Genomic DNA, 105,421 nt, shown 5'->3' on the forward strand with positions numbered 1-105,421 from the left:
AATTCTGTATTAGCAGCGTTGGAACGGTTGTACAGGGAGTTTGGGGACACCAAATTCCGCCCAGCTCCTTTGTTGAAAAAGATGGTTCGGGCAGGTCATTTAGGGATTAAGACAGGAGAAGGATTTTTTAAGTACGATAAAGACGGCAATCGATTGTAACCTAAAACCAGCTTTTTTATAGCTGGTTTTTTATACATATATATCAACTGGATGATGAAATTTGTTTTATATCCTGTTATCGAAAGCATATGTAAGAGATATTATTAGAATCATAAAAGTTATTTATGATAAAAGGGTATTGCCATGACGCTTTTTTGGAGAGCTAAAAAATACCGTATGCTATTGATAAATAATATCGTATGCTATTGATAAATAATATGGAAGGAACCAAGAAACGGAGCGGGAAGAAATGAAAATTTTAGTTATAAATTGTGGAAGTTCTTCTATTAAATATGAACTATTTGAAATGGAAGATGAATCCGTTATTGCTGAAGGTTTGATAGAAAAAATCGGAACAGAAAGTGCAATCATCACCTATCAAGCGACAGATAAAGAAGAGTTAATGAAAACAGCAGAAATTCTAGATCACCGTGAAGGCTTAAATCTTGTCCTTCGGCTTTTGATGGATGATAAAGATGGTGTAATTGCTAGTAAAAACGAAGTGGCTGCCGTTGGACATCGAGTTGTACATGGTGGAGAGTTTTTTTCTGAATCAGCTGTGATCACAAGTGAAGTGAGACAAGCTATTCGTAAAACTGTTGACTTAGCTCCTCTGCATAATCCTCCAAATCTTTTAGGGATAGCTGCTGCAGAGCAACAGTTACCTGATGCAATTCATGTAGCAGTCTTTGATACCGCCTTTCACCAAACAATGCCAAAACATGCGTATTTGTATCCTTTGCCATATGTATTGTATACACGTCACAAAATTCGCCGTTATGGATTTCATGGAACTTCACACAAATATGTATCTGAACAAGCTGCATTATTTATAGAGAAACCATTAACCGAATTAAAAATAATTTCGGCACACATTGGTAATGGTGCCAGTGTCACTGCAATCGATCATGGAATCTCTATTGATACCAGTATGGGGATGACACCTTTAGAAGGATTAATGATGGGGACACGTTGCGGAGATATTGATCCTGCTATTGTTCCTTACGTGATCGCTAAAGAAGACTTAACTTTAAGTGAAATCCAATCCATGATGAATAAACATAGTGGATTATTAGGGGTTACAGGAATGTCCAGTGACATGCGGGAAGTCACTCAAGCAATGGAAGAAGGAAATGAACAAGCAAAATTAGCAATAGATATGTACTTGTACAAACTTCGTAAAACGATTGGATCTTATATTGCGGCGATGAATGGTGTAGATATACTACTTTTCACAGCTGGAGTAGGAGAAAACTCTTCCTATGTAAGGCAAGAGGTATGTAAAGAACTTAGTTTCTTTGGTATTGAGTTAGATCAATCCAAAAACAATATTCGTTCCAAAAAAACAAGAGAAATCAGCACCCCAAATTCCAAAGTGAAAGTTTTAGTAGTCCCTACCTATGAAGAGTTAATGATTGCAAGAGAAGCAAAACATCTGGTCGACCAGCAGTAAAGGTGTTATCATAAAGGAAACAAACCAGATAATTGGAGATAAAGGAGAAAAAAATGACACTTTCTGATCGCGTAAAACAATTATCACCCTCCCCAACATTAGCTATCACAGCAACAGCAAACGCATTAAAGCAACAAGGCCACAATGTAGTAGCATTAGGTGCTGGTGAACCAGATTTTAATACACCTGAACATATCCTTACCGCTGCAAAAGAAGCTATGGATAAAGGGTTTACCAAGTACACTGCTTCAGGGGGAATCAAAGAACTCAAGGATGCGGTCATCGCCAAATTTGCAAATGAAAATGGACTAACGTATACAGCCAAAGAAGTTATGGTGACAGTAGGAGGAAAAGAAGGACTTTATAACCTTTTCCAAGTCATTTTAAATGAAGGTGATGAAGTAATTATTCCTGCTCCATATTGGGTAAGCTACATCGAACAAGTAAAACTAGCTGGTGGAAAGCCTATTGTAGTGGATGGTAAAGAAGAAAACAATTTGAAAATCACAGCAGAGCAGTTAGAAGCAGCTATAACAGATAAAACCAAAGCAATTATTATCAATTCACCATCTAACCCAACAGGGATGATATATAGCAAACAAGAACTACTCGAGTTAGGAAATATAGCTGTAAAGCATGATTTGTTGATCGTGTCAGATGAAATTTATGAACATCTTATCTATGATAATAAATCTCATGTGAGCATTGCTACTTTAGATGAGGCATTTTTCAAGCGCACCATTATCATTACTGGTGTATCCAAAACTTATGCTATGACAGGATGGCGTATTGGATATGCAGCAGGTCCCCAAGAAATTATCCAAGCTATGACTGATTTGCAAAGTCATAGTACTTCTAATCCTACCTCTGTATCTCAATATGCGGCCATCGCTGCTCTCACAGGCCCTCAAGAACCTGTCATTCAAATGAAAGCAGCATTTAAAGAAAGGCGAGATTATGTAATCAATCGGATTCGTAATATTAAAGGATTCCGTTGCATTACTCCACCAGGTGCTTTTTACGCTTTTATTCATGTAAAAGATGCTCTTGGCAGCAAATATTCATCTGTTGACGAATGGTCCACTGCCCTCCTAAAAGAGGAATTAGTAGCGGTTGTCCCAGGTTCTGCATTTGGAGCAGACGAATATATCCGTATCTCGTATGCAACATCTATGGATAACTTAAAAGAGGCCTTTAATCGAATCGAACATTTCGTGAATACATCTTCTCTCGTTTCTAAATAACCTTAAAAAAACTGGTCCTAGTTAGGATCAGTTTTTTTCATAAAATCTGCCTGTAAAGAGGATTTAATTTCGAACACAACATGTTGACAAATCGGCTTTTATTCACATATACAAAACGACTTGAGTTCTTAATATCTCAAGTCGTTTTTCTATTTATTGGTCAAATTGCGCTTGGTGACATGGACTCCTCTTTTGTTTAATTAAATTCCTTGACTATAACGTAACGTCATAGTCTATAATGATGATCAAAGAAGAGAGAGGTGGAAAAAGTGAATATAAAAGCTTTACGTTCAGATAAAATATATCGCAAAGTTTTACAAGCCCCACAAGAAGAAAAAGTTGAATTACTCAGACAAGAAATGTTTGCTCCATTTATGAAAAAGTGGGAAACACAACATATTCCTTTTAAAGCAAAAGAGCCTAACGGTTTTGATGTTATTATGTTGAACAATATGACAGGCATCTCACCTACTGAGATCACCAATGAGATTTCAACAGAATTAGAATTAATTTCGTCCGATTCCTTTTGGAATGAGTGTGAAGAAGCAGTTAAGAAAAGCCTCTCGTTATTTACAGAGCACGGCGTGAATCTTCGGGTATCTGATTATCTATTTACTATTCAATTAGGAAATCCAAATAGCCCTTTCTTAATAATAAATGAGGGATATAGTGGTGATGGGGGAATTCCTGGCTATATTTTTGGTACACTTGTGCCAAATGAATACACCATACCTCGTATGAAGGCTGCTTTAGCTCATGAATGTAATCATAATGTTCGCTATCAATTTATTGAATGGGATCATTTTGCTGTTACATTAGGTGAATTAATTGTTAGTGAAGGATTAGCAGAAAACTATGCTACTTCTATTTTTGGAGAGGATATGCTCGGACCTTGGGTATCAAAAACAGATAGGGAAACGCTTAATACGCGTATTAAACCTGTGCTCAAGGAAAAATTACAACTAAGAGGCTTCGCTAATTTGTCACCATATCTTTACGGTGATGAATTAGCAAAACTTCAAAACATGACACCAGTCAATATGCCTTATAGTGCCGGTTATGCCTGTGGGTATTATTTAATCAAATACTATCTAGAAAAAACAGGTAAAACTATTTATGAAGCTACGATTACTCCTGCAAATGATATATTAGATGAAGTACAAGGGTTTTGGGATGAAGAAACATTTATTATTAGTTAAAGATATTGTTCAAATTACAGGCATTACAAAAAGAACCTTACATTATTATGATAAAATCAATTTATTAAAGCCAACTTATCTTACGGAAAATGGTTATCGACTCTATGATAGAAATAGTTTAGTAAAACTACAAACCATTTTATTTTTAAAGGAAATGGATTTTTCTCTACAAGAGATTAAGGACATTTTGAAACTTTCGAAGGAAGAACAAAAACAACTATTAAAAAAGCATAGCCAAACTTTATGGATAAAAAAGCAACGATTGGAAACAATTATTACTGCATTGGACGAGTATGTATCTGGAAAAGATATCTACAATATACGTATTTTTCATGATTCATCCATTTTACCCTTACAAGAACAGTATGCTCATGAAGCGAAATTCTTCTATGGAGAAACAGAAAAATACAAAGAATTTGAGAGGAAACTAGAAGAACTCTCACCTAGTGAAAAAGCAAACTTACTCTCTGTATTTGAACAAAACATGGAAAGTGTATTTAGAAGAATGGCATCCTGTATAAACCAGTCTCCTTCTTCTGAGGAAGTACAGCAATTAATTACAGAATGGAAAAGTAATCTAGAACAAGTTATGGTTTGTGATTCTGAGATATTAGCATGTATTGCAAATACGTATAAATTTCATAATCGATTCAAAGATTATATCAATCAATTTAGCAATGAAGACTTAGCCGATTTTTTATACAACGCTATTATGCATCATATCAATCAGAAAAAGGGTTAAAAAAATACGAATATACGAAAGAAACGTTTGTTTGTGTTTAGCTGTTTCCTATGGTAATATGTTTAGCGTGTTTAATAACGAAAAAAAGAGGGATATACATGGCTTTACGTATGAATCCATACATTACTTTGGATGGAAACACCAAGGAAGCAGTCGAATTTTACCAAGAGGCTATTGGCGCAAAAGTAATTTCTATTCAAACCTTTGGAGAAATGCCTGAAGACCCATCATTTTCTTTACCTCCCGAAGCAAAAGATCGTGTTCTACACGCGTTATTAAAAGTTGGGGAAACTGATCTGATGTTTTCTGATACTTTCCCAGGTCAACAACAGCAAACAGGCTCTCGTGTTTCGATTGCTATTGTCGTCAATAGTGTAGAAGAGTCAAGAGCTATCTTCGAGAAGTTATCTCAAGAGGGTAAAGTATACATGCCATTACAAAAGACATTCTGGAGTGAGTCCTATGGAATGGTAATCGATAAATATGACGTACAATGGCAAATTACAACAGAATAAGAAATACAAAGAAAAGAACTGCACCTCCCAATTGTTGTGTGTATCTAGCAATTGGGAGGTACAGTTTTCCTAGGACGACTTATTTATAAAGTTAGATGCCTAATTCAAAAAAAGAAAAATCTATGACAGGGAAAAGCCCAAATAGTTTATGAATTAAGACATAAGCAGAAAATAATCGGTTAATAAAATTGGTGAACCACTTGTTTCAGGAGATTTTAGTTTCTTGTGATAATTGCTGCTATCGGATAACTTCAAGTGTTTTTATATATTTCTGGTCTGACAAATAGATGATGGATATACTCAAACACATCAAAAAGTACCGGACAAACGGTACTTAATCCAATTTCAAAAAATGAACATTGATGATTGAACATCGTTGTACCATGTTCAGGACAACCATAAGTCGCCAATAATCAAAAACTACCATCCCTACTCATTTCATATAGTTGATACATCTTTCGTAGTTTTTGCTTCACTTTTATTTGTAACTCCTTCGGTTTTTTTACCAAAGCTTCCCCGCCTAAACCAAAAAAGTAATCAGCAAAGTAATCTATTTCCTTTCTTGGTAAATCTCCTTTTATATAACCTGATCCATCTGAATTAATTTGCAACCTTGAGACAACCCAAGGCTCTAGTTGAGATTTTCTTACTCCTTCTCGAGTTAATTCAATATAAACATTCATATCACCGGAATCTTCTCTTGTGATTGTTTCCCAGTTTGAAAGGTTGATATTAATTAAATTCTTGTTTTCCGTATGTTTATTAGGATTCGAATCAATGGAACGTAATCGATCTAAGCGAAATAGGCGAAAATCAGCTTTTTTTAAACAATAGGCAGGACAATACCAAAATCCATGACTAGCATAGATTCCGATCGGTTGGATGTCTCGCCATGAAAATCCTCGAATAGAGTCATATTCAATACGTACCACTTTTTGCTGAATCGCTGCATCCAGTAAAATGGCTAAATGAGAGGTAGAAAGCGGACGCATAGGAACAACAAAATCTACTCGATTTTTCATTTTATCTATTTTATCTTTTACATCATTTGGTAAATAGGAAAAGAACTTTTTCAATGCATTATTTATCTCTGATTCAAAAGGAAGAGAAGAATAATGACGCAATGCATAGCTAGCAAAGAATATAGCAACTGCCTCATCTTCGGTAAAGGTAATGGGCGGTAGTATCCGTTCATTTAAAACTTGATAGCCACCATGTCGTCCTGTTTCAGAGTAGAGTGGAACACCTAATTCACTAAGTTCTTGCAAGTCACGTAGCATGGTTCGTTTCGATACACCAAATTCTTCGGCAAGTTCACTAATAGTAAATTTCCGTTTTCGATTAACAGTCATCATCAATTCTATTAAACGTTTTGATTTTGGCATAGGATTCTCTCTTTATTTTATTTTTAAAACAGCGCCAATAGTTGTCACTGTTTTAGTATACAATAAAAAAACACAGGAAGGAGTAATTCAATTTAATGGAAACAGGGCAAAATCGTAGAGAGAAGAATGCTAAAAATCACAAATTCATAAATAACATAACAAAACAGAAATAGATGGGAGTAAAGAGCTGATGGAAATAAACCGAAAAATCAAAGCGTTCATGGAAGAATGTATCAAAGAAAGTAAGGAGACAGGCCTTCAAGCAGCAGCATATGTGGATGGTCAATTGGTTTTAGATACTTGGGCAGGAATAGCTAATCCATCAACTGGACAAGAAGTAACTAGAGATACACTTTTTACTGTCTTTTCCTGTGGAAAAGGGATTGTAGCAACAGCAATTCATCTATTAGCTGAGGCAGGAAAAATTGATTATGATGATCCTATTTCTACTTAATTAGAAAGCTCTGGTATAGATAAAGTTCTGGGTTTAAAAGTTAAGAGGGGATTAGGTTACCAATTGGGTGGGATACATCCGGCTTTTAGTAGCAGAATAGAAGTGTTTGGACATCCTGGTATTAGTGGGGCAATTGCTTTTGCTGATCCTGAATACCGTTTTTCCCTTGCAATATTGAAAAATTATTGTGAATGGAATCCTAGTGATTATTCTACTGAAACTAAAATCGCTCGATTGATAAGAGCAGAGTTACAGATCCCAGAGTAATCGAAAATATAAAAAACGTCTTTTGAAACATACAAAACGTAAATTGACACAACAACCCTCTACAGTATATTCAAAATTAGCTATTACAAAAGCTCAAGAAGAATATAACCATGTGATTTCTTCTTTTTTTGGTTAAAAACAGACCGATTTGAAATAGATATCGGTTTGTTTTCCATTTTTTGATCAAATTAGGGTTTGTCGTTTGGTTGCTGGTTCTGCGCCTATTTAACTTCGATCAGGGATGGCATTTCCTGAAGAGAGATCCTATCGGCATGCGATGAAAAAACGAGGAATCTTTCAAAGTATGTCTTAGAAAGGCAATTACTTGGATAGTGTCGGAATGGAGGATTTCTTCGGCTTATAAAAAAAGAAAATTAGTTATATTTTAAAAAAATGAGAGTATGGATCACTATTCACTATTACAACCACAAATGAAAAAAGGCAAAATTAATGGGTATGAGTTCAGTTCAATACCGAACACATACCCAACAGATTGCTTGAATTTCCGTGTCTAACTTTTTGGGGTCACTTCAGTTCTTTTTGCGATTTTTTCTATTTGTGTGGAGTCATATATATGAAAACCTAATGTTTCTTCTTTTGAAACATGAATCATAGCTTGGGCCACGGATTGCGCTTGGTTTGGTTTATATTTCTTCAATGGTCCTTTAAGAAACCACCTACTGAAAGGAGCTGCTAATCTTTCGCTTAGCCGAAATTCTGATCGGTCTCCTAACAGTAGGGAAGGGCGGAAAATATGTAGAGATGGAAGCTTTAGCTTTTGTAAGTCTTGCTCCATTTCGCCTTTTACTCTGCTATAGAAAAACATCGATTTTGGATTTGCACCCATCGAGCTTATAACAAGAAATTTTGCGTTATTTTCGGCAGTTAATTTTCCAGCATCCAAGACATAATCATGATCCACACGATAAAAAGCTTCTTTTGTTTTTGCTTTATTTATGGTAGTTCCAAGGCAACAAAATATACTGTCAACTTGAAATATTCCTGAAGAAAAGGGAAGTTGTTCAAAATCGATAACATGTTCAACTAATTTGTCATGTATCCAATTTGTTGATTTCCTTACGAGAATATGTATTTTATCGTATGTTTCATCATCAAAGAGCAAACGACTCAAAGAAGAACCAACTAGCCCGCTTGCTCCTATAACAAGCGCCTTTTTCGTCATCTATACAATTTCTCTGATTAAGCTTACCACTTTACCAAGTATGGTAACTTGAGGTAGACGTAATGGTTGCAAGCGATCATTTTCTGGTTGCAACCGAATATGATCCCCTTCTTTAAAGAAGCGTTTTACCGTTGCTTCTCCGTCTCCGGTCATGGCTACCACGATTTCTCCGTTGTCAGCTGTATTCTGTTGGCGGACAACAACATAATCTCCATCCATAATTCCAGCATTTATCATGCTATCACCTTGAACAGACAGTAAAAAAGTAGTTCGATCTTCTCCTGCAATTCGTGCAGGAAGAGGGAAGTAATCTTCGATATTCTCTACAGCTGTAATTGGTTCGCCTGCTGTTACTTTGCCCACCAGTGGTACCATTACAGTATCTTTTTTAAGTGCATTAGAATTTTGATCCAGGATCTCGATTGCTCTTGGTTTTGTTGGATCACGTCGAATATAACCTTTTTTTTCCAAACGGTTAAGATGCCCATGTACAGTAGAACTAGATGCTAAACCTACTGCTTCTCCGATCTCTCTTACAGAAGGAGGATACCCTTTTTCATAAACTTCTTTTTGTATATAGTTTAAAATAGCTTGTTGCCTTTCAGAAAGTTTATTACTTTTCACATTCTCATCTCCTTTTCTCCCGGAAAATTCCGAACATATTGTATCGGTCTGTACCATTATAGCGAAACAAGATAAAAAAATCAAACGGTTGTTCTAGAGAATGTCTGCTTGTATAGATGCTAATTTATCCAATGCATCATCTTTTTCTGTATTGATAACATGGGTATAGATTTGTGTAGTCTGGATACTAGAATGACCTAAAATCTCTTGCACTACCCTTAAATTCTCTCCATTTGATAGCAACATAGTTGCGAGTGTGTGACGAAGTTTGTGTGGAGATATATTGGCAGCTTTGGGAGGGAGTTTCGCTTCCCGAACATATTTGGTGATAAGTTCAGAGATCCCTTTTCTGCTTAATCGATTAGCGTTTTTGTTTAAAAATAGGGCAGGATCATGAGATGAAGGGCGTTCTTGTAAATATTGCTCCAGAGAACCAACTACAACTGCATTCAATTTTAACATCCGTTCTTTTCCGCCTTTTCCCATGATTACAATCCGAAGAGAATCACCTGCTTTCTGCAAACTATTCATATCTAAGTTAACTAACTCAGATACACGCATCCCAGTGTTTAATAAAAGCAATAAAATGGAAAGATCTCTTGTTTTAATCCAAGATATTGTAGTCTTTCGATTATGATAAGTTTGAACAGCTTGCAGAAGACGAGTCACTTCCTCCATCGTTAAAAAAACAGGTACTTTTTGTTTCGATCTTGTTCTCAAGCTAGCATCTTCATAAGCTTGCATTGGGTCTTTTTCGAGAACTTGTGCAGTCACCAGATAACGAAATAGCGAACGAAGAGAGGCTCTTTTTCTCTGTTTACCACTTCTTGTATTCTCATGAAAATGCTTTCTGGTTATCCATTCTCCTTTTGCAGTTTGGACATAGATTGTCCGTTCATATCCATTTTCTATGTAACGAAAAAACCTTTTGATGGTCAAAGCGTCCAATGATTCTATGTCTTTATTTTTTTCTTTTAGAAAACGGAAAAACAAAGAAAAATCGTAAGCATAATTGGCGATTGTTAAAGGGGATCTCTCTGCACTAATCATTTCCAAAAAGAAATCTTGTACATCTTCTGGAAAATCACTAATAAGTCGATTTATATTCGAGGGTAGCCTTCGCGAGTGAAACATTCTCTCATCATCCTTATCTAACTCTTTTTTTGTAACTATAGTCTATCGGAAAGATACCCGCAAATAAACACATGACGATCGTTTGAATTTTCTATTATATATGTACTGTGTTATAGTAGCAGTAGAAAAGATTTTCTCAAAGGGGAGAGAACCAATTTTATTTGTATGCCGTAATAAATAGGTTACTAGCAAAATAATAGAATAAAAACAAAGCCGCCCAATGATAGGCGGTTTATTTTTGACAATAAGATACTGCTTCCTTTGGTTAGAAAATATTATTGTTTGATCACTGTTAAATTGAAAAGGGAGGCATAAAGTTTGCTAAAAGAAGTAGAAAAAATCGCGAATCAGGTAGTGGAGGTATACCAAACTCACACAGGTAACGATTTCATTGGACTTATTGTTCATGGTTCTGCGATGAAAGGTGGATTTATCAAAGGATCCAGCGATATTGATTTTCAGTTATTCTTAGAAGATAAGATCTTTGAGGATAACGGGATGCTTCCTCTAGAGTTATATTTGAAAATCCATCAAGATCTAGCTAAAATAAATACCTCGCCATTCCGATATATTCAATGTAAAGCGTTATCAAAAAATTTGCCTAGGGACTATGTAGGGCCAGTATCTGGTACATATAAAATAGTAGCTGGGAGACTCCCAGTTCCAGAAGCAACTAACGAACAGCTTAAACAATCTGCACACGAATCCTTGTTAAAATTAACAGAGACACCCGAGTATCTTTCTTCCCTATTGGATCATGGCAAAGATCGATTAACTCACCTTATTCGACTTTTATGCACAAGGGTTTCTCCTTTGATATATCAAATATTAGCGATAGAGCATGAAAATGCTATCCAGATATGGAATATGCCAAAAAACATGGCAATCCACTGTCTTCCAAAACAGCAACTTAAAGAAAGTGCTGGGGCGTTTTATAACCATGCGAATGCTTATTATCCGAAAGAAACATCCATTTATGAAGCATTGGAAATGGTAAAACATGCAGTTTTATTTATGCGACACGCTAAAAATTGGTATGAAGAAAAAATGAGAAGTATTGGAAAGCAGGTTTAGAGCAATTTATTTTTTTGACAGCGGTACAACTCAAGCATACAAGCATTAACATCTTGATCAAATATACCTCCATGGTAGCATAGGACAGTCTCAATATCATAATGAGTCAAGTGACCAATAGACTCTATTGCTTTTTCCATATCGAAAGTGAGTAATGGGGAAGAGATAACTAATTCATTGTTTTCTACTGTCAGAGCATCTCCTGCAATCAACGTCTTACTTGTCTTATGATAATAACTAGTATGACCAATCGTATGTCCTGGTGTATCAATAACTATGATTCCTCCCAAAAACGGAAGTTCATCTCCGCCTACTACTGTTTTATTTACTTTTGCAGTAGGGGGATTTTCTAATGTATGCCGAAACGCTTGTTTCCATTGTGAAGGAACATCTGACGGGAGATTCTTTACCGCCGTTGCAATAGCTTCCGGTGTATGCTTCTGCAATGTTTTTTCTCCTTGTATATAAGGCTGTTCTAATAAAGGGGCGATTACTTCTATAGGGTGAGAGGACATGTTAAGGAGAGAAGATACATTACCAATGTGATCTATATCTTGGTGAGTAAGGATAATTTTTTCAATGGATGACAAAGATGAACCAACTTTCGCTATGGCTTGTTGAAGGAGAGGGAGTTGGCCAGGATATCCTGTATCAATCAAGACTGAAAAATTATCATCAAACAAAAGGGCAGGGAAGATGGTGTTACTATTACCCATCATCGTAGCAGTTAACTCTAATGGAATTAGTTTGGACACTGTATATACCTCCAAAGTAAATGATATTACTAATTCTACTTCGAAGGTAGTTATAAATCAATCAAAAAAATAATAATATCATATTAAATAAATTTTGTCAAGGGTTTTTAAAAAAATATATCCTACGTATAGTAGGATAATTAAATTCAAGCTTTTTGTTTTGCAGCTACTAACTCTTCACATTCTTTTGAGCAAAAATGTTGATGTTCGCTTTGGCAAGTAGGGCATACGATATGTTGGCGATGACAGAAATCATTAGCACAATTGATATAGGTTTCAGCTGGTTGATTGCAGTGATAACATTTTCCGATGACTGTCGGTGCTACCTGATTGACCGGAACAGAAATCCGCTCATCAAATACATAACATTTCCCATCAAATAATTCTCCTTTTACTTCAGGATCTTTGCCATAAGTAATGATACCGCCGTCCAGCTGAGCTACATCCTCAAAACCTTCGGAAATGAGGAAACTAGTCAATTTTTCGCACCTAATTCCGCCCGTGCAATAGGTTATGATTTTTTTATCTTTGTATTCGTTGAGATTTTTGCGTACCCAATCAGGGAATTCTTTCGTCGTGTTTACACCGGGTCGGATAGCGCCACGGAAATGACCAAGGTCATACTCATATTCGTTTCTTCCATCAATGATGATCACATCGTCACGCTTCAGATGCTCGTTAAACTCCTTTGGAGTCAAATGTTTCCCTGTGGTTTCACTTGGGTCAACTTCTTGATCCAGTCTCCAAGTTACTACTTCTTTACGAGGTCTGACAGAAAGCCTTTTGAAGGCATGACCGTCATGTTCGTCAATCTTAAATTGCATATCACGGAATAGAGGATGCTGATGCATGAAAGCCATATATCTATCCGTTTCGTCTTTTGTACCAGAGACAGTACCATTTATCCCTTCATAAGCGATCATCACTCTTCCTTTTAGGTTTAATTCTTTACAAAAAGCCAGATGCTGTTTAGCGAATATCTCGTAATCTTCAATATGAACATATTTATAATATAACAACACTTGATATTTCTCTGTTGTTGTGAGTGTACTCATGTTTATTCTTCCTTTCCACACAAATAAATCATGCAACATTTTACCATAAGAAAGGCAAAAAAGCATGGGTTGATCCGAATTCAATTTTTTCAAAAACAAGGGTATATGTGATTTTTATTTTTTTGTATAATGAAAAAGATGAGAGATCATCTGAGTGTTTCCATTCCGACTCAGGGGGTGAATGAGGTGATTCGTTCAAAATGTCCCAAAACCGGAAAAGATGAATGTAACTGCGATTAGCTAAAAATCCAGCAAAGTATTGACTATGGAATGTAAACGAAACAACCTTAGGTTCTTACTAGGGTTGTTTTTTATTAAGCAAGAACACGCTTTTGTTGATCCTCTTGATGATGGCATATCTTTTAAGAGGGATAGAGGAAGAATTTAAGATCGCTATCTTTGATTGATTTATTTCGGATGCTGAAACCACTTGATGTTAGAACACACTCTAAGATAGAAATCATAAATAATCAATAGAACAAAATGCGAAAATTTAAATCAGTATCTATCTCCAGTCCACAACGTTACAAAATTAACATTTTGTAACGTTAATTGTGGCGAAAACAAGAGTAATCGGACTCTTCTCGCCGTCTAAATAACCTCCTATTTTGTCTCTATAGAAAAAGTTAACTATAGTATTGAGAAATAAAAGAAGAAATGAAATCTAGTAAGAATGAATTAGACCTGTGTTCGTTCTTGATATTACACGTTAAATTAAGTAGATCCCTTTTTTTGGTAAAAGAAGCACGATACCTTGTCATATTTTTTATATTAAAGTAAACACATAAACAGCCAAGTACTAATCCTTGACTGTTATACATACTCCCTATTCTTCTATTGATTTCTTTTCAGACAATAGTACCTCTTTCTTTAAGAACCAACATAAAACAAATACAACTATAGAAAGAATGAATGCATATAGATAAATATGCTGGAATGCGCTAATAACTGCTGTCTTGATCAGGATCAGTATATCAGGAGACAAGTTAGCTGGAATTTGCCCAGAAGCTATGTTACCTATATTTGTCAATCCATGCCCAATGCCATTTAATTGAGATGTCAAGGATGAAGACAGCAAAGTCCCAAATACACTTACTCCCACTGTCGCACCAATGGATTGGAACAAGGGTACAGTAGATAATGCTACTCCTTTATGCTCCTCTTCCACTGATTCTTGAACAATTAAATTATCTCCGCCAAATAAAACTCCTAAACCTAAGCCGGTAATCAAAAAGAAAATAATAATATGAACTACTGTGGTAGAAATATTAATATGAGTAAATAAGTAAAAGCCAACTACAGGTAAAATAAATCCTATTGCCATCAATTCACGATATCGAACTTTTGTCAATAAGAAACCACAAATAATAGATGAGACAACTGCACCTACCATTAATGGTAATGATAAGTAACCTGCATTTGTAGGCGTTAGCCCTAATACATGTTGTGCATAATAAGGAAATGATGAAAAAGATCCCATTAAACCTACACCAACAGTAAACACTATTAATGACAGTACTAAGATATTTCGATTTTTAAAAAGATGTAACGGGATGATAGGCTCTTTCACTTTTGATTCTACCCAAATGAATATACCGATCAAGACGATCCCGAGAAAGATCAAGCTAAGTATAACCGGAGAACCCCAAGTAAATCCTTGATTTTCAACCAATACAGGTGTAATTAACAATGTCACTATTGAAGCCATAAGCAAAAACGCCCCAGCCCAATCAATAATTACTTTTTTTGTTTGTGCGGTTTCTTTTAAACCGATCAAAAGTAATGCAGCTGCTAAAACACCTACTGGAATATTGATAAAAAATATCCAGTGCCAATTCATTTGATCAACAAAGAATCCCCCCATCATCGGACCTAACAACATAGGAATAAACATAATTGGTCCCATGAACCCTTGAAACTTCGCACGTTGTTCAATCGGGAATAAATCACTTGAGATCGTCATCGCAAGTGGCATTAATCCTCCTGCTCCCATCCCTTGAATACCTCGACCTATTAATAACAGTGTCATCGAATGTGATAAACCACATATAACCGAGCCACTTATAAACAAAAGCATCGCTAATAGATAAATCTTTCTTCTGCCGAATAAATCTGATAACTTACCTAGAATAGGCATAAACGCTGACATGGATAGCATATATACACCAGCAACCCAACCATATAAGGGCAACCCGCCTAAATCACGAATGATGGTTGGCAATGCTGTATTCACAACAGTTTCATCCAACTCTGAAAAAATTAAACCTAAAATCAGTCCGATCATTACTAAAATGCGATTACTTCGAGGGGGTATATACGAATTAGCTGCACTTACATTTTCCATATTATCGTTTCCTTTCGCTCGTTCTATTGGATACTATAAGGGGACTTTATGAATAGAACATGAACAAAAGAAATATCACTATAAAAAATAATCAAGTGCTCCTGATGAGGAGCACTTGATGAATTAAGCTTCTAAGTATTTTTTATATCGTTTAGCAGAGGCTTTTAATCTCTCTTTTGCATTTTCCCAAATAAATCTTTCTCTCCAAGCCCCATGGATTCGATCAAAATTATATGTTTCTAACTTGGTTACAATTCTTTTTACAGTATTACAGGAAAGAGGGATATGATTAGGATAACTGTACATAAAACTAAGATAATGGCGATCGCGGTTAACTTGAATAACATCTCCTGATAATAAACTTCCTCTTCCTTCTGCACCTTGTTTCCATAAAAGTACTGAAGCACCATCAAAATGTCCACCAAGATGGATTAATTCCAAATCAGGAGTTATTGAAAAAGTTTCTCCTTCCCAAAGGGTGATTTTATCACTGGGGCGCATAATCCAATCAGCATCAGATGCATGCAAATAAATTGGAACATTAAAAGCATCTGCCCATTCTACCATGGTAGAATAATAGTGGGGATGAGAAATAGCAATAGCTTCTAACCCGCCCAAATCTTCTACTATTTGAATGGCACGATCGTTGATATAAGGAATACAATCCCATAAAATATTTCCTTTATCACCTGGAACCAATAAAGCTCGCTGTCCTATTCCGAAGGAACGATTTAATTCCAATCCCCATAGACCAGGTTCTTCCTCGTAAGGGACCACTTCAAATCCATCATTTTGCATAACAGCAAGCGTAGTCCATGCTTGTCCATCCCATCTTACATACTGCCTTTCGTCTTCACAGACCAAGCATTTAAGAGGTTCAGTTACAGATTCAGCATACTGGGTCCCGCATTGTACACAAAGAAATTTCGGCATGGAGATCCCCCTTTGGAGAAATGTATTTATTTGTTAACTGTATTGTAACATTTAGAAACCGCTGTGTAACGCCTATACATTTTCCAATACTTGTATACGTAAATAGGTTTATCCATCTGAAATGTCGAAATAAGCTTAGACAAATAAAATGGAGGTAGATAAATGATTATCGGTTCAATAGTATGTTTTGTGTTGATAATTGCAGCTTTTATTGGCTACCAAGTATATATATGGAGAGAATACATCCCCTCTATGAATGGGATGATGATTGCCATGGCGGTAGCAATGATGGTAGCACTCACCATCGGAATAACCATATCATTAAGAGTTGTAAGCAATCCAACCATTGCCACTATTTACATGATGGTATTAGGAGTATTTACTGGATATATCATAGGTTTCCCATTTGGGATATTGGCACAATTGGATGGCGTATTATCTGGGATTATGGGAGGGTTGATGGGTCCGATGACTGGATTGATGGTAACTAATAGTCATCCCAATCTGTTTATCGGTTTCTTTCTGCTGCTCTATGTATTTACAATCATACTTATTTACCAGCTAATACAACAAAGCTTACCTTCTTTTGTTTCAAAAAAAATCAGTCTAACATGGTATGTGTTTCTTCCTATTTGTTTGGTCTTAACCATCCTTGCCATTGTCCAATCCAGTGCAGAAACACCTCTGCTTGCAACTCAAGAAATAAAAGGCATTCAAAAGAAGGGTTATCAAGAAGCAACCATACAAGTGAATGAGAACGGATACTCCCCTTCCAATCTTTTTCTCAAAGTTGGAATTCCTACAAAACTTCATTTCCAAAAAACAACAGAAGCTGGATGTCTTTCTTATCTTTTGATTCGAGATTTGGGAATAAACAAAGAATTAAAAAAGGGTGATAATGTAATATCTTTTACTCCTAATAAATTAGGAAAAATAACATTTACATGCGGAATGGGAATGTACCAAGGCTCCCTTACTGTAGAATAACGAATCTATTTCTCACTCCTCTAAAAACATTAATAAATATAATATTATAAAAAATTTGTTAACTGCGTATATTATATGGTAAAATCTAACTGTGTTTGATTTTATTATCTATTATCTAAGTGAGGTGTCTGTTTTATGGTACAAGGATTTTTGCGGGTCTTTGGAGTGATATTTCTTTTGTTAGGAGTTGCTGGTTTCTTTTTGCCGACTACTGGTCCCATCCACGATTTACTTCATTTGACAGCACCGCATAACATCATTCATCTGCTCACTGGAGTTATCTTCTTAGCTGTTAGCGGGAGTTTCCAATGGAGCAAGGCTGTTTCCATCATCTTTGGTATTGTTTATGGAGCTGTTGCGGTAATTGGTTTATTCACTACAGACATATTTGGTCTAGTATCAGCTACTCCAACCATTGAAGTCGTACATTTTTTAGCAGCCATACTAGCTTTGTTTGTTGGATTTAAAGCATCCAAGCCTGTAGCAGAGAGTCAAACAACTGAATCTGCTTAAAAATGAATACAAACCTAAAAAGATGCTAGCGAAACAAGCTAGCATCTTTTTCTTGTTTTTGTAAATGAAAAAATACAAAATAAAATTATTGGAAATTCTTTTAAAAATCGTTTATACTTTATCTGTAAAAAAATACAATTTATTAGGAGTTGAATGAATGAAAATTCGCTGGTTTTCTGCTTCACTATCTGCTTGTCTAGCTGCTACTTTGACACTTACTTCCTGGTCTGGTTTTGCAACTGCAAAGGAAAAGCTAAGTGTCCGTTATCATCCAATTTATAAAACAGCTTCCTTTATAAAGGAAAATTGGTCATCTTCCAGACGAACAATAGCTCCTAATGAGTTGATATGGGATTACTTAAATGCAAGGAAAAACCTCTTTAAAATTGCCGATCAAGTTCAAGACCACTTTCAATTAGAGAGCAAAAATACAGATAATTTAGGAATGTCTCACTATCGCTTGCAACAAGTACATTTAGGTGTCCCAGTATATGGATCAGAGCAAACCGTACATTTCAATCGTGCAAATACCGTTACCAGCTACATGGGTCAAGTGATTCCGAATATTAAACTGCCAGCTTTCAAACATATCAAGCATATCTCCGTTCCTACAGCAATCTCCATTGCAAAAAAACAAACCAAGCATGTAAAACAATATTTGTACCAACCTACTTCCCAGCTAGTAGTATTTCCTTACCATAAATCATTTGCTTATGCCTATGTGATCAAGCTTGCATACTTATCCCCTCAACCTACAATCTGGCAATATTTCATCGATGCGAAGAGTGGGAAAATTTTGCAAAAAATCAACATTCTGAACGAAATTGCAGGAAATGGAAAAGGTGTAAAAGGAGATAAAAAAACCTTTGAAATCACAAAGGACGGTAACTTATACTATCTCAAAGACCAAATTCGCAACATTTCCACTTATGATGCAAAACATGAAGATGAAAACTCACCTGTTATTACAGGTAAATTGGTTTCTAGTAAAACCAAGAATTTTTCAGATCCTTCCTCAGTAGATGCACATGCATATGCAGAAGCAACCTATGATTTCTACAAAAAAAGCTTCGGTCGAAACAGCTTTGATGGAAAAGGAAGTGCGATCAAGTCATATGTTCATGTGGGTGACAAATGGAATAATGCGGCTTGGGATGGAGAGAAAATGATTTATGGAGATGGAGATGGAAAAACATTTATTTCTCTTGCTGGAGGACTAGATGTTGTTGCGCACGAGCTCACCCATGCAGTTACTCAGTACACAGCCAATCTGGAATATCAAGGCGAATCTGGAGCATTAAATGAGTCTATTTCAGATATTATGGGTGTAATGGTAGATTCCGATGACTGGTTACTTGGTGAAGATATCTATACTCCAAATAAACCTGGTGATGCCCTTCGATCCATGGCAGACCCAACTAAATACAATCAACCTGACAATTATGATGATCGATATTTAGGCTGGCAAGATAATGGTGGCGTTCATATTAATAGCGGAATAAACAATAAGGCTGCCTATTTGATCGCAGCAGGAGGAACTCATTACGATGTTAAAGTAGTGGGAATTGGAAGAGCTAAAACAAAAGCAATTTACTACCGTGCACTTACCAATTATCTAACGCCTTCTTCCCAATTTATCGATATGCGTGATGCAGCTATTCAATCAGCTACAGACCTTTATGGAGCGAATTCTAAAGAAGTAACTTCAGTAAGCAAAGCATATGACGCTGTAGGTGTTGTCGAATAAAGAAAACAAAAACAAGAGTGCCTTAAGGCCTCTTGTTTTTGTTTAAATTCTTAACTGGAAAGCCGTGAGATTCAGGAGACACAATTTGGCCAAAAGAACCGATCCAGGATAAAGGATTAATTTCATACAATAAATAATATCCTCAAATCAGCTAAACTAACTTCTGGGGATTACCTTATATGCAACACAATCATTTCTAATTTATAGTTAGATGATACCAAAATCGAGGGGTGCTTCTTTTGCTTCATTAAATATCTTCTAAACTTCTCCAAAGGTAAAACACTGCATATGCCTCCCAGTTTTTCCAAGGTATAAAAAGGCTATGAATCTCGCTTACCTTCGGCTTTTCTTTTCGTTGAAGAATGTTTTTTAAAGCATTGTGAAGACCTACATCTGCTACAGGAAAAGCAGATGGGTTTCGAAAACAACGCATCATGGCATAATGAGCAGTCCATGGACCAATCCCACGAATCGATAATAATTTTTGTTCTGCTTTCTGTAAATCAAGTAGTAAATTATCTTTTGGCAAATTCCCTTCTTCTATCTCTTTTGCGATGCCAACGATATATTCAGCTTTTTTCTGTGTGAATTGTAACTTGCGTAATCGCCCAATTGCTTCATAGTTAAACTGACTAGGACTCGGAAACAACCAAAACTTTCTCCCGTTCCATTCATAAGGTGTTCCGAAACTCTCCACAAATCTTCTTTTTAATGTATATGCAAATGTAAGATTAATTTGCTGTCCAATTACCGCCCAGCAAAGAGCTTCAAACAAATCAGGAATCCCAACAATACGTAGTCCATAGTATGGAGTCACTAGATTTTTTAAAATGGCATCTCCAGTGGCCAGTTCATAAAACAAATGAAGCGGAGTATCTAGATCTAACCAATCTCTTATATAGTTCACCAGAAACACAAATTCTTGCTCTGTCTTTGGATGGTGATCGACAAAACGAATTTGCAACTCTTCCTTGTTAGGTTGACTTACTTCTATTAAGATCAATTGTCCATTTATATCTAATAATTTCAAAACTTTTTTATCTAACACATAATGGAGTACTTCGATGGAAGAACGCGATAAATACCGAAGTACTTCTTCAAAACTAAATTCCTTTGGAAGTGGGATATACACACAGTCCTGCTCTCGCCTAAAATTGGTAGCGTAAATGCCCTTTGTCGATATAGTCATCATATCCCTCCAGATTGAGTAATCGTTTTTTATTTTCGAGACCTCCTCCAAATCCAGTGAGCGTTTTGTTTTTTCCTATCACCCGATGACATGGCACTACGATTGGTATGGGATTTGCTCCATTTGCTGTACCTACTGCCCTTAATGCTTTTGAATTTCCAATAGCATCCGCTATATCCGCATAACTTCTAGTTTCACCATGTGGGATTTGTTGAAGAGCATTCCATACCTTTATCCGAAATGCCGTACCACGCATATCTAAAGGAAGACTAAAGGTCTTCCGCTTTCCATGAAGGTAATCTTTTATTTGTTGCACATATTCTGCTACTTTATGTTGTCCTTCTTCCAAATTGGCATCAGGAATCATTTTATTAACCCAAGCTTGTAAATCATCCAATGATTCGCTTGGCCATAGAACTCTGCACAACCCTTTCTCTGTTGCTGCTAGATAAAACTTACGGTTTTGGAAAAAGGGAGTGACTACTTCTCCCCAATATACATTTGTTTCTTTAGAGTTAGAATGCAACGCTTTCCCCTTCTTTCTTTGCGAACTCTCGAAAATGGTTAGGTGACATATTCGCATATCTTTTGAAAATCATGGAAAAGTGTGATGGACTTTGAAATCCTACTAACCTTGAAATCTCTATCATTGAGAAGTTACTTTTCTGCAAAAGCTGTTTTGCTTTTTTTATTCTCGTTTCTTGAAGAAACTTCGCTGGAGTTATCCCTGTCACTCGTTTGAAAACTCGTTGCAAGTGATAAGGGCTAATAACCATTTTTTTGGATAAGTATTCTAAGGTAACGGATTCTGCATAGAATTCTAAAATAATTTGTTTCACATCATAAGCAATACAGGCATCTGGTCCTAATGTACCTATTTGTTCAGGTCTGCATCTTTTACATGGACGAAAACCAGCTTTTATTGCATCTTCAACACTTTGGAACAATAGTACATTTTCTTTCTTTGGAGTTCTGGATTTACAGGAAGGTCTACAGACGATCCTTGTGGTTTTAATTCCTGTATAATAAATCCCATCATATTTGGTATTTTTCTGTACAACAGTATTATAAACAGATTCAAAAATAGCCTGGTTCATAAGGATACCTCCTAGTCAATCCCATTATACTGTTTCGTACATCCGTTTGTAATAACCTAACAATAGGATAGCAAGATTTCGACAGAGTGCAGGAAAAATAAATTTTGTTATAAAAAAACCTGCACTTCTAATTGTTCAGTGTACCCAGCAATTAGAGGTGCAGGTTTTTTTATTAAAGAGTTACTATTACACTTGCGTTAATTGATTCATTGTTTCTAAAAGCTGTAACCCTACCATTGATTTTCGTCTGCCTAACCCACAAGAACATGCTACATCAACTTGTTGGTTACGGATAGAATCAAGGTTCATTAAAATTTGCTTCAATTCATCTATACTTCTATTTTCATGAACAAATCCAGCGACAAATCTGGCATTATCGGGTAAACGAATGCTACCGAGCGGCTCATAGAATTCACGGTTTAATTTTGGACCTATATTTCCTTCTGCTAATGGAAAATGAACATAATTTAATTGTGATTGGCGGGCCACTTCGAAATCCATTTATTTGTAAATTCTACCATTGGCTTCAGACTATCTGGATGTATTAAGGATTTATTGTTTAAATCCCCGTAACATAGATGAATGCGGGGTTAGGGTAATTCTTATTATATCTACAGATATTTCCGGAATATTTTCAAAATGTTTCATCTTACAGAACAAAATCGTCCAGGTTCGTCTTTAAACTTTACATATACCGAATAAGTAGAAAATTTAAAGAAGTACGCTCCTTCTATGGAAGAAATTTCTGATTCCTTATAGTTTTGTTCTAATAGCTGTTCCTTCATCTGCTTTTCGAGTTGATAAATATGAACGGGATTCCCATTGAGGAACAGATAAATCCAACCCATTACAAGCAAAAACAAAGCAGCCAGAATGTAAAGTGTGTAACGTATCCACTTTTTCATTACATATCCCCTTAATCTATTGAAGTTTCTAACCCTTATTCCAGAATTCCACTCGGTTGTTCACCATATTACATCTTGGAAATTATACTCAATTCAATAAATGATGTGCAGTGGGATGTATTTCATCTTATTATGAATCTAGGTTGAATAATTAGCCCACCGTTCACGAAAGGACTCCCATCATGGAGCCAGTTGATCTTGAATATCCTTCCCTTCAGGGAATTTGGAGGGTGGAAACCGACCTCACAATCACACGACGCAACCCTACTCCCTGGCCTCCTAAAATCGTAATTATTTGGATGATGGCCAAAATAATGGTGGGTATACTCTCGTCATGTTGGGTTTTGGTAGGTCGAGACTCGCCTCTTTTGCGATATGTTTAAGAATGACTTTCGGAACATCTGAAATGGGAACAAAGTGGTTGAGACATTGAAAGGTTTTTAACAGAATCAGAAAACCTAGTTGTGAGAAAGGGTTTCTTGCTTTCTCTTTGACCCAAGTGATTTCTTCGGGTCTGGGTGAAAAAAGTTTATCTAATTCTTTGGAAGTGGATTACTTTTCAGCCGGGGATAAGCCGTTATCCTGAATACTGGGCAAAGTTGTTTCCTCCTGATGTATCCAATGTATTTTCATATTCTTTGATAATCTTATAAAACGTGTTCTTTTTCACTTCGACTCTTCTCATAAATTCAACAGCTGTTATCTCTTTCGCTTTCCAACGAGGATAGTTTTCTTCTATTGTCTGGAGTTGATATTTGGTAAGGCTATGAAGATTTTTCTTCGGTCTCCCCATGTGTTTTCCGAGTTTTTTAGCAAGTGCAATTCCTTCTGCTTGCCGTTGTCTGATCTTTTTTCTCTCTTGATCAGCCACATAAAGCGAGCAGGCTCAGAAATTGATCTTCCATCAAACGACCCATATCCCCCATTTCACGAAATTTCCGACTATCAAATAGGGAGGCGTTCTCTAACACCATAATATCTGCCTTAAGATTACGTGTAATGTACTTCCATTCCTGAATAACACCATCGTAATCCCGTACTAGTCGGTCTAATGCATCAAAATAAATGATCTCTCTAGCTTCATCGCTTGATAGCCAGGACGTTCAAAATCTTTTAGAATCAACCATTGCATAGTACGATTTATATACTTGACAAATATACTGGATGAAACTATATTAGTTACAGAGGGGGGAGTCCATGAGTAATAGTCATTTCACCATTGCTCTTCATATTTTAGCAAGGATGGCATTAGTTGCCGAAAAGAATAAAGTCATTACTTCTAAGGAAATAGCTACAAGCGTCAATACAAATCCTGTTTTTATTCGTCGGATTCTCAGTTTACTCGAAAAAAGTAATCTTGTAGTTGTTCAATACGGTACAGGATCTGGTTGGAAGCTAGCACGAAATCCTGATAACATTACCTTATCCGAAGTCTATCAAGCCATTAAACAAAAACCTATTTTTGGTCTCCATCGTAGTATTCCAAATCAGAATTGCCCAATAGGAAAAGGTATCCAACCAGTGCTGAAGTATTATTATAGTGATGTAGAAAAAGCACTTCATTCAAAGTTAGCAAAAACGACTGTAGCTGATTTACTGGGAGAAACTCTTACCCTTTCTTCTCAAGAATTACATTCATAAGTGATCTACACTATTTATGATATTTTTTTATTCATGGGTGTAACCAATTTAGTTTTATTCATTTGAAAGTATATGAGCGATTTATAATTCGGGAGGAAACATGGGTTCCAAGAGTAATGTTTCAAAAATAAGAGGGTTGATTCTTGTACTTACAGCTGCAATTTCCTGGGGAGGATCAGGTGCTGTTGCTCAGTATCTTTTTCAACATCAGGGGATTAGCACAGAGTGGTTAACTGTAATGCGCTTATTATTAGCAGGGATTCTAATGTTGCTTTTTGGTTATAAAAGTGCAAAACAACGCACTTGGGAGATTTGGAAAGATAAACGGGATCGCCTGATATTGGTATTATATGGAGTATTCGGAATGCTAGCTGTTCAATACACTTATTTTAAAGCCATTTATTATGGAAATGCAGCTACAGCTACTGTTCTCCAATACTTGGCTCCTATACTTGTTACCTGTTATTTAGCAATTCGCTCCAAACAATTCCCAACAGTAAAAAAGTTATTTGCGATGTCATTAGCAGTTTTAGGAGCATTTTTTCTCATAACAAAGGGGAACATTCATACTCTATCTATTTCTGGAGGGGTACTTTTTTGGGGGCTTAGCTCAGCATTTGCGCTTGCGTTCTATACCATTCAACCACAAAAACTACTTAGAAAATGGGGATCATCCTTGATAGTAGGTTGGGGGATGGTAATAGGAGGAATTATATTTAGTTTTGCCTATCCTCCATGGAAATTTGAGGGACAATGGTCATATTCTACCTCAATTGCATTTCTATTTATTACTCTATTCGGAACCATTATTGCTTCTTATTGTTATTTGCAGAGTCTAAAATATCTTAGTCCCTCTGAGTCCAGTTTATTAGCTTGTGTAGAACCATTGTCAGCAGTTGTATTATCAGTTATTTGGTTACATATAAACTTTGGTTTGGCAGAATGGATAGGTACATTGTGTATTATGAGTACCATTTTTATCCTATCCATTAATAATGAAAAGGAATCACAAGATCGATGATAGATGGAATACTTTGATATCAAATTTGAGAGGAGAAAACAACATTATGGAACGTAGGAATATACAAGTACTTTTAGCAAATCGACCACAGGGGTGGGTACAGGAGAGTGATTTCCGCTTCATCGAAACAACACTCCCCCCATTACGGGATGGGGAGGTGTTGGTTAAACACCTTTATCTTTCACTTGATCCCTATATGCGCGGAACGATGAACGAAGCCAAATCTTATGCTCGAAAGGTTGAGTTAGGACAAGTCATGCGTGGGGGAACGATCGGCGTGGTGGAAGCTACAAGACATCCCGATTTTCAAGAGAATGATCTTGTGTTAGGGTATTTTGGTTGGCAACAATATAGTATCTTTAACGGACAAGATGCTGTACTTGGTCGAAATGTGAGGAAGATTTCCCCAAAGGATGGCATAGCACCTTCCGTTTACCTGGGAGCCTTGGGCATGCCTGGCGTGGCGGCCTGGATCGGACTCCTATCCATTGGACAACCAAAGGCTGGTGAGACGGTCGTTGTGTCGGCTGCTTCCGGAGCGGTGGGCAGTGTTGTTGGCCAGTTAGCAAAAATCAGAGGGTGTCGTGTCGTTGGTGTCGCAGGTGGAAAGACGAAGTGCGACTATGTGATCAACGAACTCGGCTTTGATTCCTGTGTTGATTATAAGGCGGGTCATTTGGTTGAAGACTTGGCAAGAGCTACTCCAGAGGGAGTCGACATTTATTTTGAAAATGTTGGTGGCGAGATCCTAGAAACTGTGTCGCAACGTCTCAACCCATTTGCACGTATTCCTCTCTGTGGTTTGATTTCTCAATATAATGAGACCTTCCCACAGGGGTTTCACAATTTTGGAGTATTATTGACCTTGCGTGTCAAAATTCAGGGATTCAATGTACAGGACGCAAATACAAATCAATGGGAAGAAGCATTAAACGAGCTTGAACAACTCCTATTAACAAGGAAGCTAAAGTACCGTGAGAGCATAGTAGATGGTATCGAACAAGCTCCGAAAGCATTTATCGGGATGCTTAAGGGCAAAAATTTCGGAAAGCAACTTGTCAAGCTAGCATAAAAAAATCCTCTTGCCTTTATATAATAAACAAAGGGAGAATTACTTCTTCAAGTGGATAACAGCGATTTGAACAGGTTGAACACAGATTAATACTTAAAGAAGTCCTTAGACCTTTTGAAATTGTTTGAGTTCTATGGGCTTCTTTTATTAGGTATTAAGAAAAATAATTATTTTGTTATCTATTAGTTGGACATATTGCGTCTGATATTATAATTGTTTGTCCCTCGAACGGCTACCTAAAAATAAGTGGCCCAAAAAAGAACTAATTCTTGCCGTACCCCTTAAACCGTGGGGAGACTCGTAATGGCTTGGCACGTGCGGTTTGTTATGGGAAACGAGGAGAACTTTATCAAAAATATCGAGAAGGACAAGAAGATCAACTGGGAGCCTTGGGATTGGTGGTAAATGCGATTGTCGTTTGGAATACTCGCTACATGGAGGCAGCATTGACTCTTATTTCCGAAATGGGAGAACAGGTTGAAGAGTCAAACGTTCAACGCCTCTCTCCTCTCGGTCATGAACATATTAATATCGTAGACAGATCTCTTTTACTTTGCCTGATGTCTGCAATACACATATCAATAACATTCATTGCCTAAGCGGTTCTACTTCCTTCTGGATATTGCTCTGTTTTTTCTCCGATCTCTCCATCTGGCAAACTTATAAGAGAATACTTAATTTTTCTACTGCCAAAGTCATCGCTTTTTGTTCATTCTCAAAAGGTAAACTACCAACAAGTAGACTTTTTCTTTTTGTCATAGCTGTTCCCCTACATGTAAAGAGACTTCGGAATACTTGTATTTCATTATATATAAAATTTAAATTAAAGTAACAATTATTCTTCGTATAATTAAAAATAGTAAATGGATTCCGTGTAAAAAAAGAAGACCAATTAGTCTTCTTTTTTCTCCACCAAATATTTGAGTTTATCTAATTTGTTATCCCAAAACTGATCAAAATAAGATAACCAATCCGTCAATTCCATTAATGGTTCAACATGAAGCGTAAATCTCTTCTCTCTTCCTTTTTTTTCAGCTTTTACTAAATGGGCTTCAGATAAAATAAAGAGATGCTTGGATATTGCTGTTCTACTCATGGGAAAATACTTACTTATTTCTGCAATAGGCATTTCTTTCTTGGAGAGAATTTGCAAAAGCTTTCTTCTTGTGGGATCTGCAATTGCTTGAAAAACATCATACTTTGGCGCTACTGACATTATTCTTCTACTACCTTACGAAGATTTGACTCAACGAGTGCCTCCCAACCTTCGCTCATCGTTTTGTGTATAACGGACTGCTTTTGGTTTGCCTTCGGAACAATATCATCTGCGCCTTTCCATCCATCATGAGTTAAGGTGAATTCCGTTTTTCCTGATACATCTTTTAATTCAAATGAAACCACCCATCCATCTTCATCCCAACTGAAAGTTAGTTTGTTAGGTGGATCTACTCCTAAAACTTTACATGGCGATGGACCAAATGGGGATTGTATATAGAAATTATGACCTTCAATGGGTTGAAAATCATTTGGCATAAACCAAGAAGCGATTCCCTCAGAAGTAGATACTGCGACCCAAACTTTTTCAATTGGGGCATCATATATTACGGATTTTGTTATAGCAGGTAGTGTAGTATTTGTCATGATTATCCTCCTTGAAATAAAACCAAATGGTTGCATATCAGATTATATACAACCATTTGGTTTACAGTCAATAAAATACATTTGGTACTATTTACTATTTATTGCTTCTGGTTTACTTTCTTTCCCCCACATGAAAACCGTTACCACAGAGACGATGATCGCAATACTAAAAAGTAGAAATATGTTAGAAACACTTGTATTTTTAGCTACTAAATAACCAATTAGCAATGGGCCTAAAATACCTCCAATTCGACCAAAAGATGCAGCCATTCCTGCGCCTGTTGCCCGAATATCATCTGGATACTGCTCTGGTGTGTAAGCATATGTTGCGCCCCATACTCCTAAATGAAAATAAGATAAGAATATCCCTGAAATAAGCAATGTATTTTGAGTATCAGCGTTTCCAAAAAAATATGCACTAACAGCTGTACCAACTAAAAATGCAACTAATACTGGTTTTCTACCAATTTTCTCAATTAGCCAAGCAACTGTGAAATAACCAGGGAGCTGTGCCAGTGTCATGATCAAGACATACTGAAAACTTTTAATCAATGTAAAGCCCTTTATTACCAATACACTTGGTAACCATAAAAACAATCCATAGTAGGAGAAAACGACACAAAACCATAATACCCACAACACTATTGTTTGTTTTCGGTATGGTTTCATCCAAACTTTACGAATGCTTTCCCAAACACCTAATCTCTTTGGTGTGTGGATAGTAGATTCATCAGGTAATTGACTCCGTAAGAAAAATACATAAAAAGCAGGTAGTGCGGTTAGAAGCATCGCCACTTGCCACCCATATTTAGGAATTACAAAGTAAGAGATGACCGCTGCAACCAGCCAACCTACTGCCCAAAAGCTTTCCAGAAGAACAACCGTCCTCCCTCGTTTTTGTAGCGATACTGATTCAGATACCAAAGTAGTTGCAACTGGTAGCTCTCCACCTAAGCCTAGCCCAATAAAAAAACGCAAAACCAAAAATGCCCATAAAGTAGTGGTGAATGCTGTTAATCCACTAGCTACAGAAAACAAAAGCAAGGTAATCATAAAAACTGCTTTTCGTCCAATTTGATCCGCTAATAATCCAAACGTAAATGCTCCGATTGCCATTCCAATGGAATTAATACTGCCAATCCAACCGATCTCCTTAGCACTTAAACCCCATTCAGGTCTTATTGCTGCAATTATAAAAGAAAGTATTCCAACATCCATCGAATCAAATAAAAAACCGAGGCCAGCTAACCACAGTAATTTTTTAGAGGACAAACAGACACCTCCTTATGTAAAGTGAAAAAACGTTTCATTTGAAATATTTCCTCTTTTTACTAAAGTTAAACATATGAGATAGACCGCTCATAGAGACAAGTCATCAACAAATATGATCTTAAAGAGGTGGTTGATAAATGTATTTGAAGAAATGGTTCGGCAGTTTTTTATTTGTTTGTTTGGCTGGTTTGATAATTACTACACCCTTAGTAAATGCAAGTTCAAAATTCAAGCCAGGTCCTGAGATTCCAGGAATAAAGAATTCTGGCTGGGTTCCACAAGGTTTAAGTTATTTAAAATCAGAAAACTGGATACTTCATTCTTACTATTGGGATCAAGGCAAAGGTTCTGAAGGACACGCAAGTGTCATTGCTGTATTTTTCAAATCAGGACAATATAAAATGATAAACCTCTACGAAAACCATACCCATAAACACTATGGGCATGTAGGAGGAATTACAGTATCATCTAATTACTTATGGGTTGCTTCAACAGAAAGGTCACATAATTATCTTCTCCAATACTCACTCCAAGCCTTAATCCATGTTAAAAATAAAGGCAAACTAGTCCCTAAAAAAATGTATGGTCTTGCACATGGCACTTCCTATGTTACATACCACCAACCATCCAAACTATTATGCATCGGAAAATGGGTTCCTAAAATAAAAGGATCTCATGGTTTATTATATTGTCATAAACTCAATGATAAAGAAGATCTTTCTTCTGACAGCAAAGAATATCAAACACCATCCGATATTCAAGGTATTGAGTTTTACGGTAATGGAAGCATAGAAAAAAACTATATTTTATTTAGTCAGTCTTTCGGTAGGAAAAAAGATAGCAAATTGCTCATCTATAAGGGGCTTGGGACTGAAACAAAAAAAGTAACACAGTTTACGATAAATCCTATGTCTGAAGATATGGTAAAGATAGGAAATAAAATCTATATCAGTTTCGAGTCTGGAGCGAAAAAATACCACCATAACGGAAAGAAGCAAACATATAATCTTTATTATGCAGAAATAGCTAATCTATTAAATTAAAAAGGAAATAAGAACTCAAATCTTAGACCTGCCGTGATTAATCAAAAACCTTCTTGCAAAAATTCTTGGCTGCGTTGATGTCTCGATCATGATGAATGTTACATTCTGGACATGTCTATTCTCTTAGCTCCTTTGCTGCTTTGTTTTAATCCACAACTGGACAATGTAGTCTGGATGGGGAGGTTTTCTTCTTTTTCACAAGGTTCTCCCATACCATTGGCTTTGTATTCAAATCAGACCAAGATTCATAGTAATGCACATCACTACATGGTGATTGTTCACCACCGAAAAGATTGGTAGATAGGCAGAACCTCTTATCTCGAGTCATTCCAACAAAAGAGAATGGATCCTTATATAAGGTCCATTCTCTTTTGTAATCAGTCAAATATAACCCTGTATCAAACTTCTATCTTTTTAGTAGCGATGTTTTTGCAAAATTCACTATCGTGCTCTACAAATAAAAGAGTTGGTTTATATTGAAGCAGTAATTCTTCGATTTGTATACGTGAGATTACATCTATAAAATTAAGCGGTTCATCCCATATATACAAATAAGCTTTTTCACAGAGACTTCTTGCAATTAGTACTTTCTTTTTCTGTCCTCCACTAAAAGTAGATATATCATTTTCAAATTGAATTCTAGAAAATCAAGTTTTCTTAAAATGGACTTAAATAAGCTTTCTTCAATATCATTTACTCCAGCGTATTCTTTTAAATTCCCTTCTAACATGGAAGGATCTTGGGAAACATAAGATACTTTAAGTTGAGAGCTTTTTCTAAAATCACCATTGTATTTTATGTTTTTATTACAAATCAGTTTTAGAATACTCGATTTGCCAGATCCGTTTTTTCCTGACAATGATACTCGTTCCCCCTGTTCAATTGTAAAACTAATATCTGAGCAAATCCGTTTTTGATCGTAATAAATCGTGACATTATCTAGTTCAACAAGTTGACTTTTATGAAAAATGAGTGGTGAAACCTTCAATTTGTCGGCCTGTTCAATGTTCTTAAGTAGCTTTGATTTTTCCTCAATAGCTGATTGCTGCCTCTTCTGCATCACTTTTGAATGTTTCATCATTTTAGCAGCTTTGTGTCCAATATACCCTTTATCTACCTTGGAACCAAAGTTTCTAGTTCCATTTTTGGTTTTCTCCACTTCATTCGTTTCTGGATACAAAAAATTGAAACCATTTCCTCCACTTTTCCGCAGCTTCTCCTTCTGCATCTATACCTTCATCTGTTAGAAAAGGACCATATTGCCAGCTTTCATTGCCAATGCAATAAAGCGAAGTTATTTGATCAATAAAGGTATGAAAAGAATCAGCGAGATAAGTCACCTCTTCGGTTTCGTGATCCCAGTACACAACAGCCGGTTCTCCTTCTGCAAGCAAATCAAAGGCAATGATATCTCCATTATCCACTGACATAAACTGTAATTTATTATGTAGAGAAGAACGATACCATTTCCTATTTTTCCATTCTTCCTCATATTCCTTGACGAATTTTTCATGATCATCTAAATTACCCGAACCAGTTACACGCCATATTATGTCCATAGCAGATTGATATTCGTTATAGTCATTCCCTCTTGCATCCATTTGTGCGGCTCGAGATTCCAAGTCTTTTAAATTAAAATCATCAATACCCCATCGAATCGTCCCTGAACTTATACCTTCAAATTCTTCTGGAATCATATCTTCTATCTCTTCATACATGTTCCAATATAGATCTACTCCCTTGGAAAAATGAAGGAGAGTGTGACGAAAAGTCGCAGGCAATGAATAACCCAACTGTTTTTCTATTTGTTCTACTTCCTTTTCAGTTGCAGGAGGATGAATGGTAAGTGGATAAATATTCTCCTTTGGTAGCACACGTTGAATTTGCTCGTATGTAGAATTCCAGATTTTTACCCATTCCTTATATTTTTCCTGCATTGTGTTCACACCTTCTGTTATTTTACTTTAATCTTAGATATATTTATTTGTTCACTAGTATGTATTTAAAACAGTCCATCCGTTTCTTATTACTACTTGAGTATTGTCGGTCTTTAAGATAGTTATCAAAAATGAATTAACAGAAACTTTATAATCCTACTCCAAATTCTACCAAAATATCTGATATAATATGGAGTGGTTACCTAGCTTAATTGTTACTATATAATTTAAATGAAACAACTTCAATTATAAATGTATAGATTCTTTTGTTAGATATCATGCCAACAATTAACTTTTACAATCTTAATGTGAAAATGATTAGATTTATATTAGTGAGGAATATTTATGGAAATATCTGATTACTTTATTGGTTATCTAGTACGCAAAACGAGACAAGAATTAGGATTAAACCTCAAAAATTTATCAGCAATAGCTTCAATCAGTACGTTATCAAAGTTTGAACGAGGACAATGCACGCTTGGAAAAGAAAAATTAGAACATCTATTTTCTATTCTAAATATTCAAACTCAGGATATTCCAAGCATGCTAAAAAAACTAAAACAAGATCAAGCAATACAAGATCTTGTTTTTCATGCTATTGAATCCATGATTAGACAAAATGTCTACTCTTTAGCACGTTTCAAAGAAGCAGCTAACTATCTTCATTCTCAGACAACTATTATTTACTTGAAAGGAAAATATTATTTGCAACGAGGCAAATTAGAAAAGGCAAGCCAACATTACAAAGAAGTGATAAACGCCAAAGATCACGACTATATTGACATGCATTTAAATATTCTAGCTTCTGCCTATTTAGATTTAAGCATGATCGCAGATAAAGAAAATAATTTCAACCTCGCATTAGAATATTCCGAGGAAGGAAATACAGCATTTCATCCAAATGGAAAAAGAAAATATGTAGAGGATGATTTAATATACAATAAAGCACTTTTTCTTCTTAAACTTGGAAGAATAAAGGAATCGAATTTAATCATTGAACAGATTTGGAATAATAGACTGGAAATAGAAAGTGTTTCAACCAAGGCAAGAGTCTACAAGCTGATGGCGGTCCTACTAAAGTATCAAGGTAGGTATGATGAAGCAACAAATATACTAGAAGAAGCAATTGAAATTGCTACCACTAATTCTCTCATTGATATAGGATTTGAGTTGTGGATTGAACTAGGTGATATCGCTTATATAAGAGATCTATACGATTTCAGCGAAAAAGCCTATGAGATAGCATTACTATCTAAAAATAATTTAGAATCGAAAACCATCATAACAGAGGCACATATAAGCCTGGCCAGGCTTTATGCAAAAATTGGTTTGTACAAAAAAGCAGAGACGGAAATCCAACGAGCAATAAACATTGCAGAACAACACAAAGATATGTATAAATTAACGAAAGCTTTGCTTTTACAGGGTAAAATACTTATTGAAAACAACTTAGAAAAAGCAATGCTGGTTTACTACAGAACTTGGGAACTAAGTAAGACTTATGATCTCAAAAGATTAGAACATAAAGTCCTTTATCATTTAATCAAACATGAGAAAAATAAAGAAACTCAACAAGAACTTCTATTAAGAAGATTGGAATTAGAATTGCTAATGAACAATAATGGAAGTGTATGAAAACAAAGCCCCCTTCATATGTAGTGAAGAACTAAAAATTACGCCACAAGCTGGTTGGAATGAATCCTGTATTGGATAGGGCTCATACCAGCCAGTTTTTGTTTTATCCGTTTGTTATTGTAGTAGTGAATGTAGTTGGTAATCGCCTCATGCAATTCCTCGTATGTATGAGAAGCAACACCATAGTAGATTTCTTGTTTGAGCAACCCAAAGAAGTTTTCCATCGGTGAGTTGTCCAAAGTTTCCTTTGCGGGACATACTTTGAAAAATCTTGTGTTGGCGAAGCGTTTTACCCCATTTAGCATGCTGGTAGTGTCATCCTTGGTCGGAATGAATGGTCAAAAATGAAAATATTCAATAAAAAATATGCTAATATTTAAGTATATGATATTTAGAAGATTTACGAAGGGGGTAAAAATTGATGTGCGGTATTGCTGGTTGGGTCGACTGGTCGCGTGATATCAGTTGTGAACATAAGATTATAGATGCCATGAATCAAGCAATTGCTCCACGTGGACCTGATGAAGAGGGAAAATGGCTATCTGAACATATCATCTTGGCAAACCGACGTTTAGTAGTAGTTGATCCTGTTGGAGGTCAACAACCAATGATAAAAAACATTGGCGAACGTAGATTTGTCATTGTATATAATGGTGAAATATACAACATGAATGAACTGCGTCAAGTACTATCAGCACAGGGATATGATATTCATACGACAAGTGATACAGAGTTAATTCTACTTTCTTATGTTGAATGGGGGATAAATTGTCCGGTTCACTTAAACGGAATTTTTGCTTTTGCGATTTGGGATGAACAACAACAAGAACTATTTCTGGCCAGGGATCGTCTTGGAGTTAAACCTCTTTTTTACACCCAACAAACTACTTCTTTTCTCTTTGCATCTGAGATCAAATCCCTACTTACTTTTCCTCAAGTTCAGGCCGAAGTAGATGAACAAGGATTGGCAGAATTGCTTATAATGGCACCTGCTCGTACACCTGGCATAGGTGTTTTTAGAGGAATTTCTGAATTGAAACCAGGATATTCCCTTGTTTTAAATAGAAAAGGTATTCGAAAGCATAGATATTGGCAACTTACAAGTCATCATCACACTGATTCTATCACTACCACAATCAATCAGATTAAAGAGTTATTATTTAAATCCATAAGGAAACAACTTCATTCCGATGTTCCAATTGGTGCAATGCTATCTGGTGGATTAGATTCAAGCGCTATTGCAGTTATTGCCAAAAAAATTTTAGATGATAAGGGAATACAGTCTTTTCCTACATTTTCTGTAGATTATAAGGATAATCAAAAATACTTTAAACAAAATGAATTTCAATTTAGTGAAGATACTCCATGGGCTAATTGGCTTGCCCAACAAATGCAATTTCAACATCACAGTGTAAATATTAATAATAGGGAATTAATTCACTCACTTAATCATGCAACAGAATCACGTGATTTGATTGGAATGGTTGATTTTGATGCATCCTTATATTTATTTGCGCGCGAAATCAAGAAAAAAGTAAAAGTAGTCTTATCTGGAGAATGTGCAGACGAATTATTTGGAGGCTATCCTTGGTTTCAACGTCCAGATTTAATCCAATCTCCTACCTTCCCCTGGGCCGCCATGTATGAAAAACGAATACCATTCCTCTCAGAAGAAATAGTTGCAAGAATCACCCCTAAAGAATATTTTCAATCCCGTTATACAGATGCCCTTTTGGAAGTCCCTCGGTATGCAGGTGACAATGATAAGGAAGCCCGTTTACGTGAAATCTCTTATCTTTGTTTAACGCGTTCGATGCCTATTTTATTAGATCGTAAAGATCGTATGGGAATGGCTTTTGGTCTAGAAATTCGTGTGCCTTATTGTGATCATCACTTAGTGGAATATGTTTGGAATATACCTTGGAAAATAAAAATGGCTGGCCCTCAAGAAAAATGGCTACTACGACAAGCGTTAAAAGGAATACTACCAGAAACTATCCGAACCCGAAAAAAAACACCCTATCCAAAAACACATCATCCGAATTATTTGCGTATCATGATGGATCAAATGCGTGATTTACTCTCTCAACACGACTCCCCTATTTTTCAGTTAATGAATCGAAAGAAAATGAAAGCATTTCTCGAACAAGATCTACGTACTCTTGACTTCCCATGGTTTGGTCAATTACTTAATACCCCATCTTTTCTTGCATACTGGTTACAACTACACCATTGGTTAAACCATTACAAAGTCAAAATATTATAATTTCAACGTTGCAAATACCAGGTTTGACGAAGTTGCTTTCCGATGGGAACACATTGATCAGCTAGCTTTGCAATTTAAACGGGCTCTACGATCCATAGTTTTGATGGTTGATTTTGCTACTCCACCAGCTCATGCCCCACTGAAGGTCTTTGGAGTTGGGTAGCTGAATCGATTTTAGTTGCCCCCGAAAATAACGTTAATTATATAAATAACAAGGATGGGTTGGGACGCAGGAATCTTTAATTGATAAGAATGAGTATTTCTCGCTTAAATTGAGCGTAGGTGCACATCAACGTACAGTAGTTGGTTTATTTTGTCGAAAATATGTCCAAGCGTACAATTTTCTTTTTTGGGAACGGCGACCCCAAAAGGAAAAGAGTAGCTTTGTAGCTACTCTATAACAACTCTTGAATTTTTTTATTCCATGTAGCAGCATTTTCAAGTGCACGCCTGTCGTTTTGAACTTCTTCTGGTTTTGTACCTTGCCCAATCAAATACCCAATCATAGACATGTTCATAAAATCAAAAATGTATTGAAATTGTTGAACCAAAGGCAATGCTTTGATATGTATACGGTCTCCTCCAACAATTAATACAAATGCCTGCTTTTTGGCCATTTCTCCGCGGAAATCCATTGTTTTATCACGCAAGCTCTGTGACCAACGATCCACAAAATTTTTCATGAGACCAGACATTCCATACCAATAAAGAGGCGTTGCAAAAAGTAGAAGATCATATTCCAGAACTTGTTTTAAAACTTGATCATAATCATCATCAACCGCATCAAATCCGTTTGCCTCATGTCTCTGATCAATAATAGGATTAATACGATAATCCCTCAAAAATAATGTAGCATGAGGGATATCTTTTAATAACACTTCTGTCAAATACTCAGAGTTCCCTTTTTTCCGAGAGCTGCCGTTAATGACTAAGACTTTCATAATTGATCAACCTTTCTATCCTTTGCCTGTACTTTCTTATACATTATAATGATAGTGAGCGAGAATAATTCAATAAAAGGAGTGGGGTAAATGCCAAATCATGGTGAAATCGATCCCAACTATAAACCCTTTAGTCCAAAAGAAATTAGAAAATATTGCTCAAATTGCAAAAGATGGCACGAAATCAACATTAATTACCAGCCAATAAACCAATGTCCTAAATGCCGGGTGATGATCTAAATAACTTGCGTTCCTCCCAGAGAGGAACGGATTTAGCTAATATCGAAGAAATGAATCTATTGTGCTTTTATCTAACTTTTTGGCTATTGCCTTTGCAAATTTTTCTGCTGCTTCTATATCTTCTCGATCTACAATCGTTGCATGAGAATGAATATATCTACCACAAATACCAATTGCAGCTGAAGGAACTCCTTCACCAAACAAATGAACTACTCCTGCATCTGTTGCTCCTTTTGAAATAAAAAATTGGTAAGGAATTTTTTCAGATTCTGCAATATCCAGTAAAAAATCACGGACTTGCGGATGCGTAATCATGGATCGATCAAGGATACGAATAAGTACACCTTTTCCGATTTCTCCAAACGCATCTGGAATCCCTGGTGTGTCCCCTGCTGGACCAACATCAACTGCGAAAAATACATCAGGTTTAATCAAATTCGCTGAAGTAACAGCCCCCCTTAAACCAGCTTCTTCTTGTACTGTTGCACCTGCATATAGTGTATTAGGTAATCTTATGCCATTTAGAGCACGCAATAACTCAATAATCAACCCACAGCCAAAACGATTATCCCATGCTTTAGCAAGTATCCTTCTTCCGCCCATTAAAGGAGTATAGGGACTAATCGGAACGATAGGATCACCAATAGAGACTCCCCACTCTTTTACCTCTTCATCAGAACGTGCGCCAATATCAATAAACATTGATTCTATATCTGGCCCTTTTCCCTTTTTCTCTTCTGATAACAGATGTGGCGGAACGGAACCTATTACTCCCGTGACACATTTCCCAGATTGTGTCATGATTTCCACACGCTGCGCTGGCAAAACAGTTGGACTCCAACCTCCGAGTGTTTGAAACCGAATAAAGCCTTTTTTCGATATTTGAACGACCATAAAGCCTACTTCATCCAAATGACTAGCGAAAAGAACTTTGGGATCTCGAGATAACCCTCTTTTTACTCCAAAAATACTCCCTAATCGATCTTGAATTATCTCATCTGAATACCGATTAAGATAATAACGCATATGATTTTGGACCTTTTGTTCAAAACTAGGAGGTCCAAACGCTTCTGTAAATGTCTGATAAATATTGTCATCCATTCTGTAATTCCTCCTGTTCAGCTAACCATTCTTTATATCTTCTATGTACAGTAGCTCGAGAAACTTCATAGCCAAATCCTTTTAATGTAGCGGAAATCTCTTCATATGTAAGCTTTTTTTCCTTTAAAGCTACAATCTGTTCCATCGGAACCTCTTTTTTCTCTCTGCCGCCTAGACCTTGATTTTTAAGATTTTTAGCGGGATTATACCCTTTTTCCTTTACAGCGCGCTTCATCCCCCAGCTAATTTTTTGATTCATCATTTTACGCTGTAACTCTTCTACTTTCGATATGATATGTAATACAGTAGATTCACCAGCATCAAGTGCTAATTCTCCTCCATGAAGTTTGCAATATATTCGACAGCCAGCTCGATGTAATTGGTGGATAACTGCAAGCTTTGCCTCTCCTCTACCCAGACGTGTATCGTCTTGTACTAGAATAGCATCTACTTTGCTTTTTTTCATTATTTCTAACATCTGGTATAATCCTTCTCTATTCAAATCATATCCACTATGCTGCTCTTCAATAACTTGGAGGACATTCATTTTTAATTCTTGGGCCCAACTTTTAAGTTCTTCTTGTTGTCGAACTAAGCTAGACTCCTGTGTATCTTTTTTGGTACTCACTCGCGTATAAATAATGGCATTCATTTTTTCGTTCCCTTCCTGCTGTACTTCTGTTACACTCTAATTGAAGGAGTGTGTATTTGTGATAACACCTGAACTCATTGCACGTATCAACTACCTAGCTAACAAAAAAAAGGATCTTGGATTGTCTGAAGATGAAATACAAGAACAAAAAGAACTAAGAGAAATATATTTGCAAGGAATACGTGGCCAAATGCATGACCATCTATCTCGCATTAAATTTGTGGATGAAGATGAAAAATAAGGATAATTAATTATACCAAAAAATCGATATTTTTTTTCGATTTGATTTGCAAACTAGTTTAAGGAGGTAGATTTGTGATGATGCCTTTTCAAGAGATGGCCAAACTAAATAAACTCATTCATGAGCCTGCTCGTTTAGCCATTATGAGTGCTTTGGAAGCTTGCTCCATGGCAGAGTTCTTATTTCTCCAAGAACTCACAGGCTTAACCAAAGGAAATCTATCTAGTCATCTCTCCAAATTGGAAAGAGCAGAGTACCTTCTCATCAATAAAAACTACATCCGAAAAAAGATTCCACAAACCACCATACAGATCACTCATGAAGGTGAAGCAGCACTTCGAGCATATTGGAAACAGCTTGATAGGATAAGAGAAGTAACAAAACAATGGCAAAAGACGTCATTTTAAACCTACTATGACGTTTCCATATACACAAAAGCGATCCGCTCACACCGGTTCGCTTTTTTTAGGAGAGAAAAATATGCAAAAAGTAGAGATACGAAGACCAAATTTGAATGATGTGAAAGAATTACATTCATTTTTTGACGAAGTCATTCATGATACCTTTGCCAAAGAAGGATTGTCAGATTGGAATGAGGATATAACAACAGAGGTACAGAGCAAACAACATCACTTACAATTGGATCTTTCTAGTAATGGAGAAATCCGTTATTTTTTAATTGCAATTGATCCTCCTTCTAACAGTATTGTTGGCACCATCGAATGTGGCTCTCCTAACAATATAATCACTAGCAACACAAATAAATCATGGAAAAAACTAATAGAAATTGCAACCGTATTCGTACACCCAAATTACCAGAGAAAAGGTATCGGGAATACTCTTTTGCATTCGATGTTGATTACATTGCTCAGTAGAGGGATCCAAGAATTTTGTTTAGATAGTGGATATTCGCGTGCACAAAATATTTGGGAAAATAAATTTGGAGCACCAAATATTTTACTTAAGGACTTTTGGGGTCCAGGAATGGATCACCTGATCTGGAGGCGATCTATAAAAGAAACTCCCATTCTTTTTTCAACAAACAAATAAATGAGTTCACTTGGCACCCTTAATGATAGGGAAACTTGGGAGACACATGTAAAAACAGGACACAAATTGGGCAAATCCCGTGCACCTTTCAAATAGAAATTTTGTTAAACATAATTAAACCGATTCCTTAAAAGTAGTTGGACCCGTTGGAAACGTGTTTTTTGTTTTAAATGGATCTAGCAATTCTAAAGCTGATATCATCAATATAAAAATCAGGCATACTCTTTCGTCGACAAGTGGCTCCACAACCTCGTTCTTCTTCCGCCAACTCCCTCCCCGAATGATCCGATAATTACCAAAAGTTTCTATATTATATAAGTCTCAACATCATCCCCAAATTTCCCCTATCATGTCACTCAAACCCCATTCATTAGGCATTTTCTCGCCTACTTCATGGCGTCTTTCATTCGAATTGCCTTTATACCAAGCAATATCATTAGTAAGAACAGCAGTCTATACAATGAATCAAGACACGACTAATAGATCGTGTCTTGATAATTAATTATTTATCCCATGGATTCTTTCGTGATGGTTCTAAAACTTTGTCGGACTTTGCTTCTAGATACTGACGCGGAACCCCATCGTAATCTCCTTTTGGTCCTTTTGCCCAATTTGATTTTGGATTAGCAGGTTTAATATCTTCTTTTGCTTTGAACCAATCAGACATAATGATTCCTCCTGTGCTTTCAATATATTATTGTATTCTAACTAAAGAGGGAATATCCTGTATTTCCTCTTTAATTCAGGTGGAAAAATTTATAAAATTAGTCGTCAGGAAATGGATTGAACTAGTTGGCCTAGAGCTGTCTGAATCGGTGTTAGCGGCCTACCGAGTAGTTTCTCGAAGTCATTACTTTCTACTTCCAATGTTCTTTCACGAATTCCCTTCTGAATCCCGACGAGAATCGGAACAACGAAGTCTGGTACACCGATATGATTCATGATACTGGCATAGGTAAAATCGTCGACTTCCTGAACAGGTACTTCTTTATTCAGAACACTACCAAGTGCTGATGCCAATTCTCCTTGAGTCAAAAGTGTTCCGGACAATTCGTAGATCTTGTTCTTATGACCGCTTTCTGTAAGCACAGCTGCTGCTGCCTCCGCATATTCTTGTTGAAGGGCCCAGCCCACTTTGCCAGATCCTGCTGATGTCACCCAAGGTTCCCCTGCTAGTACACCTTGAATGCTTGATATTTCATTTTCCAAATACCAATTGTTGCGCAAGAAAGCATAAGGAATACCGGTTTTTAAAATTTCCCTTTCCGTGGCTTGATGAGGTGGAGCCATTAAATTTTTGCTTTCACTTGCATTCGCAATGCTTGTATATGCAATAAAACCGATGTTCGCACGGGCTGCGGCTTTTACAGCATTTATATGTTGGTGAATTCGGGTTTCATTGTCTCCGTCCGCAGAAATAATCAGGATTCTATCAATCCCAGCAAAAGCTGTATCCAACGTTTCGGGATGATCAAAATCTCCTTGTCGAACCTCTACGCCTTGATTACGGAATTTTTCTGCTTTCTCTGGATTGCGAACACTGACAGCCAAATGGTTTGCTGGTATGGTTTTCAATAAAGAATCCACTACTTTTGAACCTAATTTCCCTGTTGCTCCTGTCACTAAAATTTTCATCGTATTTCCTCCAATATGGTTATTTATTGTTGTAATATAGTATGTTACAACAAATGTATATAATAAAAGATCTCTAATGGGAGCTTTTTGCTTATTCGATATTACTTCTTAGGCTTAGCCGATAGTGTACAAGCATCATCACAAGTCGATGACATAGATTCACTCTCAACGTCGTTCAGCACCTCCAGCGACTGCGATTCCTTCCAAGCAGTATATAAAGCTCGGAGAAACATATCGGTGGACTGCGCTCCAGATACGGCATATTTTCGGTCGATGATGAAAAATGGTACGCCACTTATACCGAGCTGACTTGCTTCTTTTTCATCTGCTCGCACTTCTTCAGAATAAACCCCATCTGCAAGTACTTTGAGCACTTCATCGTGATCCAGCCCTGCCTTTACCGCTAATTCGGCCAACGTTTTGTGATTTCCTAGATGTTGAGAATCAGTAAAGTAGGCACGAAACAACTCTTGTACCATTTCGTTCATTTTACCTTCACTAAGAGCATATTGTGCCAATCTATGAGCATCAAACGTGTTTGTCAATATCATAGTGTCGAACTCGAATCTAAGCCCGACTTCCTTCGCTTGCATCCCGAGATTTTGGTTCATCGCCATCGCTTGTTTCCGGCTCATGCCATATTTGATAGCCAACATATCATGTACATCATGATCCACATCTCTTGGTGCATTTGGATCAAGCTCAAAGCTTCGGAAAATAACTTCTACATCATCTTTATACTCAAATTGGTCAAGGGCGGCTTCTAGCCGTTTTTTTCCGATGTAACAAAAAGGGCAAGCAAAATCGGACCAAATTTCAATTTTCATTCTAGCCTCATCCTTTCAGTCATTTTGAGTGGGTGTTGTAATCGAAACTGTTACAACAGTTTCAAAAAAAATTAGTATATTATTGCCTATTTATCTGTTCGTTAAGCTCAGAAACTAATTCATGCATCGTAATATCAGCTAGGATTGCTTCCATTGCATGTTGTGCCCGTCTTACGATCAGTTCAAGGACGTTTTGAATATTTGCACCAACCGGACAATCTGGATTCGGTTGTTCATGGATGTGAAAGAGCTCCCCTTCCTCCATTACCTCAACTGCTCGGTAAACATCCAGCAACGTAATTTCTTCCAATCCTTTAATCAAAAAAGCTCCTCCCGTGCCAGCTCGAACCCCTGCCAATCCTGCTCTCTTTAATTGTCCAAGTATTCTTCGAATAACTACTGGATTCGTGCCGACACTATCGGCAATCCATTCGGACGTGCCATGTGCATTTTTAGCAGTAGCAAGCAACGAAAGAATATGAACCGCTATGGAAAATCTGCTGCTTATTTTCATTACTGACACCCTCCGGTTGTAACTATAATAATTACAACTGAGGGAAATGTCAAGACGATACATCAAGAAAGTTACTTTTGTTACTAATGCCATCGTTCTTTCCTTTTATTTAATGGATTATGGCATTAAAATCAGTCTTCACGTCCTCTAAGATTCAGTCATTGAACTTTTATTCCACTAGTGTTATATTACATATATGAAATACTGGAGATAAAGGGGTCTGTCTATGCATCCAATTTCGAATGTCGAATTCATGCTACTGCAAATGATTGAGGAATGCCATGAAGCTTCGGGGTACGATATCAAGAAGTTAGTTGAGCAGCGAGGCTATCGGGAATGGGCGAATATCGGCACGACTTCGATCTACACAGGACTGAAAAAACTTAGCGATAAAGGATGGATCGCATCCGAGGAATCCGACGAAAAATCGGGCAAGGGACCAATACCGACCCGGTATACCTTGACCAAAGCCGGAATGACCAAGCTGAGAAATGAAATCCTTGACAGTCTATCGTCAACACGAGAGCGCGACAACCGCTTCGATCTCGGTTTGGCTGCTCTGCCTGTTATCGGAAAGGACAAGGCAATAGTTGCTTTGCAGAAACGATTGGTTTTTCTACGAGAGGCTTTAAAAAAGATAAGGCAGAAGTACAAATTGCAAGGTGACGTTCAACTTCCGCTGAATGTAAGAGCACTGTTCTTGCATTCGATAAGCATGATCAACAACGAAGAACAGTTTGTATTCAGTTTAATTAACGAATTGCAGGAGGAGACAGAGGGAAATGGCCAAAATCATTGAAGGTTTCGTTCCTTACCAAGGTGAACATTGCGAAACGACTGCCATGGGCAATTTACTGCAATTTGCGGGAGTACATCTGTCGGAACCGATGCTTTTCGGACTCGGACAAGGTCTTGGATTCATTTATTGGGACTCGAAGAAAATGGAATTTCCATTCATCGGAGGAAGGGTGAAACCGGATGAATTGACGGCTAATCTCGCCAACATTCTAGGTTTAACCATCAAAATTCGAGATACGTCTTCCGTTAACAAAGCATGGCAGAACGTAAAAAGTTGTATCGATCACGGGATTCCGGTCGGGCTGAAATTAGATTCCTATTACTTGGACTATTTCACGAACAAAGTACACTTTGCCGGTCACTATGCGGTTCTATACGGCTACGGCGCGGATGTCGAATACGCATACATGGCGGATACTGCACAGCAAGGAGGACTGGTGAAAACGCGTTTGACAAGCTTGGCCGCGGCCAGAAACGCAAAAGGACCTATGAGTTCTCGAAATCGTTCCTTTACGCTTGAGCCAATCGATGCCTTACCGCCACTTGTTCCCGCTATACGTGCATCTTTGACCAAAAATGCACATGACTATTTGCACCCTCCCATTCGCAATATCGGGAATAAAGGCATTGTCAAAATGAGCGGTGAAATTCTGAAGTGGCCTTCTCGCAGCAACAACATCGAGCATGACCTGTGCCTGACCGCATTGCTAATGGAACGCGCGGGAACCGGGGGTGCTTTGTTTCGGAATCTGTATCGGGATTTCCTGAAAGAATGCGCCGATCGGTTAGAAGACCCGAAAATCGAACAAGCCCACCGTTTGTTTACGGAAATCGCTCCAATGTGGATCAATGTCTCCGAGATGATCGATCATGTAGGAAGAACGGGTAGGCACCAAGAGTTACAACAGGCATCCAAACTTTTGCTTGAGATTGCGAATAAAGAACATGCAGCGATGGAGTTATTGTTGTGATGGAATCACCACTCCATCGATAAGTGACCAAACACCGGTAATGCAAGCCGCCCGTCGTACCCTGTTTTCGGCAACGATTAGTTTTAGGAAACTTCAATTACACTGCCCATCACTAGGAATTAACCTATCACTTTATAAAATTAATCCTCTACCGACTACAACAATTGAACCAGTCATATAATCCGCTTTTTATTTCAATACACTTCCGAATATTACATTTATGGTAAAATATAGGTTGTATTATGAATATTACGTAAATGGGAGAGATTATCATGAAAAAATACGTTGAGAAATGGATGACTGTCTGTTTCATAATGGCTTTGATATTATCGCTTGGATTCAGTCCTGTAAGCGCAGCAAACGTCACAAGCAACACCAAAAAAGCCGGTTGTGTCGATGTTACTTTGTATGAACATGCTAATTATGAAGGCGAGTGGCGGCACTATGGCTGTGTTGACTCAGAAGGTTATTATTCACTAGGTTGGTGGGATAATGAAGTATCTTCAATTATAATTAATGATTTTAATGGTGCTGGGACAAATTGTATTAGAGTGTATGAAAATCAGCATTATGGAGGAAAAAGCACGGTTTTTTGTGGAGAAGTTCCTTATGTAGGGGATGCTTGGAATGATGATATAGAGTCTATGCGAATGGAATAATACATGAAGGAGATTTCCACTGGTAATGAAATCCCAATTTTCAGTCTAGTAAGAATGAAAGTTGGGATTTCGTATGTTAAGAGATACTAAGAGATTACATTATTAACTTATATTCTGTTTATTCCTCTATTTCAAACTGAGGATTCCAAACAATCTCCCACAAGTGACCATCTGGATCTTGGAAATAACCAGAGTAACCGCCCCAAAATGTATCATGAGCCTTTTTGATGATAGTGGCACCAGCCTTTTCTGCTTGTTCCATTACTTGGTCTACTTCTTCTCGACATGTAACATTATGACCTATTGTAAATTCTGTAGCGCATGGATCTGTTGGCTCTATACCAGTGTCAAAAGCAATATCTTTTCGCTTCCAAATAGCTAATCGTAAACCACCTTGCAACTCAAGCTCCATGTTCAAATTCCTGACCGATAATTCCTTGGGTGGGAAGTCCCAATCCATCCCGATAGAATACCAGTGACTTTTCTAAATCATCGACACCTATTGTGAGTACAGATATACGAGATTTCAATAAAATCTCTCTCCTTTAGCATCCGCTTTAAAATAAGATCTCTGACAATTTCCACTTCAACCTTTACCGCTACATTATAATCCATTTTTACATTCAAGATCTATTTCTAGTATAGGCCCAGTGATAGGGTTGCTGCTCTAGTCTCAGAATTACTATTTAAATACATGAAACAAAGAACCTTCATCTTCCTGATAAGGCTTATTCCACTGTTTTGATCTAATTCTCCCATGCCCCATCCTCATTGCGAAAAAGAAATACTGCACCCAAAAGACTCATAGCTGCAATCCAAACCGATTTTATTCCTAAACAAGGTACTACATATGCTCCAAGCAATGCACCAGTGAAAAATGCAAGAACTATCCCTAGAAAACGGGTAAAGCGAACTTTTTCTTTTTTATCATGGGTAAATAAAGCTAAGTATGCTGCTTGCGATGCAGTACGCAAATTGCCTGTTGCTACTGTGTTGTTATACGACCATTTATCCAGTTTATCAAAATATGCCACCTGCACAGAGGCGACAAAAGCGATAAGCGAGGTGATGATAATATTCGGAACTACTACTGGAATAAAACCAATGACAAATAAAATTATGCACTCGATAAGTAAGACAAATCGTGCAGTGTTGTGCGGTTTCTTTGGATGTTTCATCCGTTCTGCAAGAGCAACTCCAATAATAAAAGCAAGAATCGGTGGAATGTGAATAAATGCTTGATGCCACTGTCCTTGTGCCATTTTTACACCGAGTAAGACGACATTTCCTGTCTGGGCATTGGCAAAAACTCCATTTCTTGTAACATACGTGTATGCATCCAAAAAGCCGCCAACCATCGCCAAGAGCAATCCTAACAATAAAGAGGTAGCAGTAATGATATAATTGGAGCCCTTTCTAGGACCATTATCCTTCTTTTCTACTGTCTTGGAGTTCATACCATTTCAAATCCTTGCTTTTCTTATACCTCTATTATGTCCAACTAGCATACACATAAAATAGAACTTGAAGAAGGCTCTCACCGAATACATTGATGAATACACTTTTATTTTAATAGAGATCTCCATCCACTGGTTATCAGCGATTTAACAACGGTGGCTGCCATAGACCATCGATTCGATAGGTAAAGTAGTGCTGGCTAAGATCAGCCGATGATACATGTTGGACTTCTTGGAAACCTGCCTTGAGGGCCAAAGCCAATTAGGCCGACCTTGTCTTTAAGTATATATGGTGGTGAATCAACCTGTACATGCAAAACTCTCCACAATGCAACCCGAACTGCTGTATGATCTGGTGCCGTATTTTGATTATCATGCATGTTACTCTATCTCCTGTCGAGTGAATCACTTGCTTTTTTATGTTTTTTCGGCCTATTTTAACCTTTTATTTATCTTGAATAATTCCCTTAATATGTTTACCAGTAAAGATTAACCCCAATTGGTGATTAACGGGTTCTGAAATTTCCTTCATATTATGTTGATTATTTATGTGTTGTATTCCAACTTCTTTCATTATGAATTTCCCTCCGTCTTTTCTCAAACTTAGAGGTAGGTTTTTTACTATAAAAAATGAACAAGTTTTTATGTGTGTGATTTGTAGTACAAACTAGTTTTCGATTGGATTAATATAACCCTTCTATGAAACCTCTCTCCTTTCACTGCGCTAAAAGGGGTACCAGGGAGATACCTGTAAAAATAGGACATAGCCTAGGAATATTTACCAATTGGCTTGGGAAGCCCAACAGTCGTTGGGTTAATGCATTTTTAACCTGTGAAATCCAACGCACCTTCAAAAGGTTGTGGAGACTGCTTCAGATCAATGATGTAATCTCCAAATCGTTTAATATGACTTGTCAAGTAAGGACTTATGAATCGAACAAATTATAACTATAAAGTGACGCAGAAGACTAATTCTATGACATTTTTTATAAGGAAAGTAAGCCTCTACTTTTTAGTTAAAGAGGTTGAATTCCATTGCAACGTAGCAAGATACAATTGTAGGAAGGATTGGGATGTGGTTATTTTATGTCCGAAAATAATGATGGAGTTATGGTAAGATTGGGGTAATCAACCGAACGATCAAGGGTCAGTCTGATGATATTCCCGATGTTTATCTTTCTTGTCGTACTCCTCCTCTTTGTGATTGGGCTCCTGATCTACTTGATCAGGCTCGTACGCAACCCACCTATCATCCGAGTCGGACGGACCTGTAATCACAAGGTATTCGGATCGCTTCCCTCTATCTACTTCACGCTGAGTGATGGTAGACGGGTGAGAGTGGGCATTACCATCAGTGGCGTTGTTGGTGGGAATGACCTCCGTACACCACCTTTTCGCGGAGATTATGAACTGGAGGAGCTTGGAGAAGAAGAGTGAATTCCAGCTCCTAACAGGTCGTTCACGGTTCTGTGGTGGAAACATGTCCACCACAGAACCAACATAAACTTTATGCTCAAAATTCAGAAGCTGATTAACAAGAAATATATAAGGGATACGTGAAATGTTTCGTACATTAAGGGGCCACAGCATTAACTATTTCGTCCATACTGTTTTTCAATTGCGACCGAACCAAACTTGTCGCATTCTTCTACAGACTGTGTCGAGTTTTGATGTTCATTGATACTAAAACTAGTATACAAAAGTAGTATAATGATAGTGGACACCTGCCCAACAAGTGGGGATTTATGCGTTCAGCATATTCATATATCGTCGGGTTCTTTGCTGCCCTTGTTGCAGCAAAGAGCTGTCTCTCTCAGTTGGAGGGAGTGAATCTTGGAGAGGACGTGTCTCTCTGGGCTTTGTCACCCCTGCTGATGCTCGTGCTGTTCTTTCCGCCCAACCACCTTGTTCGGTGGGGCGCTATCGCGTCTTCCGTCACCGTACTGGTAGCGGAAGGGTATGAACGATCTTACCAGTCCCTCACAGGGGATTGGCTTTCAGCGGAGGCCTCCATCATTTCCTTCTGGGTAACTGCAACTGCAGCGATCATCATCACCGTGACCGCGATCAGGAAGCGGCAACAACAGGAGTAGATGGTGTCCAAGCGGCTTCGTTGTACTGCTAAGGTAGTACAACGAAGCCGCCGGTCTTTATGTCTATAGCATCGAAAGGGATATGAATTCTCTTTTATGACATAACATGTCAATCGTCTTTTTCTCGTAGTGGGAGATTTCCGCCCATTTTTCTCAAGTAGATAGAATGGGGCGAAGGAGGATCTTTGTATAGGCTTGGGTGTTTTCCTGTTGGATGGCTTGATGGAACAAAGAGAAATAGATTTGAATCATGTAAAAAGCTTTATACTCACTTAACTCCACCTATTTATGGCGTAGTAAAAATTCTTGCATCCGAAATAGTTAGTGGAACAGATAAGAACCGCAATAAATTGTCCATACAGATGACATTCTATCCTCTCTCGTTTGACCTCTTTGCATCGGTCCATTTGAAAAAATGTTTTGAATACAAGTTCTATCTGGGGTATGGAACTGATTAAAGCCGAGCACCAGTCAACTCCCTACTTCATAGCTTGAGCACTTGCTAGTCCATTTTGGTAGAGGCGGTTGTTGGAATCCAATTTAAGGGCTTGTTGGAAAGCTGCAACTGCTGCGGCTTTGTTTTTCACAGCCATATAGCAAACCCCTAGCTGATAAGCATACAACCCATTTTCAGGATCTCGATCGACTGCATATTTAGAATCTTTTATTGCATTTGTATAACCCTTGGGATTCTCTTTACCATGGATATAGTAAGCTCGCGCTTTGTAATAATATGCTTCCGCATTTTTATCATCTATCTTATTCACATCAAAAAATTGATAATAACTTAAATCGAGAAGTTCTCTTAGTTGTTGCTTCTTAACCTCAGGTCGTAGGCTTTTATTTCGAAGTAGTTCGTCTCGTTGTTTGAGATATAAAAGTCCAAGGGTAATATGATAATCAATATTTTTTCTATCTAATTGAACTGCTTTTTTTTCGTTTTCCACTGCGGATCGAACATTATTAGCTTGTAATTGTATGAGAGCAAAATCATGAAAATATAAGGGATTTTTCGGATCTTTGAGGACTGCTTCTTTCATGCTGGAAACAGCGGTATTGCTATCTTTTAAGGCATTGTAAATTTTTCCTCGGTGGTAATGCACACTTGCCAAATTATTGTTGAGTTCGACTGCTTTGTCAATAGCCTCTTTTCCTTTTTGATAATCTCGTACATAGTAATCAAAGACTGCCAATTGGTCATATAACTTCGCATCATCTGAAACATAGGATGTTGCTGAAGTTAACACCAACACTCCCGATTTATAATCTTTTTTCAGCCCATATAGATTGGCGAGATGAACGTAGTACGGTTTGTTTTCTGTGTCGGCAGCAAGAGCTTGTTTAGCTAAGGACAATGATTTATCGATATTACCACTTTCATAAGCTTTAATCGATTGATTATAGAAATTTACCGCTCCTGCTTCATTTTGTTCTACTTCCTGTATGATTTTCGCATTTACTAATGGTGCAACGTCAGGACTAGGGTCGGCCAGCAAACGAATCAAAAAGATGATTGCTGAAACACCGATTGCTGTCCAAGTGACCCAAGAAAGTAGCTTTTTCTTTGGTTTTTTAAAACCTACTTTATTTTGCGTCTTCTTTACATCTTTTACACCGAATGAGTCCAGCCTTGGACGATCGGGAAGCAACTTATCCATTAGATTTTGATCTAATTTATTCTTTCGTTCACTTTCGGGTTGTTTTTTCGTCTGCTCATCTTCAATCATGCCAGTTTTTTTACCACCAAAAGAATGTGCCCATTGCCAAAGCTCATGTAATGGAGGACGCATGATGGGATCTGGGGAAACACTTTTCATGATCCAAGATTCTAGTTCAACAGGAACATCTCCACGTAGAGAACGAAGTGGTCTCATTTCATCTTTATGTTCTTCAAAATTATCACCAGTAAGCATATGAAATAATAACTCGCCTAATTGTTTTGCGAGTTCCTGTTCACTATACGCTACAGCTTTGTCCGAAGGAAAAACAGCGAGAGGTCCACCATATAAAAAACGTATCTTTGTATTGTCTTCAATAACCATATTTTGTGGGTCAATGAGAGCAAACTCATTTTGAGATTCACATTCCATCAAATGATCGAAGATGGTTTGTGTAATTTGAGAGATCTTCCCTAAAGCAAGTGGAGCATGCTGATAGAGATAGATTCCCATTAGATTTCCTTCCATTTTCTCAAATACTTGATAAAGTACTCCATTTTCCACAAAAACCTCTTGTAGCGGGACAAAAATATGCTCATTTCTTAAAGGTAATTGAGCAATCGTACTTTCATCAGGTACTGGTTGCAATTCAATAGCATGGATAAATCGTGTCGGCGCTTCTTCAGGGGCAAACGAATCATACGTTGTGTAGTATAAAACTCCATCTACAAATGGAAATATACTGATCACTTGGTAATTTCGTTTTATTCGCTCACCTTGTTGTTTTATTTGCATAATTTCACCTTACTCTATCAATTTGAAAAGATATCATTAACCCCTTCTTGGCTCCAAGAGCGAAGGCAGTAACCACCTTCTCGCTCCCGCTTCTCATTTCGAGGAACTGCAGGAGCTGCTCGAAGTACGAATTTTTGAAATCCTCGATGGACGGCTGTTCCGACGGCTTCTCATGAGAACTCATGACTTGTACCCTTCGTTTAATGGTTGATCTATATTATAACTGATTTAGAAAACTGAAAATACAGCTAACTAAATATTTGTATTTATAAATCGTAAAAAAAGAACTTCTTCGATCTTACAAATACGATGAACACCGAATCATTTCGAGAAAAACACACATTTGGGATATTTTAGGCCGCATGCAATGGTGAAGTAAAAGTTCTAAGGCTATCTCCTTATATTTACTCTAAAAAGCAAATACATTCCTCGCCTTTCCCTCTATTGAACTCCCTGTATTCATTGGTAAATATTTCTAGTCTATGTCCTATTTTTACACGTATCTCCCCGGTACCCCTTATCCAGCATTGCTTTCCGACCAGGATTGGTATAAAGCAATGTGGTATGGATGTTACTATGCCCAGCGATGGATTCTACTTCATGAACGTTTAGTCCTTTTTCTAATGCATTCGAACAAAAGAAATGGCGAGAAATAGCCGTCTGAATATCAGCTAACTTGCTAAATGACATGAAAACAGTGATTCTTGAGAGCTGTTGGCTACGGTTCCTCCTGTTTCTCTAGGGGAGTAACTTTCATCCAACCTTTGTTATTCTTCGTAGTAATCACTACTTTTGGATTGCTTTTCTCTTCGGAACCTTGATTTAGTAAACTTAGGCTGTCTTTCATCGAATCTTTTATTTTCGAAATGAAAAGTTCCACATCCAGTGGGATTTTCAATGCTTGAAAATGCTCTTCTTTGTGTTCTTCAAAATCTTGGGGAAGATCCTCTTCTGGATTCCGATTGCGGTCTGCTCCCTTAATCCAAATTTTTTTACAATGTAGTCGCTTGCGAAGGGATTGTAAAACGGCGATCTCATAGATTAGTACGTTACACCATACTAACTCCTAAAAATCTAAGTACTTATTTTTCAGTTTTAGACCTGTCATAATCATCTCATAAGTTCTTATAACAACAGAAAAAGGATGAAAAACATGAAAATAATGGTGATCGTGGCACATCCCAACTTAGGTGCATCTCGTGCTAATCAAATTTTGAAAACGGAAATATCAAAAGAATCGAATATATTTATTCGTGATCTCTATCAAGAGTATCCAAATTGGAAAATCGATATAGAAAAAGAACAAAAGCTATTATTAGAGTACGATCGAATTGTTTTTCAATTTCCGTTTTATTGGTACAGTTGCCCGCCGCTTTTAAAAAAATGGTTTGATGATGTCTTGCAGTTTGGATGGGCATTTGGTCCAGAAGGGGATAATTTAAAAGGAAAAGAATTTATTCTTGCTACAACAACAGGCGGAACAGAGCATGCATATCGAGCTGGTGGTCGAGATTGGTTTTCGATAAGTGAATTATTCAAACCAATCCAGGCGACAATTATGCGGTGTAATGGAACCTTTTTACCCTCGTTTATCACATACAATGCTGATAGAGGCAGTGACGAATATCTATTGGATCAAGCCGAAAAATACAAAAAACATATATCCGAGTCTTTAGAAGAACTGGTTCGCTAATTTTGGTTCAACTGTTTGCTTCCCCAATCACACATTCCCTTTAAAATGGGGTATAAAGTTTTTCCTAAAGGCGAAAGGGAATATTCAACTTTTGGTGGTACAGTAGCATATATTTTTCGTTCAACTAGTCCGTCATTCTCTAATTCTCGCAATTGAGTAGTTAACACTCCTTGGGTGATACCATCTATGATTTTACGGAATTCACCAAACCTTTTCGTACCTTCTTCTAATAGGATAAATAAGATGAGTGGTTTCCATTTTCCTCCGATTAATTTCAGGGTGTATTCTACTGGATACTGGTAGTTTTTTGATGTCATGTTTCCATCTCCTTTTGTATACTTATCCTAACAACTTTATTAGGAATTGGAGTAGAAAGAAACCCTTCTTTTATCACTCATACAAAAAAGAATCAACTTTATTATGTTGATTCTTTTTTAAACAACCCGATTCGATTTTCTCACTCTTTTAATGTTAATTGGTTCTTTTGATATAATTCTTCTACAAATGACTTTGTTTTTTCGAAAGCTTCTACTGGGCCATTAGCGACTTCCGCAATGTAAGCCTCTTCTGGTAATTGATCATCTATGCCGGGAATTTTAATTCGATCGCCGTAGCTGTTGATCGCACCATGTTCCCGCATACTATCAATACATTTGAAAATAGGTTCCCAATATTCCGGATGAACAAATATTGCCTTTGTTCGATGCTTTCGAAGGTGATTGGTTTGTATTTTGGAAAGCGTTTCAAAAACTTCCCATGCTGTTCCAAATCCACCTGGCCAAAACAAGATAACATGAGAGTAATTGATCAAAACTCCCTCTCGGATTGAAAAATTATTAAGCCGTAGCCGTTGATTAGTTTGGATGGAGTATGTATCTTTGAGGTTAAAAAAGTTATCTACCCCAAATTGACAATCAATCCCTATAATATGAGCATCTTTGTTTCTTGCTCCTTGAGCAGCTGCCTGCATGATACCAGGCCCTCCACCTGTACATAATGGTACATAACACCCCCCAAGTACATCCTCCTGTTCATTTGCAGAATAATGTCCCCACAACTCTCCAAATTGGAGCGCAGAATCCCAGTATTTAGCGCTCTTTTCAATCATTTTCTTGTGACGCTCCATCCTCATATTTGTTTTGTTTAACCGATCTTGCAAAAGTTTTCTCGTAAGCGGATGGTTTTCCTTTTCAAGTGCTATCTTTACTTCATCTGCATGACAACCTAATATATCTAGTTTTTCTTTAGCAATTTCTTTGCATGAAATCGTACCAGAACCCATGAGTGTAATTACACCATATTTAGCTTCATAACTAAATAACAGTTCAGCTGCATAAATATCAGCTACGCTCTCTTGAGTGCCCAAGTTCCTATCATTTGGAACGAAACATGCCTTTGATCCTACTACTTGAAAAGAAGCAATGCAAGTCTCATTGGAATAATTCTTCCAAGTAACAATGAAACCGTTTTCATCAACGTGATAGGTATCCACGTCCCCATTTTGATTGATGTTGCTGATAAAAAGACTATAACTTTTTGTTTTTGATATTTTCCGGGAATCAAAGGTAATTGGCTCTTCAAACGTAATTTTGGCCATATGATTGTCCGTTTTTTCAATCCACCAACCTGTACCAGAACTGGTCCATTGGTTTGTTGTTGGTTCGTAAAAAATCGTGCCATTCAGTTCAATTTCATTCATACGGAACAACCCTTCTTGTGACTTTTGGAATAAATCCTGTTAATTAGTTTGATTTACCAATAAAGTTTTATTCACCACAAATGCACTGTTCTTTTTCAAACAGCGTAAACTTTGTTATTTGTTAGCCCTGATCCCACTTTACAGAAGATTTACTTATCGTTAGTTCTTGATCATATATACTGAAAACACGATTTAAACCAAGTTAAAAAACCTTGATATTAAACCGTGAGTGATTAACTCCTTATCCAAACTTTTTCAAAACCAAAACTGCATTATGTCCGCCAAAACCGATTGAATTGGAGATTCCGATCTCCACTAGCTGTTCTCGTGCTTCATTTGGAACATAATCCAAATCACAACCTGGATCAGAATTCTCTAAGTTAATGGTTGGTGGAATAATGTTTTCTTGGAGCGTTTTTACTAAAGCTATTGCCTCTACTCCACCTGCGGCCCCTAACATATGACCAACCATCGATTTAATAGCACTGACTGGAACTTCGTAAGCTCGTTTTCCCAATAATTTCTTGATTGCAATCGTTTCTGAGAGATCTCCTACAGGTGTGCTCGTGGCATGTGCATTGATGTAGTCGATTTCTTCAATTGAAATGTTTGCATCATCTACTGCTTCTTTCATTGCCTGATAAGCACCCAATCCTTCTACATCCGTAGCAACCATATGATACGCATCAGAAGTAGAGCCATAACCTATCACTTCTGCATGGATTGTAGCACCTCTTTTCAGCGCGTGTTCCAAAGATTCCAATACCAGAATCCCTGCACCTTCCGAAGCAACAAATCCATCTCGATCTCGATCAAATGGTCTACTTGCACGAGTAGGTTCATCATTTCTCGTAGATAATGCTTTCGCATTCCCAAAGCCTGCAAGCGCTAGATCCGTGATAGCTGCTTCTGCTCCTCCAGCAATTATAATATCGGCTCCCCCTCTTTGGATTAACTTAAATGCTTCCCCAATCGCATTATTGCTAGTCGCACAAGCAGAAACATGCGACATGGTCGGACCTTTCAACCCAAACAGTATGCTTACTTGGCTACTTGCCATATTCGCTATCATCATCGGTACAAGAGCGGGATTTACACGCGATGGTCCACGATCTATCATGGTACGGTGATTTTCTAATATCGTTTGAATTCCTCCAATACCTGACCCAATGTAAACACCGATTCGTCCCCTATCTTCTTCTTCGATAACGAGACCTGCATCGTTAATAGCTTGTTTTGATGCAGCAACGGCAAATTGACAAAATCGATCCATCTTTCGGGCTTCTTTTTTTCCAACAATATGCACTGCATCAAAATCACGAACTAAACCAGCTATCTTAGTGGAAAATGCTGATGTATCAAATGTATCAATGGTAGATATACCAGATATTCCATGGCGAATATGATCCCAAAATACATTTACATCGTTTCCTAGTGAGGATACAACTCCCATACCTGTAATAACAACTCTTTCCATCATTCTTCCCTCATTTCACTACATTTTCCATTAGAATGACACAGATTGTTATCCTATTACAAGTTATAGGTTATCCTAGTATAATAAATGCTAGCATATAGAAAACCTGCTTACCCAAAAGGAGACTATAGAAATATGAATGAAGACACCCGACTAAAAGCTTTATCTGAGTTTTTAAAGACACATCGGGCAAAATTACAACCTCATGAAGTTGGATTACCTTCTATTGGGCGTAGAAGAACACCTGGTTTAAGAAGAGAGGAAGTTGCCCAATTAGCTGGCATAAGTACAACATGGTATACATGGTTTGAACAAGGAAGAAATATCACCCTTACCTCTTCGGTTTTAAACAGTATATCTTCTGCCCTTCAATTGAACGAAGAAGAGAAAAAATATTTGTTTATGTTGGCTTTAGATCAGCCAACCCTACCAAATAGTGAAAAGGCGCCCGAAATCAGCAGTGGTATGAAGGCTATTCTTCATGAATTACGCCATTTTCCCACAATCGTCTCAGACAGTAGATGTAATATTATTGAGTGGAATCAAGCTGCTGCTGGTGTCTTTCTTAATTTTGATCAAATACCCCAAGAAGAACGTAATATGATCTGGTTATTATTTACCCGCAGAGAATTACGACAGTTAGCAGTTAACTGGCCAGATTTTGTACGGGGGTTTTTAGCTCTGTTTCGTTCTTACTATGGGAAATACATGGGTGACCCTTGGTACAATGAATTCATTAGCAAATTATCGGCTAAAAATGCAGACTTCCAATCTTTTTGGCACCAAAATGATGTCAGCTCATCTCCAGAAGTATTTATCGAATTTCGCCATGCAAAAATGGGGAAAATGCTATTTGATCTTACCTCTTTGGATATAAAAGAAAACTCTGACATTCGTTGTAGTGTGTTCACTCCATCTGATAAAAATACAGAAATAAAGATGAAACAAATTGTGCAAAGAGTAATAGGTGAATAAAAAGAAACCCCATCATAACAAAGATCTCTTTTTAACTTCTTGTGTTTTATTGCGTATTTCTTCTTAGCAACATAAATACTAAAAATACAAAATTTGATTTTGAATATACAAAACATAATAATTTATGTTATTCTAGTAGGAGTTTTGTCGAGGAGGTGAAAAAGTGTCTAGACGCTTTTTGCCAGAGTTCATATTGATCTCCGTTACTTTTTTTTGGGGGGTCACTTTTGTGGTGGTTCAAAATGCCATCAAAGCAATCCCTCCCTACTCTTTTTTAGCAATTCGTTTTTTTGTTGCCTTCCTGTTGTTGTGGCTCATCAATAAGCTTTTTGTGAAAGAAAACATCTGGAACTGGACTGCTATAAAAAGTGGGGCATTGATCGGATTTTTCCTATTCCTCGGATTCGCCTTGCAAACATTCAGTTTGCTCTACACTACATCAGGTAAATCTGGATTTTTCACTGGAATGAATGTCGCTTTCGTTCCCTTTGTTGCGCTCCTGTTTTTTCGACACCGTATAAAAATACCTACTTTAATCGGAGTCATTTGCTCTGTTATTGGTCTTTATTTTCTGTCAGGATCGATCACAGGAATGAACATAGGTGATGTACTTGCTTTAGGATGTGCTTTGGCTTTTGCAATCCAAATTGCTCTTACTGGTCACTTTACAAACAAAGTAGGAACTTACACGTTTGTCATTTGGCAACTTATAACCGTCACTGTCCTCAGTGGAATTTCATCTTTGTGCTTCGAATCTGTAAAGATTGATGTACTAGGCAAACCAGTTGTTTGGACAGCTATTCTAATTACTTCTGCTCTTGCAACAGTTTACGCCTTTGTAGCACAAACCATCGTCCAGAAAAAAGTCCCTTCTGCACGTGTTGCAATCATTTTTACTCTTGAACCCGTATTTGCAGCAATAGGTGACTACTATGTGAATGGTATAACTTTATCGAATGAAGAACTATTTGGTTGTTCCATTATTATTCTTGGAATACTACTAGCAGAAATTCCTTGGAAAATAAAAAAAGATCCTACTATTTCTTCTACATCCTTAAGTGAAACAAAATAACACCTTCCCACACCAATCTGTTGTGGAAAGGTGTTTTTAGTAAATCCTACCAGAGTATTCGATGTATAATAAGGTTTAAAGGGGGTATTGATTTGTTCAAACATAACGAAATTCGCAACGACATTTGGAATACCGTCATGCACTTAACAGACAAACAAATCAATCAACAAGAGGCATCTGACAGATGGAGCATCGCTCAAATACTCGAGCATCTTTATTTGATTGAAGATTCCATTACCCAAAAAATGATTCAACACCTTAAAATGAAAACAGAAAAACCAATCGTAAAGCCTGTTCAATTAACCCTAGATCGCTCTCGAAAACTTGTTTATCCAATTCCAATTAGTGATGAGTTCCGAACATTGAACTCACTGCGAAAAAAATTAAACAATTCTCGACATGCTTTTGAGCTGCTGATAAAAGGATTAACTGCTGATCAATTAGCACAAAAGTCTATGAACCATCCCGTGTTTGGAGAAGCTATGAGTTTTTATCAATGGGTAGAATTTGTAGGATTACATGAAGAAAGACATTTGGAACAAATTAATGAAGTAAAGACAAACCTACATTTCCCTTAAGGAGATACAGCTAAATGATAAAGGATATCCATTCCACTACTACTTTGCATAATGGAGTAAAAATGCCATGGTTTGGTTTAGGTATTTATAAAATCGAAGAAGGGGAAGAACTGATTTCTACGGTGCACACGGCTCTTGAGCTTGGTTATCGAAGTTTTGACACTGCTTCTCTCTACCAGAATGAAAGAGGCCTAGGTATTGCAATAAAAGCCGCTTCGATCTCACGCGAAGAACTTTTTATTACCTCAAAAGTATGGAACACAGATCAGGGTTATGAATCTACACTCACGGCATTTGATGAGAGCCTAGAACGTCTTGGATTAGACTATTTGGATCTCTATTTAATTCATTGGCCTGTTCCTAATCTATACAAGGATACTTGGAAAGCGTTAGAAAAACTATACCAAGAAGGAAAAGTCAGAGCGATTGGAGTAAGTAATTTTCACATTCATCACCTGCAAGATGTAATGAATATCGGAACGATAAAGCCTATGGTAAACCAAGTAGAATACCATCCGAAACTCTCACAAGAGAAGTTGCGGTTTTTTTGCCAGCAAGAAAACATCCAATTAGAAGCTTGGTCACCTTTGATGAGAGGCAGACTTCAGGGCGAACCCACCCTTATGAAGATTGCAGCAAAATATGGCAAAACCATTGCTCAAGTCATTTTACGATGGGATTTACAAAACGGCGTTATTACCATACCTAAGACTACTAAAAAAGAACGTCTTATCGAGAATGCTAATATTTTTGATTTTTTCCTTACTCCTGAAGATATGGAGCAAATCAATTCGCTTAACGAAAATCTTCGGACAGGTAAAGATCCTGATCACTTTGGATATTAAAAATGAGCGAATATAATTCTCATAAAAGAAAAAACGATCTTTGATTATAAGAATAAGAAACTAAAATAAGGTGATCCGTATGCTGCAAACAAATGGTCTTTATATTCGTCCCTTAAGCGCAAAAGATGTAGATTTCCTTTACAACTATTGGCAGGAGAATCGAGCATTTTTGGAACCATTTAATCCTATACGACCTGAATCTTACTATACCTTAGAAGGACAACTGGAAAAGATTAAAACCGAAATAACTGACTGGGAAAATGATCGATCTTATGGATTTGGCATATTTCTCTATGATCATCAACTTATCGGCAGAATAACATTGAGTAACATCGTCCGAGCTTCTTGGCAAAATAGTACCATTGGCTACTCCATGGCAGAGAATATGCAAGGCAAAGGTTATATGACATTAGCAATCAAACTTGCTCTGCAATTTGCATTTGAAGAAATAGGTCTCCATCGTGTACAAGCAGGAGTTATGCCCCGTAATAAAGGATCTATTCGAGTATTGGAAAAAAACGGATTTCTATATGAAGGTTTGTCAAAATATCATGTTAAGATTAATGGAGTTTGGGAAGATCATAAGATATTCGCAATCACAACAGAAACTTGGAACCACATAAAAAACAAGTAGAATCCCTTTATTGACTCTACTTGTTTTCCCCTTTTATTCCATATAGCATCAGCTCGACCGTCCACTTTAATTCTTCATCTTCCTTACCTGCTGATAAAACTTCTGGAACTGCATTTTTAGCAAGTAAGTAACCAAATACAGAAGACATAATGCCTCTTATCAAGACACGATTAGGTAGATCATCCCTTATCTTTCCAGCTGCTTTTAAACGGTCTATCTTTTGGCTGACAATATCAATAACATGCTTCCCTACATTTTCTTTTAATGCTTCACGAATATCAGGATGAAATAAACTTTCGACTAATACAATTCGAATTGTCTTCCAATTCTTTTCGACTAATTTCGTTCGATCTTCGATCAAGTCTTGTAAGATTTCTTCTATTGGCTTTTCTTGATCTAAAATCTCTACCAATGTATTTAAAATAATAGGACTAGCAAACTTCGAGATTACGGGAATAACCAAACGAAGAAGCAGTCCTTTTTTGGTACGATAATGTTTAAAAATGGTTGCCTCTGCAACACCTGCAAGCTTTGCTATTTCACTAGTAGTCGTACCATTGTATCCTTTTTCTGCAAACAGATGAATTGCTGCTTCTAATATATTTTGTTGTTTCTCTGTCAACTTTTTTTGTTCTAGTTCTACTCGATGTTTTTTCACTAAATCCTGCATCCATCTTTCCATACTGATGTTCACCTACTTCGTTACACATTTCCATCTTCATGATCATATCACAACAACTAAAAGATTCATCATTTACAAGCATCCAATAAAAAATAGACACTGTACGTGTCTATTTTTTATTGGATAGCCATGTTGCTAATTTTTCTCGGTCTGCTTTAGGTATAAATGACTGGGAAGGCATACCGCCTTTACCATTTTTCATTATCTCTAAAATCTGTTCTTTAGAATATGTTTTCCCCACATGTTGTAGTGCTGGGCCATATCCACCCTCTAAATTTCCACCATGGCAAGTAGAACAATGATTTTGAAAGAGAGTCTCTTCTGCAGATAACTGCTGAGTTGTTTTTGGTGTCTCAGATTTGTTGTTTGAGGTGCTACAAGCAGCAAGTAGTATAAATAAAGAAACGATTGGGATAACGAGCCATCTTTTTTTCAAAAACTTTCTCTCCTTATGGTTTATCTGTAGCAAGCTGACTTTTTTTCCATTCTGCTAATTCTTTTTCATCTTGAGCCCGCTGGATGCGAAACCATCTGGAAAAGACTAGAGCAATTGCTGTAATGTAAACCACTTCTTGTGTAATCTTCATAATCACACCGCCAGTTTGTTGATCTTGAAGTGGTGTCATAATCGAAAAAGCTGAAACCTGGCTGTACATGGGATAGATCGTAGCATCTGCAAACATAATTAATGCGCATGCAGGTGTCAGTAAAACCCCATTTGCAAAAATATAAGCTAATTTGTGTAATGGTTTTACTTTATCCAACTCTTCTACAGGACAAATGACGGGCCACCACATACACAAAGCAGTGATAAGTAAAATAGTGTGAGCAATATTATGATACAGATGGTTCTCCATAATCATATCAAAGACAGCTGGTACGTGATACACCGAGAGAAGACCATTAAAAATAAATAAGATAATCAACGGCTTCGTGAAGAAAGTCAATAGTGAGCGGAAAAATTTTATTTTCAGTAATGGACGAACGAACCATTCTGGAATACCGAGTAACAATAAGGGCGGCATAACAATGTACAAAATAGTCATCTGTGCCATATGCATACTGAACAACTCGTGCGACAACATGGTCAAAGGACTACCTTCTGCAAAGTAGTAAAACATAAGTCCTATGATAAAAGAAAAGCGATGGAGCCCAGAAACTGGTGTTGCTCCTGAAATAAACTTTACCAATGGACCAGTTAATAAAATATATACCAATGCAATCGCAATAAAAACCAAATTTAAAACAATATCCCAGTTACTCGCATACAAAAAAATTTGAAAGAATTGGGAACCGCTCATTAGGATTCCTCCTCTCTTCATCATACATCGTTTCCTATCTTAACATCTGTAACCTCTAAATACCATGATCCATTGTTAAACTTTCTCAACAATTTGGGTACACACCCATCTCCTCTATCCGCCTGATCGAATAATATAGCGCAGAAGAGAGAAATATGGGAGGGAGAAAGGTGAGGGCAACTACTCTCGGAAAAGCTGTAAACATCATGAAAGGAAAATTATTATCTGGCAAACCTAACTTACCTATTCACGAAATAAACTTTGCCAGATTTCGCTCATTGAAATCCCATCAAATCTATATCTGCACCAAACACAGTAAGTGGGAAAAACAACTAGCAGCAATTCAAAAAGTACGTCCAGTTGCTGTAGTTATTCCTAATCATTTAAGTGCAAAAGGTATTCCTGCAAGTGTAGCTATTATACGAGTAAAGGACCCCTATGCAGCCTATTGGAAAATGGCTTTGTGGAACTGGAAACAATTTCATCCAAAAGTAATTGGTATCACTGGAAGTGCTGGAAAATCAACGACTACCGCTATGGTAGCATCTATATTACGTCAACACTTTCGTATGGTACACACAGAGGGTAATTTGAATACATTTTCATTTTTACCAAACTATTTAATCCGCCTAAATGACCAGCACAACTTACTTTTACTTGAAATTGGGATGAAAAGTTTAAATAATATTCGGCGGCAGTGTAATATTGTGAAACCACACATAGGAGTTGTCACCAATGTGGGTGAGGCTCATGCTGGTAGTCTAGGTGGGCTCAATCGTGTGGTAAAAGCAAAGCAAGAGTTAGTGGAAGGTGTGCGTTCTGGCGGAGTTTTATATATCAATGCAGATGATGAACGTTCCAAACGTCTTGATCTTAAACGATCGAAAGCAAAAATACGAACATTCGGTCTTGGTGATAATGCTTATATCCGAGGCGAAAACATTAAATACACTGGAAAAGGGATACACTTTGATGTGATCGTCCAATCCAAAAAAGCAAATATCTTTATCCCTACTTATGGAAAACATAATGTTTATAATGCGTTAGCTGCAATTGGTATTGCTACTAGTATGGGGATATCTTTATCAAATATCCAACGTGGATTGGCACGTTTTCGAACACCAAAGATGAGGTTACAAGTACTATCTACAAAAACAGGTCGTACACTTATCAATGATGCTTGGAACGCAAATCCAACTGCTATGAAAGCTGGATTAAATGTATTGAAACAAATTGCATATAAACGACCAAAAATTGCTGTACTCGGTGACATGCTGGAGCTCGGAAGCATTTCTGACAAATCTCATGCTTCCATTGGTCAATATGCCGCAAAATTAAATATTGATCAATTAATTACAGTCGGAAGATTGGGAAGAAAAATTGCATTGAGTGCTATCCGTAATGGCATGAATTCAAATAAAGTATTCTCATACTATCGTCACGCACCACTGATTGCACATATAAAAAATAAAGTTCCTTCAAATGCAGTAGTATATTTCAAAGCCTCGAGAAAGTTACATTTAGAAAAGGTCGTTCAATCATTGCGTTAAAAAAATAACCCAACCATAGTTGGGTTATTTTTGCCTCTCACTATGATATCTCCACCCTGACTGACTGTGTGATTATACAAACCTCCAAAACCAGAAAGCAGGACAAAATCTCCTTCTTCAAGTTTTCCCTTGCATTTGATCCTCTGCTAGAGTCTCTTTAATAACGAACTGGTAATCCTACTAATCCTCTTAATAAAAATCCTGGACGATAAGAAAGTTGTTCATCAGTGATTGTCATTGATAAGTTTGGCATGCGGTTTACCAATACTCTAAGAGCGATTTCTCCCTCCAACCGGGCTAACGGTGCACCAAGACAATAATGAATACCGTGTCCAAAAGCCATATGTTTGACAGGTTTTCGATGAATATTAAAAACATCTCCATCTGGTACCAATTCTTCATCTCGGTTTATAGAAGCTAATACGATAAAGATCGTATCTCCTTGGCGGATCTGTTGTCCTTCAAGTCCTATATCTTCTTTTGCCCATCGGGCAGTAGCTACCTCAATCGGACTATAGAAGCGAAGTACTTCTTCCAAAGCTGAAGGAATCAAATTATTATCTTGTTTTAATTCCTCCCATTGTTCTCGATGCTGCATCAAAGCGAGTATACTATTCCCGATTAGATTAACGGTCGTCTCATGACCTGCTAAAATGAGTAAAACGATCATGCCGAATAACTGATCTTCTGATAATTTTTCTCCTTCTTCTCTTGCTTGAATCCATGCTGATATAAGATCTTCTTCAGGTTTAGCTGTTTTGAGTGCTACTAATTTTTTAAGATAAGAAAAGAATAGTTTATAATAAGGTTCTCCAGCTTTCATAGCTACTGGATCATTGATAGCCTCTATGATGATATTGGACCATTTTTGAAAATCTCGCATATCCTTACTCGGAATCCCCAACATTTGGGCTATAACAAGAAATGGTAAAGGGAATGCAAAATCTTTAATCAAACAAAATTCTTTTCCTTGTTTTTCTATGTCATCTATTAGTTTATTGGTGAGCTCTTCAATCATTTGTTCTTGTCTGTTGATAGCTTTTGGAGTAAAAGTAGGTTGAACAAATCTACGCAATTGAGTATGATCCGGTAAATCCGTGTTCAATAAATGGCTCATAAAAAATTCTCGATAGTCATCAGGGAAAAATCGATAATGATTTTTTTCTGGAAAGACATGCGGATCTTTAATGAATTGAGGATTATTCATTATCTCTTGTGCATGTTTATATTTGGTTACTAACCAACCTCGAAACCCACCTGGTAGTGTAATTGGATAAATCGGTTGTTCTTTTCTCATTCTGGCATAAGATTGATGGGATTTCACTTTGAAATCTGCTGAAAAAATATTAATACTCATTCTATTCCCCCTATTTTTACTCTTGGCCCTATTAAAATTATAACGAAACCAATAAATTTGCGCATTTCTAATAGAAAAAGAGCATCTTGCTATTTCTAGCTGATGCTCTTTTTCTTATCTTATTGCGATACTACTCTTGATCGGGAAAAAAACAGGTATATTCCTATTACAAAAGCCAATCCAACAGCAAGGGCACTAAACCAAGGATTATAAGAGACTGTGCCAGATGCGTTTACTAACAAACCTCCTGCTCCCGCACCTGTGGCTAGTCCTAATTGTGCCATAGAGGTACTTGCACTTAGTGCAAGTTCTGAGGACTGTGGAGCTTGCTGGATAAAATACGTTTGCAAAGAAGGAATTGTGATATTGGAAACACTAACCCACAATGCTGCTAAAAATAAAGTTGCATATACATAATCCGTAAAGAAAGGTAAAGTGATTAAGAAAACTGCATGAAATAAGACACTGTAGACAATAGTTACCGATGTTCCCCATCTATCTGAACCATATCCACCAAATCGAGTTCCTATGATAGAAAAGATCCCAAAAATCAACATACTCAAACTAATCGTATTCATATCAAGATGAAGATTTTCTTGTAAAAAAGGGGTTAAATACGTATAGCTTGCACCATAACCAGTAATCAAAAAGAAGAAAATAAGTAACCCATTAAAAATCTTTCCATTTTTCAAGATAGACAGTTGTTGTCGAATGGAAACAGGTTCTTCTCCTTCTAAGGTAGGTATCAATTTTGCCAGAGGAATCATAATAAAGAAACTAAAAACTGCCAACAGGATAAAGATCGACTTCCAACCAAGCCATCCTGTTAGTGCTACACCTGCTGGTACACCTAGTACTAAAGCTGTTCCAAATCCAAGAGAAACAGTGCTTATCGCGTTTCCAATTTTGTCTGCTGAGACCAGTTTACTAGCCACACTCATTGCTACCACAATGAATACACCTGCACTTGCTCCCAGAATCACCCTCGCTGTCAACAAAACAAAGTACGGAAAAGGAAAACTAGATATCAGGTTACCCACTAAAAAGAAACCCAGTGAACCTAGCAATACTTTTTTTCTCTCTAAGCGTGAAGTAATCGTGACGATTATGGGTGTACCTATCGCAAAAGCAAGTGAGAATGCTGTTACCAACTGACCTGCTAATGCAACAGTTATATGAAGATCCTTTGCGATAATATTTACAATTCCAGCTACAATCATCTCTGAAGTACCTGTTAAAAATGTTCCAATTGCCAATAAATAAATAGATAAATTTTTCATTCTAACCATCCTCCAATTTTGCCAATATTCCAAATAATCTTGTTCGATTTGACCTAAGTTGTACCATACTTCATCAATGTATCTCGCTCTTTGTATACAACTTCTTGATTGCTTATATGGTACAATGAAAAAAGAATAATTTAAAATATATATTTATATATAAATTCATTCCATGTGATATATGAATGAGGTGAACACCATGGAATTGCTGCAACTTCAATATTTTCGCAAAGTTGCACAACTTGGTCATCTTACACGTGCAGCAGAAGAACTTCGTATTGCTCAACCTGCCTTAAGCAAAACAATCGCTAGATTAGAAAATGATTTAGGAGTCCCTCTATTTGATCGAAAAAAACGTCAAATTCGCCTAAATGAATATGGACAAATCTTTTTAAAACAAGTGGAAATTGCTTTAGGGGCACTTGAAGAAGGAAAACAGCAAATAGCAGATCAAGCCAACCTAATTCAAGGACGAGTGATATTGGCTTCTACCGATCACCAATGTGATGCAGAATTAGTCCGATCTTTTTTAACCATGTTTCCCGATAATAAACTATTAATTAAACAAACCTACTCTGAAATACAAAACCAAACATTTTTGCGAAATGGAGACATCGATTTTTACATCACATCTCTACCAATAGATAACAATGATTTAGATAGTTACCCTTTTGTTACGGAAGAAATATTTTTGGGCGTCCCCAAATCTCACAAACTTGCAAATCGCTCTAGTATTCGTCTCATCGAATTTGCAGAAGAAGACTTTATTAGCTTACCTACCAGAAATCACTTCCGACAAATCACGGACCATTATTGCAACGAAGCCGGATTTACCCCTCAATCTGTTTGTGAAGTAGAAGAATTATCCGCAGTTAGTAGCTTTGTACAAAAAGAAATAGGAGTTGCTTTCTTAACACAAGCTGTTACCCATCCTGAAATCGTCTTATTACCTATTGAAGAGCCTGTATGTAAACGCACCTTCCAAATCGTCTGGATGAAAAATCGATATTTATCCAAATCCGCACTTAAATTTCAAGAATTTCTGATTTATTACTATCAAAAGCAAGAAAAAGAAACAAACCAAACTCCCTAATGGAGTTTGGCTTGTTTCTTAAATTATGTTTTTATTCTATTTGTTTTATTTCGTAAATAAAGTCCTTTAATTATTTGCGATTCCTCTAAGATATCGGGATAAAAATTCGTCGCGTAAAATAGACATCACAATCATAGAAGCATAGCCGTTTTCATAGCGCAATGATTCACGTAATAAGCCTTCTTGGACAAACCCTTCTGAAACATACAACCGATACGCTTCATGATTAAAATCTTTTACTTCTAACCATAGGCGATGAGTATGTTCATGTTCAAATATCCATTTTTGGATTGCTCGAAGTGCTTCTCTTCCATATCCTTGTCCTTTTTCTTTCATTACAAATCTAGAAAATTCTAATGAACCGTCTGTATTATGAAGATTTAATATCATAACATATCCAATTGGAGTGTTTTCCTTCTCAATAATAATATGAGTGTGGTCAGGATTGGATATAATATTTTTATGTTGCTCGATATCCCAACACCCCACATTTGGAGTATTCGATTGTTCCAACTCGATAATGAATGGGATGTCTTTTTCTTCACCTACTCGATAAGTTAGTAAGGCAGAGGCTATAGTTAACAGGATTAGACTCCTCCTAGTCTGTTTTTATAACATTATACCATATATTTAATATATAAAATTATCTGAAAAACGAACAAAGAGAAGGATCGTATTTATCATACTGATCCTTCTCTTTGTTCTAGGAACGGAGTGTTTTTAATGCACCGCTCCAAGCGACTACTTGATCCAACATAAGGGTGATATTGGTCAAATGAAGTTCTGCTGGTTTAAAGACGCTGAAATTTTCAAAGTCAGTAAATAGCGATAAAGTTGGGTGTGTTTTTACATCTGCAACGAATAATTCGCCTAGTATCCCCCTTAAGTGCTCTGCTGCACGGGCACCTCCAGTTGATCCATAACTAACAATCCCAGCTGCCTTGTTATTCCATTCTTCACGGGCTAAATCCAATGCATTTTTTAATGCGCCAGTAATGCTGTGATTGTATTCAGGAGTCACAAACACAAATCCATCCAAACTATCCAATTTTTGAGTCCATGCTTTTGTCTGCTCTTCTCCTCTAGGTTCACCAAAAAAGGGTAGTTTATAATCTGCAATATCTACAATTTCATAACTTGCATCTCCACGTTTATCCGCGATTTCTTTCACCCAGTTCCCGACTTGTGGACTTACTCTACCTGGTCTTGTACTCCCTAATATGATACCAATCTTCAACATTATTCCTGCCCCCTCACAAAAAATATAAGCATTATTATTATACTATTTTCAGAGATTATAGTTTGTAATTTTTTTAATAAAACGCGAGTACCTTGTTCATCTGCTGCATATTCACCCTGCACGGTTATTGCTTACTTTTTTCCATCCGGTCATAAAAAATTGAATAAGCGGACCAAAGAGAAGCGTAAATATAACCGTTCCAAATCCAATTGATCCATGTAATGCCAGGGCAAATACTAGGGCAAAGAGTTCGCCGATCGTCTTAGCAGACATAAGGGAAACTTGAAATCGATGAGACAAAGCTAACATCAACTGATCAATAGGTGTTGGTGAAACGTTAGATAATAAGTATAGAGATGCCCCCATTGCAGCTATAAATAAACCGATCCAAAACATTGTCATTTGTGAAAGAAGACTATAGGGTGTTATTTCTAGCAAGCCTAACCACCAGTCGATAAATAAACCTACAATTGCGATAGTAACAAAAGAAGAATAGGTCGGCTTTCGTCTCCATAACCAAGCATTGAACCAAATAAGAAAAAATCCAATTATAATGATCCAAAAACCTATAGATAATCCTGTATTTTTAGACAAGCCAATATAAAATGCTTCCCATGCACCCGTACCCAAATGAGAGCGAATAATCAGAGCTAGTCCAAACGTTTTGATCAATAAACCAAAAATAAATTGTACCAACAGCATAGCTCATCCATCCATTTTTACTTGATGACACATTATATGAAAGACAAGCATAACGAAGAACAAACTGTACCATATTTTGCCTTTCAACATTTATTAACCACTGCATATCCTGTTACAAATGTCCAGAAACCCAGGAGGTGTTGGATATGGAATGGTTAACTATAATGTTGATCGGAGTTGCTGCAAATTTAGATAACCTCGGAGTCGGTGTTGCTTATGGCGTGCAATCTACTAAGATTCCCATAAAATCTAATATCATCATCGCCATGATCGGGGCGATGATTACTTATTTTTCAGTAACAGTCGGAAGTTTGATTGGTGCTTATATTGATCCGAATTTAGCGCATATAGGAGGTGGAATAATCCTTTTTGCATTAGGAGCATGGACAATATGGAATGACTGGCAACGGATCATGAAATCCAATAAAAAAACAGAACAAGGAAACTATCTTCAGCAAATCTTAGATAATCCAGAAAGAGCAGATACCGATAATAACAAAGTCATCTCCTCAACAGAATCTTTCCTATTAGGCTTAGCTCTTTCTTTAAATTGCTTTGGGGTTGGAATTGGTGGTGGAATTACTGGTGTATCTCCTACGTGGTCTGGATTAGTAGTAGGATGTATGTCTTTTTGTACGATGATGATCGGAGTTCGTATGGGATTTAGCTTATCCTATTCTTGGCTTAACAAATTTGCTAGCTCTATTGCAGGAATATTGCTTCTTGGTATGGGATTGTGGGAGATTTTTATGTAGTCACTTTAATTGTTGTAACTCTGTAAGTTTACAACTGTATACATTTATATCTACAAAATTTGTGATGCCATCTACACGCCCTCGATTGTGATATTGCCACAGTATCCATTTACTCTTATCTATCGAGGGATACTTCCATATATCTCGAATCCATATGTGATAATCCTTAAAGTAATGCTCTATATATGTATGGTAGGTTGCATATGTTACATAAATAATAGGTTTTTTATGATACGTTTTTTCCAATTCTTTAAGCATTGTCTGCAAGTTATCTCTTACTTTCTTTTTATCATGATAGAGAGTTATCTCTACATCAATCACTGGAGGCAAGCTGTTGGACTGGGCAGGTACAATATGCTTGAAATGAGTTGCTTGCTCCATTCCACTGCTCTGCATGGAAAAGAAATGATAGGCACCAGTTAGAAATTTTTGCTTTTTGGCTTCTCTCCAGTTATAAACAAATCGATCGTCTACATAATCTTTGCCTTCTGTTGCTTTTAGGAAAATAAAATCATATTTTCCCTCCTTTTTAACTTCTTTCCAATCAATCTTCCCTTGATGATGAGATACATCCAGTCCTTTCACTTCATAACCCACTGTAAAAATAGAGTTGTGCCAGATGAAACCATAGTACTCACAAATTCCTAATCCTATGATGAATACGGCAAGGATACTGAGATTACGAAACATTTTCTTCCTCCAAAAATATATTTGGTATAAAAAAGAGGAAAATTACTCTTCGATTTTTACCCTTTTTCTATTTTTTCCCCTCATTATAATTAGCATTGTATCAAGCCTATTCACTTTTTTGGAGGTTTTCATATCATGAACAAATCAATTAAAACCATTATTGCCACTACTTTTACAGTAGGAACTCTATTAGCTGGCATATCTCAAATCAGCTATGCCTATGCCTCTCCCATCACATCCACTCAACACCAAAATACACAACAACAGAATCATCAAAAATTAATTAAACAAACAAAGCAATTAGCTGCTGAAGGAAAAGTTATCAATAGCGAATCCTTTGGACTTGGCTCTACTCGTAACGCAATCGTAAAAAAATGGGGTAAACCTGAAGATTCTGATGCAAACACATTGTTTTATGAAAAAAGGAAAATACTGTTTGAACTAAAAGCAAATAAAGTAACCTCCGTTGATAGTCTGGATAAAAGATTTCAGAGTATCAACGAAAAAGAAGTGAGACAAGCACTAGGAAAACCAAATAAAGTGAAACATTATGAAGATGGAACGGAAGTCTATTACAAAGCTGGAAAACATACACTTCGTTTTGTATTTGGCACAAATGTTGATGTTATTGTTGACTAATTCACCTAAAAAGCGATTCAAATTGAATCGCTTTTTCATTTGTGTTAAATGCGTCGCCCCCACTGAGTACATCCAGCGGGGGCGGAAACAGGTTACGGCGATCCGAACAGTGTTCTAATCAAGCCGGTTTACCTGTTCACTTATTCTATTGTGAAATGGAAGGAAACTGGCGACCAAATGGACTTTGATCGAGCCATTTCACCTCATTTGTCAATCTTCTCGCCACAGCGACAGCACAACTGTCCCTGTTGCTTCGTCCAAAGTTCATGGTAAAGGCCATGGAGGCTCATGAGTTCTTGGTGTGAACCAGATTCCACGATTTCACCTTTATCCATCACGACAATCCGATCAGCTCCACGAATAGTGGAAAGTCGGTGCGCGATAAAGATACTGGTTGTGCCTTCCAACCTTTTACGCATGCGACGAAGCAATTCTTCTTCCGTATTTGCATCAAGAGCAGAGGTGATTTCATCAAAAACGTTCACCTCGGCACGACGCAGGAGGACTCGTGCGATTCCAAGCCTCTGTTTTTGACCACCTGAAAGGGTATCTACACGCTTCTCATACATTTCGTCAGACAATTCCAACGAAGCATGAAAAGCTGCTTCTCTGAGTTCCTGATCGGTTGCATTGGGTTTTCCTAGCCTTCTTAGATTCTCAGCAATAGGCTCACCGAGAAAGTTTGGGTCCTGAAAACAGAATGCAACCTTCTTTCGGACACTCTCCAAGGGGTAGTCCTTGATAGATCGGCCATTGATGAGAACCTGGCCGGAATCAGGTTCCAGCGTACGTCCCAGTAGACTGGTCAGGGTCGTTTTTCCACAACCACTCGGACCAACAAGGCCAATCGTCTCTCCCTGCCGAATCTTCAGAGACACATTGCGGAGTACAGGCTCATCACTACCCGGATAAGTTACCGTAACATTCCGATATTCCAGCTCCTCAATTTCATCCAGATTAACCGGTTCTGGATGAACTGGAATCTGCTCCAGTGAGAGCACATCATCACAGCGATCCAACTCAGCAGTCATTTCCAGTACAGTTAGGTATTGGCCAACAAACCAATTGACGCTCACCTGAAACGTACCAACATAACTCATGAACTGCAAAGCCTGACCTATGGTGAGTGTGTGGTAAAATACAACTCCCACCGCAAGAATGACTGCTGTTACCGCTACGTCTGTCAGAGATTTGTAGAGCTCAATTCCCAAGATCCTCACTCGAGAAACTTCGAGGTTTTTTTGCATAGAGGCTCGAGCCGAGATCTCAAAATTTTCCTTTTCTTGCTCACCCGCTCCGTTGACCTGAATGTCACGAAACGCATGAATATAATCGTTCGTTTGTGCATCGATCTTGTCTTCCAGTTCAAACATTTCTTGGTTTAGCTTTGTATACTTCTTCAACTTACGCTTTACCAAGAAAATGAATAGAACACCGATCAAGCAGCAACCGGTCATCAGTGGACTGATCCAGAGCATAGCCACAAAAGCAAATGACATCCGGCACATCTGCTGAATCAAGTCTGGAATGACAGAAGAGACCATACTTGAGACGGGGCTCGTCCATCTTTTCAAACCGGATGTCATTTCAGAAAGCTTATGCTTGTGAAACAGACGAGGAGGAGCAACCCGGTTTAGTTTGCCCATTAGGGAACTCAGTAGTCCTAGGTTGACATGGGACTTCAGCAGGAATTGTAGAACATGTTCTGATTCAGTGATAAAGAAGTCAATCACTGCAAACAGAATAATCCCCGTGATAGCAACATAGAGGACGGTCCCCCTTCGTTGCATGACCCCATTATCGATGAGAATTTTCATCAAAAGGGGATGCACAATGGAGATCAATGCCGTTGAGAGGACGCAGAAGAGAAGAAACACTGTGAATTTCTTTTTCTCCCACATAAGCCTCCATGCTCGTCGCATGAGCGTACTTTGGTAGATCTTTCTCAAGTTTTTCACTTGAACTCCAAACTCGAAGTTGGGAACTTCTTTCTATCATTATACTATCAATTTACCAGTAATCTCTTTTTTATTTTCATTTCTAACTCATACACACGATGCCTTTTCTTTCTGTTTTAAAAATATATTCACATTCCAAATCAAAATTAAATCACCTTCTATTTCCTTCCTTGTCCTCCTATTTTCAGACTTAATCATAATGAAATGATTTTACAACTCCATTTGTCTATTTATTCATAATATGTTAGGTTCGTAACTAACTCATTCGATCATACAAAAGAAGTTTTGCTTCCTTTTGTTAGAAGTGAATATTGTAAAAAGGTGTGTGTCTGTTGCAGAAAAGTAATTACCTCTATGAGATTCATATGATCAGGGCTATCTCTTGCCTTATGATCCTAGTCATCCATGTGACAGGTTCCTATTACTACATTCACGATCAACATCATGTTTGGTACACTTCCTTTTTCAATCAGATCAGTCGCTATGGAATTAACTTATTTATCATGATTAGTGGTTTTCTATTGTTCTACCACAAAAAACAAAAAGGCTTCGATGCGAAACATTATTGGAAATCGAGAACGAGTAAAGTAATTATTCCTTTTGTTGCCTTTACCATTTTTTATCAAATTATCACTGCTCTCTATAACGGACATAGTAATTTCACCTTTTCTTTTGATTATTTTTACTCCATGGTTTATCTTGGAGATGGATTCTATCATCTATGGTTTTTCTCATTAGTGTTGCAATTTTATTTGTTATTCCCCCTCTTACAGAGATGGTCAAATAGCAAAAAACAATGGAACATCATGCTAGTTGGTTCGCTCTTTGTTCAACTTATTTTCTTAAAAATAGTGCCTCTCTATTTTCATTGGGACAAAGTATATCTCTTTAATTGGATCTATTATTTTATTCTAGGAGGATACCTCGCACAGTATTGGATACCAATACGAGACTGGATACAATCTCATCCCAAAACAAATCTTGTACTTGCTTCCCTTGTGATGGCAGATGGACTTTGGACGTTTTACCGCATACATACGATTGTAGAACATCGGATAGAAAATATGATTAGTGTCCCTATTCTTTTTGTTGTATTAATCGGGGTATATCCAAAAGTCAAGCAATGGAAAACCGTAGATAAAACGTTAACTTTTATCGGAGAATATTCTATGGGAATCTATGTGATGCATCCTCTTTATATCTATTACGCAACGTATATGCCAAAGTTCTTTTGGAACCCAACATCTATTTTCTTTACGTTTCTCTTTTATCTATTAGTGAGCATCCTTTCCTTGAAACTGTTTGAAAGAGTACCCTATTATCAATACGTTATTCCGATTCCTAAAGTAAAAAACGAAATAAAAGCTTAACCCACAGGATCAAGTCTTAACAAAATAGAAAAAAAACGAGTATAAGCGTCATCTTATACTCGTTTTTCTTTTTTACTACTTTCTAATATTGATTTATAGAATTCTACTTTCCCATCCAACATTTGAATGTAAGATAGTAACTGATCGACTTGTGATTGGACATTTTCCTTTTGTCTAAGTAATATAGTAATTCTATCCTCAATTGTCTGTTCTCCCATCATAAGAAGTGAGACAAATTTCTTAATTTCTTTTACTGGCATGCCAGTTTCTTTCAAACAACAAATAAATTTAAGGACTTCCACATCTTCAGGTTCATAAATACGGTTTCCACTCTCATTTCGTTTCACATGGGGCATAATACCTTCTTTTTCATAATATCGCAAGGTATGGATGGACAGCCCTGTGTTTTCTGCGATTTGACCAATGGTTAAACCCATCTGCTCACCTCATAGTTCCTGCCTTGTTGGTCTGATGATCATTTCATTTACCGCGACATCTTCCGGTTGCGAGATCGCATAAAGTATTCCATTTGCAATGGCATCTGGTGATAATGATATACTCATATTATCATCAATTTCTTTTTTGATCGATTCTGTAGATATTGTATTAGCAAGTTCTGTTCTTACTGCACCTGGACAAATAATGGTAGTGCGAATATTGTTCTTTGCTTCCTCTTGTCTGAGTGCCTCCGTAATTGCTCGTACAGCAAATTTAGTGCCAGAGTAAACAGCCCATGTTTTGTTTACAATGTGACCAGTAACAGACGATACATTAATGATATGACCACTTTTTCGCTCTCTCATATGTGGTAAGACTGCATCTATTCCATAAAGAACGCCTTTCATATTCACATCAATCATCTGATCCCATTCGTCCACTTTTCTTTCGTGTAAGAACGAGAGGGGCATGATTCCTGCATTATTAATCCACACATCAATCTTCCCATATTTTTCAATGGTGTAATATGCTAACTCATTTACTTCCTTATGAGAAGTTATATCTGTTACATAATAATTTACGTCTCCTCCTTGTCCCTGTAATTCAGCTTGCAAAGCTTGTAAACGATCTTTGCGTCTAGCTGCTAACATTACTTTTGCTCCATTTCTAGCTAAAACTTTTGCTGTAGCTTCTCCAATTCCACTCGACGCACCTGTTAAAACGATTACTTTTCCTTGAACCATTGATATACACCTCTTTCTTTTGATGTTTTCAAGTATAGAGCCTAGAGTTAACTCTAGATCAAGCTTTTTTGTAAGAAAAAAAGCCGTCTCTTTAGGAGACAGCTTTGATAACTTATCTAATTTCGTTACATGTTCTATTCTTTTCCACTATCACTTGTTGGAGTGTCTTCACTTCGCCATTTTGAAACTGGAATGTGAGTAAATATTTTCCTAAGTGATAGGACCAGTATGCTTTCCCCATAGCACCCTCTACACAATTTGGTTTTCCCAGTTCTTTCTCGACTTTATCGGAAGTTATGCCTTTATATTCTTTCGCTACCGAATACAGAGTAGTAGACTTATTCTTATCTAAACCAAAGGCTACTTGCCTCGAATGAAGATAATTTAGCATCGCTTGATCTTCTTGATCTGGTTTACCGTATTTTTTCTTAATTTTCCCTTTGTCACTATTGATTCCAAATTCACTGTTAATGATATGTCCATTTTGAGCTGCTTCTTTCGTTTTCTTTAAAACAGAGCTTTGTGCAGCTTGAGCTACTCCAAAGGTGTAAAATGTTAAAACAAAGCTAAGCACTACAAGAATCGCTAGTTTTCCTTGACGTAACATTACTCTGTACCCCTTCCTAATCTTACAATTTACAGATATATTTACTAAACAATACAGTAATTATAACAAATAACAATACACGTACTTATGTTAATAAATAAAATATTCCGTTAATAATATCCGCGGGTGATCTGGGTGGGGTTGATGTCCCACCCAGACCTCTCCTCCGCGTTCGAGTATTGTTACGACACGAACGTAAAGGCGCGTGAACTTGAAGTCTCGCAGAAGATGTCCTCGACTCCAGAGGCGATGAACACCTTGCAGATGAGCCGGACAAGATCCGACTCACTGATCAAGTGACTCCCACCAAACAGGAAGCTTGCCGAGAGTCCTTCACTCTCCAGAAGTGCAGTTGCCTCTGCCTCGGAAAGGATGTAGTTCTCGACCCCGACTTCAGACAGATCGTCGTTGCTCTTCAGCTTCAGGTTCGTACTGTTGAACTGCAACGTGATCTCGTGTCCGTTCCTCAACAGCTCACCGATGAGAAGGGACAGCAGATCACACTGTGTTTCAGCAGGCATTCTGTGTTTTTCTCCTAGTTCTTTCAAGGCACTACTCTTTTTGCGCCTCTCATAACTATAGCAAACTATATTTTTTTATACAATATTCACTTCTTTTGAAACACTTTTATGGTGGTATGATTTATATTATAAATTTAGTTTTTATTGCAAACTTGTTTGGAGTATATCAATTTTGAAATCTCTACTGATAAATTTACTGCGTCTTCTTTCTGAATAGAATATTACACTCTATTTCATCTCCCCTTTAAAGTGACGGCTAGCCTATAGCAATGGCTGATTTTTCTCCATCCATGGATCATCTAGGTCGAAAAAGAGGAAAGGAGCCTTTATTCTAAGAAATAGGCTCCTTTCCTCTCTTTACTTACTGTGAAAGCTTTGCATTTCTATCAGTTTCCATTGATTTATATAACAAAGAAAAAATTTATTCATTTTCAATCTATAATATTATGTATGAAACTACAAAAATAAAATACTACTATAAGTTCGGTAAAATTTTTTCGTTTCCCCTAAATGAAGCATACAGATAACTTGTTCTGAAGGAAAAAACTTAATTTCCGATATTTCTTTATCTAATGGTTTTAATTCAGTTCGATCGCCATGAAAAAGTACATGAAACATAGTAGTCTCCTGTCTTTGGTAACCAATTGACTCTGCTATCTTCTTAAAAAACCGAAAAGAGATTGGCGTAGGAAATTTTTTTGCAATTGTAAAATCAGTGGAACCAATCTCCTCTAATTTGTAGAGCTAAGGTGAGTTCTCGTTCACAAACTCCCCCTTTTGGAAAATCCCAATACCCTTTAATTTCCTTTGGACCATTTATCCTATCCATCAACCTCACTTTATGAACAAGTAATACATCGTTATTTTGGGTAACGATTGCTCCAACTGCTTTTCTTAGTCTTATCCTAAGCGCTCTCCCTCAAAAGATAAATGTACTTCATTTGGAGTAAATTCTAAAATGAAAGAACTAGTGCTATCATAATTAGGACTGTCCCACAATGTTGAAAGATCTGAACCTGAATAGAAATTGAAAAGAGTTTTAATCACACATGTATCGGTTACAAGCAAAATAGTTTCCCCTACATGTCTCTCTACAATAATTTGAACAAACGGGATCACTCTCTCTTGCACATCTATAAAAGTTTCCCCTTTACTTTCTTTCGCTTCATATTCATTTGGTTTTTTCCAAAATAAATGATATTCATCTGGGTAATTTAGTTGTATATCACTTAAGGTTCGACCTTCCCAATCACCAAATGACATTTCCATTAAATCCGTTGTTCGTTTTAACTTGATTTTACGATTATGTAATATATAAGAAGCAGTATCACAAGCCCGTTTACTCTCACTCGAATAAATAGCATGAAAGTGAATATGTTCCAGACGTTGTGCCAGTGTTTTGGCTTGCTCTATCCCAACAGAAGTGAGTAGTGAATCTTTCCTTCCTTGCATTCGTTGTTCGATATCCCATTCTGTTTCTCCTGACCTTACAAAAAACAATGTGGTATTCAAAGCAAAATCGTACCTCCTTGATTCATATTCATACCTATTTTACAATTTGACAGAATAATATTAAATAACAAATAGTTATAGAATGATAAACAACTTTCGGCATAACTACATTTGGGAACATTTGCAGCAATTTTTTAAAAAAGGGGAAAATCCTATTTATTACATTTATACCTTAAAATTACCTGTTCGAACGAACTATTTTCTATTATCATGGTTAAATACTTTCCATTATTTTTTTCCACAGAAAACGAAAAAGCAATAAATAGTCATCAAAGGAGAGAAGCATGGAGGAAATAGGAAAAGGGCTAAAAGCTCTCGTACGAGGTATCGTATTTGTGATTTATTTTCCATTTTATTTGATTTATAAAATCTTGGAATGGATATGGATTTACCTTATATCTGTACCTAGTCAATGGCTATGGGCGAACATACTGGAACCAGTTCTTACATTCCTTATAAAATATATCATTGGCTATCCTTTATACTATGTAATTTGGTTACCAATGAATTGGTTGTGGAAGTATGTGATCTCTCCCGTTGCCATGTTTATATGGCGATATTTATTTGTTTGGCTTTGGAAACACATTTTATATCCGATCTTATATTACCTCATCATATTTCCAGTTGCGTGGCTTTGGAAACATGGAATATACACCCTACTACGCTGGATATGGTATGAAATTATCGTAGTAGTGGCCCGTTGGACAGGCATAGCAATTTCTTGGATTTTTCGAATGATTGGTCAAGCATTGTACTATGCACTTTGGATACCACTGAAATGGATTACAGTAAACTTAGTATGGATTCCTCTAAAATGGATAAGTCTGAACCTAATATGGATACCATCCCGTTGGATATACCATCATATCATTGCCCCTCCATTTCGTTGGTGGCATTACCATGTATGGAAACCTACAGCTAAATGGTTTGGCGATATTTTTGAATAACTCTTAAAACCCTCCATAAACTTTTTATGGAGGGTTAACTGTTAACCTTCTAACCAATTGTAAAAAGTAAACTCAGAAGTGGAACGTTTTGGTTTTGCTGGAACTTCTGGTTGTCTAAAACGTTTTGAAAACTCAATAGCTTGTTCCACTGTATGAATTTGGTGCCTTTCCCATTCTATTAGGATTCGATCCATATAGCGAATGGACAATTTATCACAGTAAACTGCTTCCCTGAGAGCTGCTTCTATCAAATCCTCAGGATAAAAATCTTCATCCAGCCATTTAATGATATACTCACATTCATTTGGAGAAAGAGGTCTGCCAAATTCCTGCTCTATTAAATGAAATAAGGATTGATAATGTTCATTTGAATCTACTTGTACTATCTCTTCATCCTCTTCTTCAAGCATAGAAACAAGTCTTTTGTATATCAAGGAAAGATCATATCCTTTTTCTCCCTTTGAACCGATCCCAACCCAACCATCTTTCGATAATTTAGCCACCATATCTGCTATTTCTTGTATGGTGAGATTCATTCGTTGTGAAAGCTCTTGAAATGTTGGTGCTGCAATTTTTTCTTTTTCTTGAAAAATAAGGAGCTGAGTTAACAGCAGAACCTCTGTCTCTCGTAAACCAAGGCGTTTATATTGAGTAAACAAAGCAACTGGTAACGTTATTGTACCCTTTTGGAGAAGCTGTACCAAAGTGGTACGCATCTTATCGTTGTTTCCCTTCATTTGCAAACCCCTTGTCGATAAAATCAATCTATGGATACATACGATTGAGCATACGTGGGAAAGGAATGGTTTCTCTTACATGTTCCAATCCACAAATCCAAGCTACCGTTCTCTCTAATCCCAATCCAAAGCCGGAATGTGGAACAGATCCGTATTTTCTTAGATCCAAATACCATGCATAATCTTGTGCAGAAAGATCATGTTCTTTAAAACGCTTTTCCAAAAGTTCAGGGTCATCGATTCGTTGACTGCCGCCAATTATCTCTCCATAACCTTCTGGTGCAATCATATCTGCGCATAATACTACTTCTGGTCGATTTGGGTTCGGCTTCATATAAAATGCTTTTATATTCGTTGGATATTCTGTAATAAAAACAGGACGATCAAACTGCTCCGCCAATAATGTTTCGTGTGGAGCACCAAAATCATCTCCCCAAGTGAATTCTACACCAGCTTTTTGTAGCCTCTCGACTGCTTCATCATACGTAATGCGAGGGAAAGGAGCTTTGATATTCTCCAATTTACTGATATCTCTTCCTAGTACCTTTAATTCTAGCTTGCAATTTGCTAGCACAGATTGCACAACATGCGTCACCAGCTTCTCTTGCACTTCCAAGTTACCCTCATGATCCACAAAAGCCATTTCGGGCTCAATCATCCAAAACTCAATCAGATGTCGGCGTGTTTTGGATTTTTCTGCACGGAAAGTAGGACCAAAAGAGTAGACTCTTCCCAACGCCATGGCAGCAGCTTCCATATATAACTGACCACTTTGGGTAAGATAAGCATCTTCATCAAAATATTTTGTATGGAACAAATTGGTAGTACCTTCACAAGAAGAAGGCGTTAATACAGGAGGATCAACTAGGCTAAATCCATCTGAATCTAGAAAAGACTGAATCGATCGTATGATCTCTGCGCGTATTTTTAAAATTGCTCGCTGTCTTTCTGAACGAATCCATAGATGACGATGATCTAACAAAAAATCAACACCATGCTCTTTTTTGGCGATTGGATATTCTTCTGCAATATGTATAACCTCAATATTTGTAACATCTAATTCAAAACCTGATGGTGCACGATCGTCTTTTCTCACTTTTCCCCAAACGTATAGGGAACTCTCTTGAGTTAAGCTCTTTGCCTCATCCCAGATTGAAGCATCAACTTGATTTTTCACCAAAACACCTTGGACTGTACCTGAACCGTCTCTTAATTGTAAAAATTGAATTTTCCCACTGGAGCGGCGATTATACATCCAAACTCCCATTTTTACTTCTTCATCTATATGCTTATGTAGATTTGCAATAGTTGTTAACATCCAACAATCCTCCATCCGATTCATTACATTAAGCCTAATTATACTATTTTCACAAACAGACAACAACGGGACAAATTTTTAATTCCTTTTTCTGATACAATATCGTATAACAGTAATAGCAATATTTTTGGAGTGTGATTCTGCTGAAACGATCCATCGTAGTTGTATCCATACTGGCCTTATTTCTCCTTTTATCTGCATGTAAATTGGTGCGTATCCATAACACTGGCGAGCAAAAACAAAAGATGCCAGCACCACCTCCACCTGCTAAAATAACAATCGCAGCAATTGGAGATGTGATCATGAATGACTCACAAATTCAATCTGGAAAAACAGCCAATAGCAATGACTTCCGTAAGTTTTTTAAAGCAGTACAACCATACTTATCTTCTCCCGATTTGACGATTGCTAATTTTGGGATGACTTTAGCTGGAGAAAGTAAAAGGTATAGTAGGTCTTCAAGTTTTAATGCACCTGATCAAACCTTAGATGCTTTAAAATATACTGGAGTAGATATTCTCACTACTGCGAACAATCATGCAAATGATACAGGTGAAAAAGGTATCATACGCACTTACTCTACCATTAAAAAGAATGGATTTCTGATAACAGGAACAGCACCATCAGAACAAGATCATAAAGGTGTTATAGTTGAAAAAAACGGAATAAAATTAGGATTTCTCTCTTATACAGAACGCACAAATAGTTCTGTTCCTAAGGGAAAATCTTATCTCGTGAACCTAATTGATCCTGCTAAAATTACTAAGGATATCAAACAGCTAAAACAACAAGGTGCAGAATATGTAATTGTTTCTTTGCATTGGGGAACAGAACTTCAACGAAATCCAAATGAAAAACAAAAAAAGACAGCTTTAAAAGTGCTTCAAGCTGGAGCAGATGTAATACTTGGAAGCCGTCCCCATGTTCCGCAACAGATAGAGAAAATGATGGTAAATGGCCAAGAAAAACTAGTTGTATATTCCATGGGGAATTTTATTTCTAATCAGTCTAATTCATATACGGACGAAGGTGTTATTGTCTATTTAGATATCATGAAAGATGCGAAAACAGGAAAAATAAAACTCACAAACGCTTCTTTTCTACCTACCTTAGTCAATAAATACAAAAAGGGTGGAAAAACAGAATATATGGTTGTACCTTTACCTACCAAAACCGCAGGAAACTTAAAAGCATACCCGGGGCTGACCAAGAAGAAATGGGAGAAATCTTGGAATGACGTAAAGTCTAAAATCACCAAGAAGGATAACTTTCCTATACTAGCACCAAAGCCATAAAAAGAACTGTATTTGAAGTTCTTTTTATGGCTTATTATCTGGAAACCAAGGATTCAAATGAATTAAAACTTCTTCCACGTCTGGATTTTCTTTGATGATCGATTCTTTGATTCTCCTACTTACATCATGACCTTCTTTCACAGTCAATTGATTTGGTACACTCACTCGTATATCCACAATAATATAATGTCCATGATCTCTGGCACGAATTCGATCGATTCGTTTTACTTCAGGGATTGCCTCGACGATATGGTGAAATTGGGATAACTCTTTCATAGGTACATTTTGTTCCATTAAAATACCAATTGATTCTTTTGCCATTCCATATGCTAACTTCAAAACAAAATAAGAAACAATAATACCTGCAATCGGATCACCAAATTTCAAAAATTGTATAGAAAAGGCATCTCCTAACAATCCAGCTCCAATACCTACTATCGCTGCAAGTGATGCATAAACATCTGCTAAATGGTCTTTTGCAGTAGCGATTAAGCTCTTACTATTCGACGATTTTCCTAATTGAATACAGTATAGATACAAACTTTGTTTCCAGACAAAGGAAACAAAGGCAGCAACTAAAGCAATCAAACTAGCTTTAACAGCTGGTTCAAATAATGCAACAATAGAATGATATACCATATAAAAAGCAGCTACAGCAAGTATAATTGCCACAATAAAAGAAGCGATAACTTCAGCTTTACCATGTCCATAGGGATGATCTTCATCAGCAGGCTTTTTGGAAACCATAGAAGAAGTCAAAGTAGCGACTGTTGCAATTACATCACCAGCATTGTGAAGAGCATCCGCTATAAGAACTTGGCTCCTTGTATACAGACCAACGATAAATTTAACAATTGTTAGCAATACATTACTAATCAAACTTACCCAAATCGCAAATATACTTGATTTCCATGCCAGTTTCATTGATTAAACCTCTTTCATTTTCATCTCTTTCAGCAAAAATGCTTCCTAAAAAGTAGAGGTTATATTCTAGAAGTTAGTTAGGAAACCAACTATTTACTGCGTAAGAGACGAAGTGCATTGAAGGTCACCAGAACAGTTGCACCCATATCAGCAAACACTGCTAACCATAGAGTTAGCATCCCTGGTATAATGAGAAGCAATGCAAGTAATTTTAAACCTAATGCCACTGTAATATTTTGTCCAATTATCCGCTTCGTAAATCGGCTTAAACGAATAGCAAAGGGCAACTTTTCTAAATCATCTGCCATTAAAACCATATCTGCCGTTTCTAGAGCAGTATCTGAACCAGCTCCACCCATTGCAATTCCTACATGAGATACTGCTAATGCTGGAGCATCATTTACTCCATCTCCCACCATAGCTACAGATATACCTGTATCTCGCAAACTTTTGAGATAGTGTTGTTTGCCTTCCGGCATTAAATCTGATTTAACTTCCTTTATTCCCAAATGATGTGCAATTCCTTTGGCAGTTTGCTCGTTATCCCCAGTAAGCATAACAATATGTTCGACCCCTACTCGATTTAACTCTTGAATCACCTGTTTGCTTTTCTCTCTGGGTTGATCTGCAATAGCAAATCCACCCAATATTTCCTTTTCTGTACCTAATAACACCACCGTTTTCCCCTTTTGTTGATAAGAAGTAATTTTTGAGGTGACTTCTGGTGTCAACTTATTCTCAAACCAAGAAGGACTTCCTAAGAAATGACGTATCCCATAAAGGATTCCCTCAACCCCTTTTCCCGTATGGGATTGAAAAGATTCAACATTTTCTTGTGGAATGATAAGACGTTCATTCGCATAACGGGTGATAGCAGCAGCGAGAGGATGTGTAGAACCGCTTTCTAAAGTCATGGCAATTTCAAGAAGTGATCTTTCATTCTTATCAGTAAACGATAGAAAGTCCGTAACCTCTGGCTTTCCTTGAGTCAATGTACCAGTTTTATCAAAAGCTACCGTTTGAATGGCACTTAATTCTTCTAAATAAACTCCCCCTTTAATAAGCACGCCATTTCTAGCCGCATTTCCAATCGATGTAACGATGGCAACAGGTGTGGAAATTACCAATGCACAGGGACAACCTACTACTAGTACTGTTAATCCTCGATAAATCCAAGTAAGCCAATTCCCTTGAAAGAAAGGAGGAACAACTGCTAATAAGATAGCCAGAATAAGGATTGCTGGTGTGTAATACTTTGCAAATTGATCAATAAACGCCTGTGACGGTGCACGATTTGCTTGTGCTTCTTCTACTAACTGTATAATTTTTGATAAAGTAGTATCCGTTGCTTTTTTGCTCACTTCTACTTCTAGATATCCATCTTCATTTAACGTTCCTGCGAATACTTCATCACCTAATTGTTTGACTACTGGAATAGACTCACCCGTTATCGCAGATTGATTAACAGATGAAACTCCTTTGATAACTCTACCATCCATTGCTATTTTTTGGCCTGCTTTAATAATACAAATATCTCCTACTTCTACATCGTAAATAGGGACACACTTTTCTTCTCCATCTTTTCTAATCCATGCTTCTTTTGGCGACAAATCAACCAGGGATCGAATAGATTTTCTTGCTCGATCAATAGAAAAACGTTCTAGGGTTTCACTTATTGCAAATAAAATAACAACAGTAGCACCTTCGCTCCATTCTCCTATCGCGAAAGCACCCAAAATAGCTATAGTCATTAAAGTGGTCATATCAAATCGCAACTGAATGAGATTTTTTATGCCTTCAACAAAAAGCGTACTTCCACCAATGAGTGTAGCTAAGATATAAAATAAGATGCCAAATTGGCTGTGCTCTCCATCTATCATGTGGGTAATAAATCCACTGAGTAGGAAAACCGTAGATAGAAGAAGCTGTTGGTATTGTCTTTGTTTATACCATGCTTTTTTTTCAAATTGTTCATGTTTAGGAACCAATTGTAAATGGTCAAAGGATCCTGCTTTTTCTAAGTCTTGAATCGTTGCAATCCCGCATACGGTTAAGGTAGCAGCTCCAAAGTTAACTTTTGCATTTGAAACGCTTGAAATATGGTTGACATTATCTTCAAACTTTTTCGCACAAGAAGAACAACTCAGCCCTTCGATTCGATATACCGCTACATGCTCATCTCTACTCATTACATCTTCCCTCTTTTCGATGGATAAAAGCTATTTCCACCAATTGTTTCACATGCTCATCATCCAATGAATAATACACCATTTTTCCTAACTTGCGATGTTTTGCCAAACCTTTTTTACGAAGAAACCGTAAATGATGGGAAGCCGTAGCAACAGAAGTCCCTATTGCATTTGCAATTTCACAAACACATAACTCCTCTTCTAAAAGCAGTGCATAAGCAATTTTTAACCTATTTTCATCTGCCAATGCTCTATACAATTCGGTTATACCTACAAAGTCCTCCTGCTTTAGCCTTTCAGAAATCGTGTTTACTTTTTCACTTTCTTCACAAGGTGTAGAACAAACATCGTTATCCAATAAAATAGCACTCCTTCATTCAAAAATTCGTTTGAATATCATTGTAATCTCCTTCTTTATATATGGTCAAACGAACTTTTGAATAAATTATGAGTTATCGTTTATTTTTGTTCCTTCACTGGGTACGATATAATTAACCCATATAAATAAAAGAGGTGACCAACATATATGGAACCATTTATTTACCAAAATCCTACCAAATTAATTTTTGGCCGTGGTCAATTGTCTCATCTATCTAATGAAATAAAACCTTATGGTACAAAAGTATTACTCGTCTATGGAGGCGGTAGTATTAAACGAAATGGCCTCTATGACCAAGTGCAAGAACAACTAGCAAAAATCGATGCTACTGTTTTTGAACTAAGTGGAGTAGAGCCGAATCCAAGACTTTCCACTGTACAAAAGGGCATCGATATATGTAAAAGCGAAAAAATTGATTTTATTTTAGCTGTCGGTGGAGGCAGTGTCATCGATGGGACAAAAGCGATCGCTGCAGGAGCTATATTTGATGGTAACGTATGGGACATCATCACGAAAAAAACACATGCAACAAATGCATTACCATTCGGTACTGTTTTAACACTTGCTGCAACTGGTTCGGAGATGAATTCAGGATCAGTCATCACCAATTGGGAAACACAAGAAAAAATAGGATGGGGTTCACCGCATGTATTTCCACGGTTTTCCATTCTCGATCCAGTACATACTTTTTCTGTACCTCAAAATCAAACAGTCTATGGTGTTGTAGACATCATGTCACACGTATTGGAACAATACTTCAGCGATTCACCTAATGTTCCATTAAACGAAGGATTTTCAGAAGCAATCCTACGCACCGTTATGGAAGCAGCACCAAAAGCAATCGCAAATCCGGAAGACTATGAAGCAAGAGAATCTATTCTTTATTGCGGTACAATGGCTTTAAACGGAACACTCAGTATGGGAATGATAGGGGATTGGGGAACACATCAAATTGAACATGCAGTTTCTGCAATTTACGATATTCCTCATGGCGGTGGACTTGCAATTATCTTTCCGAATTGGATTAAATACAATCTAGATGCTACTACTCCAAAAATGAAACAACTGGCAATTCGTGTCTTTGGAGTAGATCCAGCTAAAAAATCCGATCGTGAAATAGCCTTAGAAGGTATCGAAAAACTCCGTTCTTATTGGAACAGTATCGGAGCACCTAGTCGTCTAGCGGATTATAAAATTAATGAAGAACGACTACAGGATATGGCTCAAAAAGCTGCACCAAATGGAACCACTGGACGTTTTAAACCCGTTACCCAGCAAGATGTGTACGAAATTCTAAAAATGTGTCTATGAGGAAATATACAATCGTTTTCTAGTTTCATGTTATAGAGTGTAAAAAAGAGATGCTACTATCCAAAAAATATCGAGTGATATTTTTGGTTAACAGTAGCATCTCTTTTTTCGTTGATTGATTTATTCTGGGTTTTACTTCTCCTGCTAACAACTACTATTATTTGGATTTTATGACGTAATACCCATGTAACATTCATAACCTATAGTAGTATCTACTAAAGCGAGGTCTGCAGGAAATGAATTTAAAACCTACCATAAACGCAACAAAAAATCATAAAATAAATCGTAGAGACTTTATCAAACGAAGCTTTTATTATATAGCAGGAATAATAGGAATTCCTACTCTAACTGGCGCATATTCCCGATGGGTTGAACCTTATCAACTGGAGACAACCAAAATCGATATTACTCTTCCCTACTTACCCGCAAGTTTTCATAACTTTACCATCTGTCACTTTAGTGATCTACACTTGGGCTTTCACCTTGAGATAGACGATCTATCTCCACTAATCTATGCTATTCAAAATGAAGTACCTGATTGTATTTGCTTTACAGGAGATTTATTTGATAAAGCTCCAAGTAAAACCAAAAAAACAGCAAAGCTATTGTCTCAATTAGAAGCTCCTTATGGAAAATATGCTGTGCTAGGAAATCATGATAACTGGTCCAATCAGCTATCCGTTAAACGCGTTTTGAAAAAAGCCGGCTTCGAACTTTTGTTAAATGAACATATATCATTAAATAGACATACAGATAATCTCTATATCGCTGGAATTGATGATCCTTGGGTTGGAGAGGCAGACATAAGGAAAGCTTTAGGTGGTATTCCCAAAGATGCTTGCACTATCCTTCTATCTCATGAGCCGGATTTCGCAGACGAATTTTATCGCTATCCTATCGATTTACAACTGTCTGGACATAGCCATGGCGGACAAATCCGAATTCCTCTGGTAGGAGCGCTTTATACGCCCCCATATTCAAATAAATATCCCTATGGTTTAAATAGAGTAAAAGGTAGTCACTATCAAGTTTATACTACAAGAGGTATTGGAATGACTCGCATGCCTGTTCGTTTTCACTGTAAACCTGAACTGACGATAATTACATTAAAATGTGTAGATTGAAAACAAATGATAGGACAAGCGAGAAATATTCTCTTTTTATATAATGTATGTGCCCTGCTGATCAGCAGGGCACGTGCTCCCTCAGGAGATGAAATGGGATCTTTCGCCTATGAACACTTTCTTATTTGATTCCGTATGTTGAGACAACTGTCCTCGCCACTGCCCTTGCAGCATCCATGTCTTGTGGCAAGCGGTGCGACTGCATCAGTTCTTTGATTTTCTCGATGGAAATATCCATACGGATAAGTTTCCTGTTAAATGGATTTGTATGGCTATAACTCATGTCATGATATCCTTCGATATCAAGGAAGTCATCACTTGTTGGTGACTTTACCATGACATGAACCATTGCAGAACGGTTGAAGTCTGCAAGTTCGTTGACATCCCTCCCTTGCCACACTTCAGGATTCTCCCCAAGGTAGCAAGCATTGAGCCAACATACCGGAATCCATTCTTCATTCCACTCATGCAATGCAAGAGCAAGGGCGTAACATTGACCGTTCAGATAAACATCCTTTTCTACAATATCGAGTGGTCCTTCCTTAATTGTGAATCTCTTTTTCTCTCGTGTCGTCGGCTCGAATGCCCATACTTCCCACATACTTACTCCCAAGGAAACCGATTATATTCAATTAATAATAGCATTTTTATAGTAAAACGGATATTTCATGATGCCATGGAACCCTATATTTTATACCTTGCACACACACGACCAAAGGTGAATCTTCAATAGCATATGAGCATCAAATTCTTACTTTTAATTTCACACGACGTGCTATTTCAGTTGTGCAGCAACGATATCAAAATCATCAGATGCTTGTCCAACCCCATAAGGCTTATTTTACTACTTCAATGGTAGCACTTCCTATTTTGTCACCAGTATCAGTTAAGTAAACTTCCAAAGTATATTTACCAGCAGGCAGTGGATTAGTTGTGGTTAAGTATGCTTTTGCAGGTTGTGCTGCATTTGACTGATTGATGGTTAATTTTGCACTAGTGGAGTCACCTGATTCATTAATCCATTTAAAAGTGATATGTGTTTCAGTGTCTGGAACATTTTTAAAATAGACACGAGCATTTAATCCATTTCCATCTGATGAAGTAATAACCGTTTCTTGCTTATAGTCGTCTAAATACTCTTTAACAAACTTGATCTTCTGAACTTTTGTTGAATTTTTAACATTTTTACCATCCATATCAAAATGAGAGCTATAAGAACATCCTGCGAAAACCATAAATAACATGAGAAAAATAAAAAAACCTATCTTTTTCATTCAGATCTCTCCCCTTTCTAGCAAATAAATCTAATTAGAATTTAACACAGTATGATTATATCTTGTATAGATGAGAATCTTTTTTTCACTTTATAAATTTATAATTTTCAGGAGTTTTAGTGTTACCTTAAAGGATCTAATCGAAATAAAAAAATAGCAATCATTGTAAAAAGTACGGTTCCAATAATAAACAACAAAGCAACTCCAATTGATATCTTAGAAAGAATAACGGAAGCTTTTGAATTCCTCTCTATGTTTGTCCAAATAAGAAAAATAAGAAGAAAACTAACAAATAGTACGCCCATAATCAATTTTTTCACTTCCTTTGGATTATTATTTCACGGATTAAATAAAAACTGGCCGGTATGAGCCCTGTCCAAAACAGTATTCATTCCAACCAGCTTTTGGCTTGATTATTAATCTAATTTTTGGGTTATGGTTTCTTCATTTGTTGCTGCTGTACTCACTTGGTAAAAAGGTTACTTGTTACACAAATATCAATCCTAGTGTGCTTAAAAAATGCTAGGCAATATCTTTGGTATTCTTCATCTACTTTTAGACATTCTACACATTTCTCCAGGTGGTGCCCGATAATATTAAAATCTTTAACCATTCGTATATATGAAGGAGACACCTCATATTCCTTATCACAAGTTTTGCATATGTACATGTCCATTCTCCTTTGAATTATATCGGTTTCAGTTGCATCTAGAATTTTTAGAAAGGTATTAAATCACCTTTCTCTCTCTGGTATCATTCTAATTCATGATGATTCTAATTAAAATATAAATCGACATTTATTAAAAAATGGGCAGTTTTACAATAAATATAGTGCGGAATAATCGTCAAACTATTTCATTCAGCAGCTTCATTAAGCCAGTCCAAAATATTTTCTCTTTTATTTAGCCGCAGGGCTCTCACAGTATTTGATTCATCAGGTGGCATTACCTCAACATTAATGTAAATCTTGTTTCTAGGTTGGTTTATCGAGAACAAGCCTTTTTCATCCAATTTTTCCATTGCTAAAACCATAGCCTCCATTCGGAAGTCATACTCTTTTAGCCACTTAACCATATCAGTATGGTCATGTTCACGCTCATAAAATAGCTTCCTTACAGTTTCAAAATTCTCTGATCCATAATTAAAATACGGAGAATCTGCGTAAGACCATTTTAACCACTCAGCTTCTTCACTTGAAGTTCTTGCAAGAGCTTCCCAAGACCAAGCGGAAATAATCGGCGGAAAGGCTTCTCCTGTAGTCACCAGTGCGCAATAATAATAACTTTCTTGGTTTCGAAATAAGCTTAAAAACGATTTTTCAGCGGCAATCGCAATTTCATTAGCTAATATATTAAGTGTCTCATGCATCAACATATCCTCCTAACCAATAATAAACAATAGTTCTAGGCTTGGTTAATACCAGATCGCAGACAAACGCTCATATATCACATAATAGGCAATGGTCATTATATCTTCCTTTGTGATTCTCTCAGCAATGTGTCTTATCTTAGAAATAACCCATTCCCCTTCTTGAAGGAGATGCTTGTACTGTTTGAATTCTTGTGGGAATACAGTTAATTTTATTATACCATTTAGAGATTTGATCTTAATAAAAGCCATATCGTAGCCATTTTTTATTTTGATTTGTTTAATGGACTGAATTTTCCCACCCATTTTACAATCAATAATGTTTTGTTTATGAAGATGTCTAATATGTTTTCCATTCATTTTGGCTCTTATATGTAATCTCTATTTGACCATGCTCTATCCAAACTTCATTCAAATCTTTGGATCCTTTTGAAAATGACCTTTATTTCGAATAAATGATATAATAAAAATGTTGAAAAACCTACAAAAAGAGGAGGATTTCCCATCAAAAAAATTGTCCTGACTCCAAGCGAATGGAACACTACTGAAGAAAATTTGAACCTTTTAATAACTGAGTTGCAAACTTAGATAATGAAAAGAGGGACAACCCCTCTTTTTTTGTTATTCTTATAGGGTTGGTCTAATTCCAACTGTGTTTGCTTCCCAAACTTGTCGTATGTTTCTTGGAGAGTATACAATTTGTCATTTCCAATTTTTTGTGATTTGTCCCAATTCATCTCGCCCCATTTTTGCCACTCATCATATAACCGTTTAAATTCACTTTGAAAATTTGATTCTAAATCTACTTTTGTATCCGACAGAGGTAAATGTACCTTGTCCAGCTTCCGCAACTTGTTTTAATGCGTTCTTTCCAGAATCATTTTCGATATCAAATCCAATGATATTTATAATTGCTTTAATATTAGATTGGTGTAGTTTTTACGAAATGAGTCTAAAGACCTATTCAAGAAATACTTCCAGAAGTAAGTAAAATAGCCCTTGAAGAATTGGAGTTATTTATCCCAATCAACTTTGTCATTAAGGGAGGGCGTTTTAATAAACAAAATTTTTGTCCCTGCGTCACTTACTTGCTCATAACATATTTCAGGGTAAATTGCATAAAAATCTCCCTCTCTGTACTCGTATTTCTCTCCAGTTACTACATTAGTATACACCGTTCTCCCACTCAGAACATATTGAAACTCCTTCTGTACAGGGTGCCAATGTGCCGATTCATAAGAATCCTCCTCTTTATAGTAAGAAATTCCAATTTCTAAGTCACTTTCGTTAATATGTTGGATCAATTGGGGTAGTTTCAAATTTCCTACTAAATACTGACAGGATGTTTTTTCTAATGCTTCATGGATGGACTGACTATCAATACTAATAAATCTGCCGTTGTTTTTCAATTGGAATTCCCCCTGTAAATCTACGGAAAGAAATGGGATAAGATAAAGAAAATAAATATTTTATCTTTTAAGTGTTATTGAATATTGAATTTCCACTGAACTACTGGAAGCCCCTGTCGACAAACTACTCGAAGAGCCAAAGTAAATCCGCTCAAGGGTAAGCATCCCACTTGGAGTGATATCCATCTTAGTGGGGCTACTTTTCATTATGTTTGGTTTTCTAAACATGAACAATATGCTATATGAACCACTATTGTGCATCAGGCTTCCATGTTTTGTAATACCTGCTTTTCTGTGCTACGTAGGAACTGTATGGTAGCTCTAATATCCTCATATGTACTCTGAAGCTCTTCTGCGTTTAAATCTAATTCATTGTTTTCTTGTCCAGTCTTTACCATTGCGGTACTTTGTCTTCGTTTTCCAATCTTTGGTGTTGGCTTAGCAGATTTGTTATATTGCTTATTCTGTTTGTGATTTATCGGAACAACTTTCCTTTGTTTCAGTCGTTTCTCCCTATATATTCTCTCTGCGTTCGGATAACCTTCAAGCAGTATTCAAATGAATTGATACTACTGGAGGACTGAAATGCTAGGTCGATTCCATCCAGGATTTCTTGCTTTGCAAAGCCCTCTACAGTACACTTATTTCTCTGGCCGAATACTTCAATGTTTCAATAGACTATTTAGTAGGAAGAACGGATAATCCCAAAATACATTGAGTTACAAATAAAAGTTCTAGGTACTTTGAGCTCTAACCCACGATATCAAGAAAGGAAAATACATATGTCCGAATTAACCGATAATCAAAAATACATTAGTCTGCTTATCCAAAGCCTTGGAAAAATGGATGAACGATTCGATGACCTGAAACAATGACGAGAACAACAAAATCGAATCATCGATAAATCAAGAAACTAAAATTGAAAACCAAAAAAAAGCATTAGAACCCGTTTTAGAGAAGCTAAATATGCACTCAGTTGAGGAATATATTAAAATTTTAAATACTGAGAATCACTAATGCAGCCCATTAGGGCTTTTTTATTTGCACTCAAAAAAGCTAACACCTTAAGTGTTAACTTCTATTTAAAATAGAACGAATATAATCTCCTGTTATAAGTTCTAGACAAGACTATATCCACATTTCAATCCTCTGATAGATGGCCTACTAAAATGGATCAGTAATACTCATAATAACGTTTCATTTCAGACTCCCATTCTTGTTTAAAACTTCTTATATGATCAAGCTGTCCATCAACACCAGAAAAGAAATTTTCTAGTTCGTCCATTCTTTTCTTTAAATTTACTAGATCAATAAAGTGTTCTTTTTCTAGCATTGGTTCAAGTCGCTTGTTAATTGGGTACCTGAACTTAAATGACCTCCCATCAAATTTGTGAAATTGCAATATATAGTCTTGAACTATAAGTAATGTGTCATCATCCTTTGAAGAATTTGCCTCTTTAATTATAGGCTCTACTTTTAACCATAGATTTTCTAAGTTATGACCTACCTTACCTATGGTTTTGATTTTTTGCTGTACATTATCATCAGAATAAGATATATAGATTGATTTCATTGCTAACTCAAGGTACTGCCTATATAGAAAAATTATTGGAAAGATAAAAGTATCAAGAATAGCAATTCTTTCTGAGTCTATTGCATTTTCAACTTGTGACTTTTCTTTGTTATCATGAACTGTGACAAGGTGTTTTTGTTTAGAAGGAATTTGTAGAATAGTTATGAAGATGATCAGATAATAAATTTTTACACATAAGGAGAGAAAACTATGGCAAAAAACAAATTACTAAGAATGGACAATGTCGGCATCGTTGTAGAATCCCTTGATGACGCAATCTCTTTCTTCGAAGAGATTGGCTTGAAGCTCGAAGGGCGAGCCACTGTCGAAGGTGAATGGGCTGGTCGTGTAACCGGGTTAGGTTCTCAATGTGTAGAAATTGCTATGATGGTTACTCCAGATGGCCACAGCCGACTTGAACTTTCGCGATTTCTTACCCCACCTACTATATCAGATCACCGGACTGCTCCTGTAAACGCCCTCGGTTATCTACGCGTCATGTTCACCGTTGAAGACATTGACGAAATGGTATCCAGACTTACTAAGTATGGTGCTCAACTTGTTGGCGAAGTGGTTCAGTACGAGGACTCGTATCGGCTCTGCTACATTCGTGGAATCGAAGGACTTCTAATCGGTTTGGCGGAACAACTCGGCTCCTGAGTGCCATTTCCTAAATCGGCTGCAGGCTCCACCACGTTGTTCCATATGGTATTTGCGATACGAAACCATGCTTTCTTTACTGCTTTTACGGTTTGATCAGGATGATAATCAGGTCCTAGTTCCGCAAAAAAGCGATTGGGAATACTTCCAATCCATGGACCTTGCTTTTCATTGTGATAGACAGCTTGTAGCAAAGGATCCACTATCTTTGTTTTATTGTGAACATGTGGAAAATTAATCTTCCCACTATATTTCATCACATCACTCATGAGCATGTGCTGCCAGATACGATAATAAAAACGAACTTGCTAACAAATCCCTTGTTCGCCTAGATTGTGCCACAAACTCTTGGACTGGGCCGATAGTAAAATGCATTTTCTTTGTCATGAGTGAAGCACCTCCAAATGAAAACCGTTTGTGCACAAATATGCTCCAAATAACTCCAATCCCGCTTCGAAATGAGGATGAGGTAATGTTGTTTGAAGAGGTAGAAAATAAATCGGTAGATTTGTCTTTGGTATTAACAACCCACTTAGTACATATAAAACGAAATTCAGAATACAGACATCCCAGTTCCCTTACCAGATTTCTGGATTTATCATCATTTTTTTGTTTGAATCTCCCCTTTTCTTCCTCTCATTTTTAACAGTAAAGCAAGTGAAACAATAGAATCTACTGTCAATTGCAACAACTCTCCATCTATCTAGTTTAGTTTGTCCAAGGTTTGTACCCTACAGCTACACTGTCTATAATCCAAAATGTGTTGACAAGTAATTTATTTTATATAAAAATAGCATAGATAATTTAAAAATAAAATAATTCCATATAGATGACAATTATCCTGTTGAACAAGCAAACCCTCATTCCCCTTATGACGGTTCACCAAATAACAAAAATGCTACTACTGAAAGAAGGTAACCGATATGCATATGCTCGCTAATCATTTAGAAACACAAGTAGTATTTGCTCAATCACCTCCCTATATCTTTTGAAAAAATCATTCATGAAGGGGAATTCATTATGAGGAAAAAGTTTTTGCTTCATCCGATGGTGATTCGATATAGTATGTTCATGCTTGGATTGGCAGTCATGGGTTATGGAATCGGCATGATGATTGAAGCCCATTTAGGTGTTGCTCCATGGGACACACTGCATATCGGTTTACAAAATACGTTTGGACTAACCATTGGGATGTGGTCGCAAATTATGGGAGCTATCATCATTCTTGCGACTTATTTCATTGGTAAAATCAAGCCAAATATAGGTATGTTTTTGAACATGTTTTTCTTTGGCCTGTTTATTGACTTATTCATGTGGTTAAAATGGCTCCCTTCTGGGGAGACTCTTATCGAACGAATCTGCTTGTTTACTGCCGGTTTGCTAATTTATACATTTGGTACGGGTATGTATATCTCACCACGGATCGGAGCTGGACCGCGCGATAGCTTTATGTTAGTTTTGCATGAACGAATGGGCTGGAGCATCAGCAAAACCCGGATCGGAATTGAATGCACAGTCACATTGTTTGGCTTTTTGTTCGGAGGACCAGTTTCTGTTGGTACACTGTTAACAGCACTGACCATCGGACCTTTGATCAAACAGTTTATCCCTCTGTGGGAACGAATAATGGCAAAACCGTACGGCACACAGTTGAGCGATTAGAAATGCAGTGAAACACCACATGAGGATTTCTTATGTGGTGTTTTGCATTCTAAATTCAATGATTATGATCTTTTGGATTTTCCCGCTCGCAATCTATCATTCATGATCCTTTCGAACTTTGAGCATAAAAAAGACTACTGGTAAGAGTAAAGGAAAAAACTAACTCCACGTTTGCTCTTGTCCAAGTGGTGCTCAAGACAGGACAGCTGGCTTGAGCACTTCCTCACACCATTGACGGAAGCTGGTAGGGGTAGTGGATTCAGGAGTGCGTGGCTCGGTGTTATAGAGCCCCCCATCAACTGATACCAGCAGGTTGACCAGCCATTTTGCTGACGCCTCAGTCGATCCGTGCTGCATCAGAGTTGCTTTGTAGGCTTCGCCGGAGACCTGCTGGTAGCGGATAGGCCGCTGGAGTACCTCGGACATGATCTGAGCCATTTCATTGTAGGACAGGTCCTCGTATCCAAGGATCGGAAAATAGTCTTGCCCATTCCAAGTATTGTCCAGCAATAGTTTCGCCGCGACAGCTGCGATATCACGGGTGGCACAGGTAGGAAGCTTACGATCTCCAGAAATCGGGTAGAAGAACATACCTTGATGCTTGATGGACTTGACCTGCCAGAGGAGATTTTCCATGAACGCCGGCATCCGCAGCACCCGGTAGCTCACTCCGGTTTTCTCGATCATCTCGTCCATCACCCGTCCTGTCGAATCCGCATACGTGGCTTCCTTGTGACCCAGTCCTGCAACGTAGACCAAGCGCTTAATGTTTTGCCTAGTGATTGCCTCGCACAGAGGACGAGTGAATTCCTGCATGTGGCCGTTGAAACTTGCAGCGTTAGGATTAGGGGGCAGCAACCAGAAAACGCTATTGGCGCCCGCGAACGCCTCAGTGATAACATCGATATCGGTCAAAGATCCCTGAACCACCTCAACGCGCCCATGAGCCTTCGGGGACAAACGGGAAGGATTACGGGCAATCACGCGAATCGGCACGTCGCTATCGAGCACGTTGTCAAGTACCTGATGGCCAATCTGCCCAGTAGGAGTGGCAATGACGATCATGTATACCACCTCCAAGAAAAATTTCGAATGACACTGGGTTCTCCAGATTGTGTTTTCATCATTTCTTTCACATACAACATCCTTTCTTGCATTTTGCCGGTTCTAAATAACCTAAGTCTCCAAGATAAAAAATTACAGTGTTGCTTAGACAACATTTTCGTGTAAACTACACTGTATAATGAATCATAAGTTGTTTGAACAATCCAAGCAATCAGCAAATGGCCCTTATCGTTGTATAGACAACATTCATGCGTTTTTGTTGTCTTTGAGCTTAGGAGTTTTCTTGGTTTATTAATTAATGGAACCCTAAGTAATCCTAAGTGGAGGAGTGTAGTGGACATGCCAGTAAACGAAAATGATCCCCGCGTGAAACGCACGCGTCAGTTGTTAATGCAGTCCTTTATAGAACTGCTTGAACAAAAGAAAAATATTTACTCCATTTCCGTGCAAGATATTACTAATCGAGCGACTGTGAATCGCGCCACATTTTATGCGCACTTCGAAGATAAATATGCATTTCTTGAGTGTTGGATGAGGGGGAAATTTCAGAGGAAACTGAAAGAATCATTGCCTGATTTTTCAATTTCGGATATTACTAGCTTAAGAACCCTAATTCTAACTGTTTTCGTTTTTCTTGCTCATAATCGACAATATATGATCCCAGCGAACAGTCAGTTTGAACCGCTGTTAGAAATTGCAATGCAAAAAGAACTTTATCAAATTTTGTTCAAATGGTTGAGTGAAGATTCGAATACTTCTGCCTCGCAAGAGATTGTGGAAACCACAGCCCTCGTCATCAGTTGGGGGATCTTGGGGTCAGCCGTCCAGTGGAGTCGAAATCCCCAAAATCGCACGGTTGAAGCGATGGTAAGAGACGTGTTGGTGGTTGTGGCGGCGGGTTTGGCACCCGTAATGGGTGGCTGAAGACATAGCTACCAACCGACCTGGGCTCGGTTATGAACCAAATTTAGATCGAATCCAAGAATACAACTTATATAGCAAAACATACACTTTTTCTATTTGTTGAATACGCCTTGCGACAAACCAAGGTGAAGACAGCTAAATAATCCCCATCCAGCATTAGAATCCCAGATAATTTTGAATACTGGGATTCTCTCTTTAAAAGACAAAAGATTCTCCTTTGAATACACAAATGGAAAGAACTACAAACAACAATATCCTTTTCAAGGAAAAATCCCATGCTAGAATATGTCAAGATCTTTGTATAAGCAAATCGAAATTATTATATTTCATTGGTTTCCGGGTTGTATATCCGTTTAGAACTTTAATACAACTGGAATTTTTCTTTTATGATTTTAGCAACTTCTTCTGCTTTTAAGTTTGTATTATTTATTTTAATATAGTTCTCCCTTGTTATTTCTCCCTCTGTCGAGTTTAATCTGTACTTTTGCATGGTGGTTTTTAAATGGTGTTCAGATTGCTCGATATTTCTTTTTGTAGGTTTTTGCTCAAGTCTGTGAGGAGATTTATTACGCTTAAGTCTTTCTTCTATATCCGCTTCCAGTTCAACAAAGTAAACAGTGCCACCCTTTGATTCAAACATGTCGCAAACTTTTTGAACAAAATCCCAGTCTCCTTGTTGGTCAAAAGCCCATACATAAGTGAAAATTAAACCGTATAAATCACTTTCGGCCACAGCTTTAAATATTTCTTGGCGAAACAAATCTGATAGTCTCCACGATTCAGCACTGAATCCAAAATAAGGATAAACTAGTTCAATCGTCATATGATTATGGAAAAGCTTCAGTTCTGTTATCTTTTCTAGTTCTTGTCCAATAGTCATTTTACCAACAGCTTGTGGTCCAAATAATAAAACAAACTTCATGCGATTCCCCCTAACTTCATTCAATAAATATTCCTAATATTATATCATTTATAACTAATGTCTACTTTGATCTACGAAAAGCGCTAGGACTTTAAATATCAAAATGTGTACGAAATTCTAAAAATAAGCCTTTATTAAAGAAAACATTTGACGCATCAGCTATGATGCGCGTATAGTATAGAAGGAATTAAAAATTAACTTACCGTTAGGTGAGGCTCCTGTATAGAGAGAAGCTACTGCCCAAAAATGTCGAAAGACGCCAATGGGTAGAACAGGAAAGATCGGCTTAAGGTCTTTCTTAACGTAGCTGGCATAAGCCTATGCTATACAGTGCTAAAACTCAACGAGAGGTAGGTTTTGTCGGCTGCGCATTTTTTCTGTGCTGTAAAACCTTCGCTCATTGAGTGGAAGGTTTTTCTGTTTACATCCATCAAGGGAGGTGGGGATCATTCTTACCGATGATCCGGCTATAGGAGATACGTCGATCGTTATACAACATTACACATGTCCAAGTAAGAATGATTCCCTTTTTACTTGGATGTGATGAAACAGAGGTGAACATCCATGCTAAAAGTGTATCGTTCCAATACCCAAGGGCAACTTGCACTTGTAAATCAATTTGAAAAAGGCACTTGGATTCATTTGATCAATCCAACCGAACAAGAAATCAATGATGTAGTACTCGCTGCCCAAATCCCCGAATACTTCATCAAAGATCCATTGGACCCAGAAGAAAAATCACGGATTGAAAAAGAAGACGAAGGCACTCTCATTATTATAGATTTGCCCATCATGACACCCAATGGCACCAAAAGAGAAAAATTTATTACCATTCCGCTCGGAATCATCGTCACAAGAGACTTCTTGATCACTGTGTGTCTAAAAGAAACACCAATTTTAGAAGATTTCACACGCAAAAAAGTGAAAAACTTTTTTACCTTCATGAAAACGCGCTTTGTCTTACAGCTTTTAAATGCCGTATCTACGTACTACCTAGCATATTTAAAACAGATTAACCGAAAAACAAATGAAATTGAAAAAGAGCTACGGCAATCCTTAAAAAACCAAGAACTCTTTTCCCTGCTGAACTTGCAAAAAAGCTTGGTTTACTTCACCACTTCGCTAAAAACGAATCAAGTGGTGACTCAAAAAATATCCCGTGGACAACATTTACGACTTTATGATCAAGACCAAGAATTACTAGAAGATGTCATCATTGAAAATAGACAGGCGATTGAAATGGCAGAAATTTATACTCCCATTGTCAGTGGCTTAATGGATACTTTTGCTTCTGTCATCTCTAACAATGTGAATAATGTCATGAAAATCCTAACATCCCTAACCATTATTTTGACGTTCCCTATTATGATTGCGAGTGTATATGGGATGAACATTCCTATTCCTTTCCAACACTCCCCCCATGCTTTTGCTGTCATTATGATTGCTTCAGTTTTATTGTCTAGCATTACTACGTTTGTGTTTTGGAAAAAGCGGTATTTATGAGGGAAAAAGCTGGCCTTGATGGTCAGCTTTTTTTCTACTTAGAACCCTTCTCCGAATTAAATATAATATCGAATGAAAATGGAAGAACTCAGCCTTCCCCTTGCTTCCTTTCTTTCATACATGTAAATTATTCTTATACCAGCAAAGGAGTTGCAAAAAACATGCTAAATAAAAATACTACTATTGGATTCATCGGAACAGGTGTGATGGGGAAATCAATGGCTGCTCATCTTATTCAAGCTGGCTATTCTCTCTTGGTTTACAATCGAACCAAAGAAAAAACGGATGAGCTTGTACAAATGGGAGCTACTTGGAAAGATACCGTCGCAGAAGTTGCTCAAGAAGCAGATGTTATCATTACGATGATTGGTTATCCCAAAGACGTAGAAACGACCTATTTTGGAATATCTGGAATTCTGGCAAATGCGGATGCTGGTACTTATGTGATCGATATGACCACCTCTACCCCATCATTGGCAAAAAAAATCTATCAAGCAGCAAAAGAGACCGGCATTTTTGCACTCGATGCTCCAGTATCAGGTGGAGATATCGGTGCCAAAAATGGTACATTGACCATTATGGTTGGTGGAGAAGAAACCGCATTTGAAGCAGTATCCCCTATCTTACATATCATGGGTTCTAACGTAATCCTGCAAGGGACAGCTGGTGCTGGACAACATACGAAAATGAGTAACCAAATCGCAATCGCATCTGGGATGATGGCAGTTTGTGAAGCTATTCTATATGCAGTAAATGCTGGTTTAAATCCAACAAAAGTTTTAAAAAGTATTGCTGCCGGATCGGCCGGAAGCTGGTCTTTGAGCAATTTAGGACCACGAATTATAGCAGAAGACTACTCTCCTGGTTTTTTTGTCAAACACTTTATCAAAGATATGAACATTGCACTAGATTCGGCCAAAGAAATGGGAATTCGCACACCAGGATTAGAACTAACGAAGTCATTGTATGAAGAACTAGCGAAAAAAGGCGAAGAAAACAGCGGTACGCAAGCTTTGTATAAACTGCTTGCAAATCAGTTATAAAAATCCTACATACGTTATGTTATGGAGGCTATGAAATGAAGTTTGTTCGTCTGATTGGTATATCAGCTCTTGTTTTTTTCTTATTAAATGGCTGTGACTTCATTTCCGCATCGCCAAAAAAAAATGAGGACAACACGCTTGAAACATCACAATCCCTGGAAGAAACAACATCAACAAAAGAAACAACCATTCCTGAGAACATCCCCCAAAAAATTGATCCAGAGCATCAGAAATACCTGTTGCAATCTTTAGCTCTTGCTGGATCTGGTAAGGTAATAGGTAGTGATTTTGCAGCTGGTATAAACACCTTAAAAGATGTCAAAAAAAAATATGGAGAGCCAAACGCAAAAAGTAAAGATTTCCCTTACTACATTTATAGCAAACGGAATTTGGATTTTGGAGTAGGCAAAAAAGATCTTATTTATGATGTACGTTCACATGACCCAAAATTAATGGAAATAACCCGTTCTGAAGTAGTAAAAATTTTGGGGGAGCCAAATGAGATTAAGCATAATACTGGGGAATCTATTTATATCTACCATGTAAATGGATATCAATTCAAATTGATCTACTTCCTCAATAAAGATGATCCAACTATCCATCATTCCTCTGTCTATTCAGAAGAAGCATATAAGAAACAAACAGAGGACAACAAAAAGAAAGATGAAAAGAAAAAGAATGAATCGAAATAAAGAACGAGGGGCTGTACCTCGTTCTTTTCTAATTTTATTGCATCGTCTCAAGTATTCAACTTTGATTTTCGAATAGTAAACTTCAAGGTGATAAAGTTTATGAAATGAAGGAGATGACTTGACTAGCTTTTTATTGCTCATTAAAGTTACAATAGACTTGAATTCAGATAGTTAAAAATATTATCCCTTCCCTATATTTCATCTATTTAGTAAAAGGAGAAAATACATGTCACTGATTGCTTTTCTTCTCTTTGTTATTACAATCGTTCTCATTATTTGGCAGCCAAAAGGATTGTCTATTGGTTGGTCAGCATCTGGGGGAGCTGTTTTAGCACTTTTACTCGGGGTTATAAGCTGGTCTGACATATGGACAGTGACAGAAATCGTTTGGAATGCAACATTTGCATTTGTAGCAATCATCCTAGTTTCTTTGATCATGGATGAGATCGGTTTTTTTGAATGGTCTGCTCTCCATATGGCTCGTTTAGCAAAAGGAAACGGAAGAAGGATGTTTCTCTACGTGATCTTACTAGGTGCTCTCGTATCTGCACTTTTCACGAATGATGGCACTGCTCTTATCCTGACTCCCATCGTATTAGCAATAGTTCGCATTTTGAATTTCGATGTTAAAATGGTATTAGCGTTTGTGATGGCTAGCGGCTTTATCGCGGATACCTCGTCCCTTCCGTTCATCATTAGCAACTTAACAAATATCGTCTCCTCCGATTTTTTTCACGTTGGATTTGTAGAATATGCAAGTCGAATGCTAGTACCTAATCTATTTTCAATAGGCGCAAGTTTAATGGTACTGTTTCTCTACTTTCGTAAAAGTATCCCACTAAACTATGATGTATCCCAGCTAAAACAACCAAAAGAAGCGATTAACGACCTAATCCTATTTCGACTGACCTGGTTTACTTTGTTCTTATTGTTTGGAGGATATTTTATTAGTGAATACTTTGAAATTCCTGTTTCTTTTGTAGTGAGTTTTGCTGCTATTATTTTGGTTATCGCCTCACTAAAAAGAAAATCCATTGAGATCAAAAAAATTATGAAAAACGCCCCATGGTCTGTTGTCATTTTCTCTATCGGCATGTATGTGGTGGTTTATGGCTTAAAAAATGCAGGCCTTACTGACGAACTTAGTCAAATGATCACCTGGCTCACAAACTGTGGTTTATACATAGCTACAGTAGGGACAGGATTTTTATCCGCTGTCCTCTCTTCCATCATGAATAACTTACCTACATTGATGATCAATGCTTTAGCCATACATGCAACACCTACACAGGGTGTCATACGAGAAGCCCTCATCTATGCCAATGTAATAGGATCAGACCTCGGTCCAAAAATAACTCCAATCGGCTCTTTGGCTACACTCATCTGGCTTCATATTCTCGCGAAAAAAGATGTTCGTATTAGTTGGGGGTACTACTTTAAAATAGGATTTATTCTTACTGTACCAACTTTATTTATCACCTTAACAGGACTATACCTATGGTTAATCATTATTCATTAGGAAACTACTTTTTAAATGATTAGTTACTATGCATATCATCAAAAACCCCCACTT

Annotated in this window: 113 protein-coding genes, 11 pseudogenes and 1 riboswitch (1 of these 125 only partly in view); of the genes and pseudogenes, 49 read left to right on the forward strand and 75 right to left on the reverse strand. The window is 37.2% G+C overall.

Annotation, left to right across the window (positions count from 1 at the left end):
• The 6 genes from MK805_RS11310 to MK805_RS11335 all read left to right on the forward strand — a co-directional run.
• On the forward strand, window positions 1–159 hold the final stretch of the coding sequence (locus MK805_RS11310; protein ID WP_255724612.1) for a 3-hydroxyacyl-CoA dehydrogenase family protein. The gene continues 717 nt to the left of window position 1, outside the view; the window shows 159 of its 876 coding nt (coding positions 718–876); the start codon falls outside the window, past its left edge; it ends in the stop codon at window positions 157–159.
• 250 nt (window positions 160–409) lie between these two features.
• Window positions 410–1,612, forward strand: coding sequence for an acetate/propionate family kinase (locus tag MK805_RS11315; RefSeq protein WP_240875997.1), 1,203 nt, complete (start codon window positions 410–412; stop codon window positions 1,610–1,612).
• A 53-nt stretch (window positions 1,613–1,665) separates the two neighbouring features.
• Window positions 1,666–2,856: a pyridoxal phosphate-dependent aminotransferase gene (locus tag MK805_RS11320; protein ID WP_240875998.1), complete on the forward strand. Its 1,191-nt coding sequence runs from the start codon at window positions 1,666–1,668 to the stop codon at window positions 2,854–2,856.
• A 269-nt stretch (window positions 2,857–3,125) separates the two neighbouring features.
• Window positions 3,126–4,055, forward strand: coding sequence for a DUF2268 domain-containing putative Zn-dependent protease (locus tag MK805_RS11325; protein WP_240875999.1), 930 nt, complete (start codon window positions 3,126–3,128; stop codon window positions 4,053–4,055).
• Window positions 4,030–4,797 carry a MerR family transcriptional regulator gene (locus MK805_RS11330; protein WP_240876000.1) on the forward strand — a complete coding sequence of 256 codons (768 nt, stop codon included), beginning with the start codon at window positions 4,030–4,032 and terminating at the stop codon, window positions 4,795–4,797. The genes MK805_RS11325 and MK805_RS11330 overlap by 26 nt, the downstream gene beginning before the upstream one ends.
• Window positions 4,798–4,895: 98 nt before the next feature.
• Window positions 4,896–5,312 carry a VOC family protein gene (locus tag MK805_RS11335; protein WP_240876001.1) on the forward strand — a complete coding sequence of 139 codons (417 nt, stop codon included), beginning with the start codon at window positions 4,896–4,898 and terminating at the stop codon, window positions 5,310–5,312.
• Window positions 5,313–5,725: 413 nt separating this feature from the next.
• Here the strand turns inward: MK805_RS11335 and MK805_RS11340 are convergent, their stop codons facing one another.
• Window positions 5,726–6,697, reverse strand: coding sequence for a helix-turn-helix transcriptional regulator (locus tag MK805_RS11340; RefSeq protein WP_240876002.1), 972 nt, complete (start codon window positions 6,695–6,697; stop codon window positions 5,726–5,728).
• Between the two features lie 190 nt (window positions 6,698–6,887).
• On the opposite strand from MK805_RS11340, the gene MK805_RS11345 reads away from it, so the two are divergent.
• A complete protein-coding gene (locus MK805_RS11345) occupies window positions 6,888–7,151 on the forward strand; it encodes a serine hydrolase domain-containing protein (protein WP_240876003.1) in 264 nt (87 codons plus the stop codon).
• Window positions 7,152–7,214: 63 nt separating this feature from the next.
• Window positions 7,215–7,418, forward strand: coding sequence for a hypothetical protein (locus MK805_RS11350; protein WP_240876004.1), 204 nt, complete (start codon window positions 7,215–7,217; stop codon window positions 7,416–7,418).
• A 511-nt stretch (window positions 7,419–7,929) separates the two neighbouring features.
• On the opposite strand, the gene MK805_RS11355 is transcribed toward MK805_RS11350, so the two are convergent.
• From MK805_RS11355 to MK805_RS11365, 3 genes are all read right to left on the reverse strand, one after another.
• Window positions 7,930–8,601 carry an oxidoreductase gene (locus tag MK805_RS11355; protein ID WP_240876005.1) on the reverse strand — a complete coding sequence of 224 codons (672 nt, stop codon included), beginning with the start codon at window positions 8,599–8,601 and terminating at the stop codon, window positions 7,930–7,932.
• A complete protein-coding gene (lexA, locus tag MK805_RS11360) occupies window positions 8,602–9,225 on the reverse strand; it encodes a transcriptional repressor LexA (RefSeq protein ID WP_240876006.1) in 624 nt (207 codons plus the stop codon).
• Between the two features lie 93 nt (window positions 9,226–9,318).
• Window positions 9,319–10,359 carry a tyrosine-type recombinase/integrase gene (locus MK805_RS11365; RefSeq protein WP_240876007.1) on the reverse strand — a complete coding sequence of 347 codons (1,041 nt, stop codon included), beginning with the start codon at window positions 10,357–10,359 and terminating at the stop codon, window positions 9,319–9,321.
• A 318-nt stretch (window positions 10,360–10,677) separates the two neighbouring features.
• Between MK805_RS11365 and MK805_RS11370 the strand changes: the two genes are divergently transcribed.
• Window positions 10,678–11,433, forward strand: a complete 756-nt coding sequence (locus tag MK805_RS11370; protein ID WP_240876008.1) for a hypothetical protein — start codon at window positions 10,678–10,680, stop codon at window positions 11,431–11,433.
• Here the strand turns inward: MK805_RS11370 and MK805_RS11375 are convergent.
• From MK805_RS11375 to MK805_RS11390, 4 genes are all read right to left on the reverse strand, one after another.
• A complete protein-coding gene (locus MK805_RS11375; RefSeq protein WP_240876009.1) occupies window positions 11,430–12,188 on the reverse strand; it encodes an MBL fold metallo-hydrolase in 759 nt (252 codons plus the stop codon). The two genes, MK805_RS11370 and MK805_RS11375, sit on opposite strands and share 4 nt — an antisense overlap.
• A gap of 146 nt (window positions 12,189–12,334) precedes the next feature.
• Window positions 12,335–13,243 (reverse strand): oxygen-dependent tRNA uridine(34) hydroxylase TrhO, encoded by a 909-nt coding sequence (gene trhO, locus MK805_RS11380; protein WP_240876010.1) that lies wholly within the window; start codon window positions 13,241–13,243, stop codon window positions 12,335–12,337.
• A gap of 826 nt (window positions 13,244–14,069) precedes the next feature.
• The gene (locus MK805_RS11385) at window positions 14,070–15,587 is read right to left on the reverse strand and encodes an MDR family MFS transporter (RefSeq protein ID WP_240876011.1); all 1,518 of its coding nucleotides are present in this window, start codon (window positions 15,585–15,587) and stop codon (window positions 14,070–14,072) included.
• A 123-nt stretch (window positions 15,588–15,710) separates the two neighbouring features.
• Window positions 15,711–16,520, reverse strand: coding sequence for an MBL fold metallo-hydrolase (locus tag MK805_RS11390; RefSeq protein ID WP_240876012.1), 810 nt, complete (start codon window positions 16,518–16,520; stop codon window positions 15,711–15,713).
• A gap of 162 nt (window positions 16,521–16,682) precedes the next feature.
• Between MK805_RS11390 and MK805_RS11395 the strand changes: the two genes are divergently transcribed.
• From MK805_RS11395 to MK805_RS11405, 3 genes are all read left to right on the forward strand, one after another.
• Window positions 16,683–17,507, forward strand: a complete 825-nt coding sequence (locus tag MK805_RS11395; RefSeq protein WP_240876013.1) for a cupredoxin domain-containing protein — start codon at window positions 16,683–16,685, stop codon at window positions 17,505–17,507.
• Between the two features lie 135 nt (window positions 17,508–17,642).
• Window positions 17,643–18,020 (forward strand): DUF4383 domain-containing protein, encoded by a 378-nt coding sequence (locus tag MK805_RS11400; protein ID WP_240876014.1) that lies wholly within the window; start codon window positions 17,643–17,645, stop codon window positions 18,018–18,020.
• A gap of 157 nt (window positions 18,021–18,177) precedes the next feature.
• Entirely contained in the window at window positions 18,178–19,767 is a 1,590-nt protein-coding gene (locus MK805_RS11405) for a M4 family metallopeptidase (protein WP_240876015.1), read from the forward strand.
• 247 nt (window positions 19,768–20,014) lie between these two features.
• Here the strand turns inward: MK805_RS11405 and MK805_RS11410 are convergent, their stop codons facing one another.
• From MK805_RS11410 to MK805_RS11440, 7 genes and pseudogenes are all read right to left on the reverse strand, one after another.
• On the reverse strand, window positions 20,015–20,899 hold the full coding sequence (locus tag MK805_RS11410) for a DNA-3-methyladenine glycosylase family protein (protein ID WP_240876016.1): 885 nt from the start codon (window positions 20,897–20,899) through the stop codon (window positions 20,015–20,017).
• A gap of 16 nt (window positions 20,900–20,915) precedes the next feature.
• Complete coding sequence (locus MK805_RS11415; RefSeq protein WP_240876017.1) at window positions 20,916–21,482, reverse strand: methylated-DNA--[protein]-cysteine S-methyltransferase; 567 nt, start codon at window positions 21,480–21,482, stop codon at window positions 20,916–20,918.
• The gene (locus MK805_RS11420; RefSeq protein WP_240876018.1) at window positions 21,472–22,053 is read right to left on the reverse strand and encodes a bifunctional transcriptional activator/DNA repair enzyme AdaA; all 582 of its coding nucleotides are present in this window, start codon (window positions 22,051–22,053) and stop codon (window positions 21,472–21,474) included. Before MK805_RS11420 ends, MK805_RS11415 begins: the two co-directional genes overlap by 11 nt.
• Before the next feature lie 186 nt (window positions 22,054–22,239).
• Window positions 22,240–22,554: a hypothetical protein gene (locus tag MK805_RS11425; RefSeq protein ID WP_240876019.1), complete on the reverse strand. Its 315-nt coding sequence runs from the start codon at window positions 22,552–22,554 to the stop codon at window positions 22,240–22,242.
• A gap of 143 nt (window positions 22,555–22,697) precedes the next feature.
• Window positions 22,698–22,958, reverse strand: coding sequence for a DUF3139 domain-containing protein (locus tag MK805_RS11430; protein WP_240876020.1), 261 nt, complete (start codon window positions 22,956–22,958; stop codon window positions 22,698–22,700).
• A gap of 348 nt (window positions 22,959–23,306) precedes the next feature.
• Window positions 23,307–23,539 (reverse strand): annotated as a pseudogene (locus tag MK805_RS11435) (DUF4158 domain-containing protein); the annotation flags it as partial.
• Window positions 23,536–24,031, reverse strand: a pseudogene (locus MK805_RS11440) (recombinase family protein); the annotation flags it as partial. The pseudogenes MK805_RS11435 and MK805_RS11440, both read right to left, overlap by 4 nt.
• A gap of 124 nt (window positions 24,032–24,155) precedes the next feature.
• Between MK805_RS11440 and MK805_RS11445 the strand changes: the two are divergent.
• From MK805_RS11445 to MK805_RS11460, 4 genes and pseudogenes are all read left to right on the forward strand, one after another.
• Complete coding sequence (locus MK805_RS11445) at window positions 24,156–24,599, forward strand: Rrf2 family transcriptional regulator (RefSeq protein ID WP_240876021.1); 444 nt, start codon at window positions 24,156–24,158, stop codon at window positions 24,597–24,599.
• A gap of 100 nt (window positions 24,600–24,699) precedes the next feature.
• Window positions 24,700–25,620, forward strand: coding sequence for a DMT family transporter (locus tag MK805_RS11450; RefSeq protein ID WP_240876022.1), 921 nt, complete (start codon window positions 24,700–24,702; stop codon window positions 25,618–25,620).
• A gap of 46 nt (window positions 25,621–25,666) precedes the next feature.
• Entirely contained in the window at window positions 25,667–26,692 is a 1,026-nt protein-coding gene (locus MK805_RS11455; RefSeq protein WP_240876023.1) for an NADP-dependent oxidoreductase, read from the forward strand.
• A gap of 281 nt (window positions 26,693–26,973) precedes the next feature.
• Window positions 26,974–27,234 (forward strand): annotated as a pseudogene (locus tag MK805_RS11460) (Tn3 family transposase); the annotation flags it as partial.
• Between the two features lie 350 nt (window positions 27,235–27,584).
• On the opposite strand, the gene MK805_RS11465 reads toward MK805_RS11460, so the two are convergent.
• From MK805_RS11465 to MK805_RS11475, 3 genes are all read right to left on the reverse strand, one after another.
• Entirely contained in the window at window positions 27,585–27,911 is a 327-nt protein-coding gene (locus tag MK805_RS11465; protein ID WP_240876115.1) for an ArsR/SmtB family transcription factor, read from the reverse strand.
• The gene (locus MK805_RS11470) at window positions 27,908–28,333 is read right to left on the reverse strand and encodes an SRPBCC family protein (RefSeq protein WP_240876024.1); all 426 of its coding nucleotides are present in this window, start codon (window positions 28,331–28,333) and stop codon (window positions 27,908–27,910) included. Before MK805_RS11470 ends, MK805_RS11465 begins: the two co-directional genes overlap by 4 nt.
• An 87-nt stretch (window positions 28,334–28,420) precedes the next feature.
• A complete protein-coding gene (locus MK805_RS11475; protein WP_240876025.1) occupies window positions 28,421–29,605 on the reverse strand; it encodes an MFS transporter in 1,185 nt (394 codons plus the stop codon).
• Between the two features lie 137 nt (window positions 29,606–29,742).
• On the opposite strand from MK805_RS11475, the gene MK805_RS11480 reads away from it, so the two are divergent.
• Complete coding sequence (locus MK805_RS11480) at window positions 29,743–30,648, forward strand: hypothetical protein (RefSeq protein ID WP_240876026.1); 906 nt, start codon at window positions 29,743–29,745, stop codon at window positions 30,646–30,648.
• Window positions 30,649–30,685: 37 nt separating this feature from the next.
• On the opposite strand, the pseudogene MK805_RS18160 reads toward MK805_RS11480, so the two are convergent.
• From MK805_RS18160 to MK805_RS11490, 3 genes and pseudogenes are all read right to left on the reverse strand, one after another.
• A pseudogene (locus tag MK805_RS18160) lies at window positions 30,686–30,763 on the reverse strand (zinc ribbon domain-containing protein); the annotation flags it as partial.
• A gap of 283 nt (window positions 30,764–31,046) precedes the next feature.
• Window positions 31,047–31,816 (reverse strand): annotated as a pseudogene (locus MK805_RS11485) (ATP-binding cassette domain-containing protein); the annotation flags it as partial.
• Window positions 31,809–32,585: an SMI1/KNR4 family protein gene (locus tag MK805_RS11490; protein WP_240876027.1), complete on the reverse strand. Its 777-nt coding sequence runs from the start codon at window positions 32,583–32,585 to the stop codon at window positions 31,809–31,811. The gene MK805_RS11490 and the pseudogene MK805_RS11485, both read right to left, overlap by 8 nt.
• 345 nt (window positions 32,586–32,930) lie before the next feature.
• On the opposite strand from MK805_RS11490, the gene MK805_RS11495 reads away from it, so the two are divergent.
• Window positions 32,931–34,220 carry a helix-turn-helix domain-containing protein gene (locus tag MK805_RS11495; RefSeq protein WP_240876028.1) on the forward strand — a complete coding sequence of 430 codons (1,290 nt, stop codon included), beginning with the start codon at window positions 32,931–32,933 and terminating at the stop codon, window positions 34,218–34,220.
• Between the two features lie 38 nt (window positions 34,221–34,258).
• Here the strand turns inward: MK805_RS11495 and MK805_RS11500 are convergent.
• Window positions 34,259–34,559 (reverse strand): annotated as a pseudogene (locus tag MK805_RS11500) (transposase); the annotation flags it as partial.
• An 82-nt stretch (window positions 34,560–34,641) separates the two neighbouring features.
• On the opposite strand from MK805_RS11500, the gene asnB reads away from it, so the two are divergent.
• A complete protein-coding gene (asnB, locus tag MK805_RS11505) occupies window positions 34,642–36,486 on the forward strand; it encodes an asparagine synthase (glutamine-hydrolyzing) (RefSeq protein WP_240876029.1) in 1,845 nt (614 codons plus the stop codon).
• Window positions 36,487–36,881: 395 nt separating this feature from the next.
• On the opposite strand, the gene MK805_RS11510 is transcribed toward asnB, so the two are convergent.
• From MK805_RS11510 to MK805_RS11520, 3 genes are all read right to left on the reverse strand, one after another.
• Complete coding sequence (locus MK805_RS11510; RefSeq protein WP_240876030.1) at window positions 36,882–37,427, reverse strand: flavodoxin family protein; 546 nt, start codon at window positions 37,425–37,427, stop codon at window positions 36,882–36,884.
• A 276-nt stretch (window positions 37,428–37,703) separates the two neighbouring features.
• Window positions 37,704–38,768 carry a M42 family metallopeptidase gene (locus MK805_RS11515; protein ID WP_240876031.1) on the reverse strand — a complete coding sequence of 355 codons (1,065 nt, stop codon included), beginning with the start codon at window positions 38,766–38,768 and terminating at the stop codon, window positions 37,704–37,706.
• Window positions 38,761–39,420, reverse strand: a complete 660-nt coding sequence (locus tag MK805_RS11520) for a YneB family resolvase-like protein (protein ID WP_240876032.1) — start codon at window positions 39,418–39,420, stop codon at window positions 38,761–38,763. The genes MK805_RS11515 and MK805_RS11520 overlap by 8 nt, the downstream gene beginning before the upstream one ends.
• A 58-nt stretch (window positions 39,421–39,478) precedes the next feature.
• Between MK805_RS11520 and MK805_RS11525 the strand changes: the two genes are divergently transcribed.
• The 3 genes from MK805_RS11525 to MK805_RS11535 all read left to right on the forward strand — a co-directional run bounded on the left by MK805_RS11525 (window position 39,479) and on the right by MK805_RS11535 (window position 40,711).
• Window positions 39,479–39,661, forward strand: coding sequence for a DUF896 domain-containing protein (locus MK805_RS11525; RefSeq protein ID WP_240876033.1), 183 nt, complete (start codon window positions 39,479–39,481; stop codon window positions 39,659–39,661).
• 77 nt (window positions 39,662–39,738) lie between these two features.
• A complete protein-coding gene (locus tag MK805_RS11530) occupies window positions 39,739–40,068 on the forward strand; it encodes a transcriptional regulator (protein WP_240876034.1) in 330 nt (109 codons plus the stop codon).
• Window positions 40,069–40,141: 73 nt separating this feature from the next.
• Window positions 40,142–40,711 (forward strand): GNAT family N-acetyltransferase, encoded by a 570-nt coding sequence (locus MK805_RS11535; protein WP_240876035.1) that lies wholly within the window; start codon window positions 40,142–40,144, stop codon window positions 40,709–40,711.
• A 166-nt stretch (window positions 40,712–40,877) separates the two neighbouring features.
• Here the strand turns inward: MK805_RS11535 and MK805_RS11540 are convergent.
• The 5 genes and pseudogenes from MK805_RS11540 to MK805_RS11560 form a co-directional block, all read right to left on the reverse strand.
• Window positions 40,878–41,149, reverse strand: a pseudogene (locus tag MK805_RS11540) (formylglycine-generating enzyme family protein); the annotation flags it as partial.
• Window positions 41,150–41,213: 64 nt separating this feature from the next.
• Window positions 41,214–41,378, reverse strand: coding sequence for a hypothetical protein (locus MK805_RS11545; RefSeq protein WP_240876036.1), 165 nt, complete (start codon window positions 41,376–41,378; stop codon window positions 41,214–41,216).
• Between the two features lie 104 nt (window positions 41,379–41,482).
• Window positions 41,483–42,346, reverse strand: a complete 864-nt coding sequence (locus MK805_RS11550) for an SDR family oxidoreductase (RefSeq protein ID WP_240876037.1) — start codon at window positions 42,344–42,346, stop codon at window positions 41,483–41,485.
• Window positions 42,347–42,447: 101 nt separating this feature from the next.
• Window positions 42,448–43,173: a DsbA family oxidoreductase gene (locus MK805_RS11555; protein WP_240876038.1), complete on the reverse strand. Its 726-nt coding sequence runs from the start codon at window positions 43,171–43,173 to the stop codon at window positions 42,448–42,450.
• Window positions 43,174–43,252: 79 nt separating this feature from the next.
• Window positions 43,253–43,687: an Rrf2 family transcriptional regulator gene (locus MK805_RS11560; RefSeq protein WP_240876116.1), complete on the reverse strand. Its 435-nt coding sequence runs from the start codon at window positions 43,685–43,687 to the stop codon at window positions 43,253–43,255.
• Between the two features lie 226 nt (window positions 43,688–43,913).
• Between MK805_RS11560 and MK805_RS11565 the strand changes: the two genes are divergently transcribed.
• The 3 genes from MK805_RS11565 (at window position 43,914) to MK805_RS11575 (ending at window position 46,115) form a co-directional block, all read left to right on the forward strand.
• The gene (locus tag MK805_RS11565; protein ID WP_240876039.1) at window positions 43,914–44,486 is read left to right on the forward strand and encodes a PadR family transcriptional regulator; all 573 of its coding nucleotides are present in this window, start codon (window positions 43,914–43,916) and stop codon (window positions 44,484–44,486) included.
• Window positions 44,470–45,456: a BtrH N-terminal domain-containing protein gene (locus MK805_RS11570; RefSeq protein WP_240876040.1), complete on the forward strand. Its 987-nt coding sequence runs from the start codon at window positions 44,470–44,472 to the stop codon at window positions 45,454–45,456. Before MK805_RS11565 ends, MK805_RS11570 begins: the two co-directional genes overlap by 17 nt.
• 272 nt (window positions 45,457–45,728) lie before the next feature.
• The gene (locus MK805_RS11575; RefSeq protein WP_240876041.1) at window positions 45,729–46,115 is read left to right on the forward strand and encodes a hypothetical protein; all 387 of its coding nucleotides are present in this window, start codon (window positions 45,729–45,731) and stop codon (window positions 46,113–46,115) included.
• A gap of 118 nt (window positions 46,116–46,233) precedes the next feature.
• Here MK805_RS11575 and MK805_RS11580 read toward each other — a convergent pair.
• From MK805_RS11580 to MK805_RS17850, 4 genes and pseudogenes are all read right to left on the reverse strand, one after another.
• A pseudogene (locus tag MK805_RS11580) lies at window positions 46,234–46,645 on the reverse strand (VOC family protein).
• A 216-nt stretch (window positions 46,646–46,861) separates the two neighbouring features.
• The gene (locus tag MK805_RS11585) at window positions 46,862–47,572 is read right to left on the reverse strand and encodes a YoaK family protein (protein WP_240876042.1); all 711 of its coding nucleotides are present in this window, start codon (window positions 47,570–47,572) and stop codon (window positions 46,862–46,864) included.
• Window positions 47,573–47,778: 206 nt separating this feature from the next.
• Window positions 47,779–47,952 carry a hypothetical protein gene (locus tag MK805_RS11590; protein ID WP_240876043.1) on the reverse strand — a complete coding sequence of 58 codons (174 nt, stop codon included), beginning with the start codon at window positions 47,950–47,952 and terminating at the stop codon, window positions 47,779–47,781.
• 65 nt (window positions 47,953–48,017) lie between these two features.
• Window positions 48,018–48,146 (reverse strand): hypothetical protein, encoded by a 129-nt coding sequence (locus MK805_RS17850; RefSeq protein WP_255724617.1) that lies wholly within the window; start codon window positions 48,144–48,146, stop codon window positions 48,018–48,020.
• Window positions 48,147–48,727: 581 nt separating this feature from the next.
• On the opposite strand from MK805_RS17850, the gene MK805_RS11595 reads away from it, so the two are divergent.
• Window positions 48,728–49,009, forward strand: coding sequence for a hypothetical protein (locus tag MK805_RS11595; protein ID WP_240876044.1), 282 nt, complete (start codon window positions 48,728–48,730; stop codon window positions 49,007–49,009).
• 308 nt (window positions 49,010–49,317) lie between these two features.
• Window positions 49,318–49,665, forward strand: a complete 348-nt coding sequence (locus MK805_RS11600) for a hypothetical protein (RefSeq protein WP_240876045.1) — start codon at window positions 49,318–49,320, stop codon at window positions 49,663–49,665.
• 63 nt (window positions 49,666–49,728) lie between these two features.
• On the opposite strand, the pseudogene MK805_RS11605 reads toward MK805_RS11600, so the two are convergent.
• The 5 genes and pseudogenes from MK805_RS11605 to MK805_RS18050 all read right to left on the reverse strand — a co-directional run.
• Window positions 49,729–50,105: pseudogene (locus MK805_RS11605) on the reverse strand (hypothetical protein); the annotation flags it as partial.
• 39 nt (window positions 50,106–50,144) lie between these two features.
• Window positions 50,145–52,118, reverse strand: coding sequence for a tetratricopeptide repeat protein (locus MK805_RS11610; RefSeq protein ID WP_240876046.1), 1,974 nt, complete (start codon window positions 52,116–52,118; stop codon window positions 50,145–50,147).
• A 4-nt stretch (window positions 52,119–52,122) separates the two neighbouring features.
• Window positions 52,123–52,302, reverse strand: coding sequence for a hypothetical protein (locus MK805_RS11615; RefSeq protein ID WP_240876047.1), 180 nt, complete (start codon window positions 52,300–52,302; stop codon window positions 52,123–52,125).
• 296 nt (window positions 52,303–52,598) lie between these two features.
• Window positions 52,599–52,826, reverse strand: a pseudogene (locus tag MK805_RS11620) (tyrosine-type recombinase/integrase); the annotation flags it as partial.
• A gap of 13 nt (window positions 52,827–52,839) precedes the next feature.
• Window positions 52,840–53,169, reverse strand: a pseudogene (locus MK805_RS18050) (Tn3 family transposase); the annotation flags it as partial.
• 102 nt (window positions 53,170–53,271) lie between these two features.
• Here MK805_RS18050 and MK805_RS11630 point away from each other — a divergent pair.
• Window positions 53,272–53,811: an NAD(P)H-dependent oxidoreductase gene (locus MK805_RS11630; protein WP_240876049.1), complete on the forward strand. Its 540-nt coding sequence runs from the start codon at window positions 53,272–53,274 to the stop codon at window positions 53,809–53,811.
• On the opposite strand, the gene MK805_RS11635 is transcribed toward MK805_RS11630, so the two are convergent.
• The 3 genes from MK805_RS11635 to fabF all read right to left on the reverse strand — a co-directional run bounded on the left by MK805_RS11635 (window position 53,808) and on the right by fabF (window position 56,987).
• Window positions 53,808–54,128 carry a winged helix-turn-helix transcriptional regulator gene (locus MK805_RS11635; RefSeq protein WP_240876050.1) on the reverse strand — a complete coding sequence of 107 codons (321 nt, stop codon included), beginning with the start codon at window positions 54,126–54,128 and terminating at the stop codon, window positions 53,808–53,810. The genes MK805_RS11630 and MK805_RS11635 overlap by 4 nt on opposite strands.
• Before the next feature lie 140 nt (window positions 54,129–54,268).
• Complete coding sequence (locus tag MK805_RS11640) at window positions 54,269–55,510, reverse strand: LOG family protein (RefSeq protein ID WP_240876051.1); 1,242 nt, start codon at window positions 55,508–55,510, stop codon at window positions 54,269–54,271.
• A gap of 241 nt (window positions 55,511–55,751) precedes the next feature.
• Window positions 55,752–56,987: a beta-ketoacyl-ACP synthase II gene (gene fabF, locus MK805_RS11645; protein WP_240876117.1), complete on the reverse strand. Its 1,236-nt coding sequence runs from the start codon at window positions 56,985–56,987 to the stop codon at window positions 55,752–55,754.
• 135 nt (window positions 56,988–57,122) lie between these two features.
• Between fabF and MK805_RS11650 the strand changes: the two genes are divergently transcribed.
• From MK805_RS11650 to MK805_RS11670, 5 genes are all read left to right on the forward strand, one after another.
• Window positions 57,123–57,962 (forward strand): helix-turn-helix transcriptional regulator, encoded by an 840-nt coding sequence (locus MK805_RS11650; protein ID WP_240876052.1) that lies wholly within the window; start codon window positions 57,123–57,125, stop codon window positions 57,960–57,962.
• Window positions 57,963–58,125: 163 nt separating this feature from the next.
• Window positions 58,126–59,034, forward strand: a complete 909-nt coding sequence (locus tag MK805_RS11655; RefSeq protein ID WP_240876053.1) for a DMT family transporter — start codon at window positions 58,126–58,128, stop codon at window positions 59,032–59,034.
• A gap of 92 nt (window positions 59,035–59,126) precedes the next feature.
• Complete coding sequence (locus MK805_RS11660) at window positions 59,127–59,612, forward strand: DinB family protein (protein ID WP_240876054.1); 486 nt, start codon at window positions 59,127–59,129, stop codon at window positions 59,610–59,612.
• A gap of 14 nt (window positions 59,613–59,626) precedes the next feature.
• On the forward strand, window positions 59,627–60,457 hold the full coding sequence (locus MK805_RS11665; RefSeq protein ID WP_240876055.1) for an aldo/keto reductase: 831 nt from the start codon (window positions 59,627–59,629) through the stop codon (window positions 60,455–60,457).
• A gap of 79 nt (window positions 60,458–60,536) precedes the next feature.
• Complete coding sequence (locus tag MK805_RS11670) at window positions 60,537–61,091, forward strand: GNAT family N-acetyltransferase (RefSeq protein WP_240876056.1); 555 nt, start codon at window positions 60,537–60,539, stop codon at window positions 61,089–61,091.
• Window positions 61,092–61,107: 16 nt separating this feature from the next.
• On the opposite strand, the gene MK805_RS11675 is transcribed toward MK805_RS11670, so the two are convergent.
• The 3 genes from MK805_RS11675 to MK805_RS11685 form a co-directional block, all read right to left on the reverse strand.
• A complete protein-coding gene (locus MK805_RS11675; RefSeq protein ID WP_240876057.1) occupies window positions 61,108–61,773 on the reverse strand; it encodes a TetR/AcrR family transcriptional regulator in 666 nt (221 codons plus the stop codon).
• Between the two features lie 109 nt (window positions 61,774–61,882).
• Window positions 61,883–62,209: a c-type cytochrome gene (locus tag MK805_RS11680; RefSeq protein WP_240876058.1), complete on the reverse strand. Its 327-nt coding sequence runs from the start codon at window positions 62,207–62,209 to the stop codon at window positions 61,883–61,885.
• A 13-nt stretch (window positions 62,210–62,222) separates the two neighbouring features.
• Window positions 62,223–63,074 (reverse strand): cytochrome c oxidase assembly protein, encoded by an 852-nt coding sequence (locus MK805_RS11685; RefSeq protein WP_240876059.1) that lies wholly within the window; start codon window positions 63,072–63,074, stop codon window positions 62,223–62,225.
• Between the two features lie 170 nt (window positions 63,075–63,244).
• On the opposite strand from MK805_RS11685, the gene MK805_RS11690 reads away from it, so the two are divergent.
• Entirely contained in the window at window positions 63,245–64,624 is a 1,380-nt protein-coding gene (locus tag MK805_RS11690; protein WP_240876060.1) for a UDP-N-acetylmuramoyl-tripeptide--D-alanyl-D-alanine ligase, read from the forward strand.
• A 157-nt stretch (window positions 64,625–64,781) separates the two neighbouring features.
• Here MK805_RS11690 and MK805_RS11695 read toward each other — a convergent pair whose 3' ends face one another.
• Complete coding sequence (locus MK805_RS11695) at window positions 64,782–65,981, reverse strand: cytochrome P450 family protein (RefSeq protein ID WP_240876061.1); 1,200 nt, start codon at window positions 65,979–65,981, stop codon at window positions 64,782–64,784.
• A 119-nt stretch (window positions 65,982–66,100) separates the two neighbouring features.
• On the reverse strand, window positions 66,101–67,261 hold the full coding sequence (locus MK805_RS11700) for an MFS transporter (protein ID WP_240876062.1): 1,161 nt from the start codon (window positions 67,259–67,261) through the stop codon (window positions 66,101–66,103).
• A gap of 199 nt (window positions 67,262–67,460) precedes the next feature.
• Between MK805_RS11700 and MK805_RS11705 the strand changes: the two genes are divergently transcribed.
• The gene (locus MK805_RS11705; protein ID WP_240876063.1) at window positions 67,461–68,354 is read left to right on the forward strand and encodes a LysR family transcriptional regulator; all 894 of its coding nucleotides are present in this window, start codon (window positions 67,461–67,463) and stop codon (window positions 68,352–68,354) included.
• Window positions 68,355–68,420: 66 nt separating this feature from the next.
• Here the strand turns inward: MK805_RS11705 and MK805_RS11710 are convergent, their stop codons facing one another.
• The 3 genes from MK805_RS11710 to MK805_RS11720 form a co-directional block, all read right to left on the reverse strand.
• Window positions 68,421–68,867 carry a GNAT family N-acetyltransferase gene (locus MK805_RS11710; protein ID WP_240876064.1) on the reverse strand — a complete coding sequence of 149 codons (447 nt, stop codon included), beginning with the start codon at window positions 68,865–68,867 and terminating at the stop codon, window positions 68,421–68,423.
• Window positions 68,868–69,057: 190 nt separating this feature from the next.
• Window positions 69,058–69,594 carry an NADPH-dependent FMN reductase gene (locus tag MK805_RS11715; protein WP_240876065.1) on the reverse strand — a complete coding sequence of 179 codons (537 nt, stop codon included), beginning with the start codon at window positions 69,592–69,594 and terminating at the stop codon, window positions 69,058–69,060.
• 111 nt (window positions 69,595–69,705) lie between these two features.
• Window positions 69,706–70,296 carry a YczE/YyaS/YitT family protein gene (locus tag MK805_RS11720; RefSeq protein WP_240876066.1) on the reverse strand — a complete coding sequence of 197 codons (591 nt, stop codon included), beginning with the start codon at window positions 70,294–70,296 and terminating at the stop codon, window positions 69,706–69,708.
• A gap of 146 nt (window positions 70,297–70,442) precedes the next feature.
• On the opposite strand from MK805_RS11720, the gene ytaF reads away from it, so the two are divergent.
• Window positions 70,443–71,051 carry a sporulation membrane protein YtaF gene (gene ytaF / locus MK805_RS11725; protein ID WP_240876067.1) on the forward strand — a complete coding sequence of 203 codons (609 nt, stop codon included), beginning with the start codon at window positions 70,443–70,445 and terminating at the stop codon, window positions 71,049–71,051.
• Here ytaF and MK805_RS11730 read toward each other — a convergent pair whose 3' ends face one another.
• A complete protein-coding gene (locus MK805_RS11730) occupies window positions 71,052–71,741 on the reverse strand; it encodes a GH25 family lysozyme (RefSeq protein ID WP_240876068.1) in 690 nt (229 codons plus the stop codon). It abuts the gene before it with no gap.
• Between the two features lie 135 nt (window positions 71,742–71,876).
• Here MK805_RS11730 and MK805_RS11735 point away from each other — a divergent pair, with 135 nt between their 5' ends.
• A complete protein-coding gene (locus tag MK805_RS11735) occupies window positions 71,877–72,380 on the forward strand; it encodes a DUF4309 domain-containing protein (protein WP_240876069.1) in 504 nt (167 codons plus the stop codon).
• 203 nt (window positions 72,381–72,583) lie between these two features.
• On the opposite strand, the gene MK805_RS11740 is transcribed toward MK805_RS11735, so the two are convergent.
• A complete protein-coding gene (locus MK805_RS11740; protein WP_240876070.1) occupies window positions 72,584–74,281 on the reverse strand; it encodes an ABC transporter ATP-binding protein in 1,698 nt (565 codons plus the stop codon).
• 389 nt (window positions 74,282–74,670) lie between these two features.
• On the opposite strand from MK805_RS11740, the gene MK805_RS11745 reads away from it, so the two are divergent.
• On the forward strand, window positions 74,671–75,708 hold the full coding sequence (locus MK805_RS11745) for an acyltransferase (protein WP_240876071.1): 1,038 nt from the start codon (window positions 74,671–74,673) through the stop codon (window positions 75,706–75,708).
• Between the two features lie 53 nt (window positions 75,709–75,761).
• On the opposite strand, the gene MK805_RS11750 is transcribed toward MK805_RS11745, so the two are convergent.
• The 6 genes from MK805_RS11750 to MK805_RS11775 form a co-directional block, all read right to left on the reverse strand.
• On the reverse strand, window positions 75,762–76,145 hold the full coding sequence (locus MK805_RS11750; RefSeq protein ID WP_240876072.1) for a MerR family transcriptional regulator: 384 nt from the start codon (window positions 76,143–76,145) through the stop codon (window positions 75,762–75,764).
• 9 nt (window positions 76,146–76,154) lie between these two features.
• Entirely contained in the window at window positions 76,155–76,895 is a 741-nt protein-coding gene (locus tag MK805_RS11755) for an SDR family oxidoreductase (RefSeq protein WP_240876118.1), read from the reverse strand.
• A 106-nt stretch (window positions 76,896–77,001) separates the two neighbouring features.
• Complete coding sequence (locus MK805_RS11760) at window positions 77,002–77,496, reverse strand: DUF4309 domain-containing protein (RefSeq protein WP_240876073.1); 495 nt, start codon at window positions 77,494–77,496, stop codon at window positions 77,002–77,004.
• A 182-nt stretch (window positions 77,497–77,678) separates the two neighbouring features.
• Window positions 77,679–78,017, reverse strand: a complete 339-nt coding sequence (locus MK805_RS11765; RefSeq protein ID WP_240876074.1) for a hypothetical protein — start codon at window positions 78,015–78,017, stop codon at window positions 77,679–77,681.
• 456 nt (window positions 78,018–78,473) lie between these two features.
• Window positions 78,474–78,635 (reverse strand): hypothetical protein, encoded by a 162-nt coding sequence (locus MK805_RS11770; protein WP_240876075.1) that lies wholly within the window; start codon window positions 78,633–78,635, stop codon window positions 78,474–78,476.
• A 282-nt stretch (window positions 78,636–78,917) separates the two neighbouring features.
• On the reverse strand, window positions 78,918–79,529 hold the full coding sequence (locus MK805_RS11775; RefSeq protein ID WP_240876076.1) for a histidine phosphatase family protein: 612 nt from the start codon (window positions 79,527–79,529) through the stop codon (window positions 78,918–78,920).
• Between the two features lie 284 nt (window positions 79,530–79,813).
• Between MK805_RS11775 and MK805_RS11780 the strand changes: the two genes are divergently transcribed.
• On the forward strand, window positions 79,814–80,476 hold the full coding sequence (locus tag MK805_RS11780) for a hypothetical protein (RefSeq protein WP_240876077.1): 663 nt from the start codon (window positions 79,814–79,816) through the stop codon (window positions 80,474–80,476).
• A 41-nt stretch (window positions 80,477–80,517) separates the two neighbouring features.
• Here the strand turns inward: MK805_RS11780 and MK805_RS11785 are convergent, their stop codons facing one another.
• Both MK805_RS11785 and asnS read right to left on the reverse strand, forming a co-directional pair.
• Window positions 80,518–81,213: a DnaD domain-containing protein gene (locus MK805_RS11785; RefSeq protein ID WP_240876078.1), complete on the reverse strand. Its 696-nt coding sequence runs from the start codon at window positions 81,211–81,213 to the stop codon at window positions 80,518–80,520.
• Between the two features lie 28 nt (window positions 81,214–81,241).
• The gene (gene asnS / locus MK805_RS11790; RefSeq protein ID WP_240876079.1) at window positions 81,242–82,531 is read right to left on the reverse strand and encodes an asparagine--tRNA ligase; all 1,290 of its coding nucleotides are present in this window, start codon (window positions 82,529–82,531) and stop codon (window positions 81,242–81,244) included.
• A 134-nt stretch (window positions 82,532–82,665) separates the two neighbouring features.
• On the opposite strand from asnS, the gene MK805_RS11795 reads away from it, so the two are divergent.
• Window positions 82,666–83,826 carry a CapA family protein gene (locus tag MK805_RS11795; protein ID WP_240876080.1) on the forward strand — a complete coding sequence of 387 codons (1,161 nt, stop codon included), beginning with the start codon at window positions 82,666–82,668 and terminating at the stop codon, window positions 83,824–83,826.
• Window positions 83,827–83,850: 24 nt separating this feature from the next.
• On the opposite strand, the gene MK805_RS11800 is transcribed toward MK805_RS11795, so the two are convergent.
• The 3 genes from MK805_RS11800 to MK805_RS11810 all read right to left on the reverse strand — a co-directional run bounded on the left by MK805_RS11800 (window position 83,851) and on the right by MK805_RS11810 (window position 87,297).
• Window positions 83,851–84,750 carry a cation diffusion facilitator family transporter gene (locus MK805_RS11800; RefSeq protein WP_240876081.1) on the reverse strand — a complete coding sequence of 300 codons (900 nt, stop codon included), beginning with the start codon at window positions 84,748–84,750 and terminating at the stop codon, window positions 83,851–83,853.
• Window positions 84,751–84,839: 89 nt separating this feature from the next.
• The gene (locus tag MK805_RS11805; protein WP_240876082.1) at window positions 84,840–86,939 is read right to left on the reverse strand and encodes a heavy metal translocating P-type ATPase; all 2,100 of its coding nucleotides are present in this window, start codon (window positions 86,937–86,939) and stop codon (window positions 84,840–84,842) included.
• A complete protein-coding gene (locus tag MK805_RS11810) occupies window positions 86,932–87,297 on the reverse strand; it encodes an ArsR/SmtB family transcription factor (protein WP_240876083.1) in 366 nt (121 codons plus the stop codon). Before MK805_RS11810 ends, MK805_RS11805 begins: the two co-directional genes overlap by 8 nt.
• A gap of 168 nt (window positions 87,298–87,465) precedes the next feature.
• Here MK805_RS11810 and MK805_RS11815 point away from each other — a divergent pair, with 168 nt between their 5' ends.
• Both MK805_RS11815 and MK805_RS11820 read left to right on the forward strand, forming a co-directional pair.
• The gene (locus tag MK805_RS11815) at window positions 87,466–88,629 is read left to right on the forward strand and encodes an iron-containing alcohol dehydrogenase (protein WP_240876084.1); all 1,164 of its coding nucleotides are present in this window, start codon (window positions 87,466–87,468) and stop codon (window positions 88,627–88,629) included.
• Window positions 88,630–88,865: 236 nt separating this feature from the next.
• Entirely contained in the window at window positions 88,866–89,753 is an 888-nt protein-coding gene (locus MK805_RS11820; RefSeq protein WP_240876085.1) for a metallophosphoesterase, read from the forward strand.
• A 121-nt stretch (window positions 89,754–89,874) separates the two neighbouring features.
• Here the strand turns inward: MK805_RS11820 and MK805_RS11825 are convergent, their stop codons facing one another.
• From MK805_RS11825 to MK805_RS11860, 8 genes are all read right to left on the reverse strand, one after another.
• Window positions 89,875–90,354: a hypothetical protein gene (locus tag MK805_RS11825; protein WP_240876086.1), complete on the reverse strand. Its 480-nt coding sequence runs from the start codon at window positions 90,352–90,354 to the stop codon at window positions 89,875–89,877.
• 235 nt (window positions 90,355–90,589) lie between these two features.
• Window positions 90,590–91,027, reverse strand: coding sequence for a hypothetical protein (locus MK805_RS11830; RefSeq protein ID WP_240876087.1), 438 nt, complete (start codon window positions 91,025–91,027; stop codon window positions 90,590–90,592).
• 855 nt (window positions 91,028–91,882) lie between these two features.
• Entirely contained in the window at window positions 91,883–92,395 is a 513-nt protein-coding gene (locus MK805_RS11835; RefSeq protein WP_240876088.1) for a DUF4303 domain-containing protein, read from the reverse strand.
• Between the two features lie 45 nt (window positions 92,396–92,440).
• The gene (locus tag MK805_RS11840) at window positions 92,441–92,755 is read right to left on the reverse strand and encodes a single stranded DNA-binding domain-containing protein (RefSeq protein ID WP_240876089.1); all 315 of its coding nucleotides are present in this window, start codon (window positions 92,753–92,755) and stop codon (window positions 92,441–92,443) included.
• 224 nt (window positions 92,756–92,979) lie between these two features.
• The gene (locus MK805_RS11845; protein WP_240876090.1) at window positions 92,980–93,246 is read right to left on the reverse strand and encodes a hypothetical protein; all 267 of its coding nucleotides are present in this window, start codon (window positions 93,244–93,246) and stop codon (window positions 92,980–92,982) included.
• A gap of 162 nt (window positions 93,247–93,408) precedes the next feature.
• Window positions 93,409–93,804 carry a cupin domain-containing protein gene (locus MK805_RS11850; protein WP_240876091.1) on the reverse strand — a complete coding sequence of 132 codons (396 nt, stop codon included), beginning with the start codon at window positions 93,802–93,804 and terminating at the stop codon, window positions 93,409–93,411.
• A 260-nt stretch (window positions 93,805–94,064) separates the two neighbouring features.
• Entirely contained in the window at window positions 94,065–94,202 is a 138-nt protein-coding gene (locus MK805_RS11855) for a hypothetical protein (protein ID WP_240876092.1), read from the reverse strand.
• 776 nt (window positions 94,203–94,978) lie between these two features.
• Window positions 94,979–95,377, reverse strand: coding sequence for a hypothetical protein (locus tag MK805_RS11860; protein WP_240876093.1), 399 nt, complete (start codon window positions 95,375–95,377; stop codon window positions 94,979–94,981).
• A 210-nt stretch (window positions 95,378–95,587) separates the two neighbouring features.
• Here MK805_RS11860 and MK805_RS11865 point away from each other — a divergent pair, with 210 nt between their 5' ends.
• Window positions 95,588–96,037: a VOC family protein gene (locus MK805_RS11865; RefSeq protein ID WP_240876094.1), complete on the forward strand. Its 450-nt coding sequence runs from the start codon at window positions 95,588–95,590 to the stop codon at window positions 96,035–96,037.
• On the opposite strand, the gene MK805_RS11870 is transcribed toward MK805_RS11865, so the two are convergent.
• Together MK805_RS11870 and MK805_RS17855 are read right to left on the reverse strand one after the other, a co-directional pair.
• The gene (locus MK805_RS11870; RefSeq protein ID WP_240876095.1) at window positions 95,980–96,306 is read right to left on the reverse strand and encodes a hypothetical protein; all 327 of its coding nucleotides are present in this window, start codon (window positions 96,304–96,306) and stop codon (window positions 95,980–95,982) included. The genes MK805_RS11865 and MK805_RS11870 overlap by 58 nt on opposite strands.
• Window positions 96,299–96,424, reverse strand: coding sequence for a type III-B CRISPR-associated protein Cas10/Cmr2 (locus tag MK805_RS17855; RefSeq protein ID WP_255724622.1), 126 nt, complete (start codon window positions 96,422–96,424; stop codon window positions 96,299–96,301). Before MK805_RS17855 ends, MK805_RS11870 begins: the two co-directional genes overlap by 8 nt.
• A 633-nt stretch (window positions 96,425–97,057) precedes the next feature.
• On the opposite strand from MK805_RS17855, the gene MK805_RS11875 reads away from it, so the two are divergent.
• Window positions 97,058–97,699, forward strand: a complete 642-nt coding sequence (locus MK805_RS11875) for a YczE/YyaS/YitT family protein (RefSeq protein ID WP_240876096.1) — start codon at window positions 97,058–97,060, stop codon at window positions 97,697–97,699.
• A gap of 192 nt (window positions 97,700–97,891) precedes the next feature.
• Here MK805_RS11875 and MK805_RS11880 read toward each other — a convergent pair whose 3' ends face one another.
• Complete coding sequence (locus MK805_RS11880; RefSeq protein ID WP_240876097.1) at window positions 97,892–98,764, reverse strand: NmrA family NAD(P)-binding protein; 873 nt, start codon at window positions 98,762–98,764, stop codon at window positions 97,892–97,894.
• Window positions 98,765–99,103: 339 nt separating this feature from the next.
• Between MK805_RS11880 and MK805_RS11885 the strand changes: the two genes are divergently transcribed.
• Window positions 99,104–99,688: a TetR family transcriptional regulator gene (locus tag MK805_RS11885; RefSeq protein WP_240876098.1), complete on the forward strand. Its 585-nt coding sequence runs from the start codon at window positions 99,104–99,106 to the stop codon at window positions 99,686–99,688.
• 361 nt (window positions 99,689–100,049) lie between these two features.
• Here MK805_RS11885 and MK805_RS11890 read toward each other — a convergent pair whose 3' ends face one another.
• A complete protein-coding gene (locus tag MK805_RS11890) occupies window positions 100,050–100,610 on the reverse strand; it encodes an AAA family ATPase (protein WP_240876099.1) in 561 nt (186 codons plus the stop codon).
• 194 nt (window positions 100,611–100,804) lie between these two features.
• A riboswitch (M-box (ykoK) riboswitch) is annotated at window positions 100,805–100,969 on the forward strand.
• 205 nt (window positions 100,970–101,174) lie between these two features.
• Between MK805_RS11890 and MK805_RS11895 the strand changes: the two genes are divergently transcribed.
• From MK805_RS11895 to MK805_RS11910, 4 genes are all read left to right on the forward strand, one after another.
• Window positions 101,175–102,113 carry a magnesium transporter CorA family protein gene (locus MK805_RS11895; protein ID WP_240876100.1) on the forward strand — a complete coding sequence of 313 codons (939 nt, stop codon included), beginning with the start codon at window positions 101,175–101,177 and terminating at the stop codon, window positions 102,111–102,113.
• A 161-nt stretch (window positions 102,114–102,274) separates the two neighbouring features.
• On the forward strand, window positions 102,275–103,156 hold the full coding sequence (locus tag MK805_RS11900) for an NAD(P)-dependent oxidoreductase (protein ID WP_240876101.1): 882 nt from the start codon (window positions 102,275–102,277) through the stop codon (window positions 103,154–103,156).
• Between the two features lie 35 nt (window positions 103,157–103,191).
• Window positions 103,192–103,848 (forward strand): YjgB family protein, encoded by a 657-nt coding sequence (locus tag MK805_RS11905; protein ID WP_240876102.1) that lies wholly within the window; start codon window positions 103,192–103,194, stop codon window positions 103,846–103,848.
• A gap of 226 nt (window positions 103,849–104,074) precedes the next feature.
• Window positions 104,075–105,367, forward strand: coding sequence for an arsenic transporter (locus tag MK805_RS11910; protein WP_240876103.1), 1,293 nt, complete (start codon window positions 104,075–104,077; stop codon window positions 105,365–105,367).
• Window positions 105,368–105,421 lie beyond the last annotated feature (54 nt).

The organism is Shimazuella soli (assembly GCF_022511585.1).
In the GTDB taxonomy this organism is placed as follows: Bacteria; Bacillota; Bacilli; order Thermoactinomycetales; family Thermoactinomycetaceae; genus Shimazuella; species Shimazuella soli.

Coding starts and splice junctions, on each gene's coding strand:
- MK805_RS11315 (WP_240875997.1), top strand. CDS start 410: ATGAAAATTTTAGTTATAAATTGTGGAAGTTCTTCTATTAAATATGAA.
- MK805_RS11320 (WP_240875998.1), top strand. CDS start 1,666: ATGACACTTTCTGATCGCGTAAAACAATTATCACCCTCCCCAACATTA.
- MK805_RS11330 (WP_240876000.1), top strand. CDS start 4,030: ATGAAGAAACATTTATTATTAGTTAAAGATATTGTTCAAATTACAGGC.
- MK805_RS11335 (WP_240876001.1), top strand. CDS start 4,896: ATGGCTTTACGTATGAATCCATACATTACTTTGGATGGAAACACCAAG.
- MK805_RS11340 (WP_240876002.1), bottom strand. CDS start 6,697: ATGCCAAAATCAAAACGTTTAATAGAATTGATGATGACTGTTAATCGA.
- MK805_RS11345 (WP_240876003.1), top strand. CDS start 6,888: ATGGAAATAAACCGAAAAATCAAAGCGTTCATGGAAGAATGTATCAAA.
- MK805_RS11355 (WP_240876005.1), bottom strand. CDS start 8,601: ATGACGAAAAAGGCGCTTGTTATAGGAGCAAGCGGGCTAGTTGGTTCT.
- MK805_RS11365 (WP_240876007.1), bottom strand. CDS start 10,359: ATGTTTCACTCGCGAAGGCTACCCTCGAATATAAATCGACTTATTAGT.
- trhO (WP_240876010.1), bottom strand. CDS start 13,243: ATGAGTACACTCACAACAACAGAGAAATATCAAGTGTTGTTATATTAT.
- MK805_RS11385 (WP_240876011.1), bottom strand. CDS start 15,587: ATGGAAAATGTAAGTGCAGCTAATTCGTATATACCCCCTCGAAGTAAT.
- MK805_RS11390 (WP_240876012.1), bottom strand. CDS start 16,520: ATGCCGAAATTTCTTTGTGTACAATGCGGGACCCAGTATGCTGAATCT.
- MK805_RS11395 (WP_240876013.1), top strand. CDS start 16,683: ATGATTATCGGTTCAATAGTATGTTTTGTGTTGATAATTGCAGCTTTT.
- MK805_RS11400 (WP_240876014.1), top strand. CDS start 17,643: ATGGTACAAGGATTTTTGCGGGTCTTTGGAGTGATATTTCTTTTGTTA.
- MK805_RS11405 (WP_240876015.1), top strand. CDS start 18,178: ATGAAAATTCGCTGGTTTTCTGCTTCACTATCTGCTTGTCTAGCTGCT.
- MK805_RS11420 (WP_240876018.1), bottom strand. CDS start 22,053: ATGAACCAGGCTATTTTTGAATCTGTTTATAATACTGTTGTACAGAAA.
- MK805_RS11425 (WP_240876019.1), bottom strand. CDS start 22,554: ATGGATTTCGAAGTGGCCCGCCAATCACAATTAAATTATGTTCATTTT.
- MK805_RS11430 (WP_240876020.1), bottom strand. CDS start 22,958: ATGAAAAAGTGGATACGTTACACACTTTACATTCTGGCTGCTTTGTTT.
- MK805_RS11445 (WP_240876021.1), top strand. CDS start 24,156: ATGAGTAATAGTCATTTCACCATTGCTCTTCATATTTTAGCAAGGATG.
- MK805_RS11450 (WP_240876022.1), top strand. CDS start 24,700: ATGGGTTCCAAGAGTAATGTTTCAAAAATAAGAGGGTTGATTCTTGTA.
- MK805_RS11455 (WP_240876023.1), top strand. CDS start 25,667: ATGGAACGTAGGAATATACAAGTACTTTTAGCAAATCGACCACAGGGG.
- MK805_RS11470 (WP_240876024.1), bottom strand. CDS start 28,333: ATGACAAATACTACACTACCTGCTATAACAAAATCCGTAATATATGAT.
- MK805_RS11480 (WP_240876026.1), top strand. CDS start 29,743: ATGTATTTGAAGAAATGGTTCGGCAGTTTTTTATTTGTTTGTTTGGCT.
- MK805_RS11490 (WP_240876027.1), bottom strand. CDS start 32,585: ATGCAGGAAAAATATAAGGAATGGGTAAAAATCTGGAATTCTACATAC.
- MK805_RS11495 (WP_240876028.1), top strand. CDS start 32,931: ATGGAAATATCTGATTACTTTATTGGTTATCTAGTACGCAAAACGAGA.
- asnB (WP_240876029.1), top strand. CDS start 34,642: ATGTGCGGTATTGCTGGTTGGGTCGACTGGTCGCGTGATATCAGTTGT.
- MK805_RS11510 (WP_240876030.1), bottom strand. CDS start 37,427: ATGAAAGTCTTAGTCATTAACGGCAGCTCTCGGAAAAAAGGGAACTCT.
- MK805_RS11515 (WP_240876031.1), bottom strand. CDS start 38,768: ATGGATGACAATATTTATCAGACATTTACAGAAGCGTTTGGACCTCCT.
- MK805_RS11520 (WP_240876032.1), bottom strand. CDS start 39,420: ATGAATGCCATTATTTATACGCGAGTGAGTACCAAAAAAGATACACAG.
- MK805_RS11530 (WP_240876034.1), top strand. CDS start 39,739: ATGATGCCTTTTCAAGAGATGGCCAAACTAAATAAACTCATTCATGAG.
- MK805_RS11535 (WP_240876035.1), top strand. CDS start 40,142: ATGCAAAAAGTAGAGATACGAAGACCAAATTTGAATGATGTGAAAGAA.
- MK805_RS11545 (WP_240876036.1), bottom strand. CDS start 41,378: ATGTCTGATTGGTTCAAAGCAAAAGAAGATATTAAACCTGCTAATCCA.
- MK805_RS11550 (WP_240876037.1), bottom strand. CDS start 42,346: ATGAAAATTTTAGTGACAGGAGCAACAGGGAAATTAGGTTCAAAAGTA.
- MK805_RS11555 (WP_240876038.1), bottom strand. CDS start 43,173: ATGAAAATTGAAATTTGGTCCGATTTTGCTTGCCCTTTTTGTTACATC.
- MK805_RS11560 (WP_240876116.1), bottom strand. CDS start 43,687: ATGAAAATAAGCAGCAGATTTTCCATAGCGGTTCATATTCTTTCGTTG.
- MK805_RS11565 (WP_240876039.1), top strand. CDS start 43,914: ATGCATCCAATTTCGAATGTCGAATTCATGCTACTGCAAATGATTGAG.
- MK805_RS11570 (WP_240876040.1), top strand. CDS start 44,470: ATGGCCAAAATCATTGAAGGTTTCGTTCCTTACCAAGGTGAACATTGC.
- MK805_RS11575 (WP_240876041.1), top strand. CDS start 45,729: ATGAAAAAATACGTTGAGAAATGGATGACTGTCTGTTTCATAATGGCT.
- MK805_RS11585 (WP_240876042.1), bottom strand. CDS start 47,572: ATGAACTCCAAGACAGTAGAAAAGAAGGATAATGGTCCTAGAAAGGGC.
- MK805_RS11590 (WP_240876043.1), bottom strand. CDS start 47,952: ATGCATGATAATCAAAATACGGCACCAGATCATACAGCAGTTCGGGTT.
- MK805_RS17850 (WP_255724617.1), bottom strand. CDS start 48,146: ATGAAAGAAGTTGGAATACAACACATAAATAATCAACATAATATGAAG.
- MK805_RS11595 (WP_240876044.1), top strand. CDS start 48,728: ATGATATTCCCGATGTTTATCTTTCTTGTCGTACTCCTCCTCTTTGTG.
- MK805_RS11600 (WP_240876045.1), top strand. CDS start 49,318: ATGCGTTCAGCATATTCATATATCGTCGGGTTCTTTGCTGCCCTTGTT.
- MK805_RS11610 (WP_240876046.1), bottom strand. CDS start 52,118: ATGCAAATAAAACAACAAGGTGAGCGAATAAAACGAAATTACCAAGTG.
- MK805_RS11615 (WP_240876047.1), bottom strand. CDS start 52,302: ATGAGTTCTCATGAGAAGCCGTCGGAACAGCCGTCCATCGAGGATTTC.
- MK805_RS11630 (WP_240876049.1), top strand. CDS start 53,272: ATGAAAATAATGGTGATCGTGGCACATCCCAACTTAGGTGCATCTCGT.
- MK805_RS11635 (WP_240876050.1), bottom strand. CDS start 54,128: ATGACATCAAAAAACTACCAGTATCCAGTAGAATACACCCTGAAATTA.
- MK805_RS11640 (WP_240876051.1), bottom strand. CDS start 55,510: ATGAATGAAATTGAACTGAATGGCACGATTTTTTACGAACCAACAACA.
- fabF (WP_240876117.1), bottom strand. CDS start 56,987: ATGGAAAGAGTTGTTATTACAGGTATGGGAGTTGTATCCTCACTAGGA.
- MK805_RS11650 (WP_240876052.1), top strand. CDS start 57,123: ATGAATGAAGACACCCGACTAAAAGCTTTATCTGAGTTTTTAAAGACA.
- MK805_RS11665 (WP_240876055.1), top strand. CDS start 59,627: ATGATAAAGGATATCCATTCCACTACTACTTTGCATAATGGAGTAAAA.
- MK805_RS11670 (WP_240876056.1), top strand. CDS start 60,537: ATGCTGCAAACAAATGGTCTTTATATTCGTCCCTTAAGCGCAAAAGAT.
- MK805_RS11675 (WP_240876057.1), bottom strand. CDS start 61,773: ATGGAAAGATGGATGCAGGATTTAGTGAAAAAACATCGAGTAGAACTA.
- MK805_RS11685 (WP_240876059.1), bottom strand. CDS start 63,074: ATGAGCGGTTCCCAATTCTTTCAAATTTTTTTGTATGCGAGTAACTGG.
- MK805_RS11695 (WP_240876061.1), bottom strand. CDS start 65,981: ATGAGTATTAATATTTTTTCAGCAGATTTCAAAGTGAAATCCCATCAA.
- MK805_RS11700 (WP_240876062.1), bottom strand. CDS start 67,261: ATGAAAAATTTATCTATTTATTTATTGGCAATTGGAACATTTTTAACA.
- MK805_RS11705 (WP_240876063.1), top strand. CDS start 67,461: ATGGAATTGCTGCAACTTCAATATTTTCGCAAAGTTGCACAACTTGGT.
- MK805_RS11715 (WP_240876065.1), bottom strand. CDS start 69,594: ATGTTGAAGATTGGTATCATATTAGGGAGTACAAGACCAGGTAGAGTA.
- MK805_RS11720 (WP_240876066.1), bottom strand. CDS start 70,296: ATGCTGTTGGTACAATTTATTTTTGGTTTATTGATCAAAACGTTTGGA.
- ytaF (WP_240876067.1), top strand. CDS start 70,443: ATGGAATGGTTAACTATAATGTTGATCGGAGTTGCTGCAAATTTAGAT.
- MK805_RS11730 (WP_240876068.1), bottom strand. CDS start 71,741: ATGTTTCGTAATCTCAGTATCCTTGCCGTATTCATCATAGGATTAGGA.
- MK805_RS11735 (WP_240876069.1), top strand. CDS start 71,877: ATGAACAAATCAATTAAAACCATTATTGCCACTACTTTTACAGTAGGA.
- MK805_RS11740 (WP_240876070.1), bottom strand. CDS start 74,281: ATGTGGGAGAAAAAGAAATTCACAGTGTTTCTTCTCTTCTGCGTCCTC.
- MK805_RS11750 (WP_240876072.1), bottom strand. CDS start 76,145: ATGGGTTTAACCATTGGTCAAATCGCAGAAAACACAGGGCTGTCCATC.
- MK805_RS11760 (WP_240876073.1), bottom strand. CDS start 77,496: ATGTTACGTCAAGGAAAACTAGCGATTCTTGTAGTGCTTAGCTTTGTT.
- MK805_RS11765 (WP_240876074.1), bottom strand. CDS start 78,017: ATGCCTGCTGAAACACAGTGTGATCTGCTGTCCCTTCTCATCGGTGAG.
- MK805_RS11770 (WP_240876075.1), bottom strand. CDS start 78,635: ATGTTTCATGTACTTTTTCATGGCGATCGAACTGAATTAAAACCATTA.
- MK805_RS11780 (WP_240876077.1), top strand. CDS start 79,814: ATGGAGGAAATAGGAAAAGGGCTAAAAGCTCTCGTACGAGGTATCGTA.
- MK805_RS11785 (WP_240876078.1), bottom strand. CDS start 81,213: ATGAAGGGAAACAACGATAAGATGCGTACCACTTTGGTACAGCTTCTC.
- asnS (WP_240876079.1), bottom strand. CDS start 82,531: ATGTTAACAACTATTGCAAATCTACATAAGCATATAGATGAAGAAGTA.
- MK805_RS11800 (WP_240876081.1), bottom strand. CDS start 84,750: ATGAAACTGGCATGGAAATCAAGTATATTTGCGATTTGGGTAAGTTTG.
- MK805_RS11805 (WP_240876082.1), bottom strand. CDS start 86,939: ATGAGTAGAGATGAGCATGTAGCGGTATATCGAATCGAAGGGCTGAGT.
- MK805_RS11815 (WP_240876084.1), top strand. CDS start 87,466: ATGGAACCATTTATTTACCAAAATCCTACCAAATTAATTTTTGGCCGT.
- MK805_RS11820 (WP_240876085.1), top strand. CDS start 88,866: ATGAATTTAAAACCTACCATAAACGCAACAAAAAATCATAAAATAAAT.
- MK805_RS11825 (WP_240876086.1), bottom strand. CDS start 90,354: ATGTGGGAAGTATGGGCATTCGAGCCGACGACACGAGAGAAAAAGAGA.
- MK805_RS11830 (WP_240876087.1), bottom strand. CDS start 91,027: ATGAAAAAGATAGGTTTTTTTATTTTTCTCATGTTATTTATGGTTTTC.
- MK805_RS11835 (WP_240876088.1), bottom strand. CDS start 92,395: ATGCATGAGACACTTAATATATTAGCTAATGAAATTGCGATTGCCGCT.
- MK805_RS11840 (WP_240876089.1), bottom strand. CDS start 92,755: ATGAATGGAAAACATATTAGACATCTTCATAAACAAAACATTATTGAT.
- MK805_RS11855 (WP_240876092.1), bottom strand. CDS start 94,202: ATGGTAAAGACTGGACAAGAAAACAATGAATTAGATTTAAACGCAGAA.
- MK805_RS11860 (WP_240876093.1), bottom strand. CDS start 95,377: ATGAAATCAATCTATATATCTTATTCTGATGATAATGTACAGCAAAAA.
- MK805_RS11865 (WP_240876094.1), top strand. CDS start 95,588: ATGGCAAAAAACAAATTACTAAGAATGGACAATGTCGGCATCGTTGTA.
- MK805_RS11870 (WP_240876095.1), bottom strand. CDS start 96,306: ATGAGTGATGTGATGAAATATAGTGGGAAGATTAATTTTCCACATGTT.
- MK805_RS17855 (WP_255724622.1), bottom strand. CDS start 96,424: ATGACAAAGAAAATGCATTTTACTATCGGCCCAGTCCAAGAGTTTGTG.
- MK805_RS11875 (WP_240876096.1), top strand. CDS start 97,058: ATGAGGAAAAAGTTTTTGCTTCATCCGATGGTGATTCGATATAGTATG.
- MK805_RS11880 (WP_240876097.1), bottom strand. CDS start 98,764: ATGATCGTCATTGCCACTCCTACTGGGCAGATTGGCCATCAGGTACTT.
- MK805_RS11885 (WP_240876098.1), top strand. CDS start 99,104: ATGCCAGTAAACGAAAATGATCCCCGCGTGAAACGCACGCGTCAGTTG.
- MK805_RS11890 (WP_240876099.1), bottom strand. CDS start 100,610: ATGAAGTTTGTTTTATTATTTGGACCACAAGCTGTTGGTAAAATGACT.
- MK805_RS11895 (WP_240876100.1), top strand. CDS start 101,175: ATGCTAAAAGTGTATCGTTCCAATACCCAAGGGCAACTTGCACTTGTA.
- MK805_RS11900 (WP_240876101.1), top strand. CDS start 102,275: ATGCTAAATAAAAATACTACTATTGGATTCATCGGAACAGGTGTGATG.
- MK805_RS11905 (WP_240876102.1), top strand. CDS start 103,192: ATGAAGTTTGTTCGTCTGATTGGTATATCAGCTCTTGTTTTTTTCTTA.
- MK805_RS11910 (WP_240876103.1), top strand. CDS start 104,075: ATGTCACTGATTGCTTTTCTTCTCTTTGTTATTACAATCGTTCTCATT.